Genomic DNA, 112279 nt, shown 5'->3' on the forward strand with positions numbered 1-112279 from the left:
AAAAGCTCGAACCCGTCTGGGTCGACCTGACCGATCCGAACGACGACGAGCGTGCCTGGGTCAAAGCCATTTACGGCGTAACACTGCCGGGTGAAGACGAAGTCAAGGACATTGAAGCCTCGGCCCGCTACTACGAAGCGGAAAACGGCGACCTCCACCTGCGTACCGACTTCCTGCTGGAAGAAGACGACGGCCCGTCGCGCATTGTCACCGTGGCCTTCATCCTGGCCAAGAAAATGCTGTTCTCGGTCCATACGGACGATTTGCCGGTGTTCCGCCTGGTGCGCATGCGCGCCCGTTCCCGTCCCGGCTCCATTGCCGACTACATGGACGTGCTGCTGGACCTGTACGCCACCGACGCCGAGTACTCGGCGGACGCACTGGAAGGCATCTACCAGAACCTGGAAGAAGTGTCCGGCCGCGTGCTGCAGGAAGAATTCACCGACAAGGACGCGGCCGACGCGCTGAGCGCCATCGCCCACGAGGAAGACTTGAACGGCCGCATCCGCCGCAACATGATGGACACGCGCCGCGCCGTCAGCTTCCTGATGCGCGGCCGCCTGCTCAATTCCGAGCAATTCGAGGAGGCGCGCCAGATCCTGCGCGACATCGAGTCGCTGGACGGCCACACCTCTTTCCTGTTCGATAAGATCAACTTCCTGATGGACGCCACCGTCGGCTTCATCAACATCAACCAGAACAAGATCATCAAGATCTTCTCGGTGGCCAGCGTCGCCTTCCTGCCGCCGACCCTGATTGCCAGCGTCTACGGCATGAACTTCGACAATATCCCCGAACTGAAATGGGCGCTGGGCTATCCCTGGGCCTGGGGACTGATGATCACCAGCGCCATCGCGCCCTTCCTGTACTTCCGCCACCGCGGCTGGCTGAAATAAGCGCGCGGCCTAGCCCAGGCGCGGGCTGAAATCGAGCGACAGCGCGCGGTGGTAGGGGATTTCCTGCCATTGCGCGTGCAGCGCCTGGGCGCGCTGGTACAAGCAGGCGTGCACGTCGATGCCGGCCAGGTCGAGCGGCGGGTGGCCACGCGCGGCGCAGGCGCTGTTGGCGGCCGCCAGAAAACTCTCCAGGTCGAAGCTGCCGCGCCAGAGCTGGGTTTGCAAGCCCTCGACGATGGCTTCCACCTGCGCCGCCTGCCGGGGTACCGCCGGATTGTCCGCGCCCTGCGCCGCCCGGGCCGCAATTTGCGCATCGGCGCCCAGCGCCACCTGGCTCAAAAAGCCGTGCCGCAAGGGCAGGGCGGACTCCACCACATAATGGATCAGATTGTGCGGCAGGATGCCCTGGCGCGGCATCAGCGTGTCGGTGGCGCTGCCGTTGTTGCGGACGAAGCGCAGCACGTCGTACTTGTCATTACTGGAACGTTTTTCTGCAATAAGTTTCATTCCAGTAGTATGCCTTTTTCAACATTGTTGAATTCTATCCAACGGTCACGAAAACCTTTTTACGCACCGCGTTGATGAATTCAGCCGGCTCGTCCAGGCTCAGGTAGACCTTGCCGACTGGCTGCGGGCGGCCGAACAGGTCGGGCAGGCTGCTGTCCGGCAGCAGCTGGATCAGCACATTCGGCGCCCCCAGCTGCGTATAACGGCGCACGCCGGCGCGGCGGCGCACCGGGCCGCTGGCCGCCTCCGCTGATTGCACGAGGGAATAAGGTCGCCGCATCGGCGGCCAGCGCGCCGCAGCGAATTAATATTCCATCCTTATCCAGCGATCTGGGCGATATAAAGTGGCACGGTAATCAGCCACCATGTACAGCAAGGCCCATGCGCTCAAGGCGCTGGCCACGATGGCTGCCGTGGGCGACCACGTAAAATGCAGCAGCATATGCATGAGCGGCAGCTCGAACAGGATCGCGATAATAAACCCCACTTGATTCGATGAATTCCCGCCATTGCGCGCATATCCGAAATCGCGCTCGCCGTCGAATTCCAGCGTGGCGCCGTTGCGCATGAACAGGGCGTAATACCAAACCCTTGCTTCAAATTGCGCCAGCGTGGAATAGCCGTTATTCCCCAGCAGGCTGCTGATGATTTTTTCAGGGCCGCATCGGCGTTGCGCGAAATACGCGTCAGGCCGGCAAGCTTATACACGATGAAGCCGGCCACGGCAGCTTCAGCGGTACAGCCACCAATAGATCAACGGCAGGGTAACGGTAAAATCAAATAGCAGCGTCCACTCGGGAACGGCGCGCAGACGGAATGCGAAGTAATAGCTGGCAGTCATGGCCAGCAGGATCAGGACGAACCAGCATCTTCGTTGCGGCAGTATAGCCATGCTTGCCTCGCATTATGAGATTGGTAACAGCTATACCTCAGCTCGCATTGCGCGGCAGCATGTGGATGGCCTCGTCCCGCCGGATTCTGGCGCGATCAAGCCAGAACCTGGCTTAATATGGGCAAAAAAATGCCGCCGTAGCCCGGGATGGGCATGGCGGCGGTTAGCTGGCAACTATTCGGAGCGTCCGGAACGCGCGGCTTACTTCAGCGCCGCGAATACCCTGCGCGCGGCAGCAATGGTTTCATCGATGACTGTTTCGTCGTGTTGGGCGGAAACAAAGCCCGCTTCAAACGCCGCCGGCGCGAAATAAACGCCTTCATCCAACATGGCGTGGAAGAAGGTATTGAACTTGGCGCGGTCGCCTGCCATCATCTCGGCGTAATTATTCGGCGGCACTTCGCTGAAATACAAACCGAACATGCCGCCTTCGGCATCGGCGCAGAAAGTCACACCCGCTTCTTTTGCTGCGGCGGTTAATCCGGCAGCCAGGCGTTTCGCCGAGGCGGCGAGTTTATCGTAGAAACCCGGCTGTTGAATAATCTTCAGCGTGGTCATGCCCGCCGCCACCGCCACCGGATTACCCGACAGCGTACCGGCCTGGTATACCGCGCCCAGCGGCGCCATTTTACCCATCAATTCCGCACTGCCGCCGAATGCCGCCACCGGCAAGCCGCCGCCGATAACCTTGCCCAGCGCGGTCAGATCCGGTTTAATGCCATACAATTCCTGTGCTCCGCCCAGGCCGACGCGGAAACCGCACATCACTTCATCGAAAATCAGGATTGCGCCGTGCTTGGTGCACAGGTCGCGCAAGGCTTGCAGGAATGCCAGCGTACCTTTAATCAGATTCATATTGCCCGCTACCGGCTCCACAATCACGCAGGCGATTTCCGAACCGAAATTGGCGAATGCCTCGGTAATCTGTTCCACATTGTTATAGTCCAGCACCAGGGTGTGCTTAACGAAATCTTCCGGCACGCCGGCCGAGGTCGGATTGCCGAACGTGAGCAAGCCGCTGCCGGCTTTCACTAATAAAGAATCGGCGTGGCCGTGATAGCAGCCCTCGAATTTGATAATCTTGTCGCGGCCGGTGGCGCCGCGCGCCAGGCGCAGCGCGCTCATGGTCGCTTCGGTGCCGGACGATACCAGGCGCACCTGTTCGATGGACGGCACCAAGCGGCAGATTTCTTCCGCCATCTCGATTTCGGCCTCGGTCGGTGCGCCGAAGGACAAGCCGCGCGTGGCCGCTTCCTGCACCGCCTTCACCACGTCCGGATGCGCGTGGCCGACGATGGCCGGACCCCAGGAACCGATGTAATCAATATAACGCTTGCCGTCCGCGTCCCAGAAATACGGGCCTTCGGCGCGGGTGATGAAACGCGGCGTGCCGCCCACCGAGCGGAAGGCGCGCACCGGCGAGTTCACGCCGCCCGGCGTGGTTTTCTGGGCGCGCGCAAACAGCGTGTCGTTTTTTGATTCAGTCGTCATGATGTCTCTTTGTCATTGAATTGAAAGGTCCGGTTGGGCACCAGCTTGCCCATGCCATAGCGTTGGGCGTGGGCCAGCGCGCCCTGGGTGTAGTCCTGCGCCAGCTGCACGGCGGTGGGCGTGTCCGCGCCGCGCGCCAGGTAGGCGGCGATGGCGGCCGACAGCGTGCCGCCCGCGCCAAGGAAGGGGCCGGGCAAGTGCTGCCAGGCGTCGTGCCGCACCACGCCGTCGGCGCCGTACAGCGTGTTGGCGCGCACCGCGTCGCCATGGCCGGCGCCGGCCGGGGTGCCGGTCACCAGCACGAATTCGCAGCCGAGTTCGATCAGGTAGCGCACGTCTTCCTCGAGCGGCGCGTCGCTGCTGATTTCCGTATCGCGCCAGGTCTCGGCCAGCCGGCCCAGCTCCACTTGCGACAGCATCAGCACCGAGGTTTGCGGCACCAGCAGCTGGCGCACGATGGTGAGCAGCTCGTCGGCGTCCTCGCCCGCTTCGGGCAGGCGCGAACTGAATGGGTCCAGCACCAGCGGCGCGTCCGGATAGTCCGACACGATTTCGGCGATGGCAGACGCGTGCTCCATGTTCTGCAGCGCGCCGATCTTGAAGGCCGCCACCTGGGCGTCCTCCAGCAGCACGCGGGCCTGGTCGGAAACCCAGTCCGGATCGGTCTCCTGCAGGTCTTCGATGCGGGCGCTGTCGCCGATCAGCAACGCGGTGGTGACTGCCAGGCCCTGGCAGCCCAGGGCGGAAAACACGGCCAGGTCGGCGGTGACGCCGGCGGCGCCTACCGGATCGACGGCGCCGAATGTCAGGATAAGGGGAGAAGTTTGGTTTTGCACGGCGGGTAGATTAAGATACCTGATTCGGCATTTTACTTGATAGAAGGTGACACAACGTGAGTAGCAATGATACAACGCAGGCCCACCAGACCTGGATGTGCCTGATCTGCGGCTGGATCTACGACGAGGAAACCGGCCTGCCGGAAGAAGGTATCGCTCCCGGCACGCGCTGGGCCGACGTGCCGATCAACTGGACTTGCCCGGAATGCGGCGCCCGCAAGGACGATTTTGAAATGGTGGCGATTTAAGCTATCGTGTCGGTACATCCCGGTGAATGAATATGACGACTACGCCGCAAGCGACAGGTTTGAAGATCATGGTGATCGACGATAGCAGCACCATTCGCCGGTCGGCCGAGATATTCCTGAGCCAGGCGGGCTACCAGGTGGTGCTGGCCGAAGACGGCTTCGATGCCCTGGCCAAGATCAACGACCATCACCCCGCGCTCATTTTCTGCGACATCCTGATGCCGCGCCTGGATGGCTACCAGACCTGCGCCCTGATCAAGAAGAGCGCCAAATTCCACGCCACGCCGGTCCTCATGCTGTCCTCCAAGGACGGCCTGTTCGACCGCGCGCGCGGCACCATGGTCGGCTCGGCCGCCTACCTGACCAAACCATTTACCAAAGACAGCCTGCTGGCGGCCGTGCGCGAGCATACCGCAGGCGCGGCGGGGGTCTGAGCACAGCGAGGGCATTATGGCCATACAAAGAATACTGATCGTCGACGATTCGCCGACCGAGCGCTACTACCTGACCGACATCCTGGTCAAGAACGGCTTTTCCGTCTCCACCGCCGAAAACGGCGAGGAAGCGCTGGTGAAGATCAAGGCCGACAAGCCGCAGCTGATCCTGATGGACGTGGTGATGCCCGGCGCGAACGGCTTCCAGGTCACGCGCTCCATCGCCCGCGACCCGGACCTGCAGGACGTGCCGGTGATTATCTGCTCCAGCAAGAACCAGGAGACCGACCGCATCTGGGGCTTGCGCCAGGGCGCCAAGGACTACCTGGTCAAGCCGGTGGACGCGGCCGAGCTGCTGGCCAAGATCGCCGCCCTCGGCGGCTGAGCGATGAGCAGCGCCGAGCAAGGACTGCCCACCCCTTCCGGCGCCGAGCGCCGCAGCCGCCTGCGCCGCTATCAGGCGCAGCTGCTCGAACGCATGCACGACGCGCAAAGCGGCGGCGCGGCCGCCGGGCGCGAGCTGGGCGTGCAGTTCGGCGCCAGCCGCTGCCTGCTGGACCTGACCCAGATCGGCGAGATCGTGCCCTGGCAGCCGGTCAGCCCGGTGCCGCTGGCGCGGGACTGGTATCTGGGCCTGGCCAACATCCGCGGCCAGCTCACCGGCATCATCGATTTCGCGCGCTATCTGGAGTACGACGCCACCCCTCCCGCGGCCGATAGCCGCATCATTACTTTGGCGCCCGGCCTGGGCTTCAACTGCGCGCTGCTGGGCGCGCGGGTGCTGGGCCTGCGCAAGCTTGACGACATGACGCCGGCGCCGCTGGCGGACAACGTTCCATCCTGGTGCGTGCAGCAGTTCCTGGACCAGGAAGGGCAGCTGTGGTCGCGGCTGGACCTGGCCCTGCTGGTGCGGGAAGAAAGGTTCCTGCAGGTCGGTCTGTAATATTTTTGCAAATGAGGGACGGTGTAATGGGATTCATCAAGAATTTGTTCGCACGCTCCAGGCCGGACGCTCTCCAGGAAGCGGCCCCTGATTCGGAATTTGCCAGCTACGGCAGCGCCTCAGCCACCGCAGCCGCCGCCGCGGCGGCCCCCGCACCCGGGCCCTCGGCCGCTGCGCCGGCGGCCGAGGGCGGCGACGCCGGCACCCCCCTGCGCCTGCGCGACGCGCTGCGCCGCCGTGGCAGCGGTGCCGGCGCCGAGAGCGGTCCCGGCATCAAGCTGCCGCTGATCGGCCACCTGCCCGCGCAGCGCCAGCTCAGCATCCTGTCCACCGCGCTGGCTGCCTGCCTGCTGCTTAGCGTGGCGGCGGTGGGCCTGAACATCCGCAACAGCAGCGTCACCTCGGCCCAGACCCAGATCGCGGCGGACGCGCTGATGCACTCGCAGCGCGTCGGCAAGGCCGCGCCCAATGCGGTGCAGGGCAATCCCGAAGCGTTCCGCCAGCTGGACGACAGCCGCAAGGAACTGAACCAGGACTTCAAACTGATGCAGGCCGGCGGCGTCTACCAGGGCCGCAGCATCGGCTCGCCCAACGCCGCCATGGCCAGCGCGGTGGCCGCCGCGCGCAAGATCTGGGACACCACCGAGCGCTCGTCCGACACCATCCTGCGCCTGAAGCCGGAGCTGACCGGCCTGGAAAAAACGCTGCGCCAGCTGGACCGCCTGTCGCCCGACCTGCTGGAGCAGACCGAAACCATCGCCGCGCTCAAGCTGCTGCGCGGCGGCACTCCGCGCGAGATGGCCGCCCTCGGCAAGCTCACCATGCTGACCCAGCGCATGAACCGCAGCGTCAGCGAATTCATCACCGCCGGCGGCATCAGCGCGGAAACCGCCTTCCAGCTGGGGCGCGACATTACCGTGTTCCGCAACACCGTGGACGGCTTCCTGAACGGCAGCGAAACGCTGGCGCTGACCGCCACCCGCGACGCGGAGCTGCGCACCCTGTTCACCGAACTGAAAACCCCGTTCGAGACCTACCAGCAGCTGGTCGGCTCGGTGCTCGACAAACTCGATAAATTCACCGCCGCCAAGGTGGCCGAGCAGCAGATCTTCAGCGAAAACGAAGCGCTGCGCGAACGCCTGGGCGCGGTGCTCACGGAGTACCGCGCGCAGCAGGATTCGCTCACCCTGAGCTTCTGGCTGATGGTGGTCAGCGGCCTGCTCACGCTGACGGCGGCGGCGGCCATCGGCCGCGTGCTGCTGCAGGATTCCAACAACCGCACCCGGGGCGCGGACCGCCGGCGCCAGGAAGCGGAAGCCATGCGCCTGCAGGCGCAGCGCAAGGAAGAAGAAGCCAAGGCCATGAACGACCAGAACCAAGCCGCCATTTTGCGCCTGATGAACGAGCTGCAGGAAGTGGCGGACGGCGACCTGACCGTGCAGGCCACCGTCTCCGAAGACATCACCGGCGCCATCGCCGACTCGGTCAACTACACGGTGGAAGAGCTGCGCGGCCTGGTCGGCCGCGTCACCACCACCGCCGAACAGGTCACGTCCGCCTCCGGCCATGCGCAGAGCATTTCCAGCGACCTGCTGCTGGCGTCGCAGCAGCAGTCGCGCGAAATCCAGGACGCCAGCGCCACCGTGGTGAAGATGGCCAACGAGATTACCGAGGTGTCCAAATCGGCCGCCGAATCGGCCGACGTGGCGCGCCAGTCGGTGGCGGCGGCGCGCCAGGGCTCGACGGCGGTGGAAAACGCCATCAAGGGCATGCACGAAATCCGCGAGCAGATCCAGGAAACCTCCAAGCGCATCAAGCGCCTGGGCGAATCGTCGCAGGAGATCGGCGAGATCACCGAGCTCATTTCCGACATTACCGAGCAGACCAACGTGCTGGCGCTGAACGCCGCCATCCAGGCCGCGTCGGCCGGCGAGGCAGGGCGCGGCTTCTCGGTGGTGGCCGAGGAGGTGCAGCGCCTGGCCGAACGCTCCGGCGACGCGGCCAAGCAGATCGGCGCGCTGGTGCGCACCATCCAGACCGACACCCATGACGCCGTGGCGGCCATGGAAAAATCCACCCAGGGCGTGGTCGAGGGCGCGCGCCTGTCCGACGCGGCCGGCGCGGCGCTGTCGGACATCTCGCAAGTGTCGAACCGCCTGGCGGAGCTTATCCAGGGCATTTCCTACGCCACCGGCATGCAGGCGACATCGGCCAGCGGAGTGGCGCAGAATATCCAGCACATCCTGGAGGTGACCGAGCAGGCGCAGGACGGCACCCAGCAAACCGCGCAGTCGATTCACAAGCTGTCCATGCTGGCGCAGGAGCTGAAAAACTCGGTTTCGCGCTTCCGCATTTCGGCATCCTGATTACTTTGAAAGACCCAGCATGACCCATCCTGATTTTCCGACCGCAGCGCAATTCGACACCGGCCCCCTGTCCTGGGTGATGGTGGAAATCCGCGAGGCGCTGGTCCGCTCCAGGACCGCCTTGTTCGAGGCGGGCGGGCGGGCGCAGGAAGACCAGGCCACCTCCCTGCAGCACGCGCGCACCCATTTGCACCAGGCGCACGGTGCGCTGCAGATGGTGGACGTGGACGGGGTGGAAGTCATGACGCACGCAGCCGAGGAGGCGCTGGAGCGCTTCAAGTCCGGTGCCCTGAAATGCAGCCCGGACAACGCGCAGACCGTGGCCAATCTTTACCAGGCGCTCACCGAATACCTGGAGGAGCTGCTGGAAGGCGCGCCGGTGCAGCCGGTGCGCCTGTTCCCGTATTACCGCGCCTTGCAGGAAATGCTGGGCGCCGAGCGCATCCACCCGGCCGACCTCTTCTTCCCCGACTTGTCGCTGCTGGCGCGCATGCCTGCGGTTGCACCTGCTACGGCGGATGCGGCGGCGCCGGACTACTCCGCCTGCCGCCAGCGCTTCGAGCGCGCCTTGCTGCCTTACCTGAAAAGCACGGACCCTGCGCTCCAGCGGACCCACGCGGCGGCCCTGCGCGACGCGGTGGCGCAGGTGGCGGACGCGCAGCAGGACCCGAAAGCGCGCACATTCTGGCTGGTGCTGCAGGCCTTCGCCGAACTGGTGGCCGCAGGCCACCTGGAAGGCGGGCTGTATGTGAAGCAGCTGTTCGGCCTGATCAACCTGCAGATGCGCCGCCTCACGCAAGGCAATCCGGCGCTGCCGGACGCCATGCTGCGCGAAGCGCTGTTCTTTATCGCCACGGTGCTGGCCGGGCCGCATGCGGACGAGGTGTCGCCGCTGGTGCTGCACCTGGGCGGCGTGTTCGGGCTGGAAGGCGCGGTGCCGAAGGACTACGAAGCGCGCCGCTACGGCCAGCTCGATGCGGAAGTGCTGGCCCGCGCGCGCGCGGCCATGGCCGATGCCAAGGCGGCCTGGCAGCATTTGTCGGAAGCCGTGATCGATCCTGCGCTGGACGCCGCCTTCGGCCAGGCGCTGGCGGTGGTGGCGGTCACCAGCGACAAGCTGGGCATGGCCGCGCTGGCCACGCTGATGCGGCAGCTGGCCGAAGTGGCCAATGCGGCTGTCACGGCCGGCCGCAGCGAAGCGCTGGCGATGGAAATGACCACGGCGCTGCTGTTCGCCGAACACGGCCTGCAGCACATCCGTCACCTGCCGGACGACTTCTCGGCCCACGCGGACACCATCGCCGAGCGCCTGAAAGCGCTGCTGGCAGGCGGCGAAGCGCCCGATCCGGCACCCTGGCAGGGCGGCATCGTCCAGCAAATGCAGCAGATGCAGCAGGACGACACCGTGGCGGCGCTGGCGCTGGAAATGAAGACCGGCCTGCGCCAGGTCGAAAAGGTGCTGGACGAGTACTATAGCGACCCGTCGCTGCGCGCTCCCTTGCAGGACCTGGACCGCTTGCTGCACCAGCTGCAGGGCGCGCTGGCCATCCTGGACCAGGACGACGCCATGCGCGCGGCGCAGCACGTGCAGCAGGAAGTGCGCAAGCTGGCATCCGGCCTGGGCGACGCGTCGCAGGAAGCGAAGCTGCTGGACCAGATCGCGCAAAACGTCGGCGCGCTGGGCTTTTTCGTCGACATGCTGGCGCAGAACGCGGCCGGCGCGCGCGAGCGTTTCGCGTTCGACGAAGGGGAGGGCGCCTTCCGCGCCGTGCCGTTCAAGAAGCTGGCTGCTGCCGGACCGGTACCGGTGCTGGAAGAGAAAGTATCGCCCACAACCTCGCCTACGCCGGCGCCGGTGCCAGAACCGGCGCCTGAAGCGAGCGACGCCGCCATCGAAGCGGAGCTGCTGGAGATCTTCATAACGGAAGCGCAGGAAGTGCTGGAGTTCGTGCGCGGCACGCTGGCCAAGCCGCGCGCGGAGGCCGGCAGCGGCGAGAACCTGACCATGCTGCGGCGCTCCTTCCACACGCTGAAAGGCAGCGGCAGGATGGTCGGCCTGAACCAGTTCGCCGACGCCGGCGCCGCCGTCGAGCGCACCATGAACGTCTGGCTGGCCGAAGAGCGGCCTGCAACGGAAGCCTTGTTCGGCTTGCTCGAATACGCCGAGCAGGAAATGAGCGCCTGGGTAGAGGAGCTGGTGGCGCAAGGCGTCTCCACCCGCAGCGCCGACACCCTCGCCGCCGCCGCCGCCCGCGTCCAGGAAGGCGCTCCCTTCCTCCCGCCCGCCGCCGCCGGCCCCACCGCCGATGCAGGCGACGCGTCCGCGGCCGCCGCTGATGCCGCCGATGCCGCGGCCACCTCAGCCGCCGGCCCTGCCGCCGATGACGCCGCCGCCGCCGATGCCGCCGCCGATGCCGCCGATGCCGCCGCCGCCGGCCCAGCCGCCGAAGACGTGGCCACCCCAGCCGCGGCCACTGCCGCCACCGGCCCAGCCGCCGATGACGTCGCCGCCGATGCCGGCCCAGCCGCCGATGACGTCGCCGCCGCTGGTGCCGCCGATGCCGTGGCCACCGCCGCCACCGGCCCTGCGGGCGATGACGTCGCCGCCGATGCCGCCGATGCCACCGTCACCGCCTCCGTCGGCCCTACCGCCGATGACATCGCCGCGTCCAATGCCGCCGCCGCGTCTGCGCCTGCCGATGCGGCCGCGCCTGAGACCCCGGATCTGACCGCACACGACGACGCTTCCGCCCCCAGCGCCATCCCTGAAGACGCCTTTGCATCCGGACAGCCCCCCGCGCCCCCGCGCGAGCCAGCGCAAACCACCGGCAACGTCATCGAATTCCCGACCACCGCCGTCCCGCTGGTCCCGCCCGAAGAAGACAACGTCAAGCACATCGGCGCACTGACGATCCCTCTGCCCCTGTACAACATCTACCTCGCAGAAACCGACGAGCTGGTGCGCCTGCTGGCGCGCGACTTCGGTGAATGGCGCCACGAAGCGCGCCGCCCGGTCAGCCCCGAAGCGCTGCAGGCGGCCCACACGCTCACGGGCACCTCCGGCACGGTCGGCTTCAAAGCCCTGCGCGACCTGGCCCACGCGCTGGAGCAGACCCTGGAAAGCCTGCAAGCCCCCGCACCGCAACTCGACCACGCCCAGCACGACCTGCTGGACTTCGCCCTCGAACGCATCCGCCAGATGCTGCAAAGTTTCGCCCTGGGCGAAGTCGCGCCGGCGCAGCCGGAACTGATCAGCGCCCTGCACCAGCTGCGTGACGAACTTGCCGTCCCAGCCGGCGCCGACCTGGACCAGCGCCTCGACACCCTGTTCGCCGCCGCAGACGCTGACGACCCCGCCGCCAAGCTGGACGCCCTGTTCGCGGCCGCCTACGACAGCCTGATCGCCAGCCCGCCGCCCGAATCGGACTTCGCCAGCCGCGCGCCGGCGGAAGGCGCCGGGCCGGCCAAGCAATCCGCACCCGCCGCGCGCGACGACTTCGACGACCTGTTCGATTCCGCCTTCGACGACGTCTTCGCCGCGCCGCTGTCACAAATCGCCGCCCCTGCCGGCATAGCCGCCCCCGCCGGCGCCGAGCCACCCGTCCCCGAAGCCGGGCCGCTGGCAGCCGCCGCAGCCGACGCCGAGCCAGCCGTCCCCGAAGCCGGGCCGCTGGCAGCCGCAGCAGCCGGCGCCGAGCCATCCGCCCCCGAAGCCGGGCCGCCCGCAGCCGCCGCAGCCGAAGACGTCCCCGTCCCGACGCCGCAGGACGCCGAACCCGCCGCCCCCGCAGCCCCCGCAGCCCAGCCCGAGCCCGAGCCCGAGCCCGAGCCCGAGCCCGACGTCATCGTCATCCCGCTGCCCGAGGCGCCGGCCGAGCTGTCGGCCGCCGCGCCAGGCGGCTTCCAGGACGAACTGGACGCCGACCTGCTGCCGGTATTCCTGGAAGAGGGCGCCGACCTGCTGCCGCAAATCGGCCAGTCACTGCGCACCTGGCAGCGCAACCCGTCCGACTTCAGCCACGCCCACATGCTGCAGCGCGTGCTGCACACCGTAAAAGGCAGCGCCAGGATGGCCGGCGCCATGCGCCTCGGCCAGCACGCGCATGAAATCGAAACCCACATTGAAAACATGGTGCACGCCAACAGCGCCTCGCCGCAAGCGTTCGAGGAACTGCTGGCCCACTACGACCACGCCCTGGTCCTGTTCGAGCAGCTGCAGCATCCCGCCGCCCTGGCCGCCGCTAACGACGCCGCCACCGACGCCGCCAGCAGCGCCGAAATCGGCCGCGCGGAAGGCGCCACCGCTTCCGCCGGCGCGAACGCTTTCGCCGCTACGGCATCGCTGCCCGCCGCAGAAGGCGCACTAGAAGACGCACCAGAAGACGCAGCACGTGCCGCCGGCCCGCTCGCCCCACCAGCCGCGCCCCGTCCGGCCGCAGCTCCGCCCGACGACAGCGACCCCGCCACCCGCTCCCCGCTGGTGCGCGTGCGCGCCGATATCCTGGACCGCCTGGTGAACCAGGCCGGTGAAGTCTCCATCTCCCGCTCGCGGCTGGAAAACGAAGTCGGCTCCCTGCGCACCTCGCTGGCTGACTTCTCGGACAACCTGACCCGCCTGCGCCGCCAGCTGCGCGAGATCGAGATGCAGGCCGAATCGCAGATCGCCTCCCGCATGGCCATTTCCAGCGAACGCGAATTCGATCCGCTTGAATTCGACCGCTTCACGCGCCTGCAGGAACTGACCCGCATGATGGCCGAAAGCGTCAACGACGTGGCCTCCTTCCACGAAAGCCTGAGCCGCAGCGTGGACACCGCCAGCGGCGACCTGGCCCAGCAAGCCCGCATGACGCGCGACCTGCAGCGCGACCTGATGCGGGTGCGCATGGTGCCCTTCGCCAGCATCTCAGAACGCCTGTTCCGCGTGGCCCGCCTGAGCGCCAAGGAAATGGACAAGCGCGTCAACCTCGACATCCGCGGCGGCGCCGTGGAAATCGACCGCAGCGTGCTGGAACGCATGGCGGCCCCCTTCGAACACCTGCTGCGCAACGCCATCGTGCACGGCGTGGAAAGCCGCGCCCAGCGTAGCGCCGCCGGCAAGGACGAAACCGGCGAGCTGCTGGTGCAGGTCAGCCAGCAGGGCAACGAGGTGGTGCTCGAATTCAGCGACGACGGCGCCGGCCTGGACCTGGACCGCATCCGCGACAAGGCCCTCCGCATCGGCCTGCTGCAGGAAGGCGAACAGCTGAGCGACGCCGACACCGCCGACCTGATCTTCGAACCCGGCTTCTCCACCGCCGAGGCGCTGACCGAGCTGGCCGGACGCGGCGTGGGCATGGACATCGTGCGTTCGGAAGCCCAGGCGCTGGGCGGACGCGTGGACACCGCCACCGAAAGCGGCAAGGGCGCGCGCTTCACCATCCACCTGCCGCTCACGCTGGCGGTGACCCAGGTGGTGCTGCTGTCCGCCGGCGGCCGCACGTACGCGCTGCCGTCCACGCTGGTCGAGCAGGTGCTGCAGATGAAGGAAAGCGCGCTGCACGAAGCGCACGGCAGGGGCCACGTTGCGCTGCAAGGGCAGCAATCGCCGCTGCGCTACCTGCCGGCCATGCTCGGCATGGCCAACGCGCAGCCGCCCGCGCAGCGCTCTGCGCCGGTGCTGATGCTGCGCAGCGGTAACGAGCGGGTGGCGCTGCAAGTGGATGAGGTGGTGGGCAACCGCGAGGTGGTGGTCAAGAACATCGGCCAGCAACTGGCGCGCATGCCCGGCATTTCCGGCGCCACGGTACTGGGCTCGGGCGAGATCGTGCTGATCCTCAACCCGGTGGCGCTGGCGCAGCACCTGGCGAACCGTCCGGACCTGGTGGAACGGCAGGCCGGGGCGGCCGCAGGAGCCGGAGCTGCCGCCCCGGCGTCCGCGCCGGCATCGCTGGCCGCGCTGGGCAGCACCATCATGGTGGTGGACGATTCGCTCACCGTACGCCGCGTGTCGCAGCGCCTGCTGGAGCGCGAAGGCTACCGCGTGCTGCTGGCCAAGGACGGCCAGGACGCGCTGGAACAGATGCAGGAGACCCGTCCCGACCTGATGCTGGTCGATATCGAGATGCCGCGCATGGACGGCTTTGATCTGACCCGCAACGTGCGCGGCGACGAGCGCACCCGGGACATCCCCATCATCATGATCACCTCGCGCAGCGCGGACAAGCACCGCAACTATGCCATGCAGCTGGGCGTGAACGCCTACTTCGGCAAGCCGTTCCAGGAACCGGTGCTGCTGGGGGCGATTGAGGGGTTATTGGCGGACCAGCGGCGGGTTACGCCTGCCGGCTAACCCGCCCTACGGCCCTGCGGCGTTTCGCCATCCCGTAGGGCGGGTTAGGCGGAACGCCGTAACCCGCCGTCAGCCTGCGGCGTTTCCCAAACTCCGTAGGGCGGATTAGCGCGCAGCGCGTAACCCGCCAACGCGCATCAGCCAGCCTTCACCACCGCATACCGCTCCAGGGTACGCTTGCGCGCCTCGTCATGCATCACCAGCGGCGCGGGATAATTATCCCCCAGCCGCACGCCCTTATCCGCCAGCAGCATGCGCGGCACCAGCCACGGCGCGTGGATCTCCTTGCCGTCCAGGTTGGCCAGCTGCGGCAGGTAGCGCTTGATGAACTTCCCGTCCGCGTCGAACTTCTGCGACTGCGTCACCGGATTGAAAATGCGGAAATAGGGCTGCGCATCGCACCCCGACGAGGACGCCCACTGCCAGCCGCCGTTGTTGGCCGACAGGTCGAAATCGTTCAGATGCTGCGCGAAATACGCTTCGCCGCGGCGCCAGTCTATGCCCAGGTCCTTGATCAGGAAGCAGGCCGTCACCATGCGCAGGCGGTTATGCATATAGCCGGTGCGGTTCAGCTGCAGCATGGCCGCGTCCACCAGCGGATAGCCGGTGCGGCCCTCGCACCAGGCGGCGAACAGCGCGTCAGCCTCCGGACCGGATTCCCACGCGATGGCGTCGTACGCCGGCTTGAACGCGGACCCCGCCACGTGCGGATGATGGTACAGAATCATCATGTAGAACTCGCGCCAGATCAGCTCCGACAGCCACACCGCGCCGCCTTCGCCTGCCAGCCCGCGCGCCGACAGCTCGGACACCGTGCGCACCAGGTGCCGGACCGACACGGTGCCGAAGCGCAGGTGCAGCGACAGATAGGACGGCCCCTTCACGGCCGGAAAATCGCGCGCGGTGCCGTAGCCGGCCACCCGGGTCAGGAAATCCTCGAACAGCTGCGCGCCGCCTTGCATGCCGGCCGGGATCTTCAGTTCGCAAAAATTGGTGCGCTCAAAGCCCAGCGCTTCCAGCGAGGGCAGGGCGGCCGGCGGGGAAGCAGGGGGCGCCAGGCGGGCCGCCAGCGGCTCCACCGGCAGCGGCGCCAGGCATTCCGGCTCTGCCAGCATCTTTTTCAGCCAGGCGTTCTTGTACGGCGTGAACACCGAAAACGGCGTGCCGGACTGCGACAGCACCTCGCTTTTCTCGAACACCACCTGGTCCTTGAAGGTGAAGAATGGCCGCGCATCGGCCGCCAGCGCCTTGGCCACCGCATCGTCGCGGACGATGGCGGCCGGTTCGTAGTCATGGCTGGCGAACACCGCCTCCACGCCCAGCTCCGCCGCCAGGCGCGGAATCTCCTGTTCGGCCACGGCGTGCCGCACGATCAGCCCGCCGCCCAGCTGTTGCAATTCCGCCGCCAGCTCGGCCACGCAGGCATGGATGAACTCCACCCGCCGGTCCGCGCGCGGCAGGTGGTCCAGGATGGTCTTGTCAAAAATGAAAGCGCAATGCACGCGCGCGCTGCGCTGCAAGGCGTGGTGCAAGGCGGCATGGTCAAACGCGCGCAAGTCGCGCCGGAACCACACCAGCGCAGCGTTCAAGGTGGTGCTCGATGTCATGGGATCGTCAAGTCGTGTGCCGGCTCAAGACCGGGGCCGTTTTCGGGCCTAATATAGGGGTGATGTAGCCGTAACGTGGCCGCAGCGGCGTTTCATAGTAAACTATCGCCTGAACCATTATAAAAGAACACCCGCAGCCCAGCAGAGAGAGCAACGCGTATGAAGAAAACTAAAGCTGGTCACGCTCTGCCCGCTCCCGGCCGACTCGAGGAGCCCGACGATCCTTTGGCGCCGGCCCCCAAGGACGCCCCCGCGCTGAACCTGGCGAACCACTTCCTGATCGCCATGCCGGCCATGCAAGATCCCGTTTTCGGCGGCACCGTCGTCTATGTGTGCGAGCACAACGAGAACGGCGTGCTCGGCGTGGTCATCAACAAACCCACCGATATGACCATGCAAGTGCTGTTCGAGCGCATCGATCTCGAACCGTCGGCCACGCTGTCGCCCGCTATCGTGGATGAACCCATCATGTTCGGCGGCCCGGTGCAGGACGACCGCGGCTTCGTGCTGCACACCCCGGGCGCGCGCTATTCGTCCTCGCTGACGGTGACCGAGGACGTGGCCTTCACCACCTCCATCGACGTGCTCGAAGCGGTGGCGCGCGGCGCCGGCCCGGAGCGCATGCTGGTGTCGATCGGCTACTCGGGCTGGAGCCCGGGCCAGCTGGAAGACGAGATCAGCCGCAACGGCTGGCTGACCGTCGGCGCCCAGGCCCACATCCTGTTCGAGGTGCCGGTGGAAGAACGTTATTTCGCCGCCATGAAACTGCTCGGCTTCGATCCGCTGATGCTCGCGTCCGAAGCGGGCCACGCCTGATGCGGTGCTGAGCGTGGAGCAACTCGACACCATCCTCGGCTTCGATTTCGGCATCAAGCGCATCGGCGTTGCCATCGGCAACAGCGTGCTGCGCCAGGCGACGCCGCTGGCGGTCATTGCCAGCATCGGCAACGACGCCCGCTTCGGCGAAATCGCCGAGCTGATACGGCAATGGGAACCGACCCGCTTCGTGGTCGGCCTGCCCAGCCATCCGGACGGCACCGCGCACGAGATGACGGCGCGCTGCCGCAAGTTCGCCAACCAGCTCAACGGCCGCTTCAACCTGCCGGTGGTGCTGGTCGACGAGCGCTACTCGTCGGCCGTCATCCAGGCCAAGCGCGGGGAGGTCATCGACGACCGCGCCGCCTCCATCATTTTGCAACAATACTTTGACGAATATGTCCCTACCAACTAACTCCTCCGCGCCGGCCTCGCTGGACGCGGAAGCGCTGTACGCTGAGCTGCTGCAGCAGGTGAAAGCCGGCCTGGCCGACGCCCACGAGCCGGCCATTGTCGGCATCCATTCCGGCGGCGCCTGGCTGGCCGAGCGCCTCGCGGCCGACCTGGGCCTGAGCGCGCGCTGCGGCGTGCTGGACGTGTCCTTCTACCGCGACGACTTCGCGAAGAAGGGTCTGCCGGCCGAAGTGAAGCCCACCCAGATCGGCTTTGACGTGGCCGGCGCCACCCTGCTGCTGGTGGACGACGTGCTCTACACCGGCCGCACCACCCGCGCCGCCATCAACGAGCTGTTCGACTATGGCCGCCCGGCGCGCATCATGCTGGCCGCGCTGGTGGACCGCGGCGAGCGCCAGTTGCCCGTGGCCGCCGACTTCGTCGCCGCGCGCGTGGCGGTGCAGCCGGGCCAGGCGCTGCGCCTGAAACGCAACGACGCCGGACAATTCACGCTTACCATCGAAAACGACCATGCTTAATCCGCAACTGAACAAACACGGCGAGCTGCAGCACTTGCTGTCGATCGAAGGGCTGCCCAAGTCCATCGTCAACCACATCCTGGACACCGCGTCCTCCTTCGTCGGCGTGTCCGACCGCGAAGTGAAGAAAGTGCCGCTGATGCGCGGCAAGAGCGTGTTCAACCTGTTCTTCGAGAACTCCACGCGCACCCGCACCACCTTCGAGATCGCCTCCAAGCGCCTGTCGGCGGACGTGATCAACCTGAACATCCAGGCCTCCTCGGCCAGCAAGGGCGAGTCGCTGCTCGACACCATCGACAACCTGTCGGCCATGCATGCCGACATGTTCGTGGTGCGCCACTCGCAGTCCGGCGCGCCGTACCTGATCGCCAAGCACCTGAACGACCACAAGCAGCACCACGTGCACGTGGTGAACGCGGGCGACGGCCGCCATGCGCACCCCACGCAGGGCCTGCTGGACATGTACACCATCCGCCACTACAAGAAGGACTTCACCAAGCTGACGGTGGCCATCGTGGGCGACATCCTGCACAGCCGCGTGGCCCGTTCCGACATCCACGCGCTCACCACCCTGGGCGTGCCCGAAGTGCGCGCCATCGGCCCGCACACCCTGCTGCCGGGCGGCCTGGAGCAGCTGGGCGTGCGCACCTTCACCAACATGGATGAAGGTTTGAAGGGCGTGGACGTGATCATCATGCTGCGCCTGCAGAACGAGCGCATGAACGGCGCGCTGCTGCCGTCGGCGCAGGAATACTTCAAGAACTACGGCCTCACGCCGGAACGCCTGGCGCTGGCCAGGCCGGACGCCATCGTCATGCACCCGGGCCCGATGAACCGCGGCGTGGAGATCGACTCCGCCGTGGCCGACGGCCCGCAGGCGGTGATCCTGCCGCAGGTGACGTTTGGTATTGCAGTCCGCATGGCGGTGATGAGTATTCTGGCAGGGGCGAAGGAATGAAACTGGTAATTAAAAATGGCCGCGTGATCGACCCGGCCAACGGCGTCAACGGCGTGCAGGACCTGTACATTGAAGACGGCAAGATCGCTGCGCTGGGCAGCGCCCCTGCGGGCTTCACCGCCGAGCAAACCATCGACGCCACCGGCCTGGTGGTCGCCCCAGGCCTGGTCGACCTGGCCGTGCGCCTGCGCGAGCCGGGCTACGAATACAAGGCCACGCTGGAATCGGAAATGCAGGCCGCCATGCAAGGCGGCGTCACCAGCCTGGTGTGCCCGCCGGACACCGACCCGGTGCTGGACGAACCCGGCCTGGTGGAAATGCTCAAGCACCGCGCGCGCCGCCTGAACCAGGCCCACGTGCACCCGCTGGGCGCGCTCACCATGGGCCTGAAAGGCCAGTCCATCACCGAGATGGCCGAGCTGACCGGTTCCGGCTGCATCGGCTTCTCGCAGGCCGAAGTGCCGGTGGAAGACACCACCGTGCTGCTGCGCGCGCTGCAATACGCCAAGACCTTCGACTACACCGTCTGGCTGCGCCCGCAGGACGCCCACATCGGCCGCGGCGGCGTGGCCCACAGCGGCCCGCTGGCCTCGCGCCTGGGCCTGTCCGGCGTACCGGTGATGGCCGAGACCATCGCCCTGCACACCATCTTCGAGCTGATGCGCGCCACCGGCGCCCGCGTGCACCTGTGCCGCCTGTCCTCGGCCGCCGGCCTGGAACTGGTGCGCGCGGCCAAGGCGGAAGGCTTGCCGGTCAGCTGCGACGTCGGCGCCCACCACCTGCACCTGACCGACGCCGACATCGGCTTCTTCGACTCGAATGCCCGCGTCACGCCGCCGTTCCGCGCCCAGCGCGACCGCGACGCCATCCGCGCCGCCGTGCTGGACGGCACGGTGGACGCCATCTGCTCCGACCACACCCCGGTGGACGACGACGAAAAACTGCTGCCCTTCGGCGAAGCCTCGCCCGGCGCCACCGGCCTGGAGCTGCTGCTGTCGCTGGCGCTGAAATGGGCCGACGACTACGCCGCCGCCCAGCCCGGCATGCAGGAGGGCGCCGCGCTGGCGCTGGCCATCAGCCGCATCAGCGCGGACGCCGCGCGCGTGTCCGGCCTGGACCGCCAGGGTGCCGGCCAGCTCGGCGTGGGCAGCATGGCCGACCTCTGCGTCTTCGACCCGGCCGAGCGCTGGACCGTGGAAGGCAGCGCGCTGGCCAGCCAGGGCAAGCACACGCCCTTCCTCGGCTACGAACTGGCGGGCAGGGTGCAAGCCACCGTCGTTGCCGGCCGCGTCGCCTACCAGCGCAACGCGCGCTGACCGCAGCCGGGTTGACTATTTTGCTCATTTACCGCTTGCTGCGGATGGTGGTGCACGTGCTGTACGGCATGGCCGTGTGCGCCACCGTGTTTCCCTGGATCGGCATGGAAGCGCGCAACCGCCATATCCGGCGCTGGTCGCGCACCTTGCTGGGCATCTGCAATGTCACCGTGGAAATGGCGCCGGACAGCGCCACGCCGCTGGAGCACGCCATGATCGTGGCCAACCATGTGTCCTGGCTGGACATCTTCGTGGTCGATGCGCTCTATCCCTGCCGCTTCGTGGCCAAGGCGGAAATCCGCGCCTGGCCGCTGGCCGGCTGGCTGGCCGAGAAAGCCGGCACGGTGTTCATCGCGCGCGGCAGCAAGCGCGACCTGCGCAATATCTTCAAGGGCCTGGTGCACAGCCTGCAGGCGGGCGAGCGGGTGGCGTTCTTCCCGGAGGGGACCACGGCGCCGCAAGGCTCGCTGCTGCCTTTCCACGCCAACCTGTTCGAGGCGGCGGTGGACGCCAAGGTGCTGGTGCAGCCGCTGGCGCTGAGCTATTCGGACGCGGCCGGCGGCCACCATCCCAACGTGGATTTCATTGGCGAAACCACTTTCGCCGAGAGCGTGCTGGCCATCCTGCGCGGCACGCCGGTGCGTGCGCGCCTGAAGTACCTGCCGGCCATGGACGCCACCGGCGGCCACCGCCGCGAACTGGCGCAGGCGGCGCACGACGCGGTCGCGGCCGGCCTCGGCATCGCGGCGGAGCCCGGCGGCTTACGGCCGCACGCGGCCTAAGCCGCCCTACGGGCAGGCGGTAGGGCGTAGGGCGGGTTAGCGGGGCACCCGCGTAACCCGCCGCGCGCCGCCACCCAACTATTTCTTGCCGCTGTGCTCGCGGTACTCCGGGCACTGCACCTGCATCAGCGACCGGTCGTCCAGGCACACGGCCGACAGGTAGCCGCCCCACACGCAGCCAGTGTCCAGCGCGATCAGGTTCGGCTTCAGCATCAGCCCCAGCGCCGACCAGTGGCCGAACACCACCGTCACGTCCTGCGTGCGGCGTCCCGGCACCTCGAACCACGGCATCAGTCCGCTGGCCGGATCGGCCTTGGCACTTTCCTTCAGCTTGAAGTCCATCACCCCGTCCATGCTGCAAAAGCGCAGCCGCGTCAGCGCGTTGACGATGCAGCGCAAGCGCGCCGGCCCGTGCAGCTCGTCGTTCCAGGCGTCCGGCTCGTTGCCATACATCTGCGCCAGGAAGCCGGCCCAGGCCGGACCGCGCAGCGCCGCTTCCACTTCGCCCGCCAGCGCCATCACTTGGGCCGCGTCCCATTGCGGCAGCACGCCGCCGTGCACCAGCAGGTGGCCCTTGCGCAGCATGGCCATGGGCCGCGTGCGCAGCCAGTCCAGCAGCTCGGCGCCGTCCGGCGCTTCCAAGATGTGCTCCAGCGTGTCGGAACCGGAAGCGGGGCGGATGCCGCTGGCCACGGCCAGCAGGTGCAGGTCGTGGTTGCCCAGCACCGTGTCGATGCGCCCGCCGCTGGCCACCGCCAGCGCATACACATAGCGCAGGGTGGCCAGCGAATCCGGCCCCCGGTTGATCAAGTCCCCGGTAAATAAAATGGATGGCGCCGGCTGTTCCTGGGCAAGGATGCGGTCGACCAGGGCGACGGTCTGGTCGTGGCAGCCTTGCAGGTCGCCAATCACATAGGTTTTCATAAGTGTTGCAATTGAAGAAATAAGTGGTAAGCGGCGCTAAATTCTCGCGGTAGGAGGCGAGTTTCACATAAAATCATGCCTATGACTAATTTGACGCTCTAAGCGGGATGCTAAATGATTTTTGTTACAGGCGGTGCGGGCTTTATCGGCTCAAACTTCGTTCTCGACTGGCTGGCACAATCCGACGAGCCTGTCCTGAATTTCGACAAGCTGACTTACGCGGGCAACCTGAATAACCTGGCGGCGCTGAAAAACGACAGCCGCCACATTTTCGTGCGCGGCGACATCTGCGACCAGGCCCAGGTGCTGGCCCTGCTGAACACCCACAAGCCGCGCGCCATCGTGCACTTCGCGGCCGAAAGCCATGTGGACCGTTCCATCCACGGCCCCGGCGAATTCATCCAGACCAACATCAACGGCACTTTCAGCCTGCTGGAAGCGGCGCGCAGCTACTGGGGCGCGCTGCCCGAGGCGGAGCGCGCCGCCTTCCGTTTCCTGCACGTATCCACCGACGAGGTGTACGGCACGCTGGGCAAGGACGACGCGCCCTTCAGCGAAACCACCCCGTACGCGCCGAACAGCCCGTACTCGGCTTCCAAGGCCGCCTCGGACCACCTGGTGCGCTCCTACCATCACACGTACGGCTTCCCCACGCTCACCACCAACTGCTCGAACAACTACGGCCCCTACCATTTCCCTGAGAAGCTGATCCCGCTGATCATCGCCAACGCCCAGGCGGGCAAGCCGCTGCCGATCTACGGCGACGGCCAGCAGGTGCGCGACTGGCTGTATGTGAGCGATCACTGCGCCGCCATCCGCCGGGTGCTGGAAGGGGGCCGCCTGGGCGAGACCTACAACGTGGGCGGCTGGAACGAGATGGCCAACCTGGACGTGGTGCACACCCTGTGCGACATGCTGGACCAGCTCAAGCCGAAGGCGGCCGGCAGCTACCGCGAGCAGATCACCTTCGTCAAGGACCGCCCAGGCCATGACCGCCGCTATGCGATCGATGCGCGCAAGCTGGAGCGCGAGCTGGGCTGGAAGCCGGCCGAAACCTTCCAGACCGGCATCCGGAAAACCGTGCAGTGGTATCTCGACAACCAGCCCTGGGTGGCCGACGTGCAGTCGGGCAGCTATGCTAAATGGGTGGAAACCAACTACTTCAACCGGGACGGCGCACAATGAGCAAGGCATCCAGCACCAGTAAGGCAGTGGGCGGCCGCAAGGGCATCATCCTGGCCGGCGGTTCCGGCACCCGGCTGTACCCGGTCACCATGAGCGTGTCCAAGCAGCTGCTGCCGATCTATGACAAGCCGATGATCTACCATCCGCTGACCACGCTGATGCTGGCCGGCATGCGCGAGATCCTCATCATCTCCACGCCGCAGGACACGCCGCGTTTCCGCGAACTGCTGGGTGATGGCAGCCAGTGGGGCATCCAGCTCAGCTATGCGGTGCAGCCTTCGCCGGACGGCCTGGCGCAAGCCTTCATCATCGGCCGCGAGTTCGTCGGCGATGCGCCGTCCGCCCTCATCCTGGGCGACAACATCTATTACGGCAACGACCTGGATGCCTTGCTGCGCAGTGCCGCCGAGCAGACCAGCGGCGCCACCGTGTTCGCCTACCACGTGCACGATCCGGAACGCTACGGCGTGGTGGAGTTCGACAAGGACCGCCGCGCCGTCAGCATCGAGGAAAAACCGGCCGTGCCGAAGTCCAACTATGCGGTCACCGGCCTGTATTTCTACGACAGCCAGGTGTGCGACATCGCCGCCGGCATCAAGCCTTCCGCGCGCGGCGAGCTGGAGATCACCGACGTCAACCGCGCCTATCTGGAAGCGCAGCAGCTCAACGTGGAAGTGATGGGGCGCGGCATGGCCTGGCTCGACACCGGCACCCACGAATCCTTGCTCGATGCGTCGCAATTCATCGCCACCATTGAACGGCGGCAGGGCTTGAAAGTGGCTTGCCCGGAAGAGATCGCCTACCGCAAGGGCTATATCGACGCGGACCAGCTGCGCCAGCTGGCAGAGCCACTGAAGAAGAACAACTACGGCCAATACCTGTTGCAAATCCTGGAAGACAAGGTCCTGTCGCGATGAAAATCGATCCCACCCCGCTCGAGGGTCTGTTACTGATCGAGCCTACCGTGTTCGGCGACGCGCGCGGTTATTTCTACGAAAGCTACAACGCGCGCCGCTTCACCGAGCTGAGTGGCGTAACGGCGCACTTCGTGCAGGACAACCACTCGCGCTCGGCCAAGGGCGTGCTGCGCGGCATGCACTACCAGATCCAGCAGCCGCAGGGCAAGCTGGTGCGCGTGACCGCCGGCGCCGTGTTCGACGTGGCGCTGGACCTGCGCCGCGCTTCGCCCACCTTCGGCCAGTGGTACGGGGTGGAACTGTCGGCCGAGAACAAGAAGCAGCTGTGGATACCGGCCGGCTTCGCGCACGGCTATGCCGTCATCAGCGACATGGCCGAGTTCCAGTACAAGACCACCGATTACTGGGCGCCCGAGTTCGAGCGCTCCGTGATGTGGAATGATCCCGAGGTGGGCATCGCATGGCCGCTGGATGGCGAACCGCTGCTGTCGGCCAAGGACAAGAGCGGCGTGCCGCTGGCGCAAGCGGAAACCTTCCCATGAAAATTCTGCTAACGGGCAGCAGCGGCCAGGTCGGCTACGAGCTCGAGCGCAGCCTGCAGGGGCTGGGCCAGGTGGTGGCGGTGGACCGCAGCCGCATGGACCTGGCCGACCTGGACCAGGTGCGTGCCGTGATCCGCGCCGTGCAGCCGGGGCTGATCGTCAATCCGGCCGCCTACACGGCGGTGGACAAGGCCGAAAGCGAGCCGGCGCTGGCCTTCCGCATCAACGCCGAGGCGCCTGGCGTCATGGCCGAGGAAGCAAAGAAACTGGGTGCGTCGCTGGTGCACTATTCCACCGACTATGTATTTCCAGGCGACGACCCGGCGCCGCGCGTGGAAGGCGATGCCACCGGCCCCATCAACGTGTACGGCGCCAGCAAGCTGGCCGGCGAGCAAGCCATCGCGGCGGCCGGCATTCCGCACCTGATTTTCCGCACCAGCTGGGTGTACGGCATGCGCGGCAAGAATTTCCTGCTGACCATGCTGAAGCTGGCCCGCGAGCGCGAGGAATTGCGCATCGTGGCCGACCAGCACGGCGCTCCTACCTGGAGCCGCACCATTGCCGACGCCACCGCGCTGATGCTGGCCTCGTCCATGGCGCAGCCCCGCGCCGGCGATGCCCCCCGCCCGGCTTGGTGGGACGAGCACAGCGGCATCTACCACCTGAGCAGCCAGGGCCAGACCACCTGGTTCGAGTTCACCCAGGCTATCATCGAGCAAGCCGGCATCGCATGCCGGCTGCAGCCGATCACCAGCGCCGAGTACCCGGTGCCGGCGCGCCGGCCGCAGTATTCCGTGCTGTCATCGCAGCGCCTGCAGCAGTTCTGCCAGCTGCCGCACTGGCGCGACGCGCTGTCCCTGTGCATGCGCTAAGCCAGCGGGCAAATGTATCGAATGGTAAGCGCGGCGCGGCGCGCGGCGGTATTTGTTAAAATCCTGCCGCGCGCCGCGTGCGCGCCCAGGCTTGCTGGCTGGCGGTGTCACGCGCTCCGGAATCTTGTATTGATAAATAATAATGTTTTCATTCTTAGTCAGCTTTATTGCGTCCGCGCTCCTGACCCTGCTGGTCATTAAAGAGGCGAAATTGCACGGGCCGGCGCTTGATTCGGATTTCGGCGGCGTACAAAAAAACCACGTTCATTCGGTCGCCCGCATCGGCGGGCTGTCGATATTCTTTGCCGTCGCATTAAGCGCGTGCATCTCCATTTGGCGGGTGCCGGCCATGACCAGCTGGATGGTGTCGCTGATGGCCTGTTCCTTCATTGCTTTCGCCGGCGGCATCGTCGAGGATTATACGGGCAAGGTCAGCGCCATGCGGCGGCTGCTGCTGACCATGGCGGCCGCCTTGCTTGCCTATTTCCTGCTCGACGCGCGCCTGGACCGCATCGATTGGCCATTTTCCGTGTGGCCGCTGTATATCTGGCTGGCGCTGCCGGTCTCGGTCCTGGCCGTGGCCGGTATTGCCAACGCGATTAATATTATCGACGGGTTTAATGGCCTGGCCAGTGTGGTCACGATCTGCATGCTGCTCTCGCTCGGTTATGTGGCCTTGCAAGTCAATGATATGTTCGTGCTGGTGGCCGCCCTGATGGTGGCCGGCGCCACGGCCGGCTTCCTGGTCTGGAATTACCCGGTCGGCCTGATTTTCCTGGGCGACGGCGGCGCCTACTTCATCGGTTTCATGCTGGGAGAACTGGCGCTGCTGCTGGTGGTGCGCAATCCGCAGGTGTCCACCTGGTATGCCGCGCTGCTGCTGATCTATCCGGCTTTTGAAACGCTGTTTTCCGCCTACCGCCGCATGTTTGTGCGCGGCAAATCGCCCACCATGCCGGACGGCATACATTTACACAGCCTGATATTCCGCCGCATTGTGCAATGGGCGGTGGGCCGCAAGGAAGGGCGCGCCTTATTGCGCCGCAATTCATTGACTTCGCCTTATTTGTGGATGTTTTCGCTGATGGCGGTTATTCCCGCCACCATGTTCTGGCGCCACACCTGGGTGCTGATGATCTTCTGCCTGTTGTTTATGACCAGCTACATCTGGTTATATGTCCGCATCGTGCGATTTAAAGCGCCACGCTGGATGATACGGCACAAGAAATACTAGAAAAATTTACATTTTGTAGTATATTTCGATCAGAATCATTTACCCAATCACACAAGGATAAAGTTATGGATCTGACGAATTTGTCTTCGGCCCAATTGCGCGATCTGCAAAAGCAACTGGAGCGCGAATTAAAGAAACGCGAAAGCGAAGACCTGGCGAAAGCGCGCGAGCAGATACTGGCCATCGCCCAATCCGTCGGCGTACCGGTGAAAGACCTGATCGGCAACGCAGTGCGCGTGAAAACCGGCGGCACGGTGGCGGCGCGCTACCGCAATCCGGCCGACGCCTCGCAGCAATGGACCGGCCGCGGCCGCCAGCCGAAATGGGTCAAGGAATGGGTGGAGTCCGGCAAGGCGCTGGACGGCCTGCGCATCTGACGCCGCCACGACGCGGGTGAACTTCGCACCCGCGTTACAGGTTATACTTGCAAGCAACTGCAAACGCGCCCGCACTTGTGCGGGCTGCTTTTTTATTACTCTCCAGAATCCTCTATGGTCTCCCTGTCTAAATCGATCTTCAAAGCTTACGATATCCGCGGCATCATTGGCAAAACCCTGGACGCCGGCGTCGCCAAACAAATCGGCCACGCTTTCGGCCTGGCCGCAGCGGCCAAGGGCGAACGCAGCGTGGTGATCGGCCGCGACGGCCGCCTGTCCGGCCCGGAACTGGCAGCCGCCCTGGCGCAAGGCCTGCAGTCGGCCGGCGTGGACGTGATCGACCTGGGCGTGGTGGCCACGCCGATGGTGTACTTCGGCACCAATGTGCTGTCCGCCAAGTCGGGCATCATGGTGACCGGCAGCCACAATCCGCCGGACTACAACGGCTTCAAGATGGTGCTGGCGGGCGAGGCCATCCACGGCGAGGCGATCACCGGCCTGTACGACTCCATCCTGGCCAACGCCGATAAAGTGGCGGCCGAGCCGGGCGCCTACAGCACCCACGACATCCGCGCCGAATACCTTGCGCGCATCATCGGCGACGTGAAGATCGCGCGCCCGATCAAGATCGCGGTCGACTGCGGCAACGGCGTGGCCGGCGCCTTCGCGGGCGAGCTGTACCGCGGCATGGGCTGCGAAGTGGTGGAACTGTTCTGCGAAGTGGACGGCACCTTCCCCAACCACCACCCCGACCCTGCGCACCCTGAAAACCTGCAGGACCTGATCCGCGCGCTGCAGGAGACCGACGCCGAAATCGGCCTGGCCTTCGACGGCGACGGCGACCGCCTGGGCATCGTCACCAAGGACGGCCAGATCATCTACCCGGACCGCCAGATGATGCTGTTCGCGCAGGACGTGCTGACCCGCCATCCGGGCGAGCAGATCCTGTACGACGTGAAATGCACCCGCCACCTGGCGCCGTTCATTGAAAAGAGCGGCGGCGTGCCTCTGATGTACAAGACCGGCCACTCGCTGGTGAAGGCCAAGCTGAAGGAAACCGGCGCGCCGCTGGGCGGAGAAATGAGCGGCCACATCTTCTTCAAGGACCGCTGGTACGGCTTCGACGACGGCCTGTATTCGGGCGCGCGCATGCTGGAAATCCTGACCCGCGAAACCGATCCGTCGGCGCTGCTGAACTCCCTGCCGCAGTCGGACAGCACGCCTGAGCTGCACCTGCACCTGAAGGAAGGCGAGAACTTCATCGTGATGGACAAGCTGCGCAGCGACGCCAAGTTCCCCGGCAATGAACGCATCATCACCATCGACGGCCTGCGCGTGGAATACGCGGACGGCTTCGGCCTGGCGCGCTCCTCGAACACCACCCCGGTGATCGTGATGCGCTTCGAAGCCGAAACGCCGGAAGCGCTGGCGCGCATCCAAGGCGAATTCAAGCGCGTGATCCTGGCCGCCAAGCCGGACGCGGAACTGCCGTTCTAAAGCCGTTCCCGCTTTCCCGATGAAGATCCTGCTGGTGCGCGTCTCCTCCCTGGGAGACGTGCTGCACAACATGCCCATCGTGGCCGATATTGCGCGTCACTATCCCGATGCGCAGATTGACTGGGTGGTGGAAGAGGGCTATGTGAGCCTGGTGCGCCTGAACGGGCGGGTGCGCAACATCATCCCGTTCGCGCTGCGGCGCTGGCGCAAGAGCCTGGGCAACCCGGCTACGCGCGCCGAGATCAAGGCCTTCTTCCGCACCCTGCGCGCCGAGCAGTACGACTACGTGTTCGACACCCAGGGCCTGCTCAAGACCGGCATCATCATGGGCGCCGCGCGCGTGGTGAAGGGCGGGCAGAAGGTGGGCCTGGCCAACGGCAGCGAAGGCTCCGGCTACGAGGGCATTTCCCGCTTCTTCCACACCAAAAGCATTCCGCTCGACCCGCGCACGCACGCGGTGGCGCGCGGCAGGCTGGTGGCGGGCGCCGCGCTCGGTTACAGCGTGGACGCGCCGGCCGATTTCGGCCTGCCCGCGGTGTCGCCGTCCGATCCGCGTCCCGAATGGATGCCGGCCGAGCCGTACGCGGTCTACTTTCACGGCACCGCGCGCGACGCCAAGAAATGGGCGCCCGCCAACTGGATAGCACTGGGCGCCGCGCTGGCGCCGATGACCATCCTGTTGCCCTGGGGCTCGCCGAAGGAAAAGGCCGAAGCCGAAGCGCTGGCGGCGGCGCTGCCGAACGCGCGCGTGCTGCCCAAGCTGTCCATGGCGGACGCGGTGCTGCTGGCGCGCCACGCGGCGCTGGCCGTCGGCGTGGACACCGGCCTGACCCACATCGCGGCTGCGTTTACCACGCCGACGGTGGAAATATACGCCGACTCGCCGCGCTGGAAAACCGAGGGCAACTGGTCGCCGAAAATCATCAACCTGGGCGACCGCGGTGCGCCGCCATCCGTGGCTGAAGTGCTGGCCGCCGCGCGTTCTTTGCTTGGCCCTTTGCTTGGCCCTTCGCTTGGCCCTTCGTTTGCTGCGCAGTCGCCGGACCGCTGATATGCTGAGACTCTATTCCCTGATGTGGTGGCTGGCCATGCCGCTGGTGCTGGGCCGCTTGTGGTGGCGCGGCCGCCAGGAAGCGGGCTACCGCCAGCACTGGAACGAGCGCCTGGCTATCTACCGCGCGCGCGCCGCCAACGACGAACCGCACACCATCTGGCTGCACGCGGTTTCGGTGGGCGAAACCCGCGCCGCCGAGCCGCTGGTGGACGCGCTGCTCAAGGAATACCCGCGCAGCCGCATCGTCATGACCCACATGACGCCGACCGGCCGCGCCACCGGCAAGCAGCTGTTCGGCAAACACGGTGCGCGCCTGGTGCAGGCTTATCTGCCGTACGACACCATCAGCATGGTGCGGCGTTTCATCCGGCACTTCGAGCCGCGCATCTGCATCCTGATGGAGACCGAAGTGTGGCCGACCCTGATCGCCGAATGCGGCAAGGCCGGCGTGCCTGTGGTGCTGGCCAACGCCCGCCTGTCCGAACGTTCGCTGCGTAAGGCGCGCAGGCTGGGCAAGCTGATCGCGGACGCCGCGCGCGGCATCACCCTGGTGGCCGCGCAAACCGAGGCGGACGCCGAACGCGTGCGCTCGCTGGGCGTGCCGCAGGTGGCCGTCACCGGCAGCATCAAGTTTGACGTGGTGGTACCGTCCGCCGCGCTGTCCACCGGCGCCATGCTGCGCGCGCAGATCGGCGGCCGGCCCGTGCTGCTGTGCGCCAGCACCCGCGAAGGCGAAGAGGAACTGATACTGGACGCGTTCCGCACCGCACTGGCCGCAGGCAGCGCCACGGCGTCTTCCGCCGCGATGCCAGCCGCGATGTCAGCCGCGATGCCGCCGGATACCTTGCTGCTGCTGGTCCCGCGCCACCCGCAGCGCTTCGACGCTGTCGAACAGATGGCCGCCACGCGCGGCCTGCCGGTGCAGCGCCGCAGCGCGCTGGCGCAGCCTGGCGCGTCCGTCGCTCCCGGCACGCAAGTGCTGCTGGGCGACTCCATGGGTGAAATGTTCGCCTACTACGCCGCCTGTGAGCTGGCCTTCATCGGCGGCAGCCTGCAGCCCCTGGGCGGCCAGAACCTGATCGAGGCGGCTGCACTGGGCAAGCCCGTGCTGATCGGCGAACACACCTTCAATTTCGCGCTGGTCACCGAGCAAGCCGTGCAAGCCGGCGGCGCCGCGCGCATCGCCAGCGCGGACGACCTGATGCAGCAAGCGGCCGCCCTGCTGCGCGACGACAGCGCCCGCGCCGCCATGGGGCGCAGCGCGCTGGCCTTCGCCAACCAGCACCGGGGCGCCACCCAGCGCACGCTGGCCCTGCTGCCGGCCCTGCTGCCGCAGGAAGAACACGCCTGACATTTGTCACCTACTATGCGTGGCAATTTGCGCTGGCGCGGTGGTGTAAAAAAATACATACTCGGCACATACCAATCCGGAGACCAAGTATGAATAATCGTTTGCCCTTGTTGCTGCTGGCCGCGCTGTGTGGCTCCCTGGCGGCGCCCGCCCGTGCCGAGACCTGGCTGATTCAGAACGCGCGCGTGTTCGACGGCCAGCGCATGCACGCCAGCCGCTCGGTGCTGGTGGATGGCGCGACCATCGCCGACGACGACTTCCACGGCAAGGCGCCGGCCGGCGCAAAAATCGTCGACGGCACCGGCCGCACCTTGCTGCCCGGCCTGATCGACGCCCACGTGCATGCTTACCGCCACCACGAACTGCCGCTGCTGTTCGGCGTCACCACCCAGGTCGACATGTTCACCGGCGTCTCCGTCATGCAGGAGTTCACGCGCCGCATGCAGAACGGCACCAACGGCGGCCAGGCCGACCTGTACTCGGCCGGCACGCTGGCCACTGCGCCCGGCGGCCACGGCACCGAATACGGCATGCCCATCCCCACGCTGACCAAGCCCGAAGAAGCGCAAGCCTTCGTGGACGCGCGCATTGCCGAAGGCTCCCACTTCATCAAGATCGTCATGGAGTCCGGCCACCCCGCCACGCCACCCCGACGCTGGACGTCGCCACCGTGAAGGCGCTGATCGAGGCCGCGCACAAGCGAGGCAAGCTGGCCGTGGTCCACATCAGCAAACAGGCCGACGCGCGCACCGCGCTTGAAGCGGGTGCCGATGGCCTGGTACACCTGTTCGTTGGCGAGCAGATTTCGGCAGGGGACCTGGACAGCTTCGCCGCGCTGGCGCGGCAAAAGGAAGCCTTTGTCATTCCCACGTTCAGCCTGATGGAAAGTATCGCCGGCCTGACCTCGGCCGACATCATGGGCGAGCCGGCCATGCAGGCCTTGCTGAACAAGCAGCAGAAGTCGGAGCTGGCCAAGGGCTACGGCAAGCAGCCCAAGCCCGAGCTGATGACCGCTCCCAAGGCCGTCACGGCGGCGCTGCGCAAGGCCGGCGTGCCCCTGCTGGCCGGCACTGACGCCGGCAACGCCGGCACGCAGTACGGCATCAGCCTGCACCACGAAATGCTGGCGCTCACGCAGGCCGGCCTGGCGCCGGCCGAAGCGCTGGCGGCCGCCACCTCGGTCCCGGCGCAGGTGTTCAAGCTGCCTTCGCGCGGCCGTATCGCCAAGGGCTACAAGGCGGACCTGCTGCTGGTGGAGGGCGACCCCGGCACCGATATCGCCGCCACGCGCCGCATCGTTGAAGTGTGGAAGGACGGCGCAACCGTGTCCGGCCTGCGCGAAGCGCAGCGCGCCAGGGTGGCGCAGGAAACGGCCGGCCTGCCCGCGCAGGCCTTGCCTGCCGACGGGCGCATCAGCCTGTTCGGCAAGGACAAGCTGGCCAGCCCCTTCGGCGCCGGCTGGATGCCGGCCACCGACGCTTTCATGGGCGGCAAATCAACCGTCAGCATGAAGGCGCTGGACGGCGGGGACGGGAAGGGCGGCCAGGGCGGCCAAGGTGGCCAGGAAGGCGCGCTGCAGGTCGATGCCAGCGTGGCGCCTGGCTTCGCCTACCCCTTTGCCGGGCTGGCCTTCATGCCGGGTGCGCAGCCCATGCAGCCGGCCAATCTGAGCGGCGCCAAGGTGCTGCGCTTCCGCGTGCGCGGCGACGGCCAGCGCTACGGCGTGTCCATCATGTCGCGCGGCGGCAATATCCCCGCCAGCCAGCCCTTCACGGCTGAAACGGAGTGGCGCGAAGTGAGCCTGCCGCTGGATGGCTTCAAGGGCATCGACACCGCGGCCATCACCATGATCTCCTTCAATGCCGGCCCGCGGCCCGGCGCCTACCAGTTCCAGATCGCCGACGTGCGCCTGCTGGCCCAATAAGGATCACGGATGCAGCTGATACGGCGCTGGATCGATGGCCCATGGGTGCCGCCGCAGGCGGGGCGCGCTCCCTACCTGTGGATTGCTTCGCTTGCGTTCTTCGGCTGGAAGTATTTGTATGTGGACGCCCACGCGCTGGAATTCATCCTGCTGGCGCTGACCATGATCGTATTCGTGCCGATCTATTTCGGCAGTTTTTGGCACAGCGGGCGCGCCGCGCTGCCGTTCATCGGCGCCGCTCTGGCGCTCGGCGTTGCATGGGCACCGTTCAACTTCGGCGCCAGCACCTTCTTCATCTTCGCTTGCGCCATGTGCTCGCGCATCGGCCAGCCTCGCATCGCTTACTGCTGCCTGGCCGCCATCCTGGTCTCGGCCACCGGCATGGCACTGGCGATGCAGCTGCCGCTCAGTTTCCTTATTCCCACGCTGGCCACCGGCACGCCGGTCGGCATCGCCTCCATCATGGACGCCCAGGTGCAACGCTCGCGCAAGCAGCTGCTGCTCAAGCAGGAGGAGGTCGAGCACCTGGCCCGCATCGCCGAGCGCGAACGCATCTCGCGCGACATGCACGACCTGCTGGGGCACAGCCTGTCGCTGATCACGCTGAAAGCCGAACTCGCCGGGCGCCTGCTGGAGCGCGACCCGGCCGCCTGCCGCCGGGAGATCAAGGACATCGAAGCGAGCGCGCGCCACGCGCTGGCCGAGGTGCGCAGCGCCGTCAGCGGCTACCGCGAAACCGGTTTTGCCCATGAACTGGAGCGCGCCCGCGGCGCGCTGTCCGCAGCCGGCGTCACGCTGCACGCGGACGCGTCGATGGCCGCCATGCCGGCCATGCCGGCCACGGCGGAGAACGTGCTGGCGCTGGCCCTGCGCGAGGCGGTCACCAACATCCTGCGCCACGCCGGCGCCACGCGCTGCGATGTGAGCCTGGCGCTGCAGGACGGCCTGATTGTGTTCCGCATCAGCGACAACGGTAAGGCCGGCGGGGCGGGCGCGGTCGTGCAGGGCAACGGCCTGCGCGGCATGCAGGAGCGCGTGGCCCAGCTGGGCGGCTGGCTGGGCATGCGGGTTGAACAAGGCATGTCGCTCGAACTGCGGCTGCCGATGGAAGCGGCTGCGCCGGGAGGAATCAAGTGATACGGGTACTGATTGCGGAAGACCAGGCGCTGTTGCTGGGCGCCCTGGCCGCACTGCTGCGGTTGGAGGATGACATGGAAGTGGTGGGCCAGGCCCGCAACGGCCACGAAGCGCTGGCGCTGTGCGGCACCTTGCAGCCGGACGTGGTGCTGACCGATATCGAAATGCCCCTGATGACGGGGCTGGAATTGGCCGCCGCGCTGCGCGAGCAGGGCAGCGCCGCCCGGGTCGTCATCGTCACCACCTTTGCGCGCTCGGGCTACCTGCGGCGCGCCATGGCGGCTGGCGTGCGCGGCTACCTGCTGAAGGACGCCCCGGCCGAGACCCTGGCCGCCGCCATCCGCAGCGTGCATGAAGGCGGGCGCGCCATTGCCCCCGAGCTGGCGCTGGAGAGCTGGAGCGGCGGCGAAGACCCGCTGAGCGAAAGGGAGCGCCAGGTGCTGCGCCTGGCCGGCGAGGGCCGCAGCGGCGCCGACATCGCGCGCCAGCTGCACCTGTCCGAAGGCACGGTGCGCAACTACCTGTCCGAAGCCATCAGCAAGCTCAACGCCGGCAACCGCGTCGAAGCCTTCCGCCTGGCGCGCGACGCTGGCTGGCTGTGAGGTGTGGCGGGTTACGCTGCTGCGCAGCTAACCCGCCCTACGGTCCGCCGCGCGGGGCTGGTCATCCGCCGGATCAGTTGAACAGCACCGGCAGCTCCTGCGCGCGTTTGCGCAGCAGGGCTTTGGCTTCATCGTAGGCGGGGTAGATGCGGCCGACGGCGGCCCAGAATTGGGCGCTGTGGTTCATTTCCAGGATGTGCGCCAGCTCGTGCGCCACCACGTAGTCGATCAGCGGCAGCGAGAAGTGGATCAGGCGCCAGTTCAAGCGGATCACGCGCTGCACCGTGCAGGAACCCCAGCGCGTGCCGGCCGAGGACAGCGCGAAGGCGCTGTACTGCACGCCCAGGCGCGCCGCGTACAGGTCCAGGCGCTGCGCGAACAGCACCTTGGCCTGCTGCTGCATCCAGGTGCGCACGCGTTCCTTGAGCAGCGTTTCGGTGGCGCCTTGCACCAGTCCCATGTGCAGCTCGCGCGTGTCGGGGTTGTAATCGGTGCGGTTGCGGGTGGCCGTGTACAGGCGCAGCTTCAGTTCGCCGCCCAGGTAGGGCAGCACGGCGCCGTCTTCCCACACCACCGGTGGCTTTTCTAGCCGCGCCGCGCGCCGTTCGCGCCGCTCGTCCAGCTTGGAGATGATCCAGTGCTGCTTGGCGCGGATGGCGTTGTCTATTTCGGCCAGGCTCACGCGCTTGGGCGCGGTCACGCGCAAGCCTTCGTCGTCGATCATGAAGCCGATCGAGCGCCGCGTGGAGCGGCGCAGCGTGTATTCAAGAATGAACTGGCCCACCAGCAGCTGGCGGCGCGGCAGCGCGTCGGGTTGCGGCGCAGGCGGCTCGGGCACGCGCACCGGCACGGGCGGTGGACGCAGCAGGTTGGCGCTGGGCGCGGCGTGCGGTTCGGATGCGGGGGCTGCTGCGGGCGCAACCGGAGATACGGCCGACGGCGCGGCGGGCAAATCAGGACTGGACAGGGGCGAAGCGGGGGCAGGGGAAGCGGGGGCTGCGGAAACAGGGCGGGGCGCCTGCCACGTTGAAGGCGACGGAACGGGGACGGGCGAGGACGGCGGATGCATCACCGCCGCATTGGCGGCGGGAGCGGCGGGGCGCGATGCCACGCCCGGCGCACTCTCGCCGAACAAGTCGAGCTGCCCCTCGCCGGCCTTGCTGGCCGCCGGCCTGGCAGCGGTGGCCAGGTCGTCTAGCCAGCGCTGTAGGCGTGGGGCGAAATGACGCGCATTTCTGATTCTATCCACTGTTCCACCTGCTCCATCAACTCGTCCGGACTGCGTCCTTCCGAGGAAATCGGCTTGCCGACGGAAACCGTCACCTTGCCGGGCTTCTTGATAAACGAATTCTTGGGCCAGCACTCGCCCGAGTTCAGCGCGATCGGCACCACCATGGCGCCGGTCTCGATGGCCAGGCGCGTGCCACCGCTCTTGTACTTGCCGGACTGGCCGACCGGGATGCGCGTCCCTTCCGGGAACATGATAATCCACAGGCCTGCCTTCAGGCGGCGCTTGCCGTGCGCGACCACCTGCTTGAAGGCGTTCTTGCCCTGCTTGCGGTCGATCGGGATCATGCGCAGCGCGGCGATGCCCCAGCCGAAGAAAGGGATGTACAGGATCTCCTTCTTGAACACGAACACCAGCGGGCGCGGCAGGCTGCACAGCAGGAAGATGGTTTCCCAGGCCGACTGGTGCTTCGACAGCACCACGGCCGGCGCGTCCGGGAAGTTTTCCCAGCCCTTGATTTCGTATTCGATGCCGCAAATGACCTTGGCGCACCAGATGATGAACACATTCCAGCGCGAGACCACGTAGTAGCGCTGGGCGTACGGCAGCGGCGTTGCCAGCATGCAGACGACGCACCAGATGATGGTGGCGATCGCCATGACGACGGCGAAGATCAGCGAACGCAGAAACAGTACAGGCTTACCCAATGCGAAACTCCAGAATCTTAATCAGTTGGCTGCGGCGGCAGCAGCAGTGGCACCGGCGGCTGCGGGCACGGGGGCCTTCAGCAAATGGTCCACCATGGCCGCCAGGTTGGCGAAGACCATTGTACCGGGTGGCAGGCCGCCCGTGGCGTTGGTTTTTTCACCTTTCCCGGTCAGCACCAGGTAGGGCGTGCAGCCGCTGATGAAACCGGCCTGCAGGTCGCGCAGCGAATCGCCCACCGTTGGCACCCCCTTCAGGTTGACGTTGTAGCGCTTGGAGATCTCGGCGAACATGCCCGGCTTGGGCTTGCGGCAGTCGCAGTTGTCCGCCGCCGCGTGCGGGCAGAAGAAAATCGCCTCGATCTCGGCGCCCACCTGCTGCGCCAGCGTGTGCATCTTCTGGTGGATGGCGTTGAGCACCGTCATGTCGAAATACTCGCGCGCGATGCCGGACTGGTTGGAGGCCACCACCACGCGGTAGCCCGCCTGGTTCAGGCGGGCGATGGCCTCCAGGGATCCCGGCACCGGGACCCACTCGGCGGGCGACTTGATGAAGTCCGGCGAATCGTGGTTGATCACGCCGTCCCGATCAAGGATGATCAGCTTCATCGCGACGCCCATCTTATGCCGCCAGTTTCGAGATGTCCGCCACGCGGTTCATCATGCCGTGCAGCGAGGACAGCAGCGCCAGGCGGTTGTTGCGCAGGGCGACATCCTCGGCCATCACCATCACGTCATTGAAGAAAGCGTCCACGTCGTCGCGCAGCTGGGCCAGCGTTTTCAGCGTGCCGGCGAAGTCGCCCTTGGCGAAGGCCGCGTCCACTTCCGGCTGCACGCGCACGATGGCGGCGTGCAGGTTCTTCTCGGCGGTGTCCTGCAGCAGGGCAGGCCGAATTTCAGCTTTCCCTTCGCCGGCGCCGCCGGCCTGGGCCAAAGCGGACTCGTTCTTCTTCAGGATGTTAGTGATGCGCTTGTTGGCACCCGCCAGCGAGGCCGATTCCGGCAGTGCGGCAAAGGCTTGCACCGCTTCCAGGCGCTGCACGATGTCGTCCAGGCGGTCCGGGTTCTGCGCCACCACGGCTTCGATCTCGTTCGGCGTGAAGCCGCGCTCGCGCAGGATGCCGCGCAGGCGGTCCAGCATGAAGGCTGTCACGTCGGCGCTCGGGTCTTTGAAGCCGGCCACGGACGCGAACTGCTTGGCGGCGTCGGCCAGCAGGCCGGAGATCGACAGCGGCAGGCGCTTCTCGATCAGCATGCGCAGCACGCCCAGGGCGTGGCGGCGCAGCGCGAACGGGTCCTTGTCGCCGGTCGGCGCCAGGCCGATGGCCCAGATGCCCACCAGGGTTTCCAGCTTGTCGGCCAGGGCCACGGCGGTGCCGGTGGCGGTTGCTGGCAGGGCGTCGCCCGCGAAGCGCGGCTGGTAGTGTTCGGACGCGGCCAGCGCCACGTCCTCCTGCTCGCCATCGTGGCGCGCGTAGTAGGTGCCCATGATGCCTTGCAGCTCGGGGAACTCGCCGACCATATCGGTCAGCAGGTCGGCCTTGGACAGGCGCGCCGCGCGTTCGGTCAGGGCCACGTCCGCTTTTAAGCCCGCGGAACTCAATTTGCCGGCGATGGCGCCGGCCAGCGCGGTCACGCGCTCGCTGCGCTCGGCCTGCGTGCCCAGCTTGTTGTGGTAGACCACGTTCTTCAGCAGCGGCAGGCGCGATTCCAGGGTCTTCTTCTTGTCCTGCTCGAAGAAGAACTTGGCATCCGACAGGCGCGGGCGCACCACACGCTCGTTGCCGCCGATGATGGCGTCCGGCGTGTCGGTGGCGATGTTGGAGACGATCAGGAAGCGCGAACGCAGCTTGCCGGCCGCGTCGGTCAGCGCGAAGTATTTCTGGTTGGTCTGCATGGTCAGGATCAGGCATTCCTGCGGCACGGCCAGGAACTCTTCCTCAAAGCGGCACTCATACACCACCGGCCATTCCACCAGCGCGGTCACTTCGTCCAGCAGCGATTCAGGCATCAGCACCTGGTCGGCGCCGGCTTTTTCCAGCAGCGCGGCGCGGATCTTGTCCTTGCGCGCGTCCACGCCGGGGATGACCTTGCCCTGCTCGGCCAGGGTGGCGGCGTAAGCGTCGGCATGGGCCACGGTCACGTTGCGCGCGCCGGTCGCGGTCAGGAAGCGGTGGCCTTCGGTCACGTTGGATGCGGTCAGGCCGAGCAGCGTCAGCGGCAGCACCTCGGCGCCGTGCAGCGCGATCAGGCTGTGCGCGGGGCGCACGAACTGCACCGTGCTGCCGTCCGGACGCTGGTAGCTCATCACTTTTGGAATCGGCAGCTTGGCCACGGATTCTTCCAGCGCGGCCTGGGCGCCGGCCAGCAGCTGCGAGCCGGGCGCGGTGTAGGTGTAGAAGAAGCTCTCGGCCTTGCCGTCCTGGGCGCGTTCCAGGTCGGCCACGGTCAGGTCGGGGAAGCCCAGCGCGGCCAGCTTCTTGGCCAGCGGCGCGCTCGGGTTGCCGTCCTTGTCCAGCGCCACCGACACCGGCAGCACTTTTTCGCGGATCGATTTGTCCGGCGAGGTGGCGCGCACCTTGGTGATGGACACGGCCAGGCGGCGCGGCGTCGCGTGGATGGTGGCGGCGCTGTCTTCTTCCAGGAAGTCGCGCGATTTCAGGCCGTTGACGATGCCCGAGGCGAAAGCGGCGCCCAGCTTGGCCAGCGCTTTCGGCGGCAGTTCTTCGGTCAGCAGTTCAATTAACAGGGTCTGGTTCATGTTCTTCTAATCTTTTACGCGGCAGTGGTGGGAACAGCCGCAACTGCAGGAGCCATCGGGAAGCCGAGGCGTTCGCGGGAATCGTAGTAAGCCTGCGCCACGAGGCGCGACAGGGCGCGCACGCGGCCGATGTAGGCGGCGCGTTCGGTCACCGAGATGGCGCCGCGCGCGTCCAGCAGGTTGAAGCTGTGCGACGCTTTCATGATCTGCTCGTAGGCCGGCAGCGTCAGCTGCAGCTCGATCAGGCGCTTGGCTTCGGACTCGTGGTTGTTGAACTGCGCAAACAGCAGTTCGGTGTTCGAGTGCTCGAAGTTATAGGCCGATTGCTCCACTTCGTTCTGGTGGAACACGTCGCCGTATTTCAGCGTCTTGGTCACGCCATTCTCTTCCCACTGCGTCCACACCAGGTCGTACATATTCTCCACGCCCTGCAGGTACATGGCCAGGCGCTCGATGCCGTAGGTGATTTCGCCAAGCACCGGCTTGCAATCGAGGCCGCCCACTTGCTGGAAGTAGGTGAACTGGGTCACTTCCATGCCGTTCAGCCAGACTTCCCAGCCCAGGCCCCAGGCGCCCAGGGTCGGGCTTTCCCAGTCATCTTCAACGAAGCGCACGTCGTTCTGCTTCAGGTCCAGGCCCAGCGCTTCCAGCGAACCCAGGTACAGGTCCAGGATGTTTTCAGGGGCCGGCTTCATCACCACCTGGTATTGATAGTAGTGCTGGCCGCGGTTCGGGTTCTCGCCGTAGCGGCCGTCCTTCGGGCGGCGCGAGGGCTGTACGTAGGCCGCGCGCCATGGCTCGGGGCCGATCGCGCGCAGGAAAGTACCGGTGTGGAAGGTGCCCGCGCCGACTTCCATGTCGTACGGCTGGAGCAGGGCGCAACCCTGCTTGTCCCAGTAGGATTGCAGCGTCAGGATAATTTGTTGAAATGTGAGCATCGTTGTTCTTCTGGATGGCTAGCCTTAAACGGCTAATTTTAGCCGTAATCGGCTACTTATCGGGGTGCTTATTCGCGTTTTTTCGGGCCCATAGCCAGGCGCCGGCCACGGCCAGGGCGGCCAGGGCCAGCACCAGGCGGTTGCCCAGGACGATATAGGGCGTGTTGCCGGCCATCCCGCGCAGCGAGGCTTTCAGCACGCCCGCCTGGTGGTAGGGCAGCGCCGCCGTCACCTTGCCGTGGCTGTCGATCACCACGGTGGCGCCGGTGTTGGTGGAACCCAGCATGGGGCGGCCAGTTTCCAGCGAGCGCATTTGCGAAATCTGCAGGTGGTGCGGAATGGCGATCGATTCGCCGTACCACGCCAGCTCGGACACGTTCAGCAGCAAGGTGGCAGGATTCGGATCGTTGGCCAGCTGCGCGGCGATCTCTTCGCCGAACAGGTTTTCATAGCAGATATTGGGCAGCACGCGCTGCGACTTCACCTGGAACGGCGCCTGCAGGGCCTTGCCCGGCGTCTGGTCGCCCAGCGGAATGTGCATCAGGTCCGTGAACCAGCGGAAGCCGGCCGGGATGAATTCCCCGAACGGCACCAGGTGGTGCTTGTCGTAGCGGTAGGTCGGCAGGCCGGATTCAGGCGGCAGGCCGACCACGCTGTTCGAATATTTCGTCGGGCTGTCCATCAGCGGAATGCCCAGCACCAGGTGGCTGCCGGAGCGCTTGGCGAACTGGCCCAGGCTGGGCAGGTAGTCCGGCGGCAGCTGGTGCTGGAACAGCATGATGGCCGTTTCCGGCGTGGCGATCAGGTCGGCCGGCTCGGCCGCGATGGTGTCGCGGTAGCGCAGCAGCGTGTCCAGTGTGTGGCGCGCGTCGAACTTCTGCTGCAGCGGCGTGTTGCCCTGCAGGAGGCGCACCGAAATCGGCTGGCCCACGGCATGGGTCCACTCGACGTAGCGCAGGCCGATGCCGGCGGCCATGACGGCGGCCAGCCCGCCCAGGGCGAACCAGCGCGTGCGGTGCGCCGCGAGCAGCAGCGCGCCGGCGCACAGCGCGGCCAGCCAGCCCACGCCGTACACGCCCAGGATGGGAGCGTAGCCGCCCAGCGGCGCGTCGTTGTGGGCGTAGCCGGCGGCGGCCCAGGGGAATCCGGTAAACAGCCAGCCGCGCACCCATTCGAACAAAGCCCACATGGCGGGCAGCATCAGCAGGTTGGCGGCGGGCAGCGGCAGCAGCCAGCGCTTGCGCAGCCACAGCGCAGCGTACATGGCCAGGCCGGCGTAGATACCCATGCCGGCCGCCAGCAGCGCGATGGCGGCCACCGCCAGCGGCAGCGGCAGGCCGTTGAAGGTCAGCGCCACCACCAGCCAGTGCGTGTTGGCCAGGCACCAGCCGAAGCCGAAGGCCCAGCCCACCAGCGCGCCGGCCTTCGGCGTGGACGCGCGCAGCGCCTGGTAGAACAGCGCGGCCAGGCAGGCGATCTGCAGCGGCCACCAGCCGAAGGGGGCAAAGGAGAATACGCTGGCGGCGCCCGCCAGCGCGGCGATGATCATGCGGCCACGGGTGCTGCGCTGTGGTGCGGGAGCATCGCCGGGTTTGGCGCGGCGCCAGCGCATCAGTCTTGTTCGTCCACGGCCGGCGGCAGCTTCTCCACCAGCAGCACGTGCAGCTGGCGCGCGTCGGCACGCAGCACCTCGAAGCGCAGGTTGCCGATGTCGAAGGTGTCGCCCTTGTGCGGCATGCGCTCAAGGTGCTTGACCGCGAAGCCGCCGATGGTGTCGGCGTCCTCGTCGGACAGGTCGGTGTCGAGTTCCTCGTTGAACTGGCTGATCTCGGTGAGCGCCTTGATGCGCCAGCGCGGGCCGAACTTGCCTTCCTTGATCGAGAGGATGTTGTCCTCTTCCTCGTCGAAGTCGTATTCATCCTCGATGTCGCCGACGATCTGTTCCAGCACGTCCTCGATGGTGATCAGGCCGGCCACGCCGGAATACTCGTCAACCACGATGGCCATGTGGTTGTGGTTGGCGCGGAAGTCGCGCAGCAGTACGTTCAGGCGCTTGGACTCGGGAATGAACACGGCCGGGCGCAGCATGTCGCGCACGTCGAAGCTTTCTTCCGCGTAGTAGCGCAGCAGGTCCTTCGCCAGCAGGATGCCGATCACCTTGTCGCGTTCGCCCTCGATGGCGGGGAAGCGCGAGTGGGCCGTTTCCAGCACGGTGGGCATCCATTCCTCGATGGGCTTGGAAATGTCGATCACGTCCATTTGCGAACGCGGCACCATGATGTCGCGCGCGGACAGGTCCGACACCTGGAACACGCCTTCGATCATGGACAGCGCATCGGCGTCGATCAGGTTGCGTTCGTGGGCGTCGTGCAGCACGTCGAGCAGTTCCGCGCGGTTCTCGGGCTCGGGGGAGATGAAAGCGGTGAGTCGCTCAAAAAGCGATCTATGGGGTTTGGCGTCAGTCTTGACGCCACTAGGGTGCTCTTGCATAGGAGGCGTGAGCCAGTTGTTTCGAAGTGCTATAGGATACTACAAATGGCGGGAGGGCCTCGTTTTTGCCAAGTTGATGGCCGGAAATGGGGCTACAATGGCGTATCGTCCACCTGCGCGGAGCCCGCCATGATCAGCAGCGTTTCATCCTTGAATCCGGCCAGCGGCCTGGTGCCGCAGCGGAAAATCGCCGAGCCGGAAGCGCCGCCGGACGTCGATACCGTGGCGCCTGACCCGCAATCGATCAGCGGCGTGCCGCCGGCCGAAGCCAGCCCGGAAGCGCCGCCGCCGCAAGCACCGGCGCCGATGCGCTTCGACAGCGCGCCGCCGCCGGATACCACCGCACGCCTGATCGAGAAGACGCCGTTCGACGTCAATCGCGCCTTGCTGGGTACGACCGGGACACAGGGCGGCTGAGTTCGGCGGGTTACGCACCGCGTGCTAACCCGCCCTACGCAAACCCGCCCGGTGTATACCCGCGCGGTGCGAACCCGCCCGGTGCATACCCGCCCGGTGCATACCCGCCCGGTGCAAACCCGCCCGATGCATACCCGTGCCCCGTAGGGCGGGTTAGCGCAGCGTAACCCGCCAGCGCTACGCGTACGGGTCGGCGTAGCCCAGCCCCGCCAGGATCTCGGTTTCCAGCCCTTCCATCTCGGTGGCCTCTTCATCGTCCATGTGGTCGTAGCCCTGGGCATGCAGCACGCCGTGCACGACCAGGTGCGCCGTGTGTTCTTCCACCGATTTTTTCTGCTCGGCCGCCTCGCGCTGCAGCACGTCGGTGCACAGGATGATGTCGGCGCGGGTCGGCTCGTCCTCGGCGATATCCTCGCCCTCGTTGTAGGCGAAGGTCAGCACGTTGGTGGCGTAGTCCTTCTCGCGGTAGCCGCGGTTCAGCTCCCGGCCTTCCTCCGCATCCACAAAGCGTATGGTCAGCTCGGCCGGCGCGAACAGCGCGGCCTTGATCCACTTGCGTAGCATCGGGCGGGTGATGCTGTCCTGCAGGCGCGGGTCGGCGTACTGCACCGACAGCGCCAGTTTATTTTTTTCGGGCATGTTTGACTGCGGTGGTTTTTGCTGGGGTAAACAGGGGCGAGATCTCGGCGGAGGCGTTGTGCGCGCTCTCGTAGGCGTCCACGATGCGCGCCACCAGCGGATGGCGCACCACGTCGGCGCTGGTGAACTGCGTGAAGGCGATGCCGCGCACGTCGCGCAGCACGTGGCTGGCGTCCACCAGGCCGCTCTTCAGGCTTTTCGGCAAGTCGATCTGGGTGGTGTCACCGGTGACCACGGCCTTGCTGCCGAAGCCGATCCGGGTCAGGAACATCTTCATCTGCTCCACCGTGGTGTTCTGCGCCTCGTCCAGGATCACGAACGCGTGGTTCAGGGTGCGCCCGCGCATATAGGCCAGCGGCGCAATCTCGATCACGCCCTTCTCGAACATTTTCTGCGTGCGGTCAAAGCCCAGCAGGTCGTACAGCGCGTCGTACAGCGGGCGCAGGTACGGGTCCACCTTCTGCGCCAGGTCGCCCGGCAGGAAGCCCAGGCGCTCGCCCGCCTCCACGGCAGGGCGGGTCAGGATGATGCGCTTGACCGCGTCGCGCTCCAGCGCGTCCACCGCGCAGGCCACCGCCAGGTAGGTCTTGCCGGTGCCGGCCGGGCCCAGGCCGAAGCTGATGTCGTGGTCCAGGATGTTGCGCAGGTATTTGATCTGGTGCGGGGTGCGGCCGCGCAAGTCGGTGCGGCGCGTTTTCAGCACCGGGCTGGTGATGTCCGGCTCGTTGAACGGCGGCTCTTCGTGGTCCGGCTCCAGCGGCGGCGCCAGGCCGGCGCGCTGCTCCACCAAGGCCAGCTGCACTTCCTCCACCGGCACCACTTTCTGCGCCACGTTGTAGAACTGCTCCAGGATCTGCACCGCGCGCTCGGCGTTGGTGCCGTTGACGATGAATTTCTCGCCCCGGCGGAATATCGTCACGTCCAGCGCGGCGGAAATCTGGCGCAGGTTTTCATCGAGCGGTCCGCACAAGTGCGCCAGGCGCGTATTGTCGAGCGGCTCGGGGATGAAATAGTGCGGCTGGCTGGGTGTCTTGGTTTTCAAAGGGCGTTGCCTGGTTGGGTGTACTGGAATGGCGCTAGTTTACCGTATCGCGGCGCGCCCGGTGTTTTTCCAGGGCCTGTTGACGCTTCGTCATTGCTTTCGGCTCAGCTTGCCCTACAGTCGAAGAATAGTCTTCCTCATCGCGGAGCGAGCCATGGCAGTCAGTGCGATTCCCAGCGTCAGCAGCAGTCCCGCCCAGCAGGCCAGCGTGGTCGCCGACCAGCGCGCCGAACAGGCCCGCCAGCTGCGGCGCGAGGAGGCCACCCGCCGCGAGCAGGCACTGGCCAGCACTGAACAGCAAACCCAGCAGGCCCGTCAGGCCGGGCGCGCCGAGCAGGAGCGCCAGACCCAGCAGGCTGACGCCGTGCGCCGCCAGCAACTCGACGCGCAGCAGGTCAGCCAGGGCAGCACATCGCCGGGCGCCCGGATCGGCCAGAACATCAATACCAGCGCCTGAGCGGCCCGCGGACCCGCGCCGCGCCCGGTCCGAAGGGCGTTCTCAGCAGCAGTTGGCCGCTGTCATTATTTCCTCAAAGTTCTTCCGTGCGCCACGGAATATTCCCGTGTGTTGAAATGGCATTGTTGCTAAGAATTCTAGCGGGCGCTTGACGTTACACAAGCTTCGCTAGTCGCGGCTTGGCCGGAACGGGCTGGTTTGGTATTAGAATTGTTATTGAAATTGCAATGCCATTCCGGGATAGACAACTCACTAGACGAGGAAAAATCATGGCACACCACGCCCTTGCTTCTCAAGAAAGTTACAACCCTAATCATCTGTTGGATATGCTGCTGGGTAAAATGCAGCTGAAGAACGACGCCGCGCTGTCGCGCATGCTGGAAGTGGCGCCGCCTGTCATCAGCAAGATCCGCCACCACCGCCTGCCGGTCGGCGCCTCGCTGCTGATCCGCATGCACGAAGTCACCGGCATGAGCATCCGCGACCTGCGCGATTTGATGGGCGACCGCCGCACCAAGTATCGCCTGTCCGATGCCCAGGGCCGCCCAAAGCCAGAGGACCGTCCGGAAAAGCAGCAGGACGCCGGCACCTACGCGCACTGACAGGCAGGCGCGTGGCCAGCGTCGCCGGGGCTGGGGCTGCAATGCCCCGGCTTGGCACGCCAGCTTGGATTTAGCTCAGCAGCACCATTGCAATTTCTTCGTATTGCAGTTCCGTTTCGCGGAACAGTTGCAGATAGATGGTTTCATCGAGGCCGAGCGCAGTCCAGGCCACGGTGGACACCGGCGGCACCAGGCCGTCCGGCATATGCGCCAGATCGAGTGCATGGGCAATGGCGTCCGCCACGTGGATGATGGCCGCCAGAAAGCCCGCGCCCGGCGCCTCGGGATGATGGTGGTGGGCGATCGCCAGCCGCATCGTGTCAGAAAAATTCCAGTGCTCCGCCAGCGCCATGCCGGCATCGACGTGATCGATGCCCAACACCGCGCGCTCCGCTTCCAGCGGCGTGCAGTCGTGCGCGGCGCGGTAGGCGATCGCCTGCTCGTACTGCGCCGGGAAGCAGGCCACCAGCACCAGCCGGCCGATGTCGTGCAGCAGCCCGGCCGTGAAGGCGTAGTCCTGGTTGAAGCGCATCTGGCGCGCCAGCACCTTGGCGCAGGCCGCGCTGGCGATGGAGTGGCGCCAGAACGCCTTGTGGTCGAAGCCGGCGCAGGAGCGCTCGGCAAAGCAGCCGGTCAGCGCGGCCGCCGTGATCAGGTTGCGCGTGGCCTGGAAGCCGAGAAAGGTGATGGCTTGCTGGATGGTGGTCACTTTCACTTGCAGGCCGTACAGCGAGGAGTTGGCCAGGCGCAGCGTCTTGGCGGTCAGCGCCTGGTCGTGCGAGACCTTCCTGGCCAGCACAGAAATGTCCACCTCTTCCTGGTCTATGCTGTTGAGCAGTTCCATCACCACGGCGGGCAGCGAAGGCAGGTCGTCCAGGTTTTTTACTACATCGTCGTATGTCAGCATGGTGCTCATTCTTCAGCGGGGGCCAGGCCCAGGCGGTAGTCGGTGACGAAGCGGCGCAGCAACGCGGTGGCCCAGTCGCTGTCGCTGTCCGGGTCGCTCTTGCGGAACAGGCGGGCGATGCGCGCCAGCTGCTGTTCGCGCTCCGCCGCCTGCTCGGCCACGCTGGGCTGCTCGGCGGCGGCGATCGGCAAGGTCGCGATGCCGTGGCGCGGCATCAGCGCCAGCATGGACGCGGTCAGCACCGTGCCTTGCGGCAGCAGCACATGGCCGTGCGCGTCCAGCAGTTCATCCGACAATATCATTCCCGCTTCCACCTGTGCCAGCGGCAGGTGCTGATAAGTGGCAGTCATGTCGCCTCCATCGTTCTCGTCGCACGATCTTACCATCGGCGCCGGGCGCGAGTCGAAAATCTTGCCAAGTTGCTAGGCATACTTTACATTGGGGCGTTGCCGTCATATCCGTGCCGCGCAAGACTGGGAGGAGCCGCTCGATGTTTGGTATCCAAGGTCGCCTGACCTTGCTGTTCGTGGTGATCGTCACCCTGGTGCTGGGCATATCCGGCACCTACGCGCAGTACAGCCTGAGCCACGAACTCGAAGTGAACAACCAGCGCCTGCGGCAGGGCGTGCTGACGCGCCTGCAGACCAGTTTGCCCTCCGCGCTGTGGGACCTGGACAAGGCCAAAGTGGACAACATCGTGGCCGCCGAGATGCTGCCGCCCGAGCTGGTCGCCATCCGCGTGTACGACACCTCGGTCGGCCTGTTCTCGGGCAAGGTGCGCAAGGACAACGGCAGCGTCACCCAGATCGAATCGGACGCCGCCGTGGGCGGCACGCCGGTGGTGGCCGACCTGGCCTACCGCGACGCCGGCGCGGCCGGCAACGCGCCCAAGCCCGTCATCGTAGGCCGCGTGGTGGTCAACTTCAGCCGCGCGCAAATGGACGCCACCTTGCGCAGCGAGGTGCAGCGCAAGGTGATCGAAGTGCTGCTGCTGGACTCCATCCTGGTGGCGGCGCTGGCGCTGAGCCTGCGCATCGTGTTCGACCCGCTCAAGCAGCTGCGCGACGGCCTGCACGACCTGGCCACGCGCGGCTCGGACGAGGTGGGCGAGCTGCCGGAAAACCGGCGCGACGAACTGGGCCAGGTGATCCGCGGCTTCAACGCCATCCAGCGGCGCGTCAAGGCCATCATCGCCCGCACCCGCGAGGCCGAGGACGAGGCGCGCCGCGCCGCGCAGCAAACGGCCAAGGCGCTGGACGACCTGCGCCGCACCCAGGAGTCGCTGCTGCAGGCCGAGCGCCTGGCGTCGCTGGGCGGCCTGGTGGCCGGCGTGGCGCACGAAATCAACACCCCGGTGGGCATTGCGCTCACCAGCGCCTCCATCCTGTCGGAAGCGACCGAGAAGGTGCACCAGTCGGTGGCCGAGGGCGCCATCAAAAAATCGGACATCATGAAATACCTGGAGACCGCCAGCGAGAGCACCAAGCTCATCATGAACAACGCCTACCGTGCCGCCCATCTGATCCACAGCTTCAAGCAGATCGCGGTGGACCAGGTGAGCGAGGCGCGCCGCCGCTTCGAGCTGCGCGAGTACATCGGCGAGGTGGTGTCCAGCCTGCAGCCCAAGCTGAAAAAAACCCACATCCAGGTGGAGATAGACTGCCCTTCCGAGATCGTGCTCGACAGCTACCCCGGCGCGCTGGCCCAGGTCATCACCAACCTCACGCTCAACTGCGTGGAGCACGCCTTCGACCCGGACGACGAAGGCCGCATCGCCATCAATGTGCGGGCCGACGGCGAGTGGGTGGAGATGCAGGTGGTGGACAACGGCAAGGGCATCCCGCCGGACATGCTGGACAAGGTGTTCGACCCCTTCGTCACCACGCGCCGCGGCCAGGGCGGCACCGGCCTGGGGCTCAACATCGTGTTCAACCTGATCGCCAAGCAGTTCGGCGGCACCATCACGGTGACCAGCACCCTGGGCCAGGGCGCCAGCTTCGTGCTGCGCATTCCGCGCGTGACGCCGATCGAGGGCGAAGACAGCGGCGCACCGCACGCGGACGCGCCGCTGCACGCGTGACGGGCGTGCCGGCACGGCGCGCAAAACGCCCGCCACGCGCGCCGCACCTGCCGCATACTATGGTTTTGCCGTAAAGGAGAGAACAATGGGGACACGCAGGCAGATCGCCCTGCTGCGCGGCATCAACGTGGGCCGCGCCAAGCGCGTGGCCATGGCCGATCTGCGCAAGCTGGTGGCCGACCTGGGCTACGCCGACGTGCGCACCGTGCTCAACAGCGGTAACGTGGTGTACGACTGCCCGGCCGGCGCCGCCGACGCTGCCGTGGCGGCCAGCCGCATTGAGGAAGCGCTGGTGCTCAAGCTGGGCGTGGGCGCGCGCGTGACGGTGCTGGACGCCGAGCAGCTGGCCCACGTGGTGGAAGACAACAGCCTGCAGCCGGTGGCTGACGATCCCTCGCGCCTGCTGGTGGCCGTGCTGAACAACCCGGCCGACCGCGAACGGCTGCTGCCGCTGGCGCACCAGCGCTGGGAGCCTGAAGCGTTCGCACTGGGCCGCTGGGCCGCCTACCTGTGGTGCGCGGATGGCGTCCTGGCCAGCCGCGCCGCGGCCGCCATGGGCAAGCTGCTGGGCGACGCCGTCACCACCCGCAACTGGACCACGATCAGCAAATTGCACGCGCTGGCCTGCGAACGGCTGGCATAAAAGAGACCGTCAAGGAGAACGTCATGGCAGTGGTGGAAGGCGAGTTTGATGTAACCATGAGTCCCGAACTGATGTCGGTGGGGGCGTCCGGCTTCGGCCTGCACCGCATGGTGCTGGACAAGCGCTACCACGGCGCGCTGGAGGCCAGCGGGAACGGCGAAATGCTCAGCTTCATGGGCGCGGCGCAAGGCTCGGCCGGCTACGTGGCGATGGAGCGCGTGGAAGGCCAGCTCGGCGGCCTGCGCGGCGGCTTCACCTTGCAGCACCACGGCATCATGGACCGCGGCCAGCCCAGCCTGAGCGTGCTGGTGGTGCCGGACTCCGGCAGCGGCGACTTGACCGGCCTGAGCGGCAAGCTGGACATCCGCAACGAAGACGGCAAGCATTACTACAAGTTCGACTATGTGATTGCCGCCTTGCCCTAGGCTTTGCGCTACAATAGCGGCATTATTTGCTATGCGGCAACAAAGATGAACAAGGATCTCTACAAGGGCGCGCTGATCATGGCCAGCCTGCTGGTGGTGCTGGTAGTGGGCGCTTTCGCCCTGTCGGACGACGGCGCGCAAAAGGCGGGCTGCGTCGGCCGCGCCATCGGCAGCGGCGTCTCCTTGAGCAGCATCGCCTCGGTCTGCGGCCTGGGCCGCTAAGCAGGCTCAGCTTGCCTGGAAACAGGCGGCGAAGGCCTGGCGGGCCGGGTGGTGCAGCACGTCGCTGCGCCAGACCAGCATGGTCTGCACCAGCGCCGTCTCCGGCGCCAGGCTATGGCACTGGATGCTGCCGTCCAGCTGGCGCTGCCTGAGCACTTCCTTGGGCATCAAGGCCACTCCCATGCCGGCCGCCACGCAGCCGAGGATGGCTTCGAAGGTGCCGAATTCCGAAATCCGGGTGGTGGCCACGCCGCCTTCGGCAAACCAGTTTTCCAGCCGCCGCCGGTAGGCGCAGCCGCTGCGGAACACCAGCAGTGCGCGCCGCGCCACGTCGTGCGGACTGCGCACCGGGCCTTGTGCGGCGTCGGTCAGCAGCACCAGCTCTTCCTCGAATACCGCCAGCTGCGACAGCTCCGGCCGCAGCACCGGCGCGGCCACCAGCGCCACGTCCAGCTTGTGGTTGAGCACAGCGTGCACCAGCTGGTCGGTGGGCGCCGTTTCCAGCAGCAGGTCCACTTCGGGATGCCTGTTATGGAAGGCCGCCAGCACCTGCGGCAGGCGTGCGGCGGCGGCCGTCTCCATGGCGCCGATGCGCAGCTGGCCGGACGGTGCCTGGTCGCCGCGCAGCGCGGCCTGCGCCTCGTCGGCCAGGGTCAGCAGGCGGTCGGCGTAAGCCAGCAGGCGCTCGCCCTCGGCGGTGATCAGCAATCGCCTGCCGGCGCGGTGAAACAGCGCCACGCCCAGCGTCTCCTCCAGCTGCGCCAGCCGGGCTGAGACGTTCGACTGCACGCGGTTCAGCCGTGCGGCCGCCTGCGTGACGCTGCCTTCCTCGGCCACGGCCTTGAAGATGCGGAGTGCGGACAATTCCATGACGTTCTCGATTCAAGATAGGTTTAATCATTATTATTCATTTTTCTGGATATGCAAACCCGCCTATAGTGAAGCCATGAAAACCCCGACCACACCCTCGCGCGCTGTGTTGCTGGCATGCAGCTTCGCTTTCATCATCGTCCAGCTCGACGTCACCATCGTCAACGTCGCCTTGCCCCGCATGGGGCAGGAGCTGGGCGCCAGCGTTGGGGACCTGCAATGGGTGGTGGATGCCTACACCCTGGGTTTTGCCGTGTTCCTGCTGTCGGCCGGGGTGCTGGGCGATAAGTTCGGCTCGCGCCGCGTGTTCCTGGCCGGCTTCTGGCTGTTCACCCTGGCTTCGCTGGCGTGCGCGGCGGCCGGCGGTGCGGTCATGCTCAACCTGGCCCGCGCCGCGCAGGGCATCGGCGCCGCGCTGCTGGTGCCCAGTTCGCTTGCCATCCTGAACGCCAGCTACGCGCACGACAAGGTGCAGCTGGCCAAGGCCGTGGGCTGGTGGACGGCGGCCGGCGGCGTGTCGATCGCGCTGGGGCCGGTGCTGGGCGCGGCGCTGATGGAGCTGGCCGGCTGGCGCAGCATCTTCTGGGTCAACATTCCGCTGTGCCTGGCGGGCGCCTGGCTCACCCTGCGCGCCGTGCCTGCAGCGCCCGGCAAGGATCCGCTGCGCGCCTTCGACATGCCGGGCCAGCTGCTGGCGGTGGTGGCGCTGACCGCCTTCATCGGCGCCGTGATCGAAGTGCATGCGCTGGGCTGGACCCATGCCATCGTGCTGGGCGGCCTGGCACTGGCCGCGCTGGCGGGGGCGCTGTTCCTGCTGGTGGAGGCGCGCAGCAAGGCGCCCATGCTGCCGCTGGCGCTGTTCCGCAGCGCCGGCGGCGGCGCCGGCTTTCGCGGCGCGGTGGCGTTCGGCGTGCTGGTGAACTTCGCCTACTACGGCGTGATCTTCGTGCTGAGCTTTTACCTGCAGAGTGTGCGCGGCTACACGGCCCTGGAAGCGGGCGTGATCTTCCTGCCGCTGACCGGCACCTTCATCTTCTCCAACATCGCCAGCGGGCGCATGTCGGCGCGCACCGGCTTGCGGGCACCCATGATACTGGGCGGCCTGGTGGGGGCGGGCGGCTATGCGCTGCTGGGCATGTTCGGCATTTCCGGCGAGGCCGGATTCTGGGCCATGCTGCCCGGCCTGGCGCTGATCCCGGCCGGCATGGGGCTGGCCGTGCCGGCCATGACCACATCCATCCTGTCCAGCGTGCCGCCCGGCCAGGCCGGCACCGCCTCGGCCGTGCTGAACACCGCACGCCAGGTGGGCGGCGCGCTGGGCGTGGCGGTGTACGGCGCCATGGTCGCCGCCAGCTCGCCGGCCGCCGCGATGAGCGGCCTGCGCACCGCACTCGCCATTTCCGCCGCGCTGCTGCTCACCGCCGCCGCCATCGCCTGGCAAAGCATCGGCGGGGCAGGGCAGCAAGAACGCGTAGGGCGGGTTAGGCGCGCAGCGCCGTAACCCGCCGGCTCCGCCGCGGCCGCGGCGGCCGCGGCCGCGGCAGCTTAAGCGCTGGCGCGCTAACCCGCCCTACGCGAGCGGAAGCTGGCCACCTTGTGCCGGTTGCCGCAGATCGCCATGCTGCACCACCTCCGGCGGTGCGACTTGGTGCGGTCCGCGAACCACAGCGTGCAGTCCGGATTCTCGCAATGCTTCACCAGCGTGAAATCGCCGGCCAGCAGTTCCGCCGCCGCCTCGGCCAGCGGCGCCAGCACCTGCCGCGCGGTGCCGGCCGCATACACGGGCCGCAGCGCCAGCGCGTTGTCGTCGCCGGCGGCCAGTTCCATGTGCCGCCGCCCCTGCGCCAGCGCCGCGTTCAGCGCCGCCAGGTCCACCGTCTCCATCGCCAACCCGTCCTTGCGCCGCGCCACCAGCTTGCGCACCAGTTCGCGCAGCGCGCGCGCCTCTTCCAGCAAGCCCGGCAAACCCGAAAAATCAGCCATCGCCGCGCCGGACGGCAAATATCCCGCCCGCGCCAGCCAGTCCGCCACATCCGCGCCGCTGCGCCAGCCGTCCACCGCCTCGCCCTGCACCTGCACCACCGTGTTGAGCATGTCCAGCGCCGGATGATCGCCCAGAAAGTCCATCGTCATTCAATTCTCTGAAAGAGTGAATTCCAGTGTAACCGTTAAAAATACGTTTTACAAGTTTCAATATTACGCTATTCTGGTAACCAGTAAAACGTAATTTAAACAGTTTCACTCACCAGGGAGATCCACCATGTCGAACCAAGCCAGCTTCCACACCGTTTCCGCCGACGGCGTCAACATCTTCTACCGCGAAGCCGGCGCGCCCGATGCGCCCGTAATGCTGCTGCTGCATGGCTTTCCCAGCTCCTCGCATATGTACCGCAACCTGATCCCGCTGCTGGCCACCAAATACCGCGTCATCGCGCCGGACCTGCCTGGCTTCGGCTTCACCACCGTGCCCGCAGAACGCAATTACCGCTACACCTTCGACAACCTGGCTGCCACCATGGAAGCCTTCGTGCAGGCGCTGGCGCTGGAAAAATATGCGCTCTACGTGTTCGACTACGGCGCCCCGGTGGGCCTGCGCCTGGCCGCAGCCCATCCCGAGCGCGTGACCGCCCTGGTTTCGCAAAACGGCAACGCCTACCTGGAAGGCCTGGGCGATCCGTTTATCGGCATCAAACAGTACTGGGCCGCGCCGGCCGAGCACCGCGAAGCCATGCGCGGCTCGCTCAGCCTCGAAGCCACCAAATGGCAGTACACCCACGGCGTGGCCAACCCGGACACGGTGGCGCCCGAAGCCTACCACCTGGACGCGCTGCTGATGGAACGTCCCGGCAATGCGGACGTCCAGCTGGCGCTGTTCCTCGACTACGCCAACAACCTGACCCAGTATCCGGTGTTCCAGCAGTTCTTCCGAGATGCGCAAGTGCCCACGCTGGCCATCTGGGGCGAGCATGACCCGTTCTTCATCCCGCCCGGCGCCCACGCTTACCGCCGCGACAACCCCGACGCGGTGGTGAAACTGCTGGACACCGGCCACTTCGCGCTGGAAACCCATGTGGAGGAAATCGCTGCCGAGATCCACAAACTGCTGGCGCGCGCACTGGCCTAGCCGGCAGGGCCGGCCCCGCTCCCACGCCGGGGCCGGCTTGCGCTAGACTGGAGCATTCTTCATACCATGCAAGGCAACATGAACCGCTCCCTACCCGCGCTGCTGCTGGTCGCCGCCGCCATCGCCGGCTGTGCAGGCAGCAAGAACAAACCCACGGCCCCAGCCGAGCCGGCCGCCGCCAATCCGCAGGTCCTGCTGCTGGGCGAAGTGCACGACAACCCCGACGGCCACAAGCTGCGCTACCAGCAGCTGTTCCGGCGCGTGGAAGCCGGCTGGCGTCCCGCCATCGCCATGGAACAGTTCGACCGCGAAAACCAGGCCCTGCTCAACAAGGCCCAGAAGGACTGCCGCGACGCGCAATGCGTCATCCTCGTCATGGCGGGCCCGCGCTGGGACTGGGACCAGTACCGCCCCATCATCGACCTGGCGCTGCGCTACGACCTGCCGCTGGTCGCCGCCAACCTGTCGCGCAAGGACGCCTCGCTGGTGGTGCGCGACGGCGTGGCTTCCAGTTTCGACGAGAAGACCGTGGCCGAGTACCGCCTGAAGGAAGCGCTGCCGGCCGACATCGTGAAAGCGCAGGCCAGGGAAATCGTGGCCGGCCATTGCAATATGCTGCCGGACATGATGGTGCCGGGCATGGTCAACGCCCAGGTCGCGCGCGACATCTGGATGGCCAAGCTGCTGCGCGCCCAGCAGCCGCGCGACGTGGTGCTCATCGCTGGCAATGGCCACGTGCGCAAGGACTACGGCGTGCCGCGCTGGCTCAACGCGGTGGAGCCCAGGCTCACCGTCCGCAGCGTGGGCTACGTGGAGGAAGCCGCTGCGCCCGGCCAGTACGACGCCAGCTATACCGTGCCGAAGAAGCAGCGCCCGGACCCGTGCGCCAGCCTGAAGCCGAAATCGTAGATCATGGAGCGCAAGAGGAGGGCACGATAATGGAAACGACCTACAAGGAAAGCGCGCCGACGCGCGCCGACATCGACGCGCTGGCCGGCCCGGCGTTGCTGGAATTCGGCACCAACTGGTGCGGCTACTGCCGCGCCGCCCAGCCGCCGCTGGCCGAGGCCTACGCGGACTATGCGCAGGTGCCGCACTACAAAGTGGAAGACGGCCCGGGGCGCCTGCTGGGCCGCTCCTTCCGCGTGAAACTGTGGCCCACGCTGGTGTTCCTGCGCGACGGCAAAGAGGTCGCGCGCGTGGTGCGGCCGGAGGACGCAGACGAGATCCGCGAAGGCTTCGCGCAAATCGCCGGCGCGTAAATGCGGGCCTGGACCACCGCAGCGGCATCGGTGCACGCGTTGCTGCTGCTGCTGCTCCCCGCCACCGCTGCCGCCGCCAGCCTGCCGCCGGCGCTGGCGGAGACCGAGCGGCGCATCATTTCTGTCGCCGCCTGGGGCGGCACGCCGGCCGACCCGGCCAAGGCGCGCCGCCACACCATCACCCACATCACGCTGCACCACCAGGGCGAGCCTTTCCCGGCCGGGAAAGACCCCCAGCTCTACCTGCGCAATCTGCAGACCTGGTCGCGCAGCAGCAAGCACTGGCTGGACATTCCCTACCACTACATCATCGACCTGGACGGCCGCATCTACGAGGGCCGCAGCATCGCCTACGCGGGCGACACCAACACCGAATACGACCCCACCGGCCACGCGCTGATCGAAGTGGTGGGCAATTTCGAGGAAGTGCAGCCCAACCAGCAGCAGCTCGACGCCACCGTCGACCTGATGGCCTTGCTGGCGATGAAATACAATATAGCCCCGGCCACTATCCACGGCCACAAGGATTACTCGGCGCAAACCGTCTGCCCCGGCGTCAATCTATACCGCTACCTGGAAAACGGCTACCTCCGCGACCAGGTGACGCAGCGTTTGCAATCGTCCCTTCCCAAGTAATCCAGGAGCAGTAATGAGTCAGCCCCATCCCGGCGCACAGCCGGCCAGCAAGGTCAATTCCCCGGCCACCGTGCTGTTTGCCAGCCTGATCGGCACCACCATCGAATTCTTCGACTTCTACATCTACGCGACCGCCGCCGTGCTGGTCTTCCCCAAGCTGTTCTTCCCCGCCGGGGACGCCGCCGCCGCCACCTTGCAGTCGCTGGCCACCTTCGCCATCGCCTTCTTCGCGCGCCCGGTCGGTTCGGCCGTGTTCGGCCACTTCGGCGACCGCATCGGCCGCAAGGCCACGCTGGTGGCGGCGCTGCTCACCATGGGCCTGTCCACCGTCGCCATCGGCATGCTGCCGACATACGCGTCCATCGGCACGGCCGCGCCGCTGCTGCTGGCGCTGTGCCGCTTCGGCCAGGGCCTGGGCCTGGGCGGCGAGTGGGGCGGCGCGGTGCTGCTGGCCACCGAGAACGCGCCGCCGGGCAAGCGCGCCTGGTACGGCATGTTCCCGCAGCTGGGCGCGCCGATCGGTTTCTTCCTGTCCGGCTCCATCTTCCTGCTGCTGAGCCAGACGCTCACCGACGCGCAGTTCTTCTCCTACGGCTGGCGCATCCCCTTCCTTTCCAGCGCGCTGCTGGTCATCGTCGGCCTGTACGTGCGGCTGAAGATCACGGAAACGCCGGACTTCCAGAAGGTGCTGGACAAGGGCGAGCGCGTGAAGATCCCTGCCGTCACCGTGTTCCGCGAGCATACCCGGATGCTGGTGCTGGGCACACTGATGGCCATGGCCACCTTCGTGCTGTTCTACCTGATGACGGTGTTCACCCTGAGCTGGGGCACGACCGCGCTGGGCTACACCCGCAAGGACTTCCTCATCCTGCAGCTGTTCTCGGTACTGTTCTTCGGCCTCACCATCCCGGTCACCGCGCTGGTGGCCGACCGCTACGGCCGCCGGCTGACGCTGATCGTGGTGTCTGCGCTGATCATGGCCTTCGGCCTGGTGCTGGCGCCGCTGTTCGGTTCCGGCAGCACCATTGAAGTCACGCTGGCCATGTCGATCGGCCTGGGGCTGATGGGCATGACCTACGGCCCGCTTGGCACCATGCTGTCCGAGCTGTTCCCGGCCGAAGTGCGCTACACCGGCGCCTCGCTCACGTTCAACCTGGCGGGCATCCTGGGCGCCTCGCTGGCGCCGTACGCCGCCACCTGGCTGGCCACGCACTACGGCCTGCACTACGTCGGCTACTACCTCTCCACGGCGGCGGGCCTGAGCCTGGTCGCGCTGCTGCTGTGCCGCTCGCGCAACTGATGGCGTGACGCTGCGGCGGGTTACGCCCTGCGCGCTAACCCGCCCTACGTTCCCTGGGTGGCCCCGGCGGCGCGGTTCCGTAGGGCGGGTTAGGCGCAACGCGCCGTAACCCGCCGAAGTTTGATCCGCCGCAAACCCCGATTCCCCCCATCCCCTAGCCTCATCCAATGCACATTAAAAGGATGAGCCATGTCCAACTATCACCGCTTGTACATCCCTGGCGGCAGCTACTTCTTCACGCTGGTGACAGAGCAGCGCCGCCCGTTCCTGTGCCAGCCGCCCATGCGCGCAGCGTTGAAAAATGCGATGGCGGCGGTGCGCCGCAAGCATCCCTTCCACGTCGCCGGCATGGTGCTGCTGCCCGACCACATGCACATGGTCTGGACGCTTCCCCAGGGCGATAGCGACTTCCCGCTGCGGGTGAGGCTTATCAAAAGCCATATGACCAAGGCTTGTGGTTCGCTAGTTCCGCACCCACTGAACCAGCGCCGCCAGCACAAGCAATCCGGCGCATTGTGGCAGCACCGCTACTGGGAGCACGCCTTGCGTTCGGAAGAGGACTTCAGCCACCACCTGGATTACCTGCACTGGAATCCGGTCAAGCACGGACTGGTGCAGCGGGTGCGGGATTGGCCCTGGTCGACTTTTCACGCTTTTGTTGCAACCGGCGCTTATCCGGTTGATTGGTGCGCGCCGCCGGCTGTGGCGGGTTACGCGCTGACGCGCTAACCCGCCCTACGCGGATCCGCGCGTGTACGTAGGTTGACGTATGTCGCAGTGATCTTTCAATGGTTAATCTCATGTCAATAGCGAACCACAACATGAGAGAGGCCAGGGATGATCACAATACGAAAACGCGCACTGTTGGCTGGACTCGCGGCGGCGCCGATGCTGGCGCAGGCGGGGGCCACGATACCAATCGGCGAGGACAAGTCGGTCAGCGTGGGCTTCGGCATGCGCGGCTCCTATTCCAGCATCGAGGACGGCGCGCCGAACGGCACCTCGCGCTCGAATGACCTGAACCTGGACAGCGCCCGCCTGTTCTTCGGCGCTTCGCTGAACAAGAACATCAAGGGTATGTTCAACACCGAGTGGGACGGCGACAAGATCCGCGTGCTGGACGCGGCGGGCCAGTTCGCCATCTCCCCGGAACTCAATATCTGGGCCGGCCGCCTGCTCTCGCCGAGCGACCGCGCCAACATGGCAGGCCCCTACTACTCGCTGGGTGGCGGCTACTGGGCCGGCGTCTCTTCCCGCTACGGCTACAACGGCGGCATCTTCCGCGGCCGCGACGACGGCGTGGTCGTGTGGGGCAATACGCTGGAAGGCGGCAGGCTGGGTTACTCCTTCGGCGCCTTCGAGGGCCACACCTTCGGCATCGGCGCGCTGACCCAGAACCAGGCCAAGGCCGCCGGCGTGAAAACCTCCGATTCGCTGATGTACGCCGGCCGCGTGCAGTACGACTTCTGGGACGCCGAACCAGGCTACTACGGCACCGGCAACTACCTCGGCGGCAAGGACATCCTTGCCATCGGCGTGGCCGCGCGCCAGCAGAAGAACGGTGTGCTCACCGTGGCCGGCGTAGGCGACTACAGCGCCTGGAACGTGGACTTCCTGCTGGAGAAACGCATCCCCGGCTCCGGCGCCTTCGCCATCGAGGCCGCCTACTACGACTACGACACAGACAATGTCATCAAGTCCGAGCAGGGCGAAGCCTGGTCGGCTGGCGCGTCCTACATCTTTGAACAGGGCGTCGGCGCGGGCAAGCTGCAGCCCTTCGTGCGCTTCCAGAAGTTCACGCCCGACACCCACCTCAACACGCGCCAGAGCGACGTCGGCGTGAACTACATCATCGACGGCTACAACGCCCAGGTAAGCGCCGTGTATTCGCGCACCAAGGTGGCCGCCGCGCCGGACCAGAACAAATTCGTCGTCGCGCTGCAACTCCAATACTGACCCCACACTCTACGAGGACCGCCATGCAAACTCGCCGCACATTCATCGCCACCTTCACCCAGATCGCCGCCGGCGCGGCCATGCTGATGGGAGGCGTTTCCGCGCAAGCGGCCGACACCATCAAGGTCGGCATCCTGCATTCCCTGTCGGGCACCATGGCCATCTCCGAAACGTCGCTCAAGGACGTGGCGCTGATGACCATCGACGAAATCAACGCCAATGGCGGCGTGCTGGGCAAGAAGCTGGAAGCCGTGGTGGTGGACCCGGCCTCGAACTGGCCGCTGTTCGCCGAAAAGGCGCGCCAGCTGATCGCCAAGGACAAGGTGGCCGCCGTGTTCGGCTGCTGGACGTCGGTATCGCGCAAGTCCGTGCTGCCGGTGTTCAAGGAGTTGAACAGCATCCTGTACTACCCGGTGCAGTATGAAGGCGAGGAGCTGGAGAAGAACGTGTTCTACACCGGCGCCGCGCCCAACCAGCAGGCCATTCCCGCCGTGGAGTACCTGATGAGCAAGGACGGCGGCGCCGCCAAGCGCTTCGTCCTGCTGGGCACCGACTACGTCTACCCGCGCACCACCAACAAGATCCTGCGCGCTTTCCTGAAGAGCAAAGGCGTGAAGGACAGCGACATCGACGAGGTCTACACCCCGTTCGGCCATTCGGACTACCAGACCATCGTCGCCAACATCAAGAAGTTCTCCGCCGGCGGCAAGACCGCCGTCATCTCCACCATCAACGGCGACTCCAACGTGCCGTTCTACAAGGAGCTGGGCAATGCGGGCCTGAAGGCGACCGACGTGCCGGTGGTGGCATTCTCGGTGGGCGAGGAGGAGCTGCGCGGCGTGGATACCAAGCCGCTGCTGGGCCACCTGGCCGCGTGGAATTACTTCGAGTCGGTGAAGAACCCGGTCAACTCGGAGTTCATCAACAAGTGGAAGGCTTATGCCGTGGCGAAGAAGCTGCCGAATGCGAACACGGTGGTGACCAACGACCCGATGGAGGCGACCTATGTGGGCATTCATATGTGGAAGCAGGCGGTGGAGAAGGCCGGCACCACGGATACCGACAAGGTGATCGCGGCGATGGGCGGCCAGAGTTTCAAGGCGCCGTCCGGGTTTACCCTGACTATGGATCCGACCAACCATCACCTGCACAAGCCGGTGATGATAGGGGAGATCAAGGGCGACGGACAGTTCAGCGTGGTGTGGAAGACCAAGGCTCCGCTGCGCGCGCAGCCGTGGAGTCCTTTTATCAAGGGCAATGAGGGCAAGCAGAAGATGTAATGGCGGCTCGCGGCGGGTTACGCGCGCATGCGCGCTAACCCGCCCTACGGACCACGATACCCACGACAGCACGAGAACCTGGCATATCCTATGAAACGAATTCTGCTTACTGCGCTGCTTTGCCTGCATGCCCTGGGCGCGCAAGCGGCCATTGACCAGGCGCTGCTGCAGCCGCTGGCGGGGGACGATCCGGACGGGCGCATCGAGGCGGTGGGAAAGCTCGCCGCGCTGGCGGACGCGGACGCGCTCAGGGTGCTGCAGGCACTGAACGGCGACACGCTGTACGCCACGCCGGACGGCACCGTGCTCGTGGTGGACGGCGGCAAGGCCTGGAACCCCGCCACCGGCACCACCGGCCCGGTGCCGGACGGCGTGGACGGCGTGGTCGTCAACAACCGCCTGCGCGGCGCGGTGGAGGGCGCGCTGTCGGGCATGGCGCTGCTCTCGCCGGACCCCGCCCAGCGCCTGGCCGCCGCCCTCCAGCTGCAGGCCAAATCCGCCGACGCCGCGCAAGCCCCCCTGGTCCGCAAAGCCCACGCGCTGGAAACCGATCCCGGCATCAAGGCCATCCTGCAAACGCTGGTGGCCACCGCCGACCTGCAATCGCCGGATGCCGCCGCGCGCAAGGCCGCCGTGGCCAGCCTGGCCGACAGCGGCGGCGCCGCATTGCGCCCGGTACTGCAAGCCATGCTGGCGCAGGAGGGAGGCAGCTTCGCCGAGCCGGACGCCGCGGTGCGCGCCGCCGCCGTGGATGCGCTCAACCGCATCGACAGCCGCATCGCCCGCACGGAGTTTGTCGGTAACCTGTTCTACGGCGTGTCGCTGGGCAGCGTGCTGCTGCTGGCCGCGCTGGGCCTGGCCATCACTTTCGGCCTGATGGGCATCATCAACATGGCGCACGGCGAGCTGCTGATGATAGGCGCGTACACCACCTATCTGTGCCAGTCCCTGTTCCGCCACTACCTGCCCGGCGCGCTGGACTGGTATCTTGCCGCCGCGCTGCCGGCCGCCTTCCTGGTGGCGTTCGCCGTGGGCGTGGCGCTGGAGCGCACCGTGATCCGCTGGCTCTACGGCCGGCCGCTGGAAACCCTGCTGGCCACCTGGGGCATCAGCCTGATGCTGATGCAGCTGGTGCGTACCATCTTCGGCGCGCAGAACGTGGAAGTGGCCAATCCCTCGTGGATGTCGGGCGGCGTGACCGTGCTGGGTTCCCTGGTGCTGTCGTATAACCGCATCGCCATCATCGCCTTCGCCATCGTGGTGGTGGCGGCGGTCTGGCTAATCCTGAACAAGACCCGGCTCGGCCTTTTCGTGCGCGCCGTCATGCAGAACCGCCGCATGGCCGACTGCGTGGGCGTGCCCACCGGCCGCATCGACATGATGACCTTCGGCCTGGGCTCCGGCATCGCGGGGCTGGGCGGTGTGGCGCTGTCCCAGCTCGGCAACGTGGGGCCGGACCTGGGACAGGCCTACATCGTTGATTCCTTCATGGTGGTGGTGCTGGGCGGGGTGGGCCAGCTGGCCGGCACCGTGATCGCCGCCCTAGGCCTGGGCGAAGTGAACAAATTCCTGGAACCGCTGGCGGGCGCCGTCATGGCCAAGATCTCCATCCTTGTATTCATCATCATCTTCATCCAGCGCAGGCCGCAGGGACTGTTCGCGATGAAAGGCAGGAGCGTCGAATGAGCCACAGCCTGTATTCTTCCCGCGCGTGGGCCGCTATCTGCGCCGTGGTGGCGGCGGCCGCGCTGCTGCCGCTGCTGAACCTCGCCCTCCCGGCGGGCCACCCGCTGCATGTGTCCAGCTACGCCATGGGTCTGGTGGGCAAATTCATGTGCTACGCGCTGGCCGCGCTGGCGCTGGACCTGGTATGGGGCTACACCGGCATCCTGTCGCTGGGACACGGCGTGTTCTTCGCGCTCGGCGCCTACGCGCACGGCATGTATTTGATGCGCGCCATCGGCCGCGACGGCGTCTACCAAAGCACGCTGCCGGACTTCATGGTCTTCCTCGACTGGAAAACCTATCCCTGGTACTGGTCCATGACCGACAATTTCTGGTACTGCATGGCGCTGGTGGTACTGGTGCCCGGCGTGCTGGCTTTCGTGTTCGGCTACTTCGCCTTCCGCTCGCGCATCAAGGGCGTGTACTTCTCCATCATCACGCAAGCCATGACCTACGCCTTCATGCTGCTGTTCTTCCGCAACGACACCGGCTTCGGCGGCAACAACGGCTTCACCGACTTCAAGCGCATCCTGGGCTTCAGCGTCACGGCGCCGGGCACCAAGGCCGTGCTGTACCTCGTCACGATGGGCTTCCTTGTCGGCGCGCTGCTGCTGTGCCGCTGGATCGTCACCTCGAAACTTGGCCGCGTGCTGCAGGCGGTGCGCGACTCCGAGTCGCGCCTCATGTTCATCGGCTACAACCCGCTGTGGTTCAAGCTGTTCGTCTGGACCTTGTCGGCCGTGCTGTGCGGCATAGCGGGCGCGCTGTACGTGCCGCAGGTAGGGATCATCAACCCGTCCGAGATGTCGCCCGCGAACTCCATCGAGATGGTGATCTGGGCGGCGGTGGGCGGTCGCGGCACGCTGGTCGGCCCCATCCTCGGCGCGTTCACCGTGAACGGCCTGAAAAGCTGGTTCACGGCCGCCTTCCCGGACCTGTGGCTGTTCGCACTGGGGCTGCTGTTCATCCTGGTCACACTGTTCATGCAGAAGGGGATACTGGGCCTGGTGGAGAAACTGAAGCGCAGCGCGCCGGAACCGGAGCCTGCGCCCGCGGACGGCGCAGCCGCGCCTGCCACGGCACCGGCCAAGGAGGCAGCATGACGGTCAAACGCGAAGGGCTGGACACGGAACACGGCATCATCCTGTACCTGGACGACATCACCGTGTCGTTCGACGGCTTCAAGGCCCTCAACCGATTGAGCCTGAATATCGGGGTGGGCGAGCTGCGCTGCATCATCGGCCCCAATGGCGCCGGCAAGACCACCATGATGGACGTCATCACCGGCAAGACGCGGCCCACCTCCGGCACCGCCTTCTTCGGCCAGACCTACGACCTGGCGGGCATGACGGAATACGACATCGCGCACGCCGGCATCGGCCGAAAATTCCAGCGGCCCACCGTATTCGAGCAGCATACGGTGTTCGAGAACCTGGAGCTGGCCGCCAAGATGGACAAGCGCGTGCGGCCCACCTTGTTCGCGCGCCTGGGTTCCGAGCAGCGCGACAAGATCGCCGAGATCCTGCGCCTGATCCGCCTGGACGGGCAGGAGGACCGCCTGGCCGGCTTGCTGTCGCACGGCCAGAAGCAGTGGCTGGAGATCGGCATGCTGCTGATGCAGGAGCCGCAGCTGATCCTGCTGGACGAGCCGGTGGCCGGCATGTCGGACGCGGAAACCGCGCGCACCGCCGAGCTGCTCAACGAATTGCGCGGCAAGCATTCCATCATGGTGGTCGAGCACGACATGGGCTTTGTCGCCGAGATTGCCCAGCAAGGCGAAGTGACGGTGCTGCACGAGGGATCGGTGCTGGCGCAGGGCCGCATGGACCAGGTGCAGGCCGACGAACGCGTGATTGAAGTCTATCTGGGACGCTAGGGAACCATATGCTGCAAGTCGAACAAGTGAACCAGTACTACGGCTCTTCGCACACCTTGCGCGGCGTGTCGCTGTCGGTGGACAAGGGCCAGTGCCTGACGCTGCTGGGCAGGAATGGCGTGGGCAAGACCACCTTGCTCAAGTGCCTGACCGGCGTGCTGCCGGTGGCGCGCGGCAAGGTCACCTTTAATGGCCGCGACATCACGCGCCTCAAGCCGCACCAGCGCGCGGCGGCCGGCATCGCCTATGTTCCGCAGGGGCGGGAGATTTTCGCGCGGCTTACGGTGGAGGAGAATCTGCTGATGGGCATGGCGACGTTGCCGCGGCGCGAGGCGTCCGCCGTCAGCGGGGAGGTGTATGAGCTGTTCCCGGTGCTGAAGGAGATGCTGGGACGCAGGGGCGGTGATCTGTCGGGTGGGCAGCAGCAGCAGCTGGCAATCGCGCGGGCGCTGCTGGCCAGGCCCAGGCTGATTATCCTGGACGAGCCCACCGAGGGCATCCAGCCTTCCATCATCAAGGATATCGAGCGGGTGATACGGCTGCTGCGGCAGCGCGGGGATATCGGCATCCTGCTGTGCGAGCAGTATTTCGATTTCGCGCGCGCGCTGGCGGACAAGTTCGTGGTGCTCTCGCGCGGCGAAGTGGTCGCCGCCGGTGCACCGGACGAGATGGACGGGGAGGATGTGCGGCGGCATTTGGCGGTGTAGCGGAGCTGGCGGGTTACGGCGCTGCGCGCCTAACCCGCCCTACGAAATCCGCACGGTCCATGTGCGGCGGGCCAGGCGCAGCCGTAACGCGCCGCGCCGGTCCATGTGGGGCGGGGCAAGCGCAGCCGTAACCCGCCGCGCCGGTCCATGTGGGGCGGGGCAAGCGCAGCCGTAACCCGCCGCGCCGGTCCATGTAGGGCGGGTTAGGCGCAGCCGTAACCCGCCGCGCGCCGCCGCCGGCTCAAGCGCTCGCCGCCATCGCCCCCGCATCCGACGAGCCGCGCAGCTTGTTCATCGCCAGCGACGCGGCGGCCGTGCGCGTCTCCACCCCCAGCTTCTCAAACACGTGCTCAAGGTGCTTGTTCACCGTGCGCGGGCTGGTGCCGAGGATGTCGCCGATATCCCGGTTGGTTTTCCCCTTGATCACCCAGTGCAGCACCTCGGACTCGCGCATGGTCAGCCTGAACAGCGCCACCAGCGCCTGCACCTGCGCCGCGTCCGATTCCTCGCGCAGCACCACCATCCACTGCTCCTGGTTGCTCACGTCCGCCGCGCTGAAGACCAGCCGCGCCGCGCCCTGGATTACATTCAGCGGCGGATAGTCCTGGCCCGCACGGCGCGCCTCCACCGTGGCCGCCAGCCACGCCGTCAGCTCCGCCGGCGTATCTGCCAGCTGCCCCGTGCCCGGCAAGGCGAAATAGTTCTGCATCAGCTGGCGCGCCAGCGGCGTTTGCCACACGATGCGCCCGGTGCGCGGCCCGATCGCCAGCGCCGCGTTGCCGAAGGCGTCCAGCGCGCTGCGCGCCTGGTTCATCAAGCGCGCCGTTTGCAGGTGCGCCGAGATGCGCGCCAGGACCTCGCTTTGCCGGATCGGCTTGGTCACATAATCCGTGCCGCCGGCGCTGAAGGCCGCCAGCACGTGCTCGGTCTCGGTCAGCCCCGTCATGAAGATGATGGGCACGTGCCGCGTGGCCAGCTGCGCGCGCAGCTGGCGGCAGGTTTCAAAGCCGTCCATGCCCGGCATCACGGCGTCCAGCAGGATCACGTCCGGCACTGCCTGCGCGCAGCGCTCCAGCGCGGCCGCGCCGCTGTTCGCCACCAGCACCGTGAAGCCCGATTCATCCAGTGCGTCGTGCAGCACCGCCAGGTTCTCCGGCACGTCGTCGACAATCAGCACCAGGTGCCCGGGGCGGTGCTCAAACTGTTTCGGTATCATGGTTTTCTCCTGGTTCCTTGTTTTGTTCCGCGCTTTGTTCCGTGCTCTTTTCCATCAGGCGCGCCATGGCGTCGAGCTGGAAGCGTGCCGCGTGCCCGCGCATGGCGGCCACGAAGGCTGAGTATTCCGGTCCGAGCGCCGCGATCCGGTCCAGCTGGTGGACGATGCCGCGCACATACCCCAGCTTGAGCTGCGCACGCAATTCCTCCAGCTGCGCGGCAGGCGGAAAGATCAGCGCCGCCGTCGCCGCCGGCCCCTGCGCGATGATTTCGCTGCTGATGCCCTTCGTTCCCGCGTGCGATATCCATTCCAGCTGCAGGCGGCGGCCTATCCAGTCCAGCAGCTCGGCCACGTTGACCGGTTTGACGAAGAAATCCTCGGCCGGAATGGCCGCCGGATTGTCCAGCCCCTTGTCATAGGCATTGGCCGACACGATGGCGATCGGCACCTCGGAGCGGTGCACCATGCGGATGATGTGGCTGGCCTCCCAGCCGTCCATGCCCGGCATGGCCAGGTCCATCAGGATCAGGTCCGGGCCGAAGGCGGCATAGTGTTCCACGCAGTCCGCGCCGGACACCGCCTGCGCCATCTCAAAGCCCAGCGGCGCCAGGATGTTTACCAGCAGCTCGCGGTCCACCCGCTCGTTGTCCACCACCAGCACCTTGCGGCGCCGGCCCGCGTAGCCGGTGCGCACCGGTTCCGGCGCGCCGCCGGTCCGCGCTTCGCCGTGCACGCGCGGCAGCATCAGCTTGATCCGGAATACGCTGCCGCTGGCGGGCGTGCTGCTGAGCGTGAGTTCGCCGCCCATCAGCTGCGTCAGCATTTTGCTGATCGGCAGACCGAGGCCGGTGCCGGCGGCGCCCGCGTGCTCGCCCGCGCTGCCGCGCGTGAACGGCTCGAAGATGCTCTCGCGTTCCGACTCCAGGATGCCCGGGCCGCTGTCCTCCACCTCGAAGGCCGCCATGTCGCGCGCATAGCGCACCCGGAACACGATGCCGCCGCGCTCCGTGAACTTGACCGCGTTGCCGAGGATGTTGATGAGAATCTGGCCCAGCCGCTTGCGGTCCGCGCGCACCACGCGCGGCAGCTCGCCGCTCAGCTCATAGCGGAACGACAGTCCCTTGCTGCTGGCCTGCTGTTCGAACATGCGCACGATCTGGCCGATAAAGTCCGGCAGCTCCACTTCCTTGATGTCGAAACTGAGCTTGCCGCCTTCGATGCGGGCGATGTCCAGCGTGCCTTCGATCAGCGATAGCAGGTGCTGGCCGCTACCCCGTATCACGCGGATGGCCTGCTGGCGGTGCTCGGGTATCGACGGGTCGTTGTCGAGCAGCTGCGCGTAGCCGAGGATGCTGTTCAGCGGCGTGCGGATCTCGTGGCTGATGCCGGCGATATAGCGGCTCTTGGCCTGATTGGCGTGGTCGGCCTGCTTCTTGGCCTGCTGCAGTTGGGCGTCGGTCTGGCTGTGCAGCTCGATCTCGCGGGTCAGCAAACCGGTCTGGCGGTTCGATTCCTCCTGCGCCACGCGCCGGCTTTCGCTGGTCAGCACCAGCCACCAGGCAACGATGCCGCTGGCCAGCAGCAGCGCGCCGAAGATCTTGATGAAGGCCACCCGCAGCTGCGGCAGCATGGCGGAGCCGGATTCGATCAGGAGCCGCTCCTCGTGCACGTAGATCAGGCCGAGCAGGCCGCCCAAGAACAGCACGGTCACCATCATCAGCAGCAGGTAGTGGCCAAGGCCGCTGGTAATGTAGGGCCACATGGACTTGGGCAGCAGCGCCTTCATGGCGCTGTCCCACTGCTCGGTGAAGCGCGCGTGCGGCTTGCACACGTCGTTGCAGCGCGCGTCCAGGCAGCAGCACAGGGAGCAGATCGGCCCCTGGTAGGCCGGGCAGTGCGCCATGTCCTCCGATTCATACTCCCTGGAGCAGATGCAGCACACCCTGGAGCGTGCTGCGGCGGGCGCGGGCTGGCGCGCGATGTAGTACTTGCCCTTGGTGGCAATGGCGATCAGCGGCGAGGCGACGAAGGCGGTTCCAAGCGCGATAAAGGCCGAGAAGGCCTGCGCCTGCGTCCCGAACAGGCCCGCGAACGCCGCCACCGACAGCGCGGACGCCAGCACCATGGCGCCCACGCCCACCGGGTTGATGTCGTACAGGTAAGCGCGGCGGAATTCAATGCCTTTCGGGCTCAGCCCCAGTGGCTTGTTCACCACCAGGTCCGCCACCACGGCGGTGATCCACGAGATGGCGATGTTGGAATACAGTCCCAGCACCTGGTCCAGCGCCTGGAACACGTCCAGCTCCATCAGCAGCACGGCGATGAGCGCATTGAACACAGCCCACACCACCCGCCCCGGATGGCTGTGCGTGAGGCGCGCGAAAAAGTTGGACCACGCCAGCGAGCCGGCGTAGGCATTGGTCATGTTGATCTTCACCTGCGAGATGATGACGAAGAACGCCGTCACCAGCACGGCGGCAGTGGGGGTGGAAAACACCTGCTGGAAGCCAGCCAGGTACATCTGGTTGGGATTGACCGCCTGCGCCAGCGACACGCCGCTGTTGATCGCCAGGACCGCGAGCAGCGCGCCGCCCAGCATCTTGGCAATGCCCAGCAGGATCCAGCCGGGGCCGGCGATCAGCACCCCCAGGTGCCACTGCACGCGGTTCTTCGCCGTCTTCTCCGGCATGAAGCGCAGGAAGTCCACCTGCTCGCCGATCTGGGTGATGAGGGCCACGCCGACGGCGGTGGCGGCGCCGAACATCAGCATGTTGAACTGGCCGTTGCCGGGCGACTGGCCGGCGAACTGGCCGAGCTGCGACAGCAGTTCCGGCTTTTTCGCGACGATGGCGATGAAGGGCAGCACCAGCAGCGCCAGCCACACCGGCTGCGAAATCATCTGGATGCGGCTGATGAGCGTGACGCCGTGCGTCACCAGCGGAATCACCGCCAGCGCGCTGACCATGTAGCCGAGGTAGAGCGGCAGGTGGAAGTACAGCTCCAGCGCATAGGCCATGATGGCCGCTTCCAGCGCGAACAGGATGAAGGTGAAGGAGGCGTAGACGAAGGACGAGATGGTGGAGCCGATGTAGCCGAAGCCGGCGCCGCGCGTGAGCAAGTCCATGTCCACGCCGTATTTGGCGGCGTAGTAGCTGATCGGCAGGCCGGTGAGGAAGATGATCAGCCCCACCGCCATGATGGCCCAGAAGGCGTTGATGAAGCCGTAGTTGACGGCGATGGTGCCGCCGATGGCTTCCAGCACCAGGAAGGAGATGGCGCCAAAGGCGGTATTCGATACGCGGAACACCGACCATTTGCGGAAGGAGCGCGGCGTGTAGCGCAGGGCGTAGTCTTCGATGGTCTCGTTGGCCACCCAGGTGTTGTAGTCGCGGCGGATCTTGACGATGCGCTGCGGCGGCTCCTGATCGGCCACGCCCGTTTTTGGTGCAGACACCGGCATTTTGCAGTCCCAGGTAGCGTAGTGCCGGCTTTACAAGCAAGTTTTGCGCCTGGGTTGGCGGCTTACGATCAAGTCTGTCCGTAGGGCGGGTTAGCGCGGAGCGCGTAACCCGCCGTGCGCGCGCTCCCGCGTCACCTCATCCACCATCTCCCGCAGCGCCGCCAGCAGCGGATGGCGCGCCGTATGCTGCGTCCCATATCCCAGGTTGAAGGCGTAGTCGAAATCGGCCGGGTTCATGCCCTGGTTGTGCTGGATCATGGTCTCCAGCTTGTCCAGCCCCTTCACGATGCGCGCCTCGGGCGAGGCGGCGCCGTCATACTCGTCCCACAGCGACAGCAGTTGCGCGCGCAGCCGTTCCGGCAGCGGCGAAGCCAAGGTCTGCAGATCCTCCCTCTCGCGCGCCGACTTGTCCGGCATGCCCGGCGTCTGGTGGATGGCCGGGATGTCGCCGTGGATCGCCTCGCCCAGGTCGTGGATCACGCACATCTTGAGTATGCGCGCAAAGTCCAGTCCTGGCAGCTCGTCCTCCAGCAGCATGGCGAACAGCGCCAGGCGCCAGCTGTGTTCCGCCGTGCTCTCGCGCCGGCCTTCGGAAGTGTGCGCGGTGCGCAGCACGTTTTTGAGCCGCTCGGCCTCCTGCAGGAAGGCGATGCAGCCGGTCAGTTCGGATTTGTCCATCCCGCTACTGTACCAGCAGCCGCTCCAGTATCTTGTCCCGGTTGTTCATCACGAAGTCGAGGAAGACGGGCTCTTTCACCGCCAGGCGCACCAATCCGGGGAGCAGGGCGTAGGAGTAGGTGGCCAGCGTGCGCATGGCGGCGTCGTTGCCCAGCAGCGCACGCGCATTGCCGCCGGCCTGCCCGCCCAGCATGGGCAGGATCTGCTCGCGGTGCTGGCTCAGCACCTGCGCAAGGGGAATCATCAGCTTGTCCGGGTTCATGGCGGCTCCTGTGTGGATGGAGATCCGATGATGGCGCGGCCATGCGGGCGCCGTTCTGCGCTGGCGCAAATTGGTGCAAAAAACGTGGCACGGTAGTTGCATCTTGCGAGTGACCGATCCCTCACCCTCGAAAGGAATCACCATGCTGCAGTCGACCCACACGCAGGACGCGCACATGGCGCTGAGCGCCCGGATAGTCACCGCCAAGGCATTGAAGGACCTGACCTGGGCGCAGCTGGCCGAAGGCACCGGCCTGAGCGTGCCCTACGTGACCGCAGCCCTGCTGGGGCAGCACGCGCTGCCGAAGCAGGCCGCCTTCGCCGTGGCCGAGCGGCTCGGCCTGGGTGCCGAGGAGGCCGCACTACTGCAGACCATTCCGCTGCGCGGCAGCATACCCGGCGGCGTGCCGGCCGATCCCACTATCTACCGCTTCTACGAAATGGTGCAGGTGTACGGTACCACGCTGAAGGCCCTGGTGCACGAGCAGTTCGGCGACGGCATCATCAGCGCCATCAATTTCAAGCTCGATATCCAGAAGGTGGACGATCCGGAAGGCGGCTCGCGCGCGGTCATCACGCTGGACGGGAAATTCCTGCCTTACAAACCGTTCTGAGTCAGCGCGCGCAGTTCTGCGCGCATGGCGGCAGCGCGCTCGGCGCCCACGCCTGCTTCGTACTCGGCCTGCGCCTGCGTCCAGCAGGCATGGGCTTCCGCGTATTTGGCCTGGCCTGCGGAGGTGAGCGAGAACACCAGCTTGCGGCTGTTCTCCGGGTCCGGCGCTTGCTGCACGAAGCCGTCGCGCGCGAGGGGTTTGATGGCGCGCACCAGGCTGGTCCTGTCCATCACCATGCGCTCGGACAGCTGCTGCATGCCGATGCCGGGGTGGGCGCGGATCACCGCCAGGAGGCTGTATTGCGACGTGGCCAGGCCGCACGGCGCCAGGTGGCGGTCGTACAGCGCGGTGACGTGGCGCGCCGCCTGGCGCAGCGCCAGGCAATTGCAGAGCGGGACATTGAGGTCGGCCTGTTTGCTGGTCATGCCTGATCCCGTTGCTGGATGTCGGCCACCAGCTCGGCCAGCGAACGCGCGGCCAGGCGCGCCTCGAAGCCGGCCTGCGCGTCGTCCAGGACCACGCCCATGCTGTCCTTGATATGGTCGCTGATGGGACACACCGGCTGCACGTCGTAGCTGTGGATGGCGAAGGCGGCGGGCGCTTCGCTGGCGCGGTAGATGTCGAGCAGCGAGATGTCCTCTGGCGCGCGTGCGAGCGTGCAGGCGCCGTTCTTGCCGCGCGTGGCGCTGACGATGCCGGCCTTGACCAGCTTGGCGATCGAGCGCCGCACGAAGGTCGGCTCGGCATTGACGCTGCCGGCCAGCTTGGCGGAGGTGACGTCCTCGCCGTAGTGGTAGCCCAGCACGGCGGCGACGTGGGCAGCGACGGTAAATTGTACGTTCTTTTGTGACATGGTAGAGCTTTCAGCCTGGCTTCAGCGGCAAGTGTACCGTATGCGGGGCGGCGGAGCGTGGCGGGTTACGCGCGCCTTGCGCGCTAACCCGCCCTACCAGGCCGCAAGATACATGCGTAGGGCGGGTTAGCGCCGCAGGCGCGTAACCCGCCGTGCCGGCCCGTCACCCCGGCCCGACTCCCCAGCCGCCGCCCAGCGCCCGGATCAGCGCCACCGTGGTAATGGCGCGGCTGCCGCGCAGCTGCACTGCGGTGCGCTCCACGCCGGCCAGGTTGCGCTGCGCGTCCAGCAGTTCCAGGTAGCTGGAACGCCCCGCCTCATACAGCGCCTGCGCCAGCGCGGCCGAGCGGCGCGCCGACTTCAGCGCGTCCTCGACCTGCTCTGCCTGTCCGGCCAGGATGCGCAGCCCCGCCAGGTTGTCCTCCACCTCGGCGAACGCCGCCAGCACGCTTTGCCGGTACGCCGCCACCGACTCGTCCAGCACCGCTTCGCTGCGCGCCAGGCTGGCCTGGTTACGGCCGCCGTCGATCAGCGGCGCGGACAGCAGGGCGCCCAGCAGCCAGGAGCGGCTGCTCATCTTGAACACGTCCGGAAACGACCCGGCCACGCCGCCGCCGGAGGCGCTGATGTCCAGCGCCGGGAACATGGCCGCGCGCGCCACGCCGATGCGCGCATTGGACGCTTCCATGGCGCGCTGGGCGGCGGCGATATCCGGCCGCCGCTCCAGCAGCGCGGACGGCAGCCCTGGCGGAATTACCGGCATGGCCGCCTGCGGCAGCGGGCCGGCCCCGGCCGCGACGCCGGCCGCGGACTTGGCCGCGACCCCGGCTGAGCCCCTGGCCGCGCCCCCGGCCGCGACGCCGGCTGCGACCCCGGCTGCGCCCGTGGCCGCGACCCTGGCCGTGAAATCGGCCGCCGGCCTGCCTAGCAGGACCGCCAGCGCATGCTCCGTCGTGGCCCGCTGGCGCTGCAGGCCGATAGCGTCCGCGCGGGTCGACGACAGCTCGGTCCTGGCGCGCGCCAAATCGAATTCGCCGATGTCGCCCAGGTCGAAGCGGCGCTGGTTGACCTGCACGTTCTCCTCGCGCGTCTGCACCGTGCGCGCCAGGGTGGCCAGTTCGGCGTCGGTGGCGCGCAGGCGGAAGTAGGCCTGCGCCACGTCAGCCTGCAGGGCCAGCAACACCGAGCGGTAGGCCGCTTCCGCTGTCGCCGCATCGTTGCGCGCCGCCGCCACGCCGGACGACACGCGCCCGAACAGGTCCACTTCGTAGCTGGCGGTCAGCCTGGCCGTGTAGCTGGTGTGCGGCGACATCGGCGTGCCCGGCGGCAGGCCGGCCTGGGTGGGCGAAGACAGCGCGCGCTGCGCACCCGCGTTCACGCCCACCTGCGGCACGCGGTCCGCCTCGGCGATGCCGGCAATGGCGCGCGCCTGCTTCACGCGCGCCGTGGCGCCTGCCAGGCTGGCGTTGTTGCGCGTGGCCTCTTCAATCAGCGCCGTCAGCGCCGGATCGTTGAAGGCCAGCCACCATTGGCCGCGCGGTTGCTGTTCGGCGGCGCGGGCTGGCCGCCACTGCGTGCCATCGGCGGCGGTCTGCACCGGGGCCGCTGCCTCCTTGAACGCCGCCGGCACGGCGATTGCCGGCTGCTTGAATGCCGGTGCCGCGCACGCCGTCAGCAGCAGCGCTGCCAGCAGCGCCGCCAGCGGTGGTGCGGCCCGCGTTGAAATCATGCTGCTCATATCATTTTCCTTCCAGGGCGGGTGCGGACGGTGCGGCGGCGCGCTTGCTCTCCAGCCGCTTGGCCAGGGTGCGCAGCAGCACATAGAACAGCGGCGTGAGGAACAGGCCGAAGAAGGTCACGCCCAGCATGCCCGCGAACACGGCCACGCCCATCGCGTGACGCATCTCCGCGCCCGCGCCGTGCGAGAACACCAGCGGCAGCACGCCCATGATGAAGGCGATGGACGTCATCAGGATGGGACGCAGCCGCAACCGGCACGCTTCCAGCGCCGCCTGCAGCACCGTGCGGCCGTGGTGCTCCAGCTCGCGCGCGAACTCCACGATCAGGATGGCGTTCTTGGACGCCAGCCCCACCAGCACGAACAGGGCAATCTGCGTGAAGATGTTGTTGTCGCCGCCGGTGAGCTTCACCCCAATCAGCGCGCTCATGATGGACATCGGCACGATCAGGATCACCGCCAGCGGCAGCGTCCAGCTTTCGTACTGCGCAGCCAGCACCAGGAACACCAGCAGCACGCACAGCGGGAATACGTACACCAGGGTATTCCCGGCCAGGATGTTCTGGTAAGTGAGCTCGGTCCATTCGTACGCCACGCCCTTGGGCAGCGTCTCCTGCGCGATGCGTTCCAGCGCGGCCTGCGCCTGGCCGGACGAATAGCCCGGTGCCGGGCCGGCGTTCACGTCGGCGGCGGCATAGGCGTTGAAGCGCTGCACGCGGTCCGGCCCGTAGCTGTCGGTGATGCGCATCAGCGAGGACAGCGGAATCATCTCGCCCTTGTCGCTGCGCACCTTCAGCTGCGCCACGTCTTCCACCCGCGAGCGGAATTGCGCGTCCGCCTGCACGCGCACCTGGTAAGTGCGGCCGAACTGGTTGAAGTCGTTCACGTACAGCGAACCGAGATTGATCTGCAGCGTTTGATAGATGGTGGCCAGCGGCACGCCCAGCTGCTTGGCCTTGTCGCGGTCGATGTCCGCGTACAGCTGCGGCACATTGATCTGGTAGCCGGAAAACACGCCCGTCAGCTCCGGCGCGGCGCGCGCCTTGTCCACCAGTTTCTGCGTGGCCTCGTACAGCGCGTCGTAGCCAAGGTTGCCGCGGTCTTCCACCATCATCTTGAAGCCGCCGATGGTGCCCAGGCCGTTGACGGGCGGCGGCGGGAACACCCGCACGAACGCGTCCTGGATGACGCCGGCGCGCTTGTTGATCTCCGCTGCGATGCCGGGACCGCTGGTTTCCTTCGTGTTGCGCGTCTCCGGCGCCAGCTCGCCCACGAACACGATGCCGGAGTTGGGCGCGTTGGTCAGGTCGTTCACCGACAGGCCGGGGAAGGCCACGGTATTGCGCGCGCCCGGCACGCCCAGCGCGATGTCGGCGGTGCGGCGGATCACGGCTTCGGTGCGGTTCAGCGAGGCGGCGTCCGGCAGCTGCGCAAAGCCCACCAGGTAGCCCTTGTCCTGCGACGGCACAAAGCCGGCCGGCACCACCTTGAACATCACGGCGGCCAGGGCCACCAGCACCAGGTAGAAGCCCACCGAGGCCGATTTGCGCGCCAGCACGCCCTTTACGCCGCCTTCATACCTATGCGAGGCGCGCCCGAAGAAGGCGTTGAACCAGCCGAAGAAGCGGCCGAACAGCTTGTCCATCAGGCGCGTCAGCGCGTCCTTGGGAGCATCGTGCGGGCGCAGCAGAGCGGCCGACAGGGCAGGGGCCAGGGTCAGCGAGCTGAATGCCGAGATCACCGTGGAGATGGCGATGGTGAGCGCAAACTGGCGGTAGAACTGGCCCGTCAGGCCGGGCACGAAGGCGATCGGCACGAACACCGCGCACAGCACCAGCGCGATGGCGATGATCGGCCCGCTCACTTCCTTCATGGCCTGCACCGTGGCCGCGCGCGGCGTAAGCCCATTGGCGATATTGCGCTCCACGTTCTCTACCACCACAATGGCGTCGTCCACCACGATACCGATGGCCAGCACCAGCCCGAACAGGGTGAGCGTGTTGATGGAGAAACCAAAGCCCAGCATCACCGCAAAGGTGCCCACCACCGATACCGGCACGGCCAGCAGTGGAATGATGGAGGCGCGCCAGGTCTGCAGGAACACGATCACCACCAGCACCACCAGCGCAATCGCTTCGAACAGCGTGTGGATCACGGCCTTGATGGACTCGCGCACGAACTGGGTGGGATCATAGGCGACGCTGTACTCCACGCCTTGCGGGAAGTCCTTGCTCAGCTCCGCCATCCGGGCGCGCACGTCGGCCGACAGCTGCAGGTCGTTGGCGCCGGGCGAAGCGAAGATGGCCAGCGCCACGGCCGGCTTGTTGTCCAGCAGCGCGCGCAGGGCGTAGGAGCCGGAACCGAGCTCGATACGGGCCACGTCGCGCAAGCGGGTCAGCGCGCCGTTTTCATTGGTGCGCACGATGATGTTGCCGAAGTCCTCTTCGGTCTTCAGGCGCCCCTTGGTGTTGAGCGTGAGCTGGAATTCGCTGTCCCTGCTGGGCGAGGCGCCCACCACCCCGGCCGCCACCTGCACGTTCTGCTCGCGGATGGCGTTGGTGACGTCGGTGGCGGTCATGTTGCGCGCGGCGACTTTCTGCGGGTCGAGCCAGATGCGCATGGCGTAGTCGCCCGAGCCGAGGATGTTCACCTGGCCCATGCCGGGAATGCGCGCCAGCTGGTCCTTCACGTTCAGCACCGCGTAGTTGCGAAGGTATAGTTCGTCGTAGCTCTTGTCGGGCGAGACCAGGTGCACCACCATGGTCAGGTTGGGCGAGGTTTTCACCGTGGTCACGCCGATCTGGCGCACCTCTTCCGGCAGGCGCGGCAGCGCGCGCTGCACGCGGTTCTGCACTTCCGTTTCCGCCTGCTGGATGTTGGTGCCGATCTTGAAGGTGACGGTCAGCTTGAGCGCGCCGTCCGAGGTGTTTTGCGAGGACATGTAGATCATGTGCTCCACGCCGTTGATCTGCTCCTCCAGCGGCGCGGCCACGGTTTCGGCGATCACCTTGGGGTTGGCGCCGGGGTACTGGGCGGTCACCACCACGGAGGGCGGCACCACGTTGGGGTATTCGGAGATGGGCAGGCTGAAGATCGCGATCAGCCCCGCCACGAACACGACGATGGACAGCACGGCCGCGAAGATCGGCTTGTCCACGAAGAAGCGCGAGAAGTTCATGGTCAGTTCCCCTTTCCCGCAGCCGAGGCGGCGCCGCCGGACAGCGCGGCGACCTTGGCGCCGGCCTGGCCGCCGTCCATGTCCACCACTTGCGGCGACAGTGGCGCGCCCGGGCGCACGCGCTGCAAGCCGTTGACCACGATCTTCTCCCCGGCCTTCAAGCCGGAGCGCACGATGCGCAGGCCGTCCACGGTCTGGCCCAGCATCACCTGGCGGTATTCGGCCTTGCTGTCGGGCGTCACCACGTAGACGAACTTGCGGCTCTGGTCCGTGCCGATGGCTTCTTCCTTGATCAGCACCGTCGCGGCGCGCGCCTGGGCGGAGGTACTGGTCTCCAGCTGCACCCTGGCGAACAGGCCGGGCACCAGCAGGTTGTCGCTGTTGGCGAACACGGCGCGCATGCGCACGGCGCCGGTGCGCGTGTCGAGCTGGTTGTCGACGAATTCCAGCTTGCCCTCGTGCGGGAAGCCGGTTTCGCTGGCCAGGCCGATGCGCACCGCCACCGCTTGCCCGCCGTGCGCCCGTGCGCCCACGCTCAGGTAGGTGGATTCGTCGCCGTCGAAGCTGGCGTAGATCCGGTCATCGGACACCACGGACGTGAGCACGGCGGACGGATCGATCAGGTTGCCCACGGTGATCTCGGCCTTGCTCACGCGGCCGTCGATGGGGGCGGTCACCTGGGTGTAGCCGAGATTGAGCCTGGCGTTTTCCGCTTGGGCCAGCGCGGCGCGCGCGTTCGCGTCCAGCTCCTTCAGCCCGGAGGCGCGTTCGTCGTACTCGCGCTGGGCGATGGCTTTGTCGGCCAGCAGCTTCTCGGCGCGCGCCAGTTCCAGGCGCGCCAGCTCGGCCTTGGCCTTGGCCGCGTGGGCGGCGGCGTCGGCGCGGTTGGCCTCGGCCTGGAAGGGGCGGGTATCGATCACGAACAGCACCTGGCCTTTTTTCACCTTGCTGCCTGGCTGGAAGTTCACCGCAGTGATGTAGCCGGCCACGCGCGAGCGGATCTGCACGCGCTCGATGGCTTCCAGGCGGCCCGAGAATTCCTGCGTCTCGGTCACATGCTTTTCCAGCACCACGGCGGCGGTGATGGGGGCGCCATCGGGCGTGGCGGCTGCCGGTTTGCTGTTGGCGTCGCCGCAGCCGCTGAGGATGGCGGCCAGTCCGGCGCCGGCCAGCAGGGCGGCAGTGGGTGGGAAGTTCATGGGGTTTCCTTCAAGTTGGGAACGACGGTTCGAAAGTGTGCATGTGCACACTTCAATTGAATGTGATTATAATCGTCGCATTTAAGAAGTCAACAAAAAAGCCCTGCGCCGTTTCCGGGGCAGGGCTTTCTTGATGAATCCTGGTGGTGATAGGTGGACTTGAACCACCGACCCCAGCATTATGAATGCTGTGCTCTAACCAACTGAGCTATATCACCGAAAGGTTGGTGGTGATAGGTGGACTTGAACCACCGACCCCAGCATTATGAATGCTGTGCTCTAACCAACTGAGCTATATCACCGCAACGGCCAGCATTATCGCGGTTTGGGCGCGGGGCTGTCAAGGAAACTGCCGAAATATTTTGCTGTTGAGCTGTTTTTGATGTCGCTTACATAACTTTATCGATCGCGGCCAGCATGGTGCCGGCCGTGTCCGGCGCCAGGCAATCGATCACCACCCGTTGCGGCATGGAGCGCAGCCAGGTCAGCTGGCGCTTGGCCAGCTGGCGCGTGGCGATGATGCCGGTTTCGCGCATGGTCTTGAAATCGATGGTCCCGTCCAGGTATTCCCACGCCTGGCGGTAGCCCACGCAGCGCATCGATGGCAGGCCGGGATGCAGGTCGCCGCGGCGGCGCAGCTGTTCCACCTCGCTGATCAGGTCGCCGTCTTCGGTTTCCCGCAGCATGAGGTCGAAACGGCGCGCGATGCGCTCGTGCAGCACGGCGCGGTCGGACGGCTCCAGCGCGAAGGACAGCAGCGCGAACGGCAGCTCGGTCTTCTCGCGCAGGGCCAGCAGTTCGGACATGGGTTTGCCGCTGAGCGCGATGATTTCCAGCGCGCGCTGGATGCGCTGGGCGTCGTTCGGCGCCAGGCGGGCGGCGGTGGCCGGGTCCTGCTGCGCCAGGCGGGCGTGCATGGTGGGCCAGCCGTCTCGCGCGGCTTGCTCTTCCAGTTCGGCGCGCAGCGCCGGGTCGGCGCCGGGCAGGTCGTCCAGGCCGTCGGCCAGGCCTTTGAAGTACAGCATGGTGCCGCCCACCAGCAGCGGCAGCTTGCCGCGTGCGGCAATCTCGTCCACCAGGCGCAGGGTGTCGTTGCGGAACTGGGCCACCGAGTAGGCGTCCAGCGGGTCGATGATGTCGATCAGGTGGTGCGGCGCGGCGGCGCGCTCTTCGCGCGTGGGCTTGGCGGTGCCGATGTCCATGCCGCGGTACACCAGCGCCGAATCGACGGAGATGATCTCGCACGGGATCTGCTGGGCGATGGCCAGCGCCGCGGCGGTCTTGCCGCTGGCGGTGGGGCCCATGATGGCCACGGCCAGCGGCTTTGCGGCCGGCGTTTTGCTTGCTTGGGTCATGATGCTTTTTTTCGCTTACTGGCCGCGCAGGAACAGCTTGTCCAGCGCGTTGATTTCCACTTGCACCCAGGTCGGGCGGCCGTGGTTGCACTGGTCGGCGCGCTCGGTGCTTTCCATCTGGCGCAGCAGGGCGTTCATCTCCTGCACCGACAGGATGCGGTTGGCGCGCACGGCGGTGTGGCAGGCCAGGGTGCCGAGCAGCTCGTTGCGGCGCTCGATGAGCACGCGCGAGCCGCCGAATTCGCGCACGTCGCGCAGCACGTCGCGCGCCAGGGTCTGGGCGTCGGCGTTCTTCAGCAAAGCCGGCACGGTGCGCACCGCTAAGGTGGTGGGCGACAGGGCCGCGATGTCAAAGCCCAGCTGCTGCAGGGTTTCCTGGTGCTCCTGGACCGTGCCCACTTCCACCGCGTCGGCATAGAAGGTGACGGGGATCAGCAGCTGCTGCACTTGCATGTCCTGGCCGGACACCTGCGCGTCCAGCGCGTTCTTCAGCTGCTCGTACAGGATGCGCTCGTGCGCCGCGTGCATGTCCACCAGCACCAGGCCCTTGCTGTTCTGCGCCATGATGTAGATGCCGTGCAGCTGCGCCAGCGCGAAGCCGAGCGGGAATTCTTCGGCGGCCATGGCGGCCGAGGAGGCGATGTAGGGCGCAGCCTGGGGCAGGGCGTAGTTGCCGGTGCCGCCCGCCGCGCCGGTGCCGGCCGGGACGCCATCGGCGCCGCCGCCGTCGGCACCGTCCATGCCGCCGATGCCGAAATTCGCGCGCGCGCCGAATGCGCTGCCGCCGCTGAACAGCGCGCCGTAGCGCTCCGTGCTCTGGGCCACGCCGCCGTGGTTGCCTGCATCGCCGAACTGGCGCTGCGGCTGGCCGAACGGCGAGGCCGAGAAGGTCGGCTGGTAGTCGGGATTGAGGATGGAGCCGAAGGAGGTCTGCTCCTGCGGGCGCCACGGCGTGCTGGCGGTCAGGCCGTCGGCTGCGGGCAGGGGCGAGGGAACGCTGCCGTGCGAGGTGGCCGAGGTCTGCGCCAGCGCGCGCTGCACCGCGTGGAACACGAACTGGTGCACCGCGCGGCTGTCGCGGAAGCGTACTTCGATCTTGGACGGGTGCACGTTCACGTCCACCAGCGCCGGGTCCAGGTCCAGGGCCAGCACGTAGGACGGGAAGCGGTCGCCGTGCAGCACGTCCTCGTAGGCCGCGCGCACCGCGTGCATCAGTACCTTGTCGCGCACGAAGCGGCCGTTCACGTAGAAGTACTGGCCGTCGGCGCGCGCCTTGGAGGCGGTGGGCAGGCCGGCGTAGCCGTGGATGCGCAGCGGGCCGGCTCTTTCGTCGATGGGCAGGCGCGCGGTGGCGAAGTTCTCGCCCAGGATCTGCGCGCTGCGCTTGGCCATTTCGCCCACCATCCAGTGGTCCACGGTCTTGCCGTTGTGGGCCAGCGAGAACGACACGTCCGGCCGCGCCAGCGCAATGCGGCGCACCACGTCGGCGCAGTGGCCGAATTCGGTCTGCTCGGACTTCAGGAATTTGCGGCGCGCGGGCGTGTTGAAGTACAGGTCGCGTACGTCGATGGTGGTGCCGTGCGCGCCGGACGAGGGCGTGACCGTGCCCAGGTGCGAGCCGGTGATTTCCCAGGCGTGCGGCGCGTCGGCCGTGCGCGAGGTGAGCGTGACGGCGGCCACGGAGGCGATCGAGGCCAGCGCCTCGCCCCGGAAGCCCAGCGTGTTGACGTTTTCCAGGTCGTCCAGCGAGGCGATCTTGGAGGTGGCGTGGCGCGCCAGCGCGAGCGGCATCTGCTCGGGCGCGATGCCGCGGCCGTTGTCGGTGATGGCGATGCGTTTCACGCCGCCTTCCTCCAGCCGCACGGTGATCTGGGTGGAGCCCGCGTCAAGCGCGTTTTCCAGTAATTCCTTGACCACTGCCGAGGGCCGCTCAACCACTTCGCCGGCGGCGATCTGGGAAATCAACTGGTCGGGCAGGGCCTGGATGGGACGGTGTGGGGCGGGAGCGTTCATGCCGTGATTATAAAACACGGCGGCTCCCGGGAAATTAGTTGCCTGGTTTAGTTGCCTGATTAATTAACCCTGACCCCATTTTTTGTTCAGCGGACGGGGATGGTGACGTTGCATAGCTCGACGTGGCCGGCGGGGACTTTGGTCCAGGGGCCGCCCCGGTTGCGCTGGGCTTCGGCCACGGCCTTGAAGCTGGCCGAGTCGGTGCGCATCACTTCGAGCTTGACGCGCTCGGCTTCGGGCACGTCGGCCGCCAGGCGCACCGATTTGATCGGCATGCGCTGCTCGGCCTGCTCGTAGAAGCCGAGCGCGCCCGTGCCGCGCGGCAGCGAGGAGAGCAGCGGCATGCCCGATACCACGCGCCCCACCACGGTGATGTTGCGGTCCAGGTGGCGCGGAGCGTGGCCGGTCACCGCGTACAGCGAGCTGCCGTTGCCGCTGTCAGCGTCCACGTCGCGGCCCACGCCCACCATGCCGTAGCAGTGCGCCAGCCAGGCGCGCCCGGTTTTCGGGTCGCGCGCGGACGGGAAACCGTTGGAGTGGCCCACCTGGGCGGCGTAGCCGTCGCGGTCGGGCAGCTGGGTAAAGTGCTTGTCGTTGCTCATCGGTACGGTGAATTCCCCGGTCAGCTTGGCCTTGGCGCTCTTGAAGGGACGCGGGTTCTTTTCGTCCGGGTCGCCCCATTGCGCCACGTAGTTGTCGTGCGAGCGCAGCATGGCCAGGCCGTCGAAATAGTGTTCGCGCACCAGGGTGCGGATGTTGGCGTCGTGCGCCGGCGCGAAGGCGGGCGCCAGTTCGATCACCACGCGGCCGGCGGGCAGGTCCATGTACAAAGTGTGCTCCGGGTCCAGCGCGCGCCACTCGGCCGGCTTGGACGCTTTGACGATGTCGGCCACCGTGGGCCTGGGCGGATTGACGGCTTCGGCGGCCTGGAGCGGTGGGCTGAACAGGGGACTGGAGAGCAGCGCCAGGGCCGGGATCGCCAGCGCCTTTTTCGTTACGTTGTACGTATGCATCAATTCTTCTCCTTTTTATGGGTGCGAGAATTGTAATACCGGCAAGCGCCCCCATACTGCAAATGGGGCAAAATTTAACCGTGACTACGATCTTGCACCGCTCCGCGTGGTGTATGATTCCGGCGCTACCTTTTGGGATTTTTATGGAATTCATGCAATTACTGGACATGCTGGTGCATGTCGACAAGGCCCTGGACACGCTGGTCGCGCAATATGGCTTGTGGATCTACGCGGTGCTGTTTTTCATCATCTTTAGCGAAACAGGCCTGGTGGTGCTGTTTTTCTTCCCCGGCGACACCTTGCTGTTCATTGCCGGCGCCCTGTGCGCCACCGGCCAGATGAACCTGCCTGTGCTGATCCTGCTGCTGGTGACGGCGGCCGTCAGCGGCAACACCGTCAATTACTGGATAGGTGAGGCCATCGGGCAACGGGTGTTTACGCATGACTACCGCTGGCTGAACAAGGAGGCCTTGCACCGCACGCATGATTTCTTCGAGAGGCATGGCGGCAAGACCATCATCCTGGCCCGCTTCATCCCCGTGGTGCGCACCTTCGCGCCCTTCGTGGCGGGCGTGTCGGACATGACCTTCAGCCGCTTCCAGCTCTACAACGTCACCGGCGCGGTGGCCTGGGTGGTGTCGCTGACCGTGGGCGGTTATCTGTTCGGCAACATGCCTATCGTGCGCGACCACCTGTCCACCATTGTCATGGTGGGCGTGGGCGCGGCGCTGGTGCCGCTGGCACTGGGCGGCGCGTGGAAGCTGGGCCGCCGCGTGCTGGGCCGCTGACCCCTCCTTGTTTTGCAACGGCCGCAGCGCAAGGCTGCGGCTGATTTCGTCCTGCACAGCTCAAGTTTTCCCCCTGTGCAACCGTTAAACCAGGTATGCATTTCTCATTCCTGGATTCCCATGCGTAACTTGATCGCCTTTAGCGCCAGCTGGCTCGCCATCGCGGCAGCGGGCGCCGCCGATCCTCCGCCCTATGCGCCGCCGCTGACCAAGACGGCGCAGGCCAATATCAGCAATATCCGTCCGTCCAATCCCTCGCCGATCGGCCTGGGGACCGGCAGTGCCACCGGCGCGGCCGCGAAGCTGGGCGCCAAGGCCCCGGCCGCGCCCAAGCTGAGCGAACGCGAACGCGAGGAACAGGCGGAGGCCGAACTGTCGGCCAAGATCGCCGAGCGCCTGGCGCAGATGCGCGCCAACCAGGCCGCGCGCGCGGCAGCCGCCGCCAAGGCCAAGAAGGAAGCCACCGCCAAGGCCGCGAAAATCGCCGCCATGCCGCCGCCGCGCGCCAACGGTACGCATTGGGCCTACGAAGGCGAGTTCGGCCCGGCCAACTGGAGCAAGATCAACGCGGACTGGGCCAAGTGCGGCGCCGGCAACCGCCAGTCGCCGATCGACATCCGCGACGGCATGAAGGTGGACCTGGAGCAGATCACTTTCGATTACCGTCCGTCGGCCTTCAACGTGCAGGACAACGGCAAGACCGTGCAGGTAACCATGGGCGGGGGGAACTTCCTGTCGGTGGGGAACCGCATGTATGAACTGGTGCAGTTCCATTTCCACCGGCCGTCCGAGGAGCGCATCAACGGCAAAGGCTACGAGATGGTGATGCACCTGGTGCACAAGGACGGCGAGGGCCGCCTGGCGGTGCTGGCCCTGCTGCTGGAGCGCGGCAAGCAGCAGCCGGCCATCCAGACAGTGTGGAACAATCTGCCGCTGGAGAAGGGCGACGTGACCTCGCCTTCCATCGTGCTCGATCCGAACGACCTGCTGCCGCAGCGGCGCGACTACTTCACGTATATGGGCTCGATCACCGAGCCGCCCTGCACCGAGAACGTGCTGTGGCTGGTGATGAAGGAGCCGGTGCAGGCCTCCCCGGCGCAGATGGCGCTGTTCAGCCGCCTGTACCCCCTCAACGCGCGCCCCATCCAGCCCGCCTCCGGCCGCATCATCAAAGAGTCCATGTAGGGCGGGCAGGGCGGGTAGGGCGGGTTAGTGCGAAGCACGTAACCCGCCGCTACGGCGTCCGATCAGCCCACAACCGTAATCGTATGCTCGCCGGTCCACTCCGCGCCAGCCTTGAGCTCCTTCTTGTCCACGCGCGCCGGTTCAATACACAAGAACTCGCGCCACTCCTGATCCGCCATATCGGTCAGCCTGGCCGCGTTCTCCGCCCCCGGATTCCACACCACCCATTCCGTAAAGCCCTGCTGCTGCAGCTGCAGCGTGCTGTCCGCCGTGCGCAATTCCAGTTCCCCGCCTGCTGCATAGATATTATCCAGCGGCGGCCCAAACTCAATCGGCCCTTGCTCCAGCCCGTGCAGCGAGGTTTTCAGGAAGTCCCCCGCCGCATAGTAAGTATGCAGCGCGCTGGCGAAGTCGAAGTCCCCAGCGCCCGTATTGCGCACATTGAAGCGCATCTGCAGCGCGTTGCCTTGCAGCGTGAAGCGCAGGCGCAGTGCAAAGTCGTGCGGCCAGGCTGCGGCCAGATGCGCGGGCACGTCGGCCTGGCTCAGTTCAAATTCCGCGTAGGTGCCACCCATGTCGCTTCCCTGTTCGCCCTGGCGCCAGTGGGACAGGCGCGCCACGCCGTGGCGCTGGCCGTCGCCGCGCGTGGAGAATTGCGGGAAGATCACCGGCACGCCGCCGCGTATGGCCGCGCTGCCGTCCAGCGGCGAGCAGGTGCTCACGAACAGGCGCTCCTTGCCGTCCGGGGTTTTCCATGACACCAGGTGCGCGCCGTACAGGGTGACGGTGGCCTCGGCGCCGTCCGGCGCGGTAATGCGGATAGCCGGCAGGTCGCCGAACATGGTGCTACTGATCATGGAATTCCCTTGTTAAGTCATGCGGCTCTTGGCGAGCGGCGGATTCTTGGCGAAGTACTGGCGGATGCCTTTGACGACGGCGTCGGCCAGCTTGTCCTGGTAGTCGTTGTCTTTCAGCCTGGCTTCTTCTTCCGGGTTGGAGATGAAGGCCGTTTCGATCAGGATGGACGGAATGTCGGGCGCTTTGAGCACCGCGAAGCCGGCCTGTTCGACCGAGCCTTTGTGCAGGCGGTTGATGCCGCCGATCTCGCTCAGCACCGCCTTGCCCAGCTTCAGGCTGTCGTTGATCTGGGCCGTGGTGGACAGGTCGAACAGCACGCTGGCGAGCTGCTTGTCGTGGCCTTGCACGTTCACGCCGCCGATGTTGTCGGCGTCGTTCTCCTTGTTGGCCAGCCAGCGCGCGGCACTGGAGCTGGCGCCTTTTTCCGACAGCACGAACACCGACGAGCCGCGCGCGGAAGGCTGCACGAAGGCGTCGGCGTGGATCGAGACGAACAGGTCGGCCTGCACCTTGCGCGCCTTGTCGACGCGGGTGCCGAGCGGCACGAAGTAGTCGCCGTCGCGGGTCAGCATGACGCGGATGTTGGGGTGCTGTTCCAGCTTGCCCTTGAGGCGCTTGGCGATGGCCAGCACGATGTCCTTTTCGCGCGAACCGCTGGAGCCGATGGCGCCGGGGTCTTCGCCGCCGTGGCCGGGATCGAGCGCGATGGTGATCATGCGCGCCACCTTCTGGCCGGGCAGCGGTTTGGCTTGGGGCAGGGGCTCCTTTTGCTCTGGCTTGGCCTCGGCCGGCGCGGCGGCGATGTCGGTCTTCGGCGCGGCCGCTTCGGCCCTGGCTTCTGCCTTGATCTCGGCGCGCGCCTCGGCCCTGGCCTGCGCGGCCTGCGTGGCCTGGCTGGCCTGCACGCCGGTGCCGGGCGAGCCGGGCACGCCTGGGGCGGGCGTGGCCGGGGCGGCTGGGGTGCCAGGTGCGGCGGGGGCAGTGGCGATGGCTTCGCCGGGTGGCAAGGCTGCGCCGTCGCTCCAGTCGCCTTTTTCTATCATGGCCGCGATCGGATCGACCGCCTTCACGGGATACAGGTCGAAGATCAGGCGGTGCTTGTACTGGCCGGCGGGCGCCAGCGCGAACACCTGCGGCGTGATTTCTTCCTTCAGGTCGAACACCAGCCGCACCACGTTGGGCCGGTTCTGGCCCACGCGCACCTGGCGGATGTAGGGGTCGTTGGACTGGATCTTGGCCACCAGCGTTTTCAGCGTGGGGTTGAGCTCCAGGCCTTCAATGTCCACCACCAGGCGCTCCGGGTCCTTCACGACGAAGTGGGTGGCCTTCAGGTTGGAATCGTTCTCCAGCGTCACGCGGGTATAGTCGGCGGCGGGCCAGACCCGCACCGCGAGGATTTGCGCGGCGCGCGCCGTCAGCGGCGCCATCACGGACAGCAGCAGCGCGCTGCCGGCCCTCAGTACCGTGCGCCGATGGCGGGACTTTACATGTTCGGTGCGAATTTGAGGCGTTGCAGGCATGACAGACCTAAAGCGGAGGACGCTTGCAATTCTACATCACGTCCTTCGCCAGCCACAGCCAAGAATATATGCAGGTCCGGTGGCGGCAGCACGGGGCCGGCTTTCTCCGGCCATTCGACGATGCAGATGTTGTCGCCATTGAAGTCTTCGCGGAAGCCGGCGTCCAGGAATTCCTCCGGGCTGCTCATGCGGTACAGGTCGAAGTGGATCACGTTCACGGCGCGGCCTGCCAGCTGCACGCTGTACGGTTCGGACAGCGTGTAGGTGGGGCTTTTCACATTGCCGGTGTGGCCGGCGGCGTGCAGCAGCGCGCGGGTGAGCGCGGTTTTTCCCGCGCCCAGGTCGCCGTGCAGATAGATCGCCATGCCCGGCAGGATCGCGCGCGACAGGGCCGCGCCCAGGGCGGCGGTGCCGGCTTCGTCGTGGAGGTGGGATTTAAAGTGCTGCATCGCATAAAATGGTGGTTGTAAACCGTTGCATTGTAAAGCCGATCTCACTTGTGCCGCCTCTCGCCCATCTTAATTTAGACGAACTTGTCCATTCCATCAAGGCGTGGGGCACGGAGCTGGGCTTCGCCGAAGTGCGGGTGGCCGACATCGACCTGTCGGCGCAGGAGGCGGGCCTGCAGGCCTGGCTGGACGCCGGCATGCACGGCGAGATGGACTATATGGCCACGCACGGCATGAAGCGCGCGCGCCCGGACGAGCTGGTGCCCGGTACCGTGCGCGTGATCACCGCGCGCATGAACTACCTGCCCGGGGCCCTGGACGAGGACTGGCGCGAACGCGAGGCGGCGCGCATCGCCGACCCTGCCGCCGCCGTGATTTCCGTCTACGCGCGGGGGCGCGACTACCACAAGGTGCTGCGCGCGCGCCTGCAGCAGCTGGCCGACCGCATCAAGGGCGCCATCGGCGAATTCGGCTATCGCGTGTTCACCGATTCGGCGCCGGTGATGGAGCTGCCGCTGGCGGAGAAGTCGGGCCTGGGCTGGCGCGGCAAGCACACCTTGCTGATCAACCGCAGCGCCGGTTCCATGTTCTTCATGGGCGAAATCCTGGTCGACCTGCCGCTGCCGGTGGACCAGCCCACCGGCGCCCACTGCGGCCAGTGCAGCGCCTGCATCACGGCCTGCCCCACGCAAGCCATCCTCGGGCCCGGGCGGCTGGACGCGCGGCGCTGCATCTCCTATCTCACCATCGAGCTGAAAAGCGCGATACCGGAGGATATGCGTCCCTTGATCGGCAACCGCGTCTACGGCTGCGACGACTGCCAGACCGCCTGCCCCTGGAACAAATTCGCGCAGCGCGCCACGCTGCCGGACTTCGACGAGCGGCACGGCCTGGGCAGCGCCGGCATGGTGGAGCTGTTCGCATGGAGCGAGGACGAGTTCAACCGCAAGATGGAAGGCAGTCCGATCCGCCGCATCGGCCACGAGCGCTGGCTGCGCAATATCGCGGTCGGCCTGGGCAACGCGGCGGCCGCCGGCGCGCAGGGCGACCCGGCCATTGTCGCCGCGCTGGAATCGCGCCGCAGCCATCCCTCCGAACTGGTGCGCGAGCACGTGGAATGGGCGCTGGCGCGGCACCGTAGGGCGGGTTAGCGGGACGCGTAACCCGCCGGCGTCGCGGCGGCGCTGGCGGGTTACGCCGGCATGCGCCGTCTAACCCGCCCTACGGATACGCAAGGCTGCCGTCACGGCGATGACGGCCAGCAGCGTGACGGCGGAGGCTTCCAGGCCGTAGTTGCCGCCGCTGAGCCATTCGGGACCGCTCAGGCGTCCGATGATCCAGCCTTTGGCCGCGCCGCCGGACACGGGCAGCGAAAACACCGTGCCGGTGATGAAGTTCCAGGCGAAATGCAAGCCGGCGGCCAGCCACAGGCGGCCGGTCTTCAGGTAGGCCATCCCGAACATCACGCCGGCGGCCACGGTGATCACCAGGCCGAGGGCATTCACGCCGTCGTTCGGAAAGTGCGCCAGCGCAAACACCAGCGCGGAAACCGCCAGCGCCCAGCGCGTGCCGAGCGCCGCCTGCAGGATGCGTAGCAGGACCGCGCGGAACAGCAGTTCCTCGAACACGGCCACCAGCACCAGTTCGGGCATGGGCTTGAAGATGGCGGTCCAGTTGTTGGAGCCCACCACCTGGAACGCGCCGGCCGCCGCCAGCGCGCCTATCACCGCCAGCGACAGCGCCGCGCCCCAGGCCAGGCCGGTGGCGGTTTCGCGCGCGGCGCCGGCCATGGCCAGTTCGTCCGGAACGCGCTTTTCCATCTTCGCCACGTAGAAGCGGTAGCCCAGCACGCACAGCGCGGCGGCCAGCAATTGCGGCCACGCCACGCGCTGGGATTTTTCCAGCGCCAGGTTGGCGAACACCAGCACCGCCGCCACCGGCAGCACCATGGCCAGCGTGGCCAGCAGGATGCGGGTCAGCGGCCAGCGCGCGATGCGCGCGGCCAGGCTGCCCGACGGCGGAGAGGGCGCGGGGCCGGGCGGAACAGCGGGCTGCGTGGTGTTCATGGTGTTCTCCAGTGTGGTTTTTATGGGTCTTGCCGCGGTCCGCTGCGTGCGGCCCGGATGCGCGCGCCGAACGGCTGCCGTTCCAGCGCGGCGATGGCCTCGGCCAGCGCATCCGAGAGCGGGTAGGGCAGGTCGGCGTCCAGGCTGCGCGCGGCGGCCGCCGTGGCTTGCCAGCATTGCTGCAGTTGCGGCAGCAGGGCCTGGCCCTGGGCGCTCAGGCTGATCATTTTCTGGCGCCCGTCCAGCGCGCCCGGCTGGGACACGATCAGGCCGGCCTTGAGCATGAGCGCGATGGTCTGGGTGGCGGCCGGCTGGGTGATGCCGGCAGAGTCGGCGATCTGGCCGATGGTGCGCGCCTCGCCCTGCATCAGCGCGCGCATCACCGGCGTGTAGCGCGGCCGGTAGTCCAGCCCCGCTTCCTCGTAGGCGGCGCCCACCGCCCCGTCCAGCAGATCGATCAAATGGCGCAATTGGGTTCCGAGTCCTGGTTTCATGGGAAAATAATATCAGCAGTTATATAAGCGGTAAAGTAATTTCTCGGCCGCGCAGCCGCGCCGCCGGCCGTACAGGTTTATTTGAGCAGGCCGGCCAGTTCCACGGCGGTCTTGACCTGCATCTTGTCGAAGATGTGGGCGCGGTGGACTTCCACGGTGCGCATGCTGATGCCGAGCTGGTCGGCCACCACCTTGTTCATCTTGCCGGCCAGGATCAGGTCCAGCACTTCGCGCTCGCGCGTGGACAAGGTGGCCAGGCGCGCGTGCACGGCGGCCGCGGCGCTGGCCTGGCGTGCGTTGGCCAGGCCTTCCTGCACCCGGTCCATCAGCTGGTTGTCGTTGAAGGGCTTTTCGAAGAAGTCGAAGGCGCCGCGTTTCAGGGTGTCGACCGCCATCGGCACGTCGCCGTGGCCGGTCAGGAAGATCACCGGCAGGCGCTGCGTCAGGCCGCGCGCGGCCAGCTGGTCGAACACGGCTACGCCGCTGATGTCGGGCATGCGCACGTCCAGCAGCACGCAGTCGCCCTGTTCGTCGAACTCGCCGCGCTCGGTCCAGGCCAGGAAATCGGCCGCGCTGGCGTAGGCGGTGGCGGGGATGGCGCGCGAGGCGGCCAGCCAGGAAAGCGAGTCGCGCACTACGGCTTCATCGTCGACGATATGCAGCATGGATGGGTCCCCTGTCTTTTAATGTGCGCCGGCGGCCGGCAGCGTGAATACGAAGATAGTGCCACCGGCCGGGTTGGCCTTGTGGATCAGCGTGCCGCCATGGAATTCTATCGCGGTGCGGCAAATGCTCAAACCCATGCCCATGCCCTCGGCCTTGGTGGAGAAGAAGGGCGCGAACAGGCGTTCGGCCACGTCGTCCGGGATGCCGTGGCCCTGGTCGATCACTTCCACCGTCACCTGCGCGGCGGCCGCGTCGTGGCTGGCGCGCACGCGCAGCACGCGGCGCTCGGGCGGCACCTGGGCCATGGCTTCGATGCCGTTGCGGGTCAGGTTCAGCAGCACCTGCTCTATCATCACGCGGTCGGCCAGCACTGGCGGCAGCGCGGCCGGGATGTCGGTCTGCAGCGACACATAGCTTTGCCGCGCCTGCAGTTCGATCAGCGCGCCGATGCCCTCCAGCAGCGACTGCACCGCCACTTCGCGCCGCTCGGGGGCGCGCTTTTTCACGAACTGGTGCACGCTGCGGATGATCTGCCCGGCGCGCTGCGCCTGGGCGCCTGCCTGCTGCAGGGCCGGGCGCAGCAGGCCGCAGTCGAGCGGCTGGCCGGCGTCCTCGGCGCGCTGCATCACGTTCAGCGCGCCGGTGGTGTAGCTGGAGATGGCGGCCAGCGGCTGGTTCAGCTCGTGCGCCAGCATTGAGGCCAGCTCGCCCATGGTGGCCAGGCGCGCGCTGGTCTGCAGCTTCTGCTCCTGCTGGCGGTTCAGCTCTTCAATGCGCTTGCGGTCAGAAATGTCGAGGATGGAGCCCATCCAGCCGGTCTGCTGGCCCTTGTTGTCCACCAGCGGCGCTTCGAAGATGAGCACCGGCACCCGCTCGCCGGTGGAGCGCTGGAAGATGGTTTCGAATTGCGGCGTGACGTTCCCGGCCAGCACTTCGGCGAAGCGGTGCTGGTATTCGCTCATCACTTCCGGCGCCCAGTAGGGCATGGGCGGCAGCTTGCCGATCAGCTCTTCGGGCGGGTAGCCGACGATCTGGCAGAAGGCCGGGTTGACGTAGGTGACGCGGCCCTCCAGGTCGCGCGCGCGCAGGCCGGTCACCAGCGAATTCTCCATCGCGGTGCGGAAGGTCATCTGCTGGCGCAGCGCGCCTTCGGCGGCCAGGCGGCGCGAGATGTGGCCCCATAGGGCCAGCAGGCTCCACAGCAGCGCCAGCGACAGCACGATCACCGAGCCCACCAGCAGGTTGGGCAGCAGGCGCGGCTCGCTTTTCACGCTGTCCGTGAGCAGGGTGACGGTGGTGCCGGGCAGGTCCAGGCCGCGCTTGTGGGTGTACACCCCGTGGCCGGCCCCGGCGGCCGAGCGGCGCGCCAGCACCTTGTCGTCGCGGTCGAGCAGGGTGATCTGGTTGTCCTGCGCGAACCACCACGGCACCAGTTCGTCCAGCACGGTGGCCAGCGCGTAGTGCGCCACCAGGGTGCCCAGGTAGCGCTCGCCACTGTATATAGGGTAGTGATAGTCCAGGCCGGGCTTGCTGGAACCGGGCAGGATTTCCGGCTGGCTGTAGATGGGCTTGCGGGCCCGGCGCGCGTGGTCGGCGGCGGCCAGCGAGTGCGGTCCCAGGCCGGCCTGGGCCGAGGGCGCGCCGGCGGCGTCGCTGGTGGCGGCCATTGCGCCGTCCGGCAATACCCACATGACGCGGCGGATTTCGTGTCCTGTTTGCAACAGTTGCACCAGCCGGGCATGCAATTGTTTCGGGCTCAAATGGCCCGCCGCGATCTCGCCGCTGAGGCTGCGCATGGCCTCTTCGTGGCGCCCGAGCTGGAAGCGGATGGTCTGTTCCACCCACAGCGTGTCGGCGATCAGCTGCTCCTGGCGCTCGCTGCTTTCCATCTGGCGCGCCTGCCACGGCAGCCAGATCAGCACGGCCAGGAAAAACAGCACCAGCACCACCGGCAGCAGCCAGCGCACCGGGTTGGCAAAATGCAGGCGCGGCGGGCGGTCGGTGGAGGAGGTCATGGGCCGGAGCATTAAGCTTTCATGGGGCGCCTGCTATTGTGGTTTTCCACAGTTGCCCTGTATCGTGTGGCTGTTACAAACTGCTACGGTAAGCATAATAATGTACTTTAACCCCTCGGGAGACATCACATGAAATTGAAAGCCACCCTGGCCGCCTTGTGCGCCGTCGCCAGCTTCAGCGCCTTCGCCCAAGCCCCTATCGTTATCAAGTTCAGCCACGTGGTGGCGACCGACACGCCGAAAGGCCAGGCCGCCGAGCGCTTCAAGCAGCTGGCCGAGAAAGCCACCAATGGCCGTGTGAAGGTCGAGCTGTACCCGAACAGCCAGCTGTACAAGGACAAGGAAGAGCTGGAAGCGCTGCAGCTGGGCGCCGTACAGATGCTGGCGCCGTCGCTGGCCAAGTTCGGCCCGCTGGGCGTGAAGGAATTCGAAGCCTTCGACCTGCCTTACATCTTCCCTTCCAAGACCGCGCTGTACAACGTCACCGAAGGTCCGATCGGCAAGGGCCTGCTGAAGAAACTGGAAAGCAAGGGCATCACCGGCCTGGCGTACTGGGACAACGGCTTCAAGGTGATGTCGGCCAACAAGCCGCTGCGCACCACGGCCGACTTCAAGGGCCTGAAGATGCGCATCCAGTCGTCCAAAGTGCTGGACGCGCAAATGCGCACCCTGGGCGCCAACCCGCAAGTGCTGGCCTTCTCCGAGGTGTACCAGGCGCTGCAGACCGGCGTGGTGGACGGCACCGAGAATCCGCCGTCGAATATGTACACCCAGAAGATGCATGAAGTGCAAAAGCACGTGACCGTGTCCAACCACGGCTACCTGGGCTATGCCGTCATCGTCAACAAGAAGTTCTGGGACGGCCTGCCAGCCGACATCCGCACCGCGCTGGAAACGGCGATGCGCGACGCCACCACGTTTGAAAAAGCCATTGCCCAGCGCGACAACGACCTGGCCATGGAGGCCATCAAAAAGGCCGGCAAGACGGAAATCTACAACCTGAGCGCCAAGGAACAAGCCGAATGGCGCAAGGCGCTGCTGCCGGTCCAGAAGGACATGGAAGGCCGCATCGGCAAAGACCTGATTCAAGCTATCAATAAAGAAGCCGCCAAGTAATCGCACCAAGCGGCTCTGAGCGGGGCGGCGTTCTGCCGCCACCGCTTTTTCCCCCTGTTTCTCTTTCTCTGGAAAGATCTCAACCATGAAATTCCTGGACCACCTGGAAGAGTGGGTGATCGCGACCCTGATGGGTCTGGCCACCTTCATCATCTTCGTCGCGGTCGTGCACCGCTATCTGTCGGGGCTGCCGATTCCCGGCCTGCAAGACGCCCTGATCCAAATTAACACCAGCTGGGCGCAAGAGCTGTGCATCTACATGTTCGTGTGGATGGCCAAGTTCGGCGCCGCCTACGGCGTGCGCACCGGCATCCACGTCGGCGTGGACGTCATCATCAACCGCATGAACCCGGCCTGGCGCAACAAGTTCGTCGTGTTCGGCCTGCTGGCCGGCGCGCTGTTCACCGGCATCGTCGGCACCCTGGGTGCCCGGTTTGTGTGGGAAATCGGCCACACCGACCAAACCTCGGCCGACCTGGAAGTGCCGATGTGGCTGGTCTACCTGGCGGTGCCGCTGGGCTCCTACCTGATGTGCTTCCGCTTCCTGCAGGTGACGGTTGCCTTCCTGCGCACCGGCCACTTGCCGAAACACGACCACTCGCACGTCGAGGGCCTGGAAGAGGAACTGACGGCTGAAGAAAAAGGAGCCAAAGCATGAACGCCCTGATTATTTTCGTGCTGCTGCTGGCACTGATGCTGACCGGCATGCCGATCTCCATCTCGCTCGGCCTGACGGTACTGACCTTCCTGTTTACCATGACCGACGTGCCGATCGAATCGGTGGCGCTCAAGCTGTTTACCGGCATTGAGAAATTCGAGATCATGGCCATCCCGTTCTTCATTTTGGCGGGCAACTTCCTCACGCACGGGGGCGTGGCACGGCGCATGATTAACTTCGCCAGCTCCATGGTGGGCCACTGGCACGGCGGGCTGGCGCTGGCCGGCGTGCTGGCCTGCGCGCTGTTTGCGGCCGTGTCCGGCTCCTCGCCGGCCACCGTGGTGGCGATCGGCTCCATCATCCTGCCGGCCATGGTGCGCCAGGGCTACCCCAAAGGCTTCGGCGCAGGCGTCATCACCACCTCCGGCGCGCTGGGCATCCTGATCCCGCCATCCATCGTGATGGTGATGTACTCGGTTACCACCAACACCTCGGTGGGCAAGCTGTTCATGGCCGGCGTAATTCCGGGCATCATGCTGGCCTTCTTCCTGGGCCTGACGACCTGGTATCTGGCGCGCAAGAACAACTACCCGCGCATGCCGAAAGCCAGCTGGGGCGAGCGCTGGAGCACCTTCCGCAAGAGTGCCTGGGGCCTGATCCTGATCGTCATCGTGATGGGCGGGATCTACAGCGGCGTGTTCACGCCGACCGAGGCGGCCGCGATGGCAGCCGTGTACGCCTTCGTGATTGCCGTGTTCGTCTACAAGGACTTGAAGCTCAAGCAGGTGGGCAAGGTGCTGCTGGACTCGGCGGCCATGTCGGCCATGCTGCTGTACATCATCACCAACGCCGTGCTGTTCTCGTTCCTGATGACCAGCGAAAACATTCCGCAGGCAATGGCCGAATGGATCACCGGCCAGGGCCTGGGCGTGATCAGCTTCCTGCTGGTGGTCAACATCCTGTTGCTGCTGGCTGGTAACGTGATGGAACCGTCGTCGATCGTACTGATCATGGCGCCCATCCTGTTCCCGGTCGCCATGAAGCTGGGCATCGATCCTGTGCACTTCGGCATCCTGATCGTTGTCAACATGGAAGTGGGCATGTGCCACCCGCCGGTCGGCCTGAACCTCTACGTGGCGTCCGGAATCACCAAAATGGGGATTACCGAGCTGACCGTGGCGGTGTGGCCGTGGCTGCTCACCATGATCTGTTTCCTGGTGCTGGTGACATACGTACCACAAATTTCCCTCTGGTTGCCTAACTTGATTTACTCCTAAACTAAAAATTTTCCTCACTCAAAAAAATGAGCAAAAAGCGAAGTGGATCAGTTATGATTGCTTCGCTCCAGAGGCAAACAAAACAAATATCGATATCTGCCCTGGTAGCAAGGACATAGAGTTTAGTGGGGAGAGTAAGCAAAATAACGGCCTTGAATGCCGCATATACATTGAGGAGACACACGGTTCACAGTATGTCGTTGGAAGATCGCCGAAGGCCGCCACAAGTGTGCTACGTCGACGCCAAACGGCCGGTTCCGTGAAAGCATGATTGAAAGCGCACTGTTGCAGTGCGCTTTTTTTTTGCCCCGCCCCATTTTGGTGGTGTAGTATTGATGCAACAGCCAGCAAGATAACTGTGATGAATAAACAACAGACTAGCCATATTTTCAACGCCATCGTCGCCACCCCCTTCGGCGCCATGGGCATCCGCACCGGCGGCGCGCTGGTAACGGAACTGGTCTACCTGCCGCCCGGTTACGCTGAAAAGGATGCGCAGGACCCGGTGGCCGCGCTGGCCGCCGAACAGATCCTGCGCTACTGCGCCGACGCCGACTTCGCCTTCACCCTGCCGCTGGCCAAGGTGGGCAGCGAGTACCAGCGCCGCGTGTGGGCCGCCATCGGCAGCATTCCGCGCGGCCAGGTGCGCACCTACGGCGAACTGGCCAAGTTCCTCGAATCGGCGCCGCGCGCCATCGGCCAGGCCTGCGGCCAGAACTGGTTCCCGCTGGCCGTGCCTTGCCACCGCGTGACCGGCGCCAACGGCCTGGGCGGCTTCGCCCACCATGACGACGCCAACGGCTTCCACCTGAACGTCAAGCGCTGGCTGCTGGCGCACGAGGGACACAGCGAGTACGCATGGCAGCAGACAACCTTGCTCTGATCGACGACTTCTGCGACGCGCTGTGGCTGGAGGACGGCCTGGCGAAGAACTCGCTGGACGCCTACCGGCGCGACCTGAAGGCCTTCGCGCGCTGGCTGGAGGTGGCGCGGCCGGACGTGGCCGGGCTGCACGCGGTGGCCACCCACCACATCGACGCCTATTTCAGCGCCCGCCACGAAGACAGCAAGGCCAGCACATCGAACCGCCGCCTGTCTGTACTGAAACGCTATTACCAGTATGCGCTGCGGCAGAAGCTGGTGGCGGCCGATCCGTGCCTGAAACTGGCTTCCGCCAAGCAGGCGCAGCGCTTTGTGCACACGCTGAGCGAAGCCCAGGTGGAGGCGCTGCTGGCCGCGCCGGACGTACGTACGCCGCTGGGCTTGCGCGAGCGCACCATGCTGGAGCTGATGTACGCCAGCGGGCTGCGGGTGTCCGAACTGGTGGCGCTGAAGACGTTCGAGCTGAGCCTGAACGACGGCGTGCTGCGCATCACCGGCAAAGGCGCCAAGACGCGGCTGGTGCCCTTCGGCGGCCAGGCGCGCCAGTGGATCGAGCGCTACATGAAGGAGGCGCGCTGGGCCATCCTGGACGGCCAGCAGGACGACGCCCTGTTCGTGACCGCGCGCGGCGGACCGATGACGCGCCAGATGTTCTGGGTCATCATCAAGAAGCACGCGCAGAAGGCCGGCATCACTTCGCCGCTGTCGCCGCACACGCTGCGCCACGCCTTCGCCACCCACCTGCTCAACCATGGCGCCGACCTGCGCGTGGTGCAGCTGCTGTTGGGCCATTCGGATATTTCCACCACGCAGATTTATACCCATGTGGCGCGCGAGCGCCTCAAGCATTTGCATGCGCAACATCATCCCCGCGGCTGAAAAATTTGCGTCGGCCGCATCTGCGTCATAATGTAGCGGAACGAACAGCGTTCGCAACATAGAGAGGTGGCAAATGGCTAAGACAAATTTCCAGTATGAAAAGCGCCAACGAGAGCTGGAGAAGAAGAAAAAAGCCGAAGAAAAGGCGCGGCGCAAGCTGGAAGCCAAGAGTAAGCCGGAAGGCGAGCAGGACGCGGACGAAGCAGGCTACGACACGCCGGAAGATGCGCCGCCCGTGCAGGAGTAAGCCTGGAGCGGGCTGTTACGTTTGCTCACATATTCTTGCTGAAATTTACACGACCCCATGTCTGTCCGGCATGGTTGCGGTCCTATACTCTCGCTGACTTTATTCCAGCGGGAACTGTTATGAAAAACCAAGTGTTTCAATTGTCGGCCTGCGCCATGGCGGCCGTGCTGACGATGTCGCTGGCCGCTTGCGGCGGCAGCGGCGGCGACAGCGGCGACAGCACGGCTGCCGACACGCAGATCGCCATCACCACCCAGCCCGCAGCGGTGACCGTGGTGGCCGGCCTGGACGCCAGCTTCAGCGTGGTGGCCACGGGCGGCAAGCTGAGCTACCAGTGGCGCAAGGACGGCGTGGCCGTGCCGGGCCTGACCGCCAGCAAATTCACTTTCGCACCCGCGTATTCCACCCACGCCGGCAGCTATGACGTGGTGGTGACCAACAGCCTGGGCAGCGTCACCAGCACGGCAGCGGTGCTGACGGTGGGCATCGTGCCGGCCATCACCACGCAGCCGGTGGCGCTTACGGTTTCCGCCGGCAGCCCGGCCACGTTCAGCGTGGCCGCCACCGGCAGCGGCACGCTGACTTACCAGTGGCGCAAGGCGTCCACCAACATCGCCGGTGCCACTGCGGCCAGCTATACCATCCCGGCCGTCGCGGCAGCGGACGCAGCCAGCTATGACGTGGTTGTTACCAACACCTATGGCACTGCTACCAGCAGCGTTGCGACGTTGACCGTCAATTGATTCCGGGGCGGCGCCCGGCGGGTTACGCGTGCCGCTAACCCGCCCTACGGTATTTGTGCGGAGCTGCGTAGGGCGGGTTAGGCGGCGTGCCGCCGTAACCCGCCGCTATGCCGATGGCTCGTCCGCGTAGCGCAGTTCGATCAGCGCGTCGTCCGGGTAGGCTTTGTTGCCCAGCGGCGGCGTGTAGGACGTGCCTTCCTTGTTCAGCTTCAGCTGCACCCGCTGATCGCCATGCGTCAAGGTGGCCGTGGCGATGCGCTGCGCCGCTGCCGTGGACAGCTGTATCTTTTCGTGGCTGCACCAGTCTGTGGTCAGCAGGAGGGTGTTGATCATGCTGGTCAGCCAGAATCCGATTTCTTCCTTGGCCGTGGCCACCAGCACCTTGCACTCCAGCCGCAGGTCGCCCAGGCGGCGCATGCCTTCGGGCACCCCCGCGCTGTGGACGTCCGGCTGCCAGCGGTAGCCGCCTTTCGGCTTGTTCAGCAGCAGGTCGGCATTTTCCTTCCTGGCTGCTTCGCTGCGCGGCAGCGAGAAGGTATGGTCGGCCGCCACCGGCAGCGGGATGGAGATGGTGTCGCCCGCGATGCGCATGGCCAGGCCGCTCATGTCGGCCGATGGCTTGCCGCTGCGGGGACGCAGCTTGAAGCGCACTTCCGGCGCGGTGGGCGCCAGCTCGTGGTATTTGTCAAAGGCGTCCAGGCCGGCAGCCATCACGCGGTAGGTCTTCAGCTCGGGGTTGCGGATGCCGTTGACCACCACGGCATTCTTGTCCACGGCCGGCTCGGCTGCGGCGGCGGATTCGGCCGCCGCCACCGGCGGCTTGTCCGCCACCGGTGCCTCCTGCGCCGCGGCGGTGGGCATGCCGAACGGGGACAGCAGCAGGGCGGCGGCCACGGCGCCGCCCAGGGTTTTCAGGTCAGTCATGGTGCTCCCGGGATCAGGCGACGTCCGCCATTTTCTTCTGTTCCGACAGGGCCGCCACGGTGGCGGCCTGCTGCTTGCCGCCCAGCCAGCGCGCGCAGCGCTTGCCCAGGGTGTCGAGGTAGGTATACGCCACCGGCACCACGACCAGGGTCAGCAGGGTGGAGGTGATCACGCCGCCGATCACCGCGCGGCCCATGGGCGCCTGCGTTTCGCCGCCGTCGCCCAGGCCGATGGCCATGGGCAGCATGCCGAAGATCATGGCCAGCGTGGTCATCATGATAGGCCGCAGGCGCACCTGGCCGGCCTGCATGATGGCCTCGCGCTGGCCCAGGCCTTGCTGCTGGCCGTGGTTGGTGAAGTCCACCAGCAGGATGGCGTTCTTGGTCACCAGGCCCATCAGCATGATGAAGCCGATCACCGAGAAGATGTTCAGCGTGCTGCCGGTAATGAGCAGCGCCAGCAGCACCCCGATCAGCGACAGCGGCAGCGAGGTCATGATGGCGACCGGCTGCAGGAAGCTGCCGAACTGCGAGGCCAGTACCAGGTAGATGAAGATCACCGCCACGCCCAGCGCCGTGATGGCGCCGCCCATGGTTTCCGCCATTTGCTGGGCGTTGCCGGCCACGTCGAAGCGCACGCCGGGCGGCAGCGTGATCGACTTCATGGCTTTCTGCACGTCGGCGTCCACGTCGCCGCCGGGACGGCCTTCCACGCCGGCATACACCGCCACGCGGCGCTGCAGGGCCTGGCGTTTCAGCACCTGCGGGCTGGAGGAGGGGATGAATTCCACCACCTGGCGCAGCGGCACCATGCGCGGCGTGCCGTCGGCGTTGGTCTTGCTGGAGGCGATCGACAGGTCGGCCAGATCCATCACGCGCTGGCGTCCGGACTTGGGCAGCTGCACGTTGACTTCATAGTTCTGGCCGTCCGACGCCAGCCAGTGGCTGACCTTCTCGCCCGCCACGAAGGGCCGCAGCGCCGCGCCGATCTGCTGCACCGACAGGCCCAGGTCGCTGGCCAGCTCGTGGTTGATCTTGATCATGGTGGACGGGTTGGCGCCTTCCTGGCTGTATTCCAGGTCGGCCACGCCCTTGATCTTGCGCATCTTGTCCATCAATTCGCGCGCCACGGCGTCCAGCTTGCCTTCGTCGGTGCCCAGGATGGCGATGAAGATGGGCTTCTGGCCCACCGACAGCTGGATGCCGGCGATCGGCGCCAGCCGTTCGCGGATGGCTTTTTCCAGCTCTTTCTGCGAGCGGCGGTGGGTCTTCTTCACGTCCGTCAGCTTCAGGTTCACTTCGGCCGAGTTGCGGCCGTCGCGCGTGCCCACGTTGGACAGGATGCTGTCGATTTCCTTGAACGGCGCCAGCGCCGCCTCCACCTGCTTGACCTTGTCGTTGGTGTATTCCAGGCTGGAGCCGACCGGGGTCTTGAAGCGCATATTGACCCAGCCTTCGTCCGTTTCCGGGAACATCTCGCCGCCTATCATGGGCACCAGCAGCAGGCTGCCGGCGAAGATGGCGGCGGTGACCGCCAGCGTGGTCTTGCGCCAGTTCAGCGCCACGGCCAGTACCTTGCCGTACACCACATGCAGCCAGTCCACGCCGCGTTCGACGGCGTCCATGAAGCGGCCCAGCCAGGGCAGGTACTTGAAGCGGTTTTCCTCCGGGTCGGGCCAGACCGAGGACAGCATCGGGTCCAGGGTGAAGGAGACGAACAGCGACACCAGCACGGCCACCGCCACGGTAATGCCGAACTGCAGGAAAAAGCGGCCGATGATTCCGTCCATGAAGGCCACCGGGATGAACACGGCCACGATGGCGAAGGTGGTGGCCATGACGGCCAGGCCGATCTCGTTGGTGCCGTCCTCGGCCGCCTGATGGTGGTCCTTGCCCATGCCGAAGTGGCGCACGATGTTTTCGCGCACCACGATGGCGTCGTCGATCAGCAGGCCGATGCACAGCGACAGCGCCATCAGCGTCAGGAAGTTCAGCGTGAAGCCAAAGGCCTGCATGGCGATGAAGCTGGCCATGACGGATATCGGCAGGGTCAGGCCGGTGATGATGGTCGAGCGCCAGGACTTGAGGAAGAAGAACACGATCACCATGGTCAGCACGGCGCCTTCGATGATGGTGCGTTTCACGTTGTCGAGCTGGCTTTGCACGCGTTCGGACTGGGATTCGAGGATGTGCAGGCGGATGCCTTCCGGCAGCGTTTGCTGCAGGGCTTCGGCGGCCTTGCGCACGCCGTCGCCCACCACCACCACGTTGGCGTCCTGCACCTTGGTCACTTCCAGCGAAATGCCGGGCTTGCCGTTGATGCGCGAATACGATTGCGCCTCTTCCTCGCCGTCGACCACGCTGGCCACCTGGTCCAGGTAGACCGGGCCGTTGGCGCGGCGCGCCACGATGATCTTGTTGAACTCGCGCGCATCCTTGATCTTGCCTTCCACCCGCACCAGCTGCTCGGTGACGGACTGGCTGATGTTACCGGCCGGCAGGTTGGCATTGGTGCTCTGGATGGCGCGGATCACCTCGTCCACGCCGATGCCCTGGGCCGTCATCTCGTTGGGCTTCAGGCTGATCAGCACCTGGCGCTTGGTGGTGCCCAGCACGCGCACCTGGCCCACGCCGGCCACGTTCTGGAAGCGCTTGGTGATGATCTGGTCGGTCATGGTGGACAGCTCGCGCAGGCTGTGCTTGTCCGAGCTGAGCGAGAGCGTCACCACCGGGCGTTCATTGTCGCCTTCCTCGCGCGCGATGAAGGGGTCCTTGGCTTCCTTGGGGAAGCGCGGGCGCACCAGGGCCACCTTGTCGCGCAGCTCCTGCATGGCGCGGTCCATATTGGTGGACAGCTGGAATTCCAGGTAGACCCCGGCCCGGCCTTCCCAGGAGTTGGCGCGGATGGTCTTCACGCCGCTGACGGTGTTGACGATGTCTTCCACCGGCCGCGTGATGTCGTTCTCCACCGCTTCCGGCGAGGCGCCCGGATACTCGATCTCGATGGCGGCGAATGGCAGGCTGACGTTGGGCATGGATTCCACGCCCAGGCGCTGGTAGGCGAACAGGCCCAGCACCATGAGCGCCACCATCACCATGGTGGCGAACACCGGGTTTTTGATACTGACTTTGGTGATCCACATGGCTTAACTCCGCTGGCCAGGCGTGCTGGCCTTGGCGGTGGCGGTGGCCGGGGCCGGTGTCGGGACCTCGCCCGGCGGCACGGCCAGCTTCACCTTGGCGCCCGGCTTGACCGCATCCAGTTTGGCCACGATGACTTGCGCGCCGGCCTGCAGGCCCTCGGTCACCTCGGCGTAGCCGGTGTCGTCGTTGCGCAAGCCCAGGGTCACCGGCTGTGCCACCACCTTGCCCTGGTCCACCTTGTACACCACTTGCCGGCCGCCGTCGTTGCGCAGCGCGTCCACCGGCACCAGCGGCATCACGGCCGTGCGCTCGGTGACGATATGGCCCTTGGCGAACATGCCGCCCAGCAGGGCGCCATCCTTGTTTTCCACCGAAATATAGACCAGCATGGCGCGCGAGCCCGGCTCGGCGGTGGGGTTGATGCGCGCCACCTTGCCGTGGAATTCGCGCTGGAAGCCGTCGACCTTGAAGGCCACCTCCTGGCCGGTTTTCACGCGCGGGATTTCCGAGGTGGGCACTTGCGCTTCCAGGGTCAGCTCGGCCAGGTTGACGATGGTATAGACGGGCATGTCAGGCGAGACTTTTTCGCCCGCCTGCACATGACGTTTGGAAACGACGCCGCTCATCGGCGCGCGGATCACGCTGTCGTTCAGCGCGATGCGGGCCAGGTCCACCATGGCGCTGGCCGATTTCACGTTGGCGCGCGCCAGTTCCACGCCGTTGGCGGTGGTGTCGTAGGAGGTCGAGGAAATGTAATTCTGCTTGAGCAAGGCCTGGCTGTTGGCGTGGTTGCGGCTGGCCATGGCCAGCTTGGCCTGCGCCTCGTCCAGCATGGCTTGCTGCTGCGTCAGGCGGGCCTGCAGGTCGGCCTGGTCCAGCCGCGCCAGCACCTGGCCCTGGCTCACGGCCATGCCTTCGCGCACCATCGCTTCGCGCACCTCGCCCGATACCTTGGCCTTGATGGTGGCCTGGCTGATGGGGGCCAGCGAGCCGGACAGCGGCAGGCTGAGCGAGAGCGACTGCGCGCCGATGGCGGCCACGTCGGCAGCGGCCAGCTCGTACACGTCCGGGCCCTTGGCTTTCTTGTCGCCTGCCGGCGCGGCGGCGCCTGCGGCGGCAGGCGAGGCCGGTGCCGCAGCCTTGTTCCTGGATTGCAGGACGGTCCAGCCGCCGCCGGCCAGGGCCAGCACGATCAGGGCCACGGCCGGGGCGCGCCAGCGTTTGCCTGCCTTGTGGGCGGCTTGGGCGGGGCGGGGCGGCGGGGGCAAGGTCTCGATTTTCATTGTTTGTCTCTGGGAGGCCATTTTTGGATGTTGCCACTGTAGGCAATTTCAAGGCCCCGTACCATGCCGCTGCGACAAAGCGGCGAAAAGCGTGGCTGAACTGCAAAAAGCCGCGATAGGCGTGCCACGAGGCATTGTCAACCAGCGCACCTTTGACGGATCGCAAGGCATGTGCCATGGCCAGGGGTGAAGATGGCCGCAACGCCCCCTAGCGGGCACAACCCCGCAGAGGCCTCCGTGGAGCCACAAGAACGACATGACGCGCCGGCTCCGGCTGGGCCAGGGCAGGCTCTGGAGCAGCCCCTGCTGGGACAGCCCCAGCAACGGCCCGAGCAACAGCCCGAGCAGCAGCCCCAGCCCGCCGCCGTCCCGGTGCCCGATGCGCTCGACCTGATCTCCCGCCTGATCGACACCGTGGAGCCATCCCAGCTGGTGGCCGTGCATTGCATGGACGAAACGGGCAAGGTGTTGTTCTGGAACCGCAGCTGCGCCGAACTGTACGGCATACCTGCGGCCGACGCGCTGGCCCGGCCGCTGGCCGATCTGCTCAGCTACGAGCGCGCGGAGGAGTACGAGCAGGCGCTGGCGGATGCCTGGCGCAGCGGGCGCGCCAGGCCGGCCCGCGACTGGCAGGTGAGCACGGCCGCGGGCCGCCGGCTGTGGGTCAGCTCCACCTTGTTCCCGGTGACGCAGGACGGCGTGGTGCGGCAGATGTTTTGCGTGGATGCCGACATCACCGCGCGCCGCCTGCAGGAAGACGCGCTGCGCGCGGCCGGGGAAAATTTCCTGCAGCTGTACCTGCGCTCGAACGACGCCATCCTGATGCTGCAGGGCGAGCGCATCTCGGACTTGAACCCGGCCGCGCTGGCGCTGTTCAAGTGCGGCAACCGCGAGGAGATGGTGGGCCACCGGCTGCGCGACTTTTCCACGCCGCAAACGCCCCCGGGGCCGGACATGCCGCTGCCCGGTGCCGACGATGACCGCCAGGCGGACAGCAGCCTGCGCTACGACTGGCGCTTTCTCAACTGTGCGGGCGAGGCGTTCTGGGCCGAAGTGCTGATGACTTCGATTTCGCTGGACCACGGCTACCTGTTCTACGTGGTGGTGCGCGACATCAGCGCCCGCAAGCAGGCCGAACGCACGCTGCACCTGGCGGCGCAGGTGTTCGAGAACTGCCGCGACGCCATCGTGCTGACCGACCGCCACCGGTACATCATCGCAATCAACCGCTCGTACACCCTGATCACCAGCTACGCAGCCGAGGAAATGCTGGGCCGCCCGCTGGCGCTGCGCCGCAGCGGCCAGGACGCGCACGATTTCCAGCGCCAGGTCTGGCAGGAGATGGATGCCACCGGCCACTGGCAGGGCGAAGTCAGCTGCCGCCGCAAGAACGGCGAGCTGTTTCCCGGCTGGCTGTCGCTGACCACCATCCGCGACAGCGCGGACCGGGTCAGCAACTACATGGGCATGCTGTCCGACATCACCGACCGCAAGCGCAGCGAAGACCACACGCGCCACCTGGCCGAGCACGATTTCCTGACCGACCTGCCGAACCGCGTGCTGCTGCTGGACCGGCTCAGCCTGGGCCTGGCGGCGGCGCGCCGCAACCATACCATGCTGGCCATCCTGTTCATCGACCTGGACCGCTTCAAGGAAGTGAACGACACGCTGGGCCACCAGGTGGGCGACGAGCTGCTCAAGGAGATTGCCGCGCGGCTGGTGAAATGCGTGCGCGGCGCCGACACCGTGAGCCGCCAGGGCGGTGACGAATTCCTCATCATCCTGGCCGACATCGGCGGCGTGGACCACGCCGCGCACGTGGCCGGCAGCGTGCTGAGCGCCATCAGCCAGCCCTTCCAGCTGGGGCCGCACGCGCTGCACGTGTCCGGCTCCATCGGCATCAGCATCTATCCCAACGACGGCGACGGCATCGAGCAGCTGATCCATAACGCGGACGTGGCCATGTACCATGCCAAGGAGAGCGGGCGCAACGGCTTCCAGTTCTTCAATGCCGACATGCACGCCCAGATCGCCGAGCGGGTGCAGCTGGAAAACGGCTTGCGCCAGGCCTTGCGGACGCAGGAATTCGAGCTGGCCTTCCACGCCGAGCTGGACATCGCCAGCGGCGCGCCGGTGGGCGTGGAAGCGCTGCTGCGCTGGCGCCATCCCGAGCTGGGCCTGCTGCGCCCGGAGCGCTTCATGGGCGCCGCCGAGGATGCCGGCTTGATGGTCCCGATCGGCAACTGGGTCCTGCAGCAGGCTTGCCGCAGCGCGCGTCGCTGGCACGAGGCCGGCTTCCGGCTGGCGGTGGCGGTCAACTTGTCCGCCGCGCAGTTCGCCCAGAAGGGCTTGCCCGCCAGCGTGCGCGACGCGCTGGCCCAGTCCGGGCTGGAGCCGGGCTGCCTGGAGCTGGAGCTGACCGAGGCCATCATCATGAAAGGCGGGGCCGCCGCGCGGGACACGCTGCAAGCCCTGCACGGCCTGGGCGTGCGCCTCGCGATAGACGATTTCGGCACCGGCTATTCGCGGCTGGGCCACCTGAAGGACTACCCGGTGCACAAGCTGAAGATAGACCGGTCCTTTATCCACACGCTGGACGGCAACACTGCCGTCATCACCGCCATCGTGGCCATGGCGCGCAGCCTGAACATGGTGGCCATCGCGGAAGGGGTTGAAACGCAGGAACAGCTCAACTTCCTGCGCAGCGTGGGCTGCCACCAATACCAGGGCTACCTGGCCGACGCGCAGGTGCGCGCCAGTCCGCTGGCGCCGCTGCTGGCGGGTTACGGCTCCGCCTAACCCGCCCTACGGATGCATGTCCCATATGGCCTGGCGCCGTTTATGGTGTGCGTAGGGCGGGTTAGCCGCGCAGCGGCGTAACCCGCCAGCCGTCAGCGCAGCCGCAACCGCACCAGCACCTGCCCGTGATCCGAAGTCTCCGGCCGCTGCTGGCTCAAATGGTCGTTCATATACGCCACGTCATACACGGCACCGATGGCGCGCGGCGAATCCGGGTGAAACTCCTCGGACACCAGCACATGGTCGATGGTGCTGTAATGCCCCTCGTGCACGGTGGTATAGCCCACATGCCGCAAATGGTCCTGCCGCAGCTGGATCTGCGCGCAGTCGAACATGCGCCCGCGCAAGGCTTCGTCCGGCTCGCAGCCGGGGGCTGCCCCAGGGTTCGCCCCCAGCACAATGGTGGTGGTAACAGCGTCGGCCGTGTCGTTGAAATCGCCCATCACGATGCAGGGCCGTTTCCCGTCCTGCATCACCTTGCTCAGCAACACGCGCAGCGCCACCGCCTCGGTGCCGCGCCACACCAGCGAACGCAGGTTGGCCAGCGCATAGTGCAGCGGATCGTCGCCGCAGTCGTCGCGCCGGTAGTCGGGGCGGCGCGACTTCAGGTGCACCACCACCACGTCCACCACGGTCTCATTGCGCAGCACCACCTGCGCGTGCAGGGGCGCGCGCGCAAAGCGGTCGGAATCGGGATTGCCGGAATCGGACACCACCCCTTGCGGAAACTCCGCGTACACCGCGGGCGGCGCCGCCAGCGGCAGGCGCGACACCAGCGCCACATTGGGCGTCAGGCGGGTGGCGTGCGGGTCGGGGTCGAAGCCGGCGTGGATGGCGTCCTTGTATTTGCGGGTGCGCGAGAGCACGTCGCGCAGTGCAGCCTGGGAAAAGATTTCCTGGAAACCCACCACGTCGGCGTCCAGCTGGTCCAGCTGCTGCGCGGTCCACTCAACCTTGGCCTCGTATTCCTGTTCAGAAAGAGGCGGCAGGTTATCGTACAATTGAACGCCCGGCGGGGCGAGATTGCAGACGTTAAACGTGGCAAAGCGAATTTCTTCCCGCATAACGAAACTCCTATTGAACGGTTAGCGTATCACGGCATGGCCAAAAAAGAGCATATTTCAGAAACCCCGGCGACCCAGATGCTGCGCAAGCACAAGGTGGCCTTCTCCGAACACCCGTACGAATACGAAGAACACGGCGGCACCACGGTGTCCGCGCGCGAGCTGGGCGTGGACGAGCACGCCGTGGTCAAAACCCTGGTGATGCAGGACGAGGCGGCCAAGCCGCTGATCGTGCTGATGCACGGCGACTGCAAGGTGTCCACCAAGAACCTGGCGCGCGGCATCGGCTGCAAGTCGGTGGAGCCGTGCAAGCCGGAAGTGGCGCAGCGCCACTCCGGCTACATGGTGGGCGGCACCTCGCCGTTCGGCACCAAGAAGGCCATGCCGGTCTACGTGGAGGAAACCATCCTCGCGCTGGAGACGATTTACATCAACGGCGGGCGGCGCGGCTACCTGGTCGGCATCCGGCCGCAGGTGCTGCTGGACTTGATCCACGCCAAGCCCGTGCATTGCGCGCTGGCTGACTGAGCGCCGCTTGTTGTATAGTCATCAGCCGCGCCACGTGGGCGGGAAAAAATAGAACAAGGGTACGTATGAATACAGCACTGATAACAGTGGCCATGGCCGTGGGCGCCTACCTGCTGGGCTCGATCTCCTTTGCCGTGGTGGCAAGCAAACTGTTCGGCATCGCCGACCCGCGCACCTATGGTTCCAAGAACCCCGGCGCCACCAACGTGTTGCGAAGTGGCAACAAGAAAGCCGCCATCGCCACCCTGATCGGCGACGCCGCCAAGGGCTGGCTGGCGGTGTGGCTGGCGCTGCGCTACCAGGAGCAGCTGGGGGTGGACGACGCGGCCATCGCGCTGGTCGCCATCGCGGTATTCCTCGGCCATTTGTGGCCCATCTTCTTCCGCTTTGTTGGCGGCAAGGGCGTGGCAACCGCCGCCGGCGTGCTGCTGGGCCTGAACGTCTGGCTGGGCCTGGCGACCCTGGCCACTTGGCTGATCGTGGCCTACGCCTTCCGCTATTCCTCGCTGGCCGCGCTGGCCGCCGCCGTGTTCGCGCCGTTCTATTACGGCCTGCTGTTTGGCGTGGACGCCATCCTGATTGCCGTGGCGGCCATGACCATGCTGCTGCTGTTCCGCCATAGCGCCAATATCGCCAACCTGGTGGCCGGCAAGGAAAGCCGCATCGGCAGCAAGAGCGCCGGGGCTGCCAAGAAGAAGTAAGTTGAAATAGGCCGTGGCGGCCCCACCTTGCAGAGATTCACACTGCGAGACCGCCATGACCACCCCCATCAAAATCGATTTCGTTTCCGACGTTTCCTGCCCCTGGTGCGCCGTAGGCTTGAACGCGCTGGAAACCGCGCTCAAGAACATCGGCGCCGAGGCGGCCCCCGCGCTGCACTTCCAGCCCTTCGAACTGAACCCCAACATGGGGCCGGAAGGGCAGGACATCACCGAACACATCACCCAGAAATACGGCGCCACGCCCGAGCAGCAGGAGCAGTCGCGCGCCATGATACGGCAGCGCGGCGCCGACGTCGGCTTCGACTTCGCCATGGGCAAGCGCAGCCGCATCTACAACACCTTCGACGCGCACCGCCTGCTGCACTGGGCGGGCCTGGAAGGCGCGGACAAGCAGCGCGCGCTCAAGCACGCCCTGTTCAGCGCTTATTTCACGGAGGGCGAAGACCCCAGCGCGCACGCGGTGCTGCAGGCCGCCGCCGTCAAGGCCGGGCTGGACGCGGACGGCGCTGCCGCCGTGCTGGCCTCGGACCGCTACGCCGAGGAAGTGCGGGCGGCCGAGCAGTTCTACCAGAGCCAGGGCATCAACTCGGTGCCGGCCGTCATCATCAACGACCGCCACCTGATTTCCGGCGGCCAGCCGGCCGAGCTGTTCGAGCGCGCGCTGCGCCAGATCCTGGCCGAAGCCTGAGGCGGCCCGCCGATTTGCTGCCAGCGCGGGCTTGCGCTAAACTTGTCTATGTAGCACCGAAGCTTACAGACTAGACAAGCGCAACGACGCTACGAAGGGAAGGCTCATGCTGGCCGCAGAGAATATACATCCGTTGACTTTCGCAATTCCCCTGGACGACAGCCGACGCCTGGCAGCGCTGCAGCGCTACCAGGTGCGGGACGCGTCCCCCTCCACCACCGAAGACTTCGGCTTGCTCACCGATCTGGCCGCGCAGCTGTGCGGCGTGCCGTATGCCCTGATCACCCTGGTGGACGCCGAGCAGGCTTCCGTGCTGGCCTGCACCGGCCTGGCGCTGGACACGCTGCCGCGCGAGCACTGCTACTGCTCGCTGGCCGTGCTGGGCCAGCAAGCCACCGAGATCGAGGACCTGGCCGCCGACCCGCGCACCGCGCACATGCCGATGACGGTGTCCGCGCCCCACCTGCGCATGTACAGCAGCGTGGCGCTAACTACGCCGGACGGCCACGCCATCGGCACGCTGTGCGTGATGGACAGCCGGCCGGGCCGCCTGGACGCGGCGCAGGCGCACACCCTGCGCCGCCTGGCCGGGCAGGCCATGGCGCTGCTGGAGGCGCGCGCCGGGCGCCAGGCGCTGCGGCAAGCGCAAGCCCAGCTGGCCGAACTGGCCACCACCGACGAACTGACCGGCCTGCACAACCGCCGCTCGCTGCTGGGCAAGCTGAGTTTCGAAGTGGCGCGCACGCGCCGCTTTCGCACGCCGCTGTCGGCGCTGCTGATCGACCTGGACGGCTTCAAGGCCGTCAACGAACGCCACGGGCACGACGCGGGCGACCTGGTGCTGGCCAATGTGGGCCGCCTGGTGCACGAGAACGTGCGCGTGATCGACCTGGCCGGCCGCTACGGCGGCCAGGAAATCTGCGTGCTGCTGCCCAACACCCCGAAAGAGGGCGCGCTCAAGCTCGCCGACAATCTGCGCAGCAAGATCGCCGCGCAGATCCACCGCGAAGCCGGGCGTTTGCTGCCGGTCACGGCCAGCATCGGCGTCGGCTCGTTCAACCACATGGACATCAACGACGGCGACAGCCTGCTGCGCCAGGCCGAACAGGCGCTGGCGCGGGCCAAGGCCAACGGGCGCGACCGGGTAGAAAGCTGAAGTTCCGTCCCCTTTCAGGAGGCAGCCATGCCGAAAGCAATCTGGAACGGCGAAGTGATCGCCGAAGCGAATGACGACGAAGTGCAGATCGTGGAAAACAATGTCTACTTCCCGATCGACAAGGTCAGCGAAGAGTACCTGCAGGAAAGCGAGCACACCACCGTGTGCCCGTGGAAAGGCAAGGCCAACTACTACCACCTGCTGGTGGACGGCAAGGTCAACGAAAACGCCGCCTGGTTCTACCGCCAGCCGTCCGAGAAGGCCCAGCACATCAAGGACCACGTCGCCTTCTGGCACGGCGTCGAGGTGCAGCGCTAGTGCGCGGGCTGCAAGCCTGGCCCTGTCTGCAAAGCGCCCAGGATCTCCCACCCGCCGCCCGGGTGGCGCTTTGCAGGAAATGAATGGATAACATTACCCACACTGTCGTCGGCCTGGGCGTCGGCGAACTGGTGCAGCGCAGCCTGCCCGCCGAACCGGACCAAGCGGGCCAGCGCACGCGGCACAGGCTGCTCCTCACCGCCTGCGCCGCCGCCAGCAATTTCCCCGACCTCGACCTCTTTCTGACCAGGCTGCTGCCGGACCCGCTCGGCTACCTGCTGCATCATCGCGGCCATACTCACACGCTGCTGTATGAAGTGCCGCAGGCGCTGCTGCTGGTGGCGTTGCTCTGGCTGCTGTGGCCGAACGCCCGCGCGCTGCTGCGGCGCAGCCATCAGGCCCGCATCGGGCTGGGCGCGGCGGTCGTGCTCGGCTTCCTGCTGCACATCGGCATGGACTTCCTCAATTCCTACGGCGTGCACCCGTTCTACCCCTTCGACGGGCGCTGGTTCTACGGCGACGTGATTTTCATCGTCGAACCCGTGTTCTGGGTGGCGTTCGGCGTGCCGCTGATCATGGCGGTCGGGTTGCCGTGGCTGCGCTGGCTGATGCTGGCCGGGCTGGCGGCGGCGCTGTGCTTCTTCGCGTCGCGCGGCTACCTGGGCGCACTGTCGCTGGCGCTCTTGCTGGCGCTGGGCGCCGGCATGGCCGTGCTCAAGGCCGCGCGGCGCCGCAGCCGGCGCGCCATGGCGCTGGCGCTGGCGGTCAGCGTGGCCTTCGTCTGCGCGCAGGGCGTGGCCAGCGGGGTAGGGCGCCAGCGCGTGCTGGCGGCGTTGCAGGCGGCCGATCCGCAGGTGCGCATCCACGACATCGCGATGACGGCATTCCCCGCGCAGCCGCTGTGCTGGGCCTTCGTCTCCTTCGAGGCCAACGAAGCGGCCGGCAGCTATCGCCTGCGGCGCGGCCTGGTCAGC

Annotated in this window: 107 protein-coding genes and 2 tRNA genes (2 of these 109 cut by a window edge); 63 read left to right on the plus strand and 46 right to left on the minus strand. The window is 66.5% G+C overall.

What is annotated here, in order from left to right; all coding sequences use genetic code 11:
- On the plus strand, positions 1–896 hold the 3' portion of the coding sequence (corA, locus tag ASC94_RS07810; RefSeq protein WP_056393003.1) for a magnesium/cobalt transporter CorA. Its footprint begins 70 nt before the window's first position; only the last 896 of its 966 coding nucleotides appear in the window; its start codon lies beyond the left edge, outside the window; it ends in the stop codon at positions 894–896.
- 9 nt (positions 897–905) lie between these two features.
- Here the strand turns inward: corA and ASC94_RS07815 are convergent, their stop codons facing one another.
- From ASC94_RS07815 to ASC94_RS07835, 6 genes are all read right to left on the minus strand, one after another.
- Positions 906–1403: a hypothetical protein gene (locus ASC94_RS07815; protein WP_056393005.1), complete on the minus strand. Its 498-nt coding sequence runs from the start codon at positions 1401–1403 to the stop codon at positions 906–908.
- Positions 1404–1437: 34 nt separating this feature from the next.
- Entirely contained in the window at positions 1438–1662 is a 225-nt protein-coding gene (locus ASC94_RS07820) for a hypothetical protein (protein WP_157201341.1), read from the minus strand.
- Between the two features lie 45 nt (positions 1663–1707).
- Positions 1708–1971, minus strand: a complete 264-nt coding sequence (locus tag ASC94_RS07825; protein ID WP_056393010.1) for a hypothetical protein — start codon at positions 1969–1971, stop codon at positions 1708–1710.
- A gap of 162 nt (positions 1972–2133) precedes the next feature.
- A complete protein-coding gene (locus ASC94_RS32395) occupies positions 2134–2295 on the minus strand; it encodes a hypothetical protein (protein WP_157201342.1) in 162 nt (53 codons plus the stop codon).
- 201 nt (positions 2296–2496) lie between these two features.
- A complete protein-coding gene (gene hemL, locus ASC94_RS07830; RefSeq protein WP_056393011.1) occupies positions 2497–3786 on the minus strand; it encodes a glutamate-1-semialdehyde 2,1-aminomutase in 1290 nt (429 codons plus the stop codon).
- Positions 3783–4622 carry a hydroxymethylpyrimidine/phosphomethylpyrimidine kinase gene (locus ASC94_RS07835; protein ID WP_056393013.1) on the minus strand — a complete coding sequence of 280 codons (840 nt, stop codon included), beginning with the start codon at positions 4620–4622 and terminating at the stop codon, positions 3783–3785. The genes hemL and ASC94_RS07835 overlap by 4 nt, the downstream gene beginning before the upstream one ends.
- Before the next feature lie 95 nt (positions 4623–4717).
- Here ASC94_RS07835 and ASC94_RS07840 point away from each other — a divergent pair, with 95 nt between their 5' ends.
- The 6 genes from ASC94_RS07840 to ASC94_RS07865 are packed head-to-tail and all read left to right on the plus strand — an operon-like array spanning position 4718 to position 14941.
- Positions 4718–4870, plus strand: a complete 153-nt coding sequence (locus ASC94_RS07840; RefSeq protein ID WP_056393016.1) for a rubredoxin — start codon at positions 4718–4720, stop codon at positions 4868–4870.
- A 32-nt stretch (positions 4871–4902) separates the two neighbouring features.
- Positions 4903–5304 carry a PleD family two-component system response regulator gene (locus ASC94_RS07845; RefSeq protein ID WP_056394921.1) on the plus strand — a complete coding sequence of 134 codons (402 nt, stop codon included), beginning with the start codon at positions 4903–4905 and terminating at the stop codon, positions 5302–5304.
- A 16-nt stretch (positions 5305–5320) separates the two neighbouring features.
- Positions 5321–5689, plus strand: coding sequence for a response regulator transcription factor (locus ASC94_RS07850; protein WP_056393017.1), 369 nt, complete (start codon positions 5321–5323; stop codon positions 5687–5689).
- A 3-nt stretch (positions 5690–5692) separates the two neighbouring features.
- Positions 5693–6247: a chemotaxis protein CheW gene (locus ASC94_RS07855; protein WP_056393018.1), complete on the plus strand. Its 555-nt coding sequence runs from the start codon at positions 5693–5695 to the stop codon at positions 6245–6247.
- A gap of 26 nt (positions 6248–6273) precedes the next feature.
- Entirely contained in the window at positions 6274–8613 is a 2340-nt protein-coding gene (locus ASC94_RS07860; RefSeq protein WP_056393019.1) for a methyl-accepting chemotaxis protein, read from the plus strand.
- Between the two features lie 19 nt (positions 8614–8632).
- The gene (locus ASC94_RS07865; RefSeq protein ID WP_056393022.1) at positions 8633–14941 is read left to right on the plus strand and encodes an Hpt domain-containing protein; all 6309 of its coding nucleotides are present in this window, start codon (positions 8633–8635) and stop codon (positions 14939–14941) included.
- A gap of 137 nt (positions 14942–15078) precedes the next feature.
- On the opposite strand, the gene ASC94_RS07870 is transcribed toward ASC94_RS07865, so the two are convergent.
- The gene (locus tag ASC94_RS07870; RefSeq protein ID WP_056393024.1) at positions 15079–16548 is read right to left on the minus strand and encodes a deoxyribodipyrimidine photo-lyase; all 1470 of its coding nucleotides are present in this window, start codon (positions 16546–16548) and stop codon (positions 15079–15081) included.
- A gap of 159 nt (positions 16549–16707) precedes the next feature.
- Between ASC94_RS07870 and ASC94_RS07875 the strand changes: the two genes are divergently transcribed.
- From ASC94_RS07875 to ASC94_RS07900, 6 genes are read left to right on the plus strand one after another with little or no spacing between them, the layout of a single operon-like run.
- Positions 16708–17364, plus strand: coding sequence for a YqgE/AlgH family protein (locus ASC94_RS07875; protein ID WP_056393026.1), 657 nt, complete (start codon positions 16708–16710; stop codon positions 17362–17364).
- Between the two features lie 13 nt (positions 17365–17377).
- Positions 17378–17779 carry a Holliday junction resolvase RuvX gene (gene ruvX, locus ASC94_RS07880; RefSeq protein ID WP_373888104.1) on the plus strand — a complete coding sequence of 134 codons (402 nt, stop codon included), beginning with the start codon at positions 17378–17380 and terminating at the stop codon, positions 17777–17779.
- Positions 17763–18296 (plus strand): bifunctional pyr operon transcriptional regulator/uracil phosphoribosyltransferase PyrR, encoded by a 534-nt coding sequence (gene pyrR, locus ASC94_RS07885; RefSeq protein ID WP_056393028.1) that lies wholly within the window; start codon positions 17763–17765, stop codon positions 18294–18296. Before ruvX ends, pyrR begins: the two co-directional genes overlap by 17 nt.
- Positions 18289–19254, plus strand: coding sequence for an aspartate carbamoyltransferase catalytic subunit (locus tag ASC94_RS07890; protein ID WP_056393030.1), 966 nt, complete (start codon positions 18289–18291; stop codon positions 19252–19254). Before pyrR ends, ASC94_RS07890 begins: the two co-directional genes overlap by 8 nt.
- The gene (locus tag ASC94_RS07895) at positions 19251–20570 is read left to right on the plus strand and encodes a dihydroorotase (protein WP_056393032.1); all 1320 of its coding nucleotides are present in this window, start codon (positions 19251–19253) and stop codon (positions 20568–20570) included. Before ASC94_RS07890 ends, ASC94_RS07895 begins: the two co-directional genes overlap by 4 nt.
- A gap of 11 nt (positions 20571–20581) precedes the next feature.
- On the plus strand, positions 20582–21352 hold the full coding sequence (locus ASC94_RS07900; RefSeq protein WP_056393034.1) for a 1-acyl-sn-glycerol-3-phosphate acyltransferase: 771 nt from the start codon (positions 20582–20584) through the stop codon (positions 21350–21352).
- 78 nt (positions 21353–21430) lie between these two features.
- On the opposite strand, the gene ASC94_RS07905 is transcribed toward ASC94_RS07900, so the two are convergent.
- Entirely contained in the window at positions 21431–22276 is an 846-nt protein-coding gene (locus ASC94_RS07905) for a symmetrical bis(5'-nucleosyl)-tetraphosphatase (RefSeq protein WP_056393036.1), read from the minus strand.
- Between the two features lie 114 nt (positions 22277–22390).
- Here ASC94_RS07905 and rfbB point away from each other — a divergent pair, with 114 nt between their 5' ends.
- From rfbB to ASC94_RS07965, 12 genes are all read left to right on the plus strand, one after another.
- Positions 22391–23461: a dTDP-glucose 4,6-dehydratase gene (gene rfbB, locus ASC94_RS07910; RefSeq protein WP_056393037.1), complete on the plus strand. Its 1071-nt coding sequence runs from the start codon at positions 22391–22393 to the stop codon at positions 23459–23461.
- Positions 23458–24378, plus strand: a complete 921-nt coding sequence (gene rfbA, locus ASC94_RS07915; RefSeq protein WP_056393039.1) for a glucose-1-phosphate thymidylyltransferase RfbA — start codon at positions 23458–23460, stop codon at positions 24376–24378. The genes rfbB and rfbA overlap by 4 nt, the downstream gene beginning before the upstream one ends.
- Positions 24375–24920, plus strand: a complete 546-nt coding sequence (gene rfbC / locus ASC94_RS07920) for a dTDP-4-dehydrorhamnose 3,5-epimerase (RefSeq protein WP_056393040.1) — start codon at positions 24375–24377, stop codon at positions 24918–24920. The genes rfbA and rfbC overlap by 4 nt, the downstream gene beginning before the upstream one ends.
- Positions 24917–25792, plus strand: a complete 876-nt coding sequence (rfbD, locus tag ASC94_RS07925; protein ID WP_056393042.1) for a dTDP-4-dehydrorhamnose reductase — start codon at positions 24917–24919, stop codon at positions 25790–25792. The genes rfbC and rfbD overlap by 4 nt, the downstream gene beginning before the upstream one ends.
- Before the next feature lie 142 nt (positions 25793–25934).
- Positions 25935–27026, plus strand: a complete 1092-nt coding sequence (locus ASC94_RS07930; protein WP_056393044.1) for a glycosyltransferase family 4 protein — start codon at positions 25935–25937, stop codon at positions 27024–27026.
- A 65-nt stretch (positions 27027–27091) separates the two neighbouring features.
- On the plus strand, positions 27092–27403 hold the full coding sequence (locus ASC94_RS07935; RefSeq protein WP_056393046.1) for an H-NS family nucleoid-associated regulatory protein: 312 nt from the start codon (positions 27092–27094) through the stop codon (positions 27401–27403).
- 114 nt (positions 27404–27517) lie between these two features.
- Positions 27518–28900: a phosphomannomutase/phosphoglucomutase gene (locus ASC94_RS07940; RefSeq protein WP_056393049.1), complete on the plus strand. Its 1383-nt coding sequence runs from the start codon at positions 27518–27520 to the stop codon at positions 28898–28900.
- A 19-nt stretch (positions 28901–28919) separates the two neighbouring features.
- Entirely contained in the window at positions 28920–29951 is a 1032-nt protein-coding gene (waaC, locus tag ASC94_RS07945) for a lipopolysaccharide heptosyltransferase I (RefSeq protein WP_056393053.1), read from the plus strand.
- Between the two features lies 1 nt (position 29952).
- The gene (waaA, locus tag ASC94_RS07950; protein ID WP_056393055.1) at positions 29953–31305 is read left to right on the plus strand and encodes a lipid IV(A) 3-deoxy-D-manno-octulosonic acid transferase; all 1353 of its coding nucleotides are present in this window, start codon (positions 29953–29955) and stop codon (positions 31303–31305) included.
- A gap of 127 nt (positions 31306–31432) precedes the next feature.
- A complete protein-coding gene (locus ASC94_RS07955; RefSeq protein WP_373888105.1) occupies positions 31433–33229 on the plus strand; it encodes a CIA30 family protein in 1797 nt (598 codons plus the stop codon).
- Between the two features lie 9 nt (positions 33230–33238).
- Positions 33239–34366 carry a sensor histidine kinase gene (locus tag ASC94_RS07960; RefSeq protein ID WP_056393058.1) on the plus strand — a complete coding sequence of 376 codons (1128 nt, stop codon included), beginning with the start codon at positions 33239–33241 and terminating at the stop codon, positions 34364–34366.
- A complete protein-coding gene (locus ASC94_RS07965) occupies positions 34363–34968 on the plus strand; it encodes a DNA-binding response regulator (RefSeq protein ID WP_056393059.1) in 606 nt (201 codons plus the stop codon). Before ASC94_RS07960 ends, ASC94_RS07965 begins: the two co-directional genes overlap by 4 nt.
- Before the next feature lie 73 nt (positions 34969–35041).
- On the opposite strand, the gene ASC94_RS07970 is transcribed toward ASC94_RS07965, so the two are convergent.
- The 7 genes from ASC94_RS07970 to ASC94_RS08000 form a co-directional block, all read right to left on the minus strand.
- The gene (locus tag ASC94_RS07970) at positions 35042–36217 is read right to left on the minus strand and encodes a M48 family metallopeptidase (RefSeq protein ID WP_229417205.1); all 1176 of its coding nucleotides are present in this window, start codon (positions 36215–36217) and stop codon (positions 35042–35044) included.
- Positions 36163–36855 (minus strand): 1-acyl-sn-glycerol-3-phosphate acyltransferase, encoded by a 693-nt coding sequence (locus ASC94_RS07975; RefSeq protein ID WP_056394927.1) that lies wholly within the window; start codon positions 36853–36855, stop codon positions 36163–36165. Before ASC94_RS07975 ends, ASC94_RS07970 begins: the two co-directional genes overlap by 55 nt.
- A 69-nt stretch (positions 36856–36924) precedes the next feature.
- Complete coding sequence (gene gmhB, locus ASC94_RS07980) at positions 36925–37509, minus strand: D-glycero-beta-D-manno-heptose 1,7-bisphosphate 7-phosphatase (protein ID WP_056394929.1); 585 nt, start codon at positions 37507–37509, stop codon at positions 36925–36927.
- 13 nt (positions 37510–37522) lie between these two features.
- On the minus strand, positions 37523–39661 hold the full coding sequence (gene glyS / locus ASC94_RS07985; RefSeq protein ID WP_056393061.1) for a glycine--tRNA ligase subunit beta: 2139 nt from the start codon (positions 39659–39661) through the stop codon (positions 37523–37525).
- A gap of 14 nt (positions 39662–39675) precedes the next feature.
- A complete protein-coding gene (gene glyQ / locus ASC94_RS07990; protein ID WP_056393064.1) occupies positions 39676–40599 on the minus strand; it encodes a glycine--tRNA ligase subunit alpha in 924 nt (307 codons plus the stop codon).
- Positions 40600–40651: 52 nt separating this feature from the next.
- Complete coding sequence (lnt, locus tag ASC94_RS07995; protein ID WP_056393067.1) at positions 40652–42211, minus strand: apolipoprotein N-acyltransferase; 1560 nt, start codon at positions 42209–42211, stop codon at positions 40652–40654.
- Positions 42211–43089, minus strand: a complete 879-nt coding sequence (locus ASC94_RS08000) for an HlyC/CorC family transporter (protein WP_056393069.1) — start codon at positions 43087–43089, stop codon at positions 42211–42213. Before ASC94_RS08000 ends, lnt begins: the two co-directional genes overlap by 1 nt.
- Before the next feature lie 129 nt (positions 43090–43218).
- Here ASC94_RS08000 and ASC94_RS08005 point away from each other — a divergent pair, with 129 nt between their 5' ends.
- Positions 43219–43506, plus strand: coding sequence for a hypothetical protein (locus tag ASC94_RS08005; protein ID WP_056393071.1), 288 nt, complete (start codon positions 43219–43221; stop codon positions 43504–43506).
- A 177-nt stretch (positions 43507–43683) separates the two neighbouring features.
- Here ASC94_RS08005 and ybeY read toward each other — a convergent pair whose 3' ends face one another.
- Both ybeY and ASC94_RS08015 read right to left on the minus strand, forming a co-directional pair.
- Positions 43684–44145 carry an rRNA maturation RNase YbeY gene (gene ybeY / locus ASC94_RS08010; protein ID WP_056393072.1) on the minus strand — a complete coding sequence of 154 codons (462 nt, stop codon included), beginning with the start codon at positions 44143–44145 and terminating at the stop codon, positions 43684–43686.
- Positions 44129–45187, minus strand: coding sequence for a PhoH family protein (locus ASC94_RS08015; protein ID WP_056393074.1), 1059 nt, complete (start codon positions 45185–45187; stop codon positions 44129–44131). The genes ybeY and ASC94_RS08015 overlap by 17 nt, the downstream gene beginning before the upstream one ends.
- A gap of 154 nt (positions 45188–45341) precedes the next feature.
- Here ASC94_RS08015 and ASC94_RS08020 point away from each other — a divergent pair, with 154 nt between their 5' ends.
- Entirely contained in the window at positions 45342–45644 is a 303-nt protein-coding gene (locus ASC94_RS08020; RefSeq protein WP_056393076.1) for a hypothetical protein, read from the plus strand.
- Between the two features lie 269 nt (positions 45645–45913).
- A complete protein-coding gene (locus tag ASC94_RS08025; RefSeq protein WP_056393077.1) occupies positions 45914–46246 on the plus strand; it encodes a hypothetical protein in 333 nt (110 codons plus the stop codon).
- Positions 46247–46316: 70 nt separating this feature from the next.
- Here ASC94_RS08025 and ASC94_RS08030 read toward each other — a convergent pair whose 3' ends face one another.
- Positions 46317–47162, minus strand: coding sequence for an HDOD domain-containing protein (locus ASC94_RS08030; RefSeq protein WP_056393078.1), 846 nt, complete (start codon positions 47160–47162; stop codon positions 46317–46319).
- Positions 47159–47503 carry a hypothetical protein gene (locus ASC94_RS08035; RefSeq protein WP_056393079.1) on the minus strand — a complete coding sequence of 115 codons (345 nt, stop codon included), beginning with the start codon at positions 47501–47503 and terminating at the stop codon, positions 47159–47161. The genes ASC94_RS08030 and ASC94_RS08035 overlap by 4 nt, the downstream gene beginning before the upstream one ends.
- A gap of 140 nt (positions 47504–47643) precedes the next feature.
- Between ASC94_RS08035 and ASC94_RS08040 the strand changes: the two genes are divergently transcribed.
- The 4 genes from ASC94_RS08040 (at position 47644) to ASC94_RS32400 (ending at position 50523) form a co-directional block, all read left to right on the plus strand.
- On the plus strand, positions 47644–49233 hold the full coding sequence (locus ASC94_RS08040; protein ID WP_056393081.1) for a sensor histidine kinase: 1590 nt from the start codon (positions 47644–47646) through the stop codon (positions 49231–49233).
- An 85-nt stretch (positions 49234–49318) separates the two neighbouring features.
- On the plus strand, positions 49319–49876 hold the full coding sequence (locus ASC94_RS08045) for a DUF1697 domain-containing protein (protein WP_056393083.1): 558 nt from the start codon (positions 49319–49321) through the stop codon (positions 49874–49876).
- A gap of 23 nt (positions 49877–49899) precedes the next feature.
- On the plus strand, positions 49900–50301 hold the full coding sequence (locus ASC94_RS08050; RefSeq protein ID WP_056393085.1) for a DUF3224 domain-containing protein: 402 nt from the start codon (positions 49900–49902) through the stop codon (positions 50299–50301).
- Positions 50302–50346: 45 nt separating this feature from the next.
- Positions 50347–50523, plus strand: coding sequence for a hypothetical protein (locus ASC94_RS32400; RefSeq protein WP_157201343.1), 177 nt, complete (start codon positions 50347–50349; stop codon positions 50521–50523).
- Between the two features lie 6 nt (positions 50524–50529).
- Here ASC94_RS32400 and ASC94_RS08055 read toward each other — a convergent pair whose 3' ends face one another.
- The gene (locus ASC94_RS08055; RefSeq protein ID WP_056393087.1) at positions 50530–51393 is read right to left on the minus strand and encodes a LysR family transcriptional regulator; all 864 of its coding nucleotides are present in this window, start codon (positions 51391–51393) and stop codon (positions 50530–50532) included.
- 76 nt (positions 51394–51469) lie between these two features.
- Between ASC94_RS08055 and ASC94_RS08060 the strand changes: the two genes are divergently transcribed.
- Complete coding sequence (locus tag ASC94_RS08060) at positions 51470–52894, plus strand: MFS transporter (protein ID WP_056393089.1); 1425 nt, start codon at positions 51470–51472, stop codon at positions 52892–52894.
- Between the two features lie 59 nt (positions 52895–52953).
- Here the strand turns inward: ASC94_RS08060 and ASC94_RS08065 are convergent, their stop codons facing one another.
- The gene (locus ASC94_RS08065; protein WP_056393090.1) at positions 52954–53526 is read right to left on the minus strand and encodes an ABATE domain-containing protein; all 573 of its coding nucleotides are present in this window, start codon (positions 53524–53526) and stop codon (positions 52954–52956) included.
- A 127-nt stretch (positions 53527–53653) separates the two neighbouring features.
- Here ASC94_RS08065 and ASC94_RS08070 point away from each other — a divergent pair, with 127 nt between their 5' ends.
- From ASC94_RS08070 to urtE, 12 genes are all read left to right on the plus strand, one after another.
- Positions 53654–54517 carry an alpha/beta fold hydrolase gene (locus ASC94_RS08070; protein WP_056393091.1) on the plus strand — a complete coding sequence of 288 codons (864 nt, stop codon included), beginning with the start codon at positions 53654–53656 and terminating at the stop codon, positions 54515–54517.
- Between the two features lie 78 nt (positions 54518–54595).
- Positions 54596–55426 carry a ChaN family lipoprotein gene (locus tag ASC94_RS08075; protein ID WP_229417206.1) on the plus strand — a complete coding sequence of 277 codons (831 nt, stop codon included), beginning with the start codon at positions 54596–54598 and terminating at the stop codon, positions 55424–55426.
- A 29-nt stretch (positions 55427–55455) separates the two neighbouring features.
- Positions 55456–55779: a thioredoxin family protein gene (locus ASC94_RS08080; RefSeq protein WP_056393095.1), complete on the plus strand. Its 324-nt coding sequence runs from the start codon at positions 55456–55458 to the stop codon at positions 55777–55779.
- On the plus strand, positions 55780–56415 hold the full coding sequence (locus ASC94_RS08085; RefSeq protein WP_056393098.1) for a peptidoglycan recognition family protein: 636 nt from the start codon (positions 55780–55782) through the stop codon (positions 56413–56415).
- Positions 56416–56428: 13 nt separating this feature from the next.
- Complete coding sequence (locus tag ASC94_RS08090; RefSeq protein ID WP_056393101.1) at positions 56429–57715, plus strand: MFS transporter; 1287 nt, start codon at positions 56429–56431, stop codon at positions 57713–57715.
- Between the two features lie 189 nt (positions 57716–57904).
- On the plus strand, positions 57905–58444 hold the full coding sequence (locus ASC94_RS08095; protein WP_056393104.1) for a transposase: 540 nt from the start codon (positions 57905–57907) through the stop codon (positions 58442–58444).
- 135 nt (positions 58445–58579) lie between these two features.
- On the plus strand, positions 58580–59671 hold the full coding sequence (locus tag ASC94_RS08100) for a porin (RefSeq protein ID WP_229417207.1): 1092 nt from the start codon (positions 58580–58582) through the stop codon (positions 59669–59671).
- Positions 59672–59694: 23 nt separating this feature from the next.
- Positions 59695–60951, plus strand: a complete 1257-nt coding sequence (urtA, locus tag ASC94_RS08105; protein ID WP_157201344.1) for an urea ABC transporter substrate-binding protein — start codon at positions 59695–59697, stop codon at positions 60949–60951.
- Positions 60952–61041: 90 nt separating this feature from the next.
- The gene (gene urtB, locus ASC94_RS08110) at positions 61042–62637 is read left to right on the plus strand and encodes an urea ABC transporter permease subunit UrtB (RefSeq protein WP_056393112.1); all 1596 of its coding nucleotides are present in this window, start codon (positions 61042–61044) and stop codon (positions 62635–62637) included.
- Positions 62634–63779 (plus strand): urea ABC transporter permease subunit UrtC, encoded by a 1146-nt coding sequence (urtC, locus tag ASC94_RS08115; RefSeq protein WP_082616350.1) that lies wholly within the window; start codon positions 62634–62636, stop codon positions 63777–63779. The genes urtB and urtC overlap by 4 nt, the downstream gene beginning before the upstream one ends.
- Entirely contained in the window at positions 63776–64552 is a 777-nt protein-coding gene (gene urtD / locus ASC94_RS08120; RefSeq protein WP_056393117.1) for an urea ABC transporter ATP-binding protein UrtD, read from the plus strand. Before urtC ends, urtD begins: the two co-directional genes overlap by 4 nt.
- Before the next feature lie 8 nt (positions 64553–64560).
- Positions 64561–65259: an urea ABC transporter ATP-binding subunit UrtE gene (urtE, locus tag ASC94_RS08125; protein ID WP_056393119.1), complete on the plus strand. Its 699-nt coding sequence runs from the start codon at positions 64561–64563 to the stop codon at positions 65257–65259.
- A gap of 241 nt (positions 65260–65500) precedes the next feature.
- On the opposite strand, the gene ASC94_RS08130 is transcribed toward urtE, so the two are convergent.
- The 4 genes from ASC94_RS08130 to ASC94_RS08145 form a co-directional block, all read right to left on the minus strand.
- Positions 65501–66475: a response regulator transcription factor gene (locus tag ASC94_RS08130; protein ID WP_056393122.1), complete on the minus strand. Its 975-nt coding sequence runs from the start codon at positions 66473–66475 to the stop codon at positions 65501–65503.
- On the minus strand, positions 66456–69935 hold the full coding sequence (locus ASC94_RS08135) for an ATP-binding protein (protein WP_056393124.1): 3480 nt from the start codon (positions 69933–69935) through the stop codon (positions 66456–66458). Before ASC94_RS08135 ends, ASC94_RS08130 begins: the two co-directional genes overlap by 20 nt.
- Before the next feature lie 90 nt (positions 69936–70025).
- The gene (locus tag ASC94_RS08140; RefSeq protein ID WP_056393126.1) at positions 70026–70613 is read right to left on the minus strand and encodes an HD family hydrolase; all 588 of its coding nucleotides are present in this window, start codon (positions 70611–70613) and stop codon (positions 70026–70028) included.
- A 4-nt stretch (positions 70614–70617) separates the two neighbouring features.
- Entirely contained in the window at positions 70618–70875 is a 258-nt protein-coding gene (locus tag ASC94_RS08145) for a hypothetical protein (protein ID WP_056393129.1), read from the minus strand.
- Between the two features lie 142 nt (positions 70876–71017).
- On the opposite strand from ASC94_RS08145, the gene cynS reads away from it, so the two are divergent.
- Positions 71018–71488 carry a cyanase gene (gene cynS, locus ASC94_RS08150; protein ID WP_056393131.1) on the plus strand — a complete coding sequence of 157 codons (471 nt, stop codon included), beginning with the start codon at positions 71018–71020 and terminating at the stop codon, positions 71486–71488.
- Here the strand turns inward: cynS and ASC94_RS08155 are convergent.
- The 10 genes from ASC94_RS08155 to ASC94_RS08200 form a co-directional block, all read right to left on the minus strand.
- Positions 71473–71913, minus strand: coding sequence for a MarR family winged helix-turn-helix transcriptional regulator (locus ASC94_RS08155; RefSeq protein ID WP_056393134.1), 441 nt, complete (start codon positions 71911–71913; stop codon positions 71473–71475). The genes cynS and ASC94_RS08155 overlap by 16 nt on opposite strands.
- Positions 71910–72341, minus strand: coding sequence for an Rrf2 family transcriptional regulator (locus ASC94_RS08160; RefSeq protein WP_056393143.1), 432 nt, complete (start codon positions 72339–72341; stop codon positions 71910–71912). Before ASC94_RS08160 ends, ASC94_RS08155 begins: the two co-directional genes overlap by 4 nt.
- A gap of 163 nt (positions 72342–72504) precedes the next feature.
- Entirely contained in the window at positions 72505–74079 is a 1575-nt protein-coding gene (locus tag ASC94_RS08165; RefSeq protein WP_056393145.1) for a TolC family protein, read from the minus strand.
- A gap of 1 nt (position 74080) precedes the next feature.
- A complete protein-coding gene (locus ASC94_RS08170) occupies positions 74081–77257 on the minus strand; it encodes an efflux RND transporter permease subunit (RefSeq protein WP_056393148.1) in 3177 nt (1058 codons plus the stop codon).
- Between the two features lie 2 nt (positions 77258–77259).
- Entirely contained in the window at positions 77260–78456 is a 1197-nt protein-coding gene (locus tag ASC94_RS08175; RefSeq protein WP_056393151.1) for an efflux RND transporter periplasmic adaptor subunit, read from the minus strand.
- A gap of 141 nt (positions 78457–78597) precedes the next feature.
- Positions 78598–78674: transfer RNA gene (locus ASC94_RS08180), tRNA-Met, on the minus strand.
- Between the two features lie 7 nt (positions 78675–78681).
- A tRNA-Met gene (locus ASC94_RS08185) sits at positions 78682–78758 on the minus strand.
- Between the two features lie 87 nt (positions 78759–78845).
- Positions 78846–79811: a tRNA (adenosine(37)-N6)-dimethylallyltransferase MiaA gene (gene miaA, locus ASC94_RS08190; protein ID WP_082616351.1), complete on the minus strand. Its 966-nt coding sequence runs from the start codon at positions 79809–79811 to the stop codon at positions 78846–78848.
- A 15-nt stretch (positions 79812–79826) separates the two neighbouring features.
- Positions 79827–81824, minus strand: a complete 1998-nt coding sequence (gene mutL, locus ASC94_RS08195) for a DNA mismatch repair endonuclease MutL (RefSeq protein ID WP_056394937.1) — start codon at positions 81822–81824, stop codon at positions 79827–79829.
- An 86-nt stretch (positions 81825–81910) separates the two neighbouring features.
- Positions 81911–82837 (minus strand): peptidylprolyl isomerase, encoded by a 927-nt coding sequence (locus tag ASC94_RS08200; RefSeq protein ID WP_056393154.1) that lies wholly within the window; start codon positions 82835–82837, stop codon positions 81911–81913.
- A gap of 143 nt (positions 82838–82980) precedes the next feature.
- Here ASC94_RS08200 and ASC94_RS08205 point away from each other — a divergent pair, with 143 nt between their 5' ends.
- Together ASC94_RS08205 and ASC94_RS08210 are read left to right on the plus strand one after the other, a co-directional pair.
- Positions 82981–83625, plus strand: a complete 645-nt coding sequence (locus ASC94_RS08205) for a VTT domain-containing protein (protein ID WP_056393157.1) — start codon at positions 82981–82983, stop codon at positions 83623–83625.
- Positions 83626–83745: 120 nt separating this feature from the next.
- On the plus strand, positions 83746–84810 hold the full coding sequence (locus ASC94_RS08210) for a carbonic anhydrase (protein WP_056393164.1): 1065 nt from the start codon (positions 83746–83748) through the stop codon (positions 84808–84810).
- Positions 84811–84872: 62 nt separating this feature from the next.
- Here the strand turns inward: ASC94_RS08210 and ASC94_RS08215 are convergent, their stop codons facing one another.
- Genes ASC94_RS08215 through tsaE form a run of 3 tightly spaced genes read right to left on the minus strand, consistent with a single transcriptional unit; the run spans position 84873 to position 87637 of the window.
- Complete coding sequence (locus ASC94_RS08215) at positions 84873–85667, minus strand: D-hexose-6-phosphate mutarotase (protein ID WP_056393168.1); 795 nt, start codon at positions 85665–85667, stop codon at positions 84873–84875.
- 12 nt (positions 85668–85679) lie between these two features.
- A complete protein-coding gene (locus ASC94_RS08220) occupies positions 85680–87188 on the minus strand; it encodes an N-acetylmuramoyl-L-alanine amidase (protein ID WP_056393170.1) in 1509 nt (502 codons plus the stop codon).
- The gene (gene tsaE, locus ASC94_RS08225; RefSeq protein WP_056393173.1) at positions 87152–87637 is read right to left on the minus strand and encodes a tRNA (adenosine(37)-N6)-threonylcarbamoyltransferase complex ATPase subunit type 1 TsaE; all 486 of its coding nucleotides are present in this window, start codon (positions 87635–87637) and stop codon (positions 87152–87154) included. Before tsaE ends, ASC94_RS08220 begins: the two co-directional genes overlap by 37 nt.
- Positions 87638–87687: 50 nt before the next feature.
- Between tsaE and queG the strand changes: the two genes are divergently transcribed.
- Entirely contained in the window at positions 87688–88788 is a 1101-nt protein-coding gene (gene queG / locus ASC94_RS08230) for a tRNA epoxyqueuosine(34) reductase QueG (protein WP_056393176.1), read from the plus strand.
- Positions 88789–88848: 60 nt separating this feature from the next.
- Here queG and ASC94_RS08235 read toward each other — a convergent pair whose 3' ends face one another.
- The 4 genes from ASC94_RS08235 to ASC94_RS08250 form a co-directional block, all read right to left on the minus strand.
- Positions 88849–89703 (minus strand): CPBP family intramembrane glutamic endopeptidase, encoded by an 855-nt coding sequence (locus tag ASC94_RS08235; protein ID WP_056393179.1) that lies wholly within the window; start codon positions 89701–89703, stop codon positions 88849–88851.
- A gap of 20 nt (positions 89704–89723) precedes the next feature.
- The gene (locus tag ASC94_RS08240; RefSeq protein WP_229417209.1) at positions 89724–90173 is read right to left on the minus strand and encodes a MarR family winged helix-turn-helix transcriptional regulator; all 450 of its coding nucleotides are present in this window, start codon (positions 90171–90173) and stop codon (positions 89724–89726) included.
- 101 nt (positions 90174–90274) lie between these two features.
- Positions 90275–90862, minus strand: coding sequence for a response regulator transcription factor (locus ASC94_RS08245; RefSeq protein WP_056393183.1), 588 nt, complete (start codon positions 90860–90862; stop codon positions 90275–90277).
- A gap of 18 nt (positions 90863–90880) precedes the next feature.
- Entirely contained in the window at positions 90881–92878 is a 1998-nt protein-coding gene (locus ASC94_RS08250; RefSeq protein ID WP_229417210.1) for a PAS domain S-box protein, read from the minus strand.
- Positions 92879–93007: 129 nt separating this feature from the next.
- On the opposite strand from ASC94_RS08250, the gene ASC94_RS08255 reads away from it, so the two are divergent.
- The 7 genes from ASC94_RS08255 (at position 93008) to ASC94_RS08280 (ending at position 98680) form a co-directional block, all read left to right on the plus strand.
- Positions 93008–93994 carry a TRAP transporter substrate-binding protein gene (locus tag ASC94_RS08255; RefSeq protein ID WP_056393186.1) on the plus strand — a complete coding sequence of 329 codons (987 nt, stop codon included), beginning with the start codon at positions 93008–93010 and terminating at the stop codon, positions 93992–93994.
- Positions 93995–94079: 85 nt separating this feature from the next.
- Positions 94080–94652: a TRAP transporter small permease gene (locus ASC94_RS08260; protein ID WP_056393189.1), complete on the plus strand. Its 573-nt coding sequence runs from the start codon at positions 94080–94082 to the stop codon at positions 94650–94652.
- Entirely contained in the window at positions 94649–95929 is a 1281-nt protein-coding gene (locus ASC94_RS08265; RefSeq protein WP_056393192.1) for a TRAP transporter large permease, read from the plus strand. The genes ASC94_RS08260 and ASC94_RS08265 overlap by 4 nt, the downstream gene beginning before the upstream one ends.
- Positions 95930–96290: 361 nt before the next feature.
- Entirely contained in the window at positions 96291–96812 is a 522-nt protein-coding gene (locus ASC94_RS08270) for a methylated-DNA--[protein]-cysteine S-methyltransferase (protein ID WP_056393195.1), read from the plus strand.
- On the plus strand, positions 96788–97690 hold the full coding sequence (xerD, locus tag ASC94_RS08275) for a site-specific tyrosine recombinase XerD (RefSeq protein ID WP_056393198.1): 903 nt from the start codon (positions 96788–96790) through the stop codon (positions 97688–97690). Before ASC94_RS08270 ends, xerD begins: the two co-directional genes overlap by 25 nt.
- Before the next feature lie 73 nt (positions 97691–97763).
- On the plus strand, positions 97764–97937 hold the full coding sequence (locus ASC94_RS33125) for a hypothetical protein (RefSeq protein WP_200955613.1): 174 nt from the start codon (positions 97764–97766) through the stop codon (positions 97935–97937).
- A 119-nt stretch (positions 97938–98056) separates the two neighbouring features.
- On the plus strand, positions 98057–98680 hold the full coding sequence (locus tag ASC94_RS08280) for an immunoglobulin domain-containing protein (protein WP_082616353.1): 624 nt from the start codon (positions 98057–98059) through the stop codon (positions 98678–98680).
- A 105-nt stretch (positions 98681–98785) separates the two neighbouring features.
- Here ASC94_RS08280 and ASC94_RS08285 read toward each other — a convergent pair whose 3' ends face one another.
- Genes ASC94_RS08285 through ASC94_RS08295 form a run of 3 tightly spaced genes read right to left on the minus strand, consistent with a single transcriptional unit; the run spans position 98786 to position 104030 of the window.
- Entirely contained in the window at positions 98786–99604 is an 819-nt protein-coding gene (locus ASC94_RS08285; RefSeq protein ID WP_056393202.1) for a hypothetical protein, read from the minus strand.
- Positions 99605–99617: 13 nt separating this feature from the next.
- A complete protein-coding gene (locus tag ASC94_RS08290) occupies positions 99618–102746 on the minus strand; it encodes an efflux RND transporter permease subunit (protein WP_056393205.1) in 3129 nt (1042 codons plus the stop codon).
- Positions 102747–102749: 3 nt separating this feature from the next.
- Positions 102750–104030: an efflux RND transporter periplasmic adaptor subunit gene (locus ASC94_RS08295; RefSeq protein WP_056393208.1), complete on the minus strand. Its 1281-nt coding sequence runs from the start codon at positions 104028–104030 to the stop codon at positions 102750–102752.
- 237 nt (positions 104031–104267) lie between these two features.
- Here ASC94_RS08295 and ASC94_RS08300 point away from each other — a divergent pair, with 237 nt between their 5' ends.
- Entirely contained in the window at positions 104268–106829 is a 2562-nt protein-coding gene (locus ASC94_RS08300; RefSeq protein ID WP_229417211.1) for an EAL domain-containing protein, read from the plus strand.
- A gap of 92 nt (positions 106830–106921) precedes the next feature.
- Here the strand turns inward: ASC94_RS08300 and ASC94_RS08305 are convergent, their stop codons facing one another.
- Positions 106922–107893 carry an endonuclease/exonuclease/phosphatase family protein gene (locus ASC94_RS08305; RefSeq protein ID WP_056393213.1) on the minus strand — a complete coding sequence of 324 codons (972 nt, stop codon included), beginning with the start codon at positions 107891–107893 and terminating at the stop codon, positions 106922–106924.
- Between the two features lie 36 nt (positions 107894–107929).
- Here ASC94_RS08305 and ybaK point away from each other — a divergent pair, with 36 nt between their 5' ends.
- The 6 genes from ybaK to ASC94_RS08335 all read left to right on the plus strand — a co-directional run.
- Positions 107930–108421, plus strand: coding sequence for a Cys-tRNA(Pro) deacylase (ybaK, locus tag ASC94_RS08310; RefSeq protein WP_056393217.1), 492 nt, complete (start codon positions 107930–107932; stop codon positions 108419–108421).
- 65 nt (positions 108422–108486) lie between these two features.
- Positions 108487–109122 carry a glycerol-3-phosphate 1-O-acyltransferase PlsY gene (gene plsY / locus ASC94_RS08315; RefSeq protein ID WP_056393219.1) on the plus strand — a complete coding sequence of 212 codons (636 nt, stop codon included), beginning with the start codon at positions 108487–108489 and terminating at the stop codon, positions 109120–109122.
- A gap of 55 nt (positions 109123–109177) precedes the next feature.
- Positions 109178–109831 carry a DsbA family oxidoreductase gene (locus ASC94_RS08320; protein WP_056393222.1) on the plus strand — a complete coding sequence of 218 codons (654 nt, stop codon included), beginning with the start codon at positions 109178–109180 and terminating at the stop codon, positions 109829–109831.
- Between the two features lie 133 nt (positions 109832–109964).
- Positions 109965–110987: a sensor domain-containing diguanylate cyclase gene (locus ASC94_RS08325; protein ID WP_229417212.1), complete on the plus strand. Its 1023-nt coding sequence runs from the start codon at positions 109965–109967 to the stop codon at positions 110985–110987.
- Positions 110988–111014: 27 nt separating this feature from the next.
- Positions 111015–111305, plus strand: coding sequence for a DUF427 domain-containing protein (locus ASC94_RS08330; protein WP_056393228.1), 291 nt, complete (start codon positions 111015–111017; stop codon positions 111303–111305).
- 83 nt (positions 111306–111388) lie between these two features.
- A protein-coding gene (locus ASC94_RS08335; protein WP_056393230.1) for a metal-dependent hydrolase crosses the window boundary here: on the plus strand, positions 111389–112279 show its 5' portion. 336 nt of this gene lie beyond the right edge of the window; the window shows 891 of its 1227 coding nt (coding positions 1–891); the start codon lies at positions 111389–111391; its stop codon lies beyond the right edge, outside the window.

It is taken from the genome of Massilia sp. Root418, from assembly GCF_001425265.1.
In the GTDB taxonomy this organism is placed as follows: Bacteria; Pseudomonadota; Gammaproteobacteria; order Burkholderiales; family Burkholderiaceae_D; genus Rugamonas.

Excerpts from the sequence above, each read along its gene's own strand:
- ASC94_RS08055 (WP_056393087.1), bottom strand. The coding sequence starts at position 51,393 with ATGGAATTGTCCGCACTCCGCATCTTCAAGGCCGTGGCCGAGGAAGGC.
- ASC94_RS08090 (WP_056393101.1), top strand. The coding sequence starts at position 56,429 with ATGAGTCAGCCCCATCCCGGCGCACAGCCGGCCAGCAAGGTCAATTCC.
- ASC94_RS07935 (WP_056393046.1), top strand. The coding sequence starts at position 27,092 with ATGGATCTGACGAATTTGTCTTCGGCCCAATTGCGCGATCTGCAAAAG.
- ASC94_RS08330 (WP_056393228.1), top strand. The coding sequence starts at position 111,015 with ATGCCGAAAGCAATCTGGAACGGCGAAGTGATCGCCGAAGCGAATGAC.
- ASC94_RS08320 (WP_056393222.1), top strand. The coding sequence starts at position 109,178 with ATGACCACCCCCATCAAAATCGATTTCGTTTCCGACGTTTCCTGCCCC.
- ASC94_RS08000 (WP_056393069.1), bottom strand. The coding sequence starts at position 43,089 with ATGCAAGAGCACCCTAGTGGCGTCAAGACTGACGCCAAACCCCATAGA.
- ASC94_RS08145 (WP_056393129.1), bottom strand. The coding sequence starts at position 70,875 with ATGAACCCGGACAAGCTGATGATTCCCCTTGCGCAGGTGCTGAGCCAG.
- ASC94_RS08135 (WP_056393124.1), bottom strand. The coding sequence starts at position 69,935 with ATGCCGGTGTCTGCACCAAAAACGGGCGTGGCCGATCAGGAGCCGCCG.
- ASC94_RS08140 (WP_056393126.1), bottom strand. The coding sequence starts at position 70,613 with ATGGACAAATCCGAACTGACCGGCTGCATCGCCTTCCTGCAGGAGGCC.
- waaC (WP_056393053.1), top strand. The coding sequence starts at position 28,920 with ATGAAGATCCTGCTGGTGCGCGTCTCCTCCCTGGGAGACGTGCTGCAC.
- ASC94_RS08160 (WP_056393143.1), bottom strand. The coding sequence starts at position 72,341 with ATGTCACAAAAGAACGTACAATTTACCGTCGCTGCCCACGTCGCCGCC.
- ASC94_RS08245 (WP_056393183.1), bottom strand. The coding sequence starts at position 90,862 with ATGCTGCATATCGTCGACGATGAAGCCGTAGTGCGCGACTCGCTTTCC.
- ASC94_RS07840 (WP_056393016.1), top strand. The coding sequence starts at position 4,718 with ATGTGCCTGATCTGCGGCTGGATCTACGACGAGGAAACCGGCCTGCCG.
- gmhB (WP_056394929.1), bottom strand. The coding sequence starts at position 37,509 with ATGAAGCTGATCATCCTTGATCGGGACGGCGTGATCAACCACGATTCG.
- ASC94_RS08210 (WP_056393164.1), top strand. The coding sequence starts at position 83,746 with ATGCGTAACTTGATCGCCTTTAGCGCCAGCTGGCTCGCCATCGCGGCA.
- ASC94_RS08235 (WP_056393179.1), bottom strand. The coding sequence starts at position 89,703 with ATGAACACCACGCAGCCCGCTGTTCCGCCCGGCCCCGCGCCCTCTCCG.
- ASC94_RS32395 (WP_157201342.1), bottom strand. The coding sequence starts at position 2,295 with ATGGCTATACTGCCGCAACGAAGATGCTGGTTCGTCCTGATCCTGCTG.
- cynS (WP_056393131.1), top strand. The coding sequence starts at position 71,018 with ATGCTGCAGTCGACCCACACGCAGGACGCGCACATGGCGCTGAGCGCC.
- ASC94_RS08280 (WP_082616353.1), top strand. The coding sequence starts at position 98,057 with ATGAAAAACCAAGTGTTTCAATTGTCGGCCTGCGCCATGGCGGCCGTG.
- ASC94_RS08270 (WP_056393195.1), top strand. The coding sequence starts at position 96,291 with ATGAATAAACAACAGACTAGCCATATTTTCAACGCCATCGTCGCCACC.
- ASC94_RS08065 (WP_056393090.1), bottom strand. The coding sequence starts at position 53,526 with ATGACGATGGACTTTCTGGGCGATCATCCGGCGCTGGACATGCTCAAC.
- ASC94_RS07940 (WP_056393049.1), top strand. The coding sequence starts at position 27,518 with ATGGTCTCCCTGTCTAAATCGATCTTCAAAGCTTACGATATCCGCGGC.
- ASC94_RS07845 (WP_056394921.1), top strand. The coding sequence starts at position 4,903 with ATGACGACTACGCCGCAAGCGACAGGTTTGAAGATCATGGTGATCGAC.
- glyS (WP_056393061.1), bottom strand. The coding sequence starts at position 39,661 with ATGAACCAGACCCTGTTAATTGAACTGCTGACCGAAGAACTGCCGCCG.
- ASC94_RS08290 (WP_056393205.1), bottom strand. The coding sequence starts at position 102,746 with ATGTGGATCACCAAAGTCAGTATCAAAAACCCGGTGTTCGCCACCATG.
- ASC94_RS08265 (WP_056393192.1), top strand. The coding sequence starts at position 94,649 with ATGAACGCCCTGATTATTTTCGTGCTGCTGCTGGCACTGATGCTGACC.
- ASC94_RS08200 (WP_056393154.1), bottom strand. The coding sequence starts at position 82,837 with ATGCATACGTACAACGTAACGAAAAAGGCGCTGGCGATCCCGGCCCTG.
- ASC94_RS08085 (WP_056393098.1), top strand. The coding sequence starts at position 55,780 with ATGCGGGCCTGGACCACCGCAGCGGCATCGGTGCACGCGTTGCTGCTG.
- ASC94_RS07865 (WP_056393022.1), top strand. The coding sequence starts at position 8,633 with ATGACCCATCCTGATTTTCCGACCGCAGCGCAATTCGACACCGGCCCC.
- ASC94_RS08060 (WP_056393089.1), top strand. The coding sequence starts at position 51,470 with ATGAAAACCCCGACCACACCCTCGCGCGCTGTGTTGCTGGCATGCAGC.
- waaA (WP_056393055.1), top strand. The coding sequence starts at position 29,953 with ATGCTGAGACTCTATTCCCTGATGTGGTGGCTGGCCATGCCGCTGGTG.
- ASC94_RS08260 (WP_056393189.1), top strand. The coding sequence starts at position 94,080 with ATGAAATTCCTGGACCACCTGGAAGAGTGGGTGATCGCGACCCTGATG.
- urtA (WP_157201344.1), top strand. The coding sequence starts at position 59,695 with ATGCAAACTCGCCGCACATTCATCGCCACCTTCACCCAGATCGCCGCC.
- ASC94_RS08045 (WP_056393083.1), top strand. The coding sequence starts at position 49,319 with ATGGGGACACGCAGGCAGATCGCCCTGCTGCGCGGCATCAACGTGGGC.
- ASC94_RS08080 (WP_056393095.1), top strand. The coding sequence starts at position 55,456 with ATGGAAACGACCTACAAGGAAAGCGCGCCGACGCGCGCCGACATCGAC.
- tsaE (WP_056393173.1), bottom strand. The coding sequence starts at position 87,637 with ATGCAGCACTTTAAATCCCACCTCCACGACGAAGCCGGCACCGCCGCC.
- ASC94_RS08305 (WP_056393213.1), bottom strand. The coding sequence starts at position 107,893 with ATGCGGGAAGAAATTCGCTTTGCCACGTTTAACGTCTGCAATCTCGCC.
- ASC94_RS08130 (WP_056393122.1), bottom strand. The coding sequence starts at position 66,475 with ATGATACCGAAACAGTTTGAGCACCGCCCCGGGCACCTGGTGCTGATT.
- ASC94_RS08025 (WP_056393077.1), top strand. The coding sequence starts at position 45,914 with ATGGCACACCACGCCCTTGCTTCTCAAGAAAGTTACAACCCTAATCAT.
- ASC94_RS08170 (WP_056393148.1), bottom strand. The coding sequence starts at position 77,257 with ATGAACTTCTCGCGCTTCTTCGTGGACAAGCCGATCTTCGCGGCCGTG.
- ASC94_RS08175 (WP_056393151.1), bottom strand. The coding sequence starts at position 78,456 with ATGAACTTCCCACCCACTGCCGCCCTGCTGGCCGGCGCCGGACTGGCC.
- ASC94_RS08005 (WP_056393071.1), top strand. The coding sequence starts at position 43,219 with ATGATCAGCAGCGTTTCATCCTTGAATCCGGCCAGCGGCCTGGTGCCG.
- ASC94_RS07890 (WP_056393030.1), top strand. The coding sequence starts at position 18,289 with ATGCTTAATCCGCAACTGAACAAACACGGCGAGCTGCAGCACTTGCTG.
- ASC94_RS08035 (WP_056393079.1), bottom strand. The coding sequence starts at position 47,503 with ATGACTGCCACTTATCAGCACCTGCCGCTGGCACAGGTGGAAGCGGGA.
- ASC94_RS08155 (WP_056393134.1), bottom strand. The coding sequence starts at position 71,913 with ATGACCAGCAAACAGGCCGACCTCAATGTCCCGCTCTGCAATTGCCTG.
- urtE (WP_056393119.1), top strand. The coding sequence starts at position 64,561 with ATGCTGCAAGTCGAACAAGTGAACCAGTACTACGGCTCTTCGCACACC.
- urtC (WP_082616350.1), top strand. The coding sequence starts at position 62,634 with ATGAGCCACAGCCTGTATTCTTCCCGCGCGTGGGCCGCTATCTGCGCC.
- ASC94_RS33125 (WP_200955613.1), top strand. The coding sequence starts at position 97,764 with ATGGCTAAGACAAATTTCCAGTATGAAAAGCGCCAACGAGAGCTGGAG.
- ASC94_RS08165 (WP_056393145.1), bottom strand. The coding sequence starts at position 74,079 with ATGAGCAGCATGATTTCAACGCGGGCCGCACCACCGCTGGCGGCGCTG.
- ASC94_RS07975 (WP_056394927.1), bottom strand. The coding sequence starts at position 36,855 with ATGGCGATCGCCACCATCATCTGGTGCGTCGTCTGCATGCTGGCAACG.
- rfbD (WP_056393042.1), top strand. The coding sequence starts at position 24,917 with ATGAAAATTCTGCTAACGGGCAGCAGCGGCCAGGTCGGCTACGAGCTC.
- glyQ (WP_056393064.1), bottom strand. The coding sequence starts at position 40,599 with ATGCTCACATTTCAACAAATTATCCTGACGCTGCAATCCTACTGGGAC.
- pyrR (WP_056393028.1), top strand. The coding sequence starts at position 17,763 with ATGTCCCTACCAACTAACTCCTCCGCGCCGGCCTCGCTGGACGCGGAA.
- mutL (WP_056394937.1), bottom strand. The coding sequence starts at position 81,824 with ATGAACGCTCCCGCCCCACACCGTCCCATCCAGGCCCTGCCCGACCAG.
- ASC94_RS08020 (WP_056393076.1), top strand. The coding sequence starts at position 45,342 with ATGGCAGTCAGTGCGATTCCCAGCGTCAGCAGCAGTCCCGCCCAGCAG.
- ASC94_RS08070 (WP_056393091.1), top strand. The coding sequence starts at position 53,654 with ATGTCGAACCAAGCCAGCTTCCACACCGTTTCCGCCGACGGCGTCAAC.
- miaA (WP_082616351.1), bottom strand. The coding sequence starts at position 79,811 with ATGACCCAAGCAAGCAAAACGCCGGCCGCAAAGCCGCTGGCCGTGGCC.
- ASC94_RS07860 (WP_056393019.1), top strand. The coding sequence starts at position 6,274 with ATGGGATTCATCAAGAATTTGTTCGCACGCTCCAGGCCGGACGCTCTC.
- ASC94_RS07895 (WP_056393032.1), top strand. The coding sequence starts at position 19,251 with ATGAAACTGGTAATTAAAAATGGCCGCGTGATCGACCCGGCCAACGGC.
- ASC94_RS07870 (WP_056393024.1), bottom strand. The coding sequence starts at position 16,548 with ATGACATCGAGCACCACCTTGAACGCTGCGCTGGTGTGGTTCCGGCGC.
- ASC94_RS07825 (WP_056393010.1), bottom strand. The coding sequence starts at position 1,971 with ATGCGCAACGGCGCCACGCTGGAATTCGACGGCGAGCGCGATTTCGGA.
- ASC94_RS08220 (WP_056393170.1), bottom strand. The coding sequence starts at position 87,188 with ATGCCTGCAACGCCTCAAATTCGCACCGAACATGTAAAGTCCCGCCAT.
- xerD (WP_056393198.1), top strand. The coding sequence starts at position 96,788 with ATGGCAGCAGACAACCTTGCTCTGATCGACGACTTCTGCGACGCGCTG.
- rfbB (WP_056393037.1), top strand. The coding sequence starts at position 22,391 with ATGATTTTTGTTACAGGCGGTGCGGGCTTTATCGGCTCAAACTTCGTT.
- ASC94_RS08295 (WP_056393208.1), bottom strand. The coding sequence starts at position 104,030 with ATGAAAATCGAGACCTTGCCCCCGCCGCCCCGCCCCGCCCAAGCCGCC.
- ASC94_RS08205 (WP_056393157.1), top strand. The coding sequence starts at position 82,981 with ATGGAATTCATGCAATTACTGGACATGCTGGTGCATGTCGACAAGGCC.
- ASC94_RS07875 (WP_056393026.1), top strand. The coding sequence starts at position 16,708 with ATGAAGAAAACTAAAGCTGGTCACGCTCTGCCCGCTCCCGGCCGACTC.
- ybeY (WP_056393072.1), bottom strand. The coding sequence starts at position 44,145 with ATGCCCGAAAAAAATAAACTGGCGCTGTCGGTGCAGTACGCCGACCCG.
- ASC94_RS08285 (WP_056393202.1), bottom strand. The coding sequence starts at position 99,604 with ATGACTGACCTGAAAACCCTGGGCGGCGCCGTGGCCGCCGCCCTGCTG.
- ASC94_RS07855 (WP_056393018.1), top strand. The coding sequence starts at position 5,693 with ATGAGCAGCGCCGAGCAAGGACTGCCCACCCCTTCCGGCGCCGAGCGC.
- ASC94_RS08030 (WP_056393078.1), bottom strand. The coding sequence starts at position 47,162 with ATGAGCACCATGCTGACATACGACGATGTAGTAAAAAACCTGGACGAC.
- ASC94_RS07815 (WP_056393005.1), bottom strand. The coding sequence starts at position 1,403 with ATGAAACTTATTGCAGAAAAACGTTCCAGTAATGACAAGTACGACGTG.
- rfbA (WP_056393039.1), top strand. The coding sequence starts at position 23,458 with ATGAGCAAGGCATCCAGCACCAGTAAGGCAGTGGGCGGCCGCAAGGGC.
- ASC94_RS07960 (WP_056393058.1), top strand. The coding sequence starts at position 33,239 with ATGCAGCTGATACGGCGCTGGATCGATGGCCCATGGGTGCCGCCGCAG.
- ASC94_RS08255 (WP_056393186.1), top strand. The coding sequence starts at position 93,008 with ATGAAATTGAAAGCCACCCTGGCCGCCTTGTGCGCCGTCGCCAGCTTC.
- ASC94_RS08050 (WP_056393085.1), top strand. The coding sequence starts at position 49,900 with ATGGCAGTGGTGGAAGGCGAGTTTGATGTAACCATGAGTCCCGAACTG.
- hemL (WP_056393011.1), bottom strand. The coding sequence starts at position 3,786 with ATGACGACTGAATCAAAAAACGACACGCTGTTTGCGCGCGCCCAGAAA.
- ASC94_RS32400 (WP_157201343.1), top strand. The coding sequence starts at position 50,347 with ATGAACAAGGATCTCTACAAGGGCGCGCTGATCATGGCCAGCCTGCTG.
- ASC94_RS07850 (WP_056393017.1), top strand. The coding sequence starts at position 5,321 with ATGGCCATACAAAGAATACTGATCGTCGACGATTCGCCGACCGAGCGC.
- ASC94_RS08075 (WP_229417206.1), top strand. The coding sequence starts at position 54,596 with ATGAACCGCTCCCTACCCGCGCTGCTGCTGGTCGCCGCCGCCATCGCC.
- lnt (WP_056393067.1), bottom strand. The coding sequence starts at position 42,211 with ATGCGCTGGCGCCGCGCCAAACCCGGCGATGCTCCCGCACCACAGCGC.
- ASC94_RS08215 (WP_056393168.1), bottom strand. The coding sequence starts at position 85,667 with ATGATCAGTAGCACCATGTTCGGCGACCTGCCGGCTATCCGCATTACC.
- urtB (WP_056393112.1), top strand. The coding sequence starts at position 61,042 with ATGAAACGAATTCTGCTTACTGCGCTGCTTTGCCTGCATGCCCTGGGC.
- urtD (WP_056393117.1), top strand. The coding sequence starts at position 63,776 with ATGACGGTCAAACGCGAAGGGCTGGACACGGAACACGGCATCATCCTG.
- rfbC (WP_056393040.1), top strand. The coding sequence starts at position 24,375 with ATGAAAATCGATCCCACCCCGCTCGAGGGTCTGTTACTGATCGAGCCT.
- ASC94_RS07930 (WP_056393044.1), top strand. The coding sequence starts at position 25,935 with ATGTTTTCATTCTTAGTCAGCTTTATTGCGTCCGCGCTCCTGACCCTG.
- ASC94_RS08095 (WP_056393104.1), top strand. The coding sequence starts at position 57,905 with ATGTCCAACTATCACCGCTTGTACATCCCTGGCGGCAGCTACTTCTTC.
- ASC94_RS07905 (WP_056393036.1), bottom strand. The coding sequence starts at position 22,276 with ATGAAAACCTATGTGATTGGCGACCTGCAAGGCTGCCACGACCAGACC.
- ASC94_RS08040 (WP_056393081.1), top strand. The coding sequence starts at position 47,644 with ATGTTTGGTATCCAAGGTCGCCTGACCTTGCTGTTCGTGGTGATCGTC.
- ASC94_RS08250 (WP_229417210.1), bottom strand. The coding sequence starts at position 92,878 with ATGACCTCCTCCACCGACCGCCCGCCGCGCCTGCATTTTGCCAACCCG.
- ybaK (WP_056393217.1), top strand. The coding sequence starts at position 107,930 with ATGGCCAAAAAAGAGCATATTTCAGAAACCCCGGCGACCCAGATGCTG.
- plsY (WP_056393219.1), top strand. The coding sequence starts at position 108,487 with ATGAATACAGCACTGATAACAGTGGCCATGGCCGTGGGCGCCTACCTG.